At 75.0% G+C, this 114,881-nt stretch carries 97 protein-coding genes, 2 pseudogenes and 1 riboswitch (1 of these 100 running past the window's edge); of the genes and pseudogenes, 48 read left to right on the top strand and 51 right to left on the bottom strand.

Translation table 11 applies throughout. The features are described from left to right. Positions 1-1,375 carry the start of an ATP-binding protein gene (locus ABT160_RS14590; protein WP_351647403.1) on the bottom strand. It extends 1,541 nt beyond the left edge of the window, so only the first 1,375 of its 2,916 coding nucleotides appear in the window; its start codon is at positions 1,373-1,375; its stop codon lies off the left edge, out of view. 431 nt (positions 1,376-1,806) lie between these two features. On the opposite strand from ABT160_RS14590, the gene ABT160_RS14585 reads away from it, so the two are divergent. The 5 genes from ABT160_RS14585 to ABT160_RS14565 all read left to right on the top strand — a co-directional run bounded on the left by ABT160_RS14585 (position 1,807) and on the right by ABT160_RS14565 (position 6,517). After that, complete coding sequence (locus tag ABT160_RS14585; protein ID WP_351647402.1) at positions 1,807-2,919, top strand: isoafricanol synthase; 1,113 nt, start codon at positions 1,807-1,809, stop codon at positions 2,917-2,919. A gap of 181 nt (positions 2,920-3,100) precedes the next feature. Next, entirely contained in the window at positions 3,101-3,976 is an 876-nt protein-coding gene (locus tag ABT160_RS14580) for a MetQ/NlpA family ABC transporter substrate-binding protein (RefSeq protein ID WP_351647400.1), read from the top strand. After that, on the top strand, positions 3,973-5,043 hold the full coding sequence (locus ABT160_RS14575) for a methionine ABC transporter ATP-binding protein (protein ID WP_351647398.1): 1,071 nt from the start codon (positions 3,973-3,975) through the stop codon (positions 5,041-5,043). The genes ABT160_RS14580 and ABT160_RS14575 overlap by 4 nt, the downstream gene beginning before the upstream one ends. Further along, positions 5,040-5,702 carry a methionine ABC transporter permease gene (locus tag ABT160_RS14570; protein ID WP_351647396.1) on the top strand — a complete coding sequence of 221 codons (663 nt, stop codon included), beginning with the start codon at positions 5,040-5,042 and terminating at the stop codon, positions 5,700-5,702. The genes ABT160_RS14575 and ABT160_RS14570 overlap by 4 nt, the downstream gene beginning before the upstream one ends. Before the next feature lie 242 nt (positions 5,703-5,944). Continuing rightward, positions 5,945-6,517: a hypothetical protein gene (locus ABT160_RS14565; RefSeq protein ID WP_351647395.1), complete on the top strand. Its 573-nt coding sequence runs from the start codon at positions 5,945-5,947 to the stop codon at positions 6,515-6,517. Between the two features lie 34 nt (positions 6,518-6,551). Here ABT160_RS14565 and ABT160_RS14560 read toward each other — a convergent pair whose 3' ends face one another. The 5 genes from ABT160_RS14560 to ABT160_RS14540 form a co-directional block, all read right to left on the bottom strand. Further along, positions 6,552-6,797, bottom strand: a complete 246-nt coding sequence (locus ABT160_RS14560; protein ID WP_351647393.1) for a DUF397 domain-containing protein — start codon at positions 6,795-6,797, stop codon at positions 6,552-6,554. A 107-nt stretch (positions 6,798-6,904) separates the two neighbouring features. Then, positions 6,905-8,071 carry a thiolase family protein gene (locus tag ABT160_RS14555; RefSeq protein ID WP_351647392.1) on the bottom strand — a complete coding sequence of 389 codons (1,167 nt, stop codon included), beginning with the start codon at positions 8,069-8,071 and terminating at the stop codon, positions 6,905-6,907. Further along, positions 8,061-9,113 (bottom strand): thiolase family protein, encoded by a 1,053-nt coding sequence (locus ABT160_RS14550; protein ID WP_351647391.1) that lies wholly within the window; start codon positions 9,111-9,113, stop codon positions 8,061-8,063. Before ABT160_RS14550 ends, ABT160_RS14555 begins: the two co-directional genes overlap by 11 nt. Continuing rightward, positions 9,114-10,061 (bottom strand): Zn-ribbon domain-containing OB-fold protein, encoded by a 948-nt coding sequence (locus ABT160_RS14545; RefSeq protein ID WP_351647389.1) that lies wholly within the window; start codon positions 10,059-10,061, stop codon positions 9,114-9,116. A 105-nt stretch (positions 10,062-10,166) separates the two neighbouring features. Then, complete coding sequence (locus tag ABT160_RS14540) at positions 10,167-10,967, bottom strand: crotonase/enoyl-CoA hydratase family protein (RefSeq protein WP_351647388.1); 801 nt, start codon at positions 10,965-10,967, stop codon at positions 10,167-10,169. 198 nt (positions 10,968-11,165) lie between these two features. Here ABT160_RS14540 and ABT160_RS14535 point away from each other — a divergent pair, with 198 nt between their 5' ends. After that, on the top strand, positions 11,166-12,803 hold the full coding sequence (locus tag ABT160_RS14535) for an acyl-CoA synthetase (RefSeq protein WP_351647387.1): 1,638 nt from the start codon (positions 11,166-11,168) through the stop codon (positions 12,801-12,803). A 10-nt stretch (positions 12,804-12,813) separates the two neighbouring features. Here the strand turns inward: ABT160_RS14535 and ABT160_RS14530 are convergent, their stop codons facing one another. Next, positions 12,814-13,188 (bottom strand): alpha/beta fold hydrolase, encoded by a 375-nt coding sequence (locus tag ABT160_RS14530; protein WP_351647386.1) that lies wholly within the window; start codon positions 13,186-13,188, stop codon positions 12,814-12,816. 177 nt (positions 13,189-13,365) lie between these two features. Here ABT160_RS14530 and paaK point away from each other — a divergent pair, with 177 nt between their 5' ends. Continuing rightward, a complete protein-coding gene (gene paaK / locus ABT160_RS14525; protein WP_351647384.1) occupies positions 13,366-14,655 on the top strand; it encodes a phenylacetate--CoA ligase PaaK in 1,290 nt (429 codons plus the stop codon). Positions 14,656-14,687: 32 nt separating this feature from the next. Here paaK and ABT160_RS14520 read toward each other — a convergent pair whose 3' ends face one another. Beyond that, positions 14,688-16,205, bottom strand: coding sequence for a fatty acyl-CoA synthetase (locus ABT160_RS14520; RefSeq protein WP_351647383.1), 1,518 nt, complete (start codon positions 16,203-16,205; stop codon positions 14,688-14,690). Positions 16,206-16,491: 286 nt separating this feature from the next. Here ABT160_RS14520 and ABT160_RS14515 point away from each other — a divergent pair, with 286 nt between their 5' ends. After that, positions 16,492-18,912 carry a penicillin acylase family protein gene (locus ABT160_RS14515; protein ID WP_502984224.1) on the top strand — a complete coding sequence of 807 codons (2,421 nt, stop codon included), beginning with the start codon at positions 16,492-16,494 and terminating at the stop codon, positions 18,910-18,912. A gap of 41 nt (positions 18,913-18,953) precedes the next feature. On the opposite strand, the gene ABT160_RS14510 is transcribed toward ABT160_RS14515, so the two are convergent. The 3 genes from ABT160_RS14510 to ABT160_RS14500 all read right to left on the bottom strand — a co-directional run bounded on the left by ABT160_RS14510 (position 18,954) and on the right by ABT160_RS14500 (position 22,783). Continuing rightward, a complete protein-coding gene (locus ABT160_RS14510) occupies positions 18,954-20,054 on the bottom strand; it encodes a calcium:cation antiporter (protein WP_351647382.1) in 1,101 nt (366 codons plus the stop codon). Between the two features lie 72 nt (positions 20,055-20,126). Continuing rightward, positions 20,127-21,677, bottom strand: a complete 1,551-nt coding sequence (locus tag ABT160_RS14505; RefSeq protein ID WP_351647380.1) for an acyl-CoA synthetase — start codon at positions 21,675-21,677, stop codon at positions 20,127-20,129. Beyond that, positions 21,674-22,783, bottom strand: coding sequence for an NAD(P)H-dependent flavin oxidoreductase (locus ABT160_RS14500; protein WP_351647378.1), 1,110 nt, complete (start codon positions 22,781-22,783; stop codon positions 21,674-21,676). Before ABT160_RS14500 ends, ABT160_RS14505 begins: the two co-directional genes overlap by 4 nt. Before the next feature lie 181 nt (positions 22,784-22,964). On the opposite strand from ABT160_RS14500, the gene ABT160_RS14495 reads away from it, so the two are divergent. Further along, positions 22,965-24,749 carry a serine hydrolase domain-containing protein gene (locus ABT160_RS14495; RefSeq protein ID WP_351647377.1) on the top strand — a complete coding sequence of 595 codons (1,785 nt, stop codon included), beginning with the start codon at positions 22,965-22,967 and terminating at the stop codon, positions 24,747-24,749. A gap of 193 nt (positions 24,750-24,942) precedes the next feature. Here the strand turns inward: ABT160_RS14495 and ABT160_RS14490 are convergent, their stop codons facing one another. The 14 genes from ABT160_RS14490 to ABT160_RS14425 all read right to left on the bottom strand — a co-directional run bounded on the left by ABT160_RS14490 (position 24,943) and on the right by ABT160_RS14425 (position 42,584). Further along, a complete protein-coding gene (locus ABT160_RS14490) occupies positions 24,943-26,298 on the bottom strand; it encodes a carbohydrate-binding protein (RefSeq protein WP_351647375.1) in 1,356 nt (451 codons plus the stop codon). 139 nt (positions 26,299-26,437) lie between these two features. Continuing rightward, positions 26,438-27,415, bottom strand: a complete 978-nt coding sequence (locus ABT160_RS14485; protein ID WP_351647374.1) for a LysR family transcriptional regulator — start codon at positions 27,413-27,415, stop codon at positions 26,438-26,440. A gap of 112 nt (positions 27,416-27,527) precedes the next feature. Further along, complete coding sequence (locus tag ABT160_RS14480) at positions 27,528-27,866, bottom strand: hypothetical protein (RefSeq protein WP_351647373.1); 339 nt, start codon at positions 27,864-27,866, stop codon at positions 27,528-27,530. 16 nt (positions 27,867-27,882) lie between these two features. Beyond that, the gene (locus ABT160_RS14475; RefSeq protein WP_351647371.1) at positions 27,883-29,445 is read right to left on the bottom strand and encodes a phytoene desaturase family protein; all 1,563 of its coding nucleotides are present in this window, start codon (positions 29,443-29,445) and stop codon (positions 27,883-27,885) included. Between the two features lie 61 nt (positions 29,446-29,506). Next, positions 29,507-31,729 carry a serine/threonine-protein kinase gene (locus ABT160_RS14470; RefSeq protein ID WP_351647370.1) on the bottom strand — a complete coding sequence of 741 codons (2,223 nt, stop codon included), beginning with the start codon at positions 31,727-31,729 and terminating at the stop codon, positions 29,507-29,509. Further along, a complete protein-coding gene (locus ABT160_RS14465) occupies positions 31,711-32,646 on the bottom strand; it encodes an oxygenase MpaB family protein (protein WP_351647368.1) in 936 nt (311 codons plus the stop codon). The genes ABT160_RS14470 and ABT160_RS14465 overlap by 19 nt, the downstream gene beginning before the upstream one ends. 1 nt (position 32,647) lies before the next feature. Beyond that, positions 32,648-33,826 (bottom strand): acyl-CoA dehydrogenase family protein, encoded by a 1,179-nt coding sequence (locus tag ABT160_RS14460; RefSeq protein ID WP_351647366.1) that lies wholly within the window; start codon positions 33,824-33,826, stop codon positions 32,648-32,650. A 165-nt stretch (positions 33,827-33,991) separates the two neighbouring features. Next, complete coding sequence (locus tag ABT160_RS14455) at positions 33,992-34,192, bottom strand: hypothetical protein (RefSeq protein ID WP_351647365.1); 201 nt, start codon at positions 34,190-34,192, stop codon at positions 33,992-33,994. Between the two features lie 104 nt (positions 34,193-34,296). Beyond that, entirely contained in the window at positions 34,297-35,046 is a 750-nt protein-coding gene (locus ABT160_RS14450; RefSeq protein WP_351647364.1) for an SDR family NAD(P)-dependent oxidoreductase, read from the bottom strand. Between the two features lie 97 nt (positions 35,047-35,143). After that, complete coding sequence (locus ABT160_RS14445; protein ID WP_351647362.1) at positions 35,144-38,548, bottom strand: ATP-binding protein; 3,405 nt, start codon at positions 38,546-38,548, stop codon at positions 35,144-35,146. 211 nt (positions 38,549-38,759) lie between these two features. Then, positions 38,760-40,034, bottom strand: a complete 1,275-nt coding sequence (locus ABT160_RS14440; protein WP_351647361.1) for a sensor histidine kinase — start codon at positions 40,032-40,034, stop codon at positions 38,760-38,762. Continuing rightward, positions 40,031-40,723, bottom strand: coding sequence for a hypothetical protein (locus tag ABT160_RS14435; RefSeq protein WP_351647360.1), 693 nt, complete (start codon positions 40,721-40,723; stop codon positions 40,031-40,033). The genes ABT160_RS14440 and ABT160_RS14435 overlap by 4 nt, the downstream gene beginning before the upstream one ends. A gap of 91 nt (positions 40,724-40,814) precedes the next feature. After that, entirely contained in the window at positions 40,815-41,897 is a 1,083-nt protein-coding gene (locus tag ABT160_RS14430) for a PucR family transcriptional regulator (RefSeq protein WP_351647358.1), read from the bottom strand. Between the two features lie 156 nt (positions 41,898-42,053). Next, a complete protein-coding gene (locus ABT160_RS14425) occupies positions 42,054-42,584 on the bottom strand; it encodes a histidine phosphatase family protein (RefSeq protein ID WP_351647357.1) in 531 nt (176 codons plus the stop codon). 282 nt (positions 42,585-42,866) lie between these two features. Between ABT160_RS14425 and ABT160_RS14420 the strand changes: the two genes are divergently transcribed. Continuing rightward, positions 42,867-43,088 carry a CbtB domain-containing protein gene (locus ABT160_RS14420; RefSeq protein WP_351647356.1) on the top strand — a complete coding sequence of 74 codons (222 nt, stop codon included), beginning with the start codon at positions 42,867-42,869 and terminating at the stop codon, positions 43,086-43,088. A gap of 31 nt (positions 43,089-43,119) precedes the next feature. After that, complete coding sequence (locus ABT160_RS14415; RefSeq protein WP_351647355.1) at positions 43,120-43,881, top strand: CbtA family protein; 762 nt, start codon at positions 43,120-43,122, stop codon at positions 43,879-43,881. A 90-nt stretch (positions 43,882-43,971) separates the two neighbouring features. On the opposite strand, the gene ABT160_RS14410 is transcribed toward ABT160_RS14415, so the two are convergent. Next, the gene (locus tag ABT160_RS14410) at positions 43,972-44,301 is read right to left on the bottom strand and encodes a hypothetical protein (RefSeq protein WP_351647354.1); all 330 of its coding nucleotides are present in this window, start codon (positions 44,299-44,301) and stop codon (positions 43,972-43,974) included. A 210-nt stretch (positions 44,302-44,511) separates the two neighbouring features. Between ABT160_RS14410 and ABT160_RS14405 the strand changes: the two genes are divergently transcribed. Then, complete coding sequence (locus ABT160_RS14405; protein ID WP_351647352.1) at positions 44,512-45,459, top strand: zinc metalloprotease; 948 nt, start codon at positions 44,512-44,514, stop codon at positions 45,457-45,459. Here ABT160_RS14405 and mtnB read toward each other — a convergent pair. Next, the gene (gene mtnB, locus ABT160_RS14400) at positions 45,456-46,130 is read right to left on the bottom strand and encodes a methylthioribulose 1-phosphate dehydratase (protein ID WP_351647351.1); all 675 of its coding nucleotides are present in this window, start codon (positions 46,128-46,130) and stop codon (positions 45,456-45,458) included. The genes ABT160_RS14405 and mtnB overlap by 4 nt on opposite strands. Positions 46,131-46,307: 177 nt before the next feature. Between mtnB and dhaK the strand changes: the two genes are divergently transcribed. The 10 genes from dhaK to ABT160_RS14350 all read left to right on the top strand — a co-directional run bounded on the left by dhaK (position 46,308) and on the right by ABT160_RS14350 (position 55,705). Beyond that, a complete protein-coding gene (dhaK, locus tag ABT160_RS14395) occupies positions 46,308-47,300 on the top strand; it encodes a dihydroxyacetone kinase subunit DhaK (protein WP_351647350.1) in 993 nt (330 codons plus the stop codon). Positions 47,301-47,365: 65 nt separating this feature from the next. Next, a complete protein-coding gene (gene dhaL, locus ABT160_RS14390; protein ID WP_351647413.1) occupies positions 47,366-47,971 on the top strand; it encodes a dihydroxyacetone kinase subunit DhaL in 606 nt (201 codons plus the stop codon). Further along, entirely contained in the window at positions 47,968-48,369 is a 402-nt protein-coding gene (locus ABT160_RS14385; protein ID WP_351647349.1) for a PTS-dependent dihydroxyacetone kinase phosphotransferase subunit DhaM, read from the top strand. Before dhaL ends, ABT160_RS14385 begins: the two co-directional genes overlap by 4 nt. 65 nt (positions 48,370-48,434) lie before the next feature. After that, positions 48,435-48,634, top strand: a riboswitch (cobalamin riboswitch). A gap of 30 nt (positions 48,635-48,664) precedes the next feature. Continuing rightward, positions 48,665-49,375: an energy-coupling factor ABC transporter permease gene (locus ABT160_RS14380; RefSeq protein WP_351647347.1), complete on the top strand. Its 711-nt coding sequence runs from the start codon at positions 48,665-48,667 to the stop codon at positions 49,373-49,375. Next, positions 49,372-49,749, top strand: coding sequence for an energy-coupling factor ABC transporter substrate-binding protein (locus tag ABT160_RS14375; protein ID WP_351647346.1), 378 nt, complete (start codon positions 49,372-49,374; stop codon positions 49,747-49,749). The genes ABT160_RS14380 and ABT160_RS14375 overlap by 4 nt, the downstream gene beginning before the upstream one ends. Further along, positions 49,749-50,507 carry a cobalt ECF transporter T component CbiQ gene (cbiQ, locus tag ABT160_RS14370; protein ID WP_351647345.1) on the top strand — a complete coding sequence of 253 codons (759 nt, stop codon included), beginning with the start codon at positions 49,749-49,751 and terminating at the stop codon, positions 50,505-50,507. Before ABT160_RS14375 ends, cbiQ begins: the two co-directional genes overlap by 1 nt. Next, complete coding sequence (locus ABT160_RS14365) at positions 50,507-51,364, top strand: energy-coupling factor ABC transporter ATP-binding protein (RefSeq protein WP_351647343.1); 858 nt, start codon at positions 50,507-50,509, stop codon at positions 51,362-51,364. Before cbiQ ends, ABT160_RS14365 begins: the two co-directional genes overlap by 1 nt. Before the next feature lie 123 nt (positions 51,365-51,487). Further along, positions 51,488-53,503, top strand: coding sequence for an oxidoreductase (locus tag ABT160_RS14360; protein WP_351647341.1), 2,016 nt, complete (start codon positions 51,488-51,490; stop codon positions 53,501-53,503). A 105-nt stretch (positions 53,504-53,608) separates the two neighbouring features. After that, a complete protein-coding gene (locus ABT160_RS14355; RefSeq protein WP_351647340.1) occupies positions 53,609-54,160 on the top strand; it encodes a PadR family transcriptional regulator in 552 nt (183 codons plus the stop codon). Between the two features lie 153 nt (positions 54,161-54,313). Further along, entirely contained in the window at positions 54,314-55,705 is a 1,392-nt protein-coding gene (locus tag ABT160_RS14350; protein WP_351647338.1) for an FAD-dependent oxidoreductase, read from the top strand. Positions 55,706-55,728: 23 nt separating this feature from the next. Here ABT160_RS14350 and ABT160_RS14345 read toward each other — a convergent pair whose 3' ends face one another. Both ABT160_RS14345 and ABT160_RS14340 read right to left on the bottom strand, forming a co-directional pair. Beyond that, the gene (locus tag ABT160_RS14345; RefSeq protein ID WP_351647336.1) at positions 55,729-57,069 is read right to left on the bottom strand and encodes a DUF2252 domain-containing protein; all 1,341 of its coding nucleotides are present in this window, start codon (positions 57,067-57,069) and stop codon (positions 55,729-55,731) included. Between the two features lie 110 nt (positions 57,070-57,179). Beyond that, a complete protein-coding gene (locus ABT160_RS14340; RefSeq protein ID WP_351647334.1) occupies positions 57,180-58,697 on the bottom strand; it encodes a carboxylesterase/lipase family protein in 1,518 nt (505 codons plus the stop codon). A 576-nt stretch (positions 58,698-59,273) separates the two neighbouring features. Between ABT160_RS14340 and ABT160_RS14335 the strand changes: the two genes are divergently transcribed. From ABT160_RS14335 to ABT160_RS14295, 9 genes are all read left to right on the top strand, one after another. Beyond that, positions 59,274-61,472, top strand: a complete 2,199-nt coding sequence (locus ABT160_RS14335; protein ID WP_351647333.1) for a hypothetical protein — start codon at positions 59,274-59,276, stop codon at positions 61,470-61,472. Between the two features lie 156 nt (positions 61,473-61,628). Next, a complete protein-coding gene (gene pelF / locus ABT160_RS14330; RefSeq protein WP_351647332.1) occupies positions 61,629-63,116 on the top strand; it encodes a GT4 family glycosyltransferase PelF in 1,488 nt (495 codons plus the stop codon). Further along, positions 63,113-64,453: a hypothetical protein gene (locus ABT160_RS14325; RefSeq protein ID WP_351647331.1), complete on the top strand. Its 1,341-nt coding sequence runs from the start codon at positions 63,113-63,115 to the stop codon at positions 64,451-64,453. The genes pelF and ABT160_RS14325 overlap by 4 nt, the downstream gene beginning before the upstream one ends. A 74-nt stretch (positions 64,454-64,527) precedes the next feature. Continuing rightward, positions 64,528-65,529 (top strand): SDR family NAD(P)-dependent oxidoreductase, encoded by a 1,002-nt coding sequence (locus ABT160_RS14320; RefSeq protein ID WP_351647329.1) that lies wholly within the window; start codon positions 64,528-64,530, stop codon positions 65,527-65,529. A gap of 41 nt (positions 65,530-65,570) precedes the next feature. Beyond that, positions 65,571-66,284, top strand: coding sequence for a nucleotidyltransferase family protein (locus tag ABT160_RS14315; RefSeq protein WP_351647327.1), 714 nt, complete (start codon positions 65,571-65,573; stop codon positions 66,282-66,284). A 7-nt stretch (positions 66,285-66,291) separates the two neighbouring features. Next, entirely contained in the window at positions 66,292-67,188 is an 897-nt protein-coding gene (locus ABT160_RS14310) for an NAD-dependent epimerase/dehydratase family protein (protein ID WP_351647326.1), read from the top strand. Beyond that, positions 67,185-67,844, top strand: a complete 660-nt coding sequence (locus tag ABT160_RS14305; RefSeq protein ID WP_502984226.1) for a spherulation-specific family 4 protein — start codon at positions 67,185-67,187, stop codon at positions 67,842-67,844. The genes ABT160_RS14310 and ABT160_RS14305 overlap by 4 nt, the downstream gene beginning before the upstream one ends. After that, positions 67,841-68,776: an endo alpha-1,4 polygalactosaminidase gene (locus tag ABT160_RS14300; protein WP_351647322.1), complete on the top strand. Its 936-nt coding sequence runs from the start codon at positions 67,841-67,843 to the stop codon at positions 68,774-68,776. The genes ABT160_RS14305 and ABT160_RS14300 overlap by 4 nt, the downstream gene beginning before the upstream one ends. Positions 68,777-68,916: 140 nt before the next feature. After that, entirely contained in the window at positions 68,917-69,660 is a 744-nt protein-coding gene (locus ABT160_RS14295) for a GntR family transcriptional regulator (protein WP_351647320.1), read from the top strand. Positions 69,661-69,750: 90 nt separating this feature from the next. On the opposite strand, the gene ABT160_RS14290 is transcribed toward ABT160_RS14295, so the two are convergent. Both ABT160_RS14290 and ABT160_RS14285 read right to left on the bottom strand, forming a co-directional pair. Then, complete coding sequence (locus tag ABT160_RS14290; protein ID WP_351647318.1) at positions 69,751-71,280, bottom strand: amino acid permease; 1,530 nt, start codon at positions 71,278-71,280, stop codon at positions 69,751-69,753. Positions 71,281-71,337: 57 nt separating this feature from the next. After that, complete coding sequence (locus ABT160_RS14285) at positions 71,338-72,324, bottom strand: hypothetical protein (RefSeq protein ID WP_351647317.1); 987 nt, start codon at positions 72,322-72,324, stop codon at positions 71,338-71,340. 354 nt (positions 72,325-72,678) lie between these two features. On the opposite strand from ABT160_RS14285, the gene ABT160_RS14280 reads away from it, so the two are divergent. From ABT160_RS14280 to fxsT, 9 genes and pseudogenes are all read left to right on the top strand, one after another. Continuing rightward, the gene (locus tag ABT160_RS14280) at positions 72,679-74,115 is read left to right on the top strand and encodes an FGGY family carbohydrate kinase (RefSeq protein ID WP_351647315.1); all 1,437 of its coding nucleotides are present in this window, start codon (positions 72,679-72,681) and stop codon (positions 74,113-74,115) included. Beyond that, complete coding sequence (locus tag ABT160_RS14275; RefSeq protein ID WP_351647313.1) at positions 74,112-75,521, top strand: FAD-dependent oxidoreductase; 1,410 nt, start codon at positions 74,112-74,114, stop codon at positions 75,519-75,521. The genes ABT160_RS14280 and ABT160_RS14275 overlap by 4 nt, the downstream gene beginning before the upstream one ends. After that, a pseudogene (locus tag ABT160_RS14270) lies at positions 75,511-76,422 on the top strand (NAD(P)/FAD-dependent oxidoreductase); the annotation flags it as partial. The gene ABT160_RS14275 and the pseudogene ABT160_RS14270, both read left to right, overlap by 11 nt. Positions 76,423-76,465: 43 nt before the next feature. Continuing rightward, a complete protein-coding gene (locus ABT160_RS14265) occupies positions 76,466-76,966 on the top strand; it encodes an NUDIX hydrolase (protein WP_351647309.1) in 501 nt (166 codons plus the stop codon). A gap of 62 nt (positions 76,967-77,028) precedes the next feature. Further along, positions 77,029-77,262, top strand: coding sequence for a hypothetical protein (locus tag ABT160_RS14260; RefSeq protein WP_351647307.1), 234 nt, complete (start codon positions 77,029-77,031; stop codon positions 77,260-77,262). A gap of 507 nt (positions 77,263-77,769) precedes the next feature. Next, positions 77,770-77,952 carry a hypothetical protein gene (locus tag ABT160_RS14255; protein WP_351647306.1) on the top strand — a complete coding sequence of 61 codons (183 nt, stop codon included), beginning with the start codon at positions 77,770-77,772 and terminating at the stop codon, positions 77,950-77,952. Positions 77,953-77,973: 21 nt separating this feature from the next. Next, entirely contained in the window at positions 77,974-80,367 is a 2,394-nt protein-coding gene (locus tag ABT160_RS14250) for an FxsB family cyclophane-forming radical SAM/SPASM peptide maturase (RefSeq protein ID WP_351647304.1), read from the top strand. A 175-nt stretch (positions 80,368-80,542) separates the two neighbouring features. After that, entirely contained in the window at positions 80,543-81,883 is a 1,341-nt protein-coding gene (locus ABT160_RS14245; RefSeq protein ID WP_351647303.1) for a TIR-like protein FxsC, read from the top strand. After that, entirely contained in the window at positions 81,880-85,848 is a 3,969-nt protein-coding gene (gene fxsT / locus ABT160_RS14240; protein WP_351647301.1) for an FxSxx-COOH system tetratricopeptide repeat protein, read from the top strand. The genes ABT160_RS14245 and fxsT overlap by 4 nt, the downstream gene beginning before the upstream one ends. Positions 85,849-85,905: 57 nt before the next feature. On the opposite strand, the gene ABT160_RS14235 is transcribed toward fxsT, so the two are convergent. The 9 genes and pseudogenes from ABT160_RS14235 to ABT160_RS14195 form a co-directional block, all read right to left on the bottom strand. Next, a complete protein-coding gene (locus tag ABT160_RS14235; RefSeq protein ID WP_351647299.1) occupies positions 85,906-86,769 on the bottom strand; it encodes an alpha/beta fold hydrolase in 864 nt (287 codons plus the stop codon). A 65-nt stretch (positions 86,770-86,834) separates the two neighbouring features. Then, positions 86,835-88,115: a 4-hydroxybenzoate 3-monooxygenase gene (locus ABT160_RS14230; RefSeq protein WP_351647297.1), complete on the bottom strand. Its 1,281-nt coding sequence runs from the start codon at positions 88,113-88,115 to the stop codon at positions 86,835-86,837. Next, positions 88,112-88,960 carry an alpha/beta fold hydrolase gene (locus tag ABT160_RS14225; protein ID WP_351647412.1) on the bottom strand — a complete coding sequence of 283 codons (849 nt, stop codon included), beginning with the start codon at positions 88,958-88,960 and terminating at the stop codon, positions 88,112-88,114. Before ABT160_RS14225 ends, ABT160_RS14230 begins: the two co-directional genes overlap by 4 nt. Beyond that, positions 88,937-90,088 (bottom strand): annotated as a pseudogene (gene pcaB, locus ABT160_RS14220) (3-carboxy-cis,cis-muconate cycloisomerase); the annotation flags it as partial. The gene ABT160_RS14225 and the pseudogene pcaB, both read right to left, overlap by 24 nt. A gap of 40 nt (positions 90,089-90,128) precedes the next feature. Then, entirely contained in the window at positions 90,129-90,656 is a 528-nt protein-coding gene (gene pcaG / locus ABT160_RS14215; protein ID WP_351647295.1) for a protocatechuate 3,4-dioxygenase subunit alpha, read from the bottom strand. Further along, positions 90,656-91,429 carry a protocatechuate 3,4-dioxygenase subunit beta gene (gene pcaH / locus ABT160_RS14210; protein WP_351647293.1) on the bottom strand — a complete coding sequence of 258 codons (774 nt, stop codon included), beginning with the start codon at positions 91,427-91,429 and terminating at the stop codon, positions 90,656-90,658. Before pcaH ends, pcaG begins: the two co-directional genes overlap by 1 nt. Positions 91,430-91,433: 4 nt before the next feature. Further along, complete coding sequence (locus tag ABT160_RS14205; protein ID WP_351647291.1) at positions 91,434-92,624, bottom strand: thiolase family protein; 1,191 nt, start codon at positions 92,622-92,624, stop codon at positions 91,434-91,436. Positions 92,625-92,679: 55 nt separating this feature from the next. Beyond that, positions 92,680-93,321 (bottom strand): CoA transferase subunit B, encoded by a 642-nt coding sequence (locus ABT160_RS14200; RefSeq protein WP_351647289.1) that lies wholly within the window; start codon positions 93,319-93,321, stop codon positions 92,680-92,682. Then, complete coding sequence (locus tag ABT160_RS14195; protein WP_351647287.1) at positions 93,318-94,019, bottom strand: CoA transferase subunit A; 702 nt, start codon at positions 94,017-94,019, stop codon at positions 93,318-93,320. Before ABT160_RS14195 ends, ABT160_RS14200 begins: the two co-directional genes overlap by 4 nt. A gap of 186 nt (positions 94,020-94,205) precedes the next feature. Here ABT160_RS14195 and ABT160_RS14190 point away from each other — a divergent pair, with 186 nt between their 5' ends. Then, the gene (locus ABT160_RS14190) at positions 94,206-95,660 is read left to right on the top strand and encodes an IclR family transcriptional regulator domain-containing protein (RefSeq protein ID WP_351647285.1); all 1,455 of its coding nucleotides are present in this window, start codon (positions 94,206-94,208) and stop codon (positions 95,658-95,660) included. 44 nt (positions 95,661-95,704) lie between these two features. On the opposite strand, the gene ABT160_RS14185 is transcribed toward ABT160_RS14190, so the two are convergent. The 8 genes from ABT160_RS14185 to ABT160_RS14150 form a co-directional block, all read right to left on the bottom strand. Then, complete coding sequence (locus ABT160_RS14185; protein ID WP_351647283.1) at positions 95,705-96,931, bottom strand: cytochrome P450 family protein; 1,227 nt, start codon at positions 96,929-96,931, stop codon at positions 95,705-95,707. After that, positions 96,928-98,172 carry a cytochrome P450 gene (locus tag ABT160_RS14180; RefSeq protein WP_351647282.1) on the bottom strand — a complete coding sequence of 415 codons (1,245 nt, stop codon included), beginning with the start codon at positions 98,170-98,172 and terminating at the stop codon, positions 96,928-96,930. Before ABT160_RS14180 ends, ABT160_RS14185 begins: the two co-directional genes overlap by 4 nt. Next, the gene (locus ABT160_RS14175) at positions 98,169-98,720 is read right to left on the bottom strand and encodes a GTP-binding protein (RefSeq protein ID WP_351647410.1); all 552 of its coding nucleotides are present in this window, start codon (positions 98,718-98,720) and stop codon (positions 98,169-98,171) included. The genes ABT160_RS14180 and ABT160_RS14175 overlap by 4 nt, the downstream gene beginning before the upstream one ends. A gap of 61 nt (positions 98,721-98,781) precedes the next feature. Further along, on the bottom strand, positions 98,782-99,153 hold the full coding sequence (locus ABT160_RS14170) for a DUF742 domain-containing protein (RefSeq protein WP_351647280.1): 372 nt from the start codon (positions 99,151-99,153) through the stop codon (positions 98,782-98,784). Then, on the bottom strand, positions 99,150-99,596 hold the full coding sequence (locus ABT160_RS14165) for a roadblock/LC7 domain-containing protein (RefSeq protein ID WP_351647278.1): 447 nt from the start codon (positions 99,594-99,596) through the stop codon (positions 99,150-99,152). Before ABT160_RS14165 ends, ABT160_RS14170 begins: the two co-directional genes overlap by 4 nt. Next, positions 99,593-100,888, bottom strand: a complete 1,296-nt coding sequence (locus ABT160_RS14160) for an ATP-binding protein (protein ID WP_351647276.1) — start codon at positions 100,886-100,888, stop codon at positions 99,593-99,595. Before ABT160_RS14160 ends, ABT160_RS14165 begins: the two co-directional genes overlap by 4 nt. Before the next feature lie 277 nt (positions 100,889-101,165). After that, positions 101,166-102,755 (bottom strand): FMN-binding glutamate synthase family protein, encoded by a 1,590-nt coding sequence (locus tag ABT160_RS14155; RefSeq protein WP_351647274.1) that lies wholly within the window; start codon positions 102,753-102,755, stop codon positions 101,166-101,168. Continuing rightward, entirely contained in the window at positions 102,752-103,765 is a 1,014-nt protein-coding gene (locus tag ABT160_RS14150) for a glutathione S-transferase family protein (protein WP_351647272.1), read from the bottom strand. The genes ABT160_RS14155 and ABT160_RS14150 overlap by 4 nt, the downstream gene beginning before the upstream one ends. Before the next feature lie 154 nt (positions 103,766-103,919). Here ABT160_RS14150 and ABT160_RS14145 point away from each other — a divergent pair, with 154 nt between their 5' ends. From ABT160_RS14145 to ABT160_RS14115, 7 genes are all read left to right on the top strand, one after another. Next, entirely contained in the window at positions 103,920-104,708 is a 789-nt protein-coding gene (locus ABT160_RS14145) for a response regulator transcription factor (RefSeq protein ID WP_351647270.1), read from the top strand. Beyond that, complete coding sequence (locus ABT160_RS14140) at positions 104,705-105,817, top strand: sensor histidine kinase (protein ID WP_351647268.1); 1,113 nt, start codon at positions 104,705-104,707, stop codon at positions 105,815-105,817. Before ABT160_RS14145 ends, ABT160_RS14140 begins: the two co-directional genes overlap by 4 nt. 294 nt (positions 105,818-106,111) lie before the next feature. Beyond that, positions 106,112-106,390: a hypothetical protein gene (locus ABT160_RS14135; RefSeq protein WP_351647266.1), complete on the top strand. Its 279-nt coding sequence runs from the start codon at positions 106,112-106,114 to the stop codon at positions 106,388-106,390. Further along, on the top strand, positions 106,387-107,931 hold the full coding sequence (locus ABT160_RS14130) for a pyridoxal phosphate-dependent decarboxylase family protein (protein WP_351647265.1): 1,545 nt from the start codon (positions 106,387-106,389) through the stop codon (positions 107,929-107,931). The genes ABT160_RS14135 and ABT160_RS14130 overlap by 4 nt, the downstream gene beginning before the upstream one ends. Further along, positions 107,928-109,319, top strand: coding sequence for a lysine N(6)-hydroxylase/L-ornithine N(5)-oxygenase family protein (locus ABT160_RS14125; protein WP_351647263.1), 1,392 nt, complete (start codon positions 107,928-107,930; stop codon positions 109,317-109,319). The genes ABT160_RS14130 and ABT160_RS14125 overlap by 4 nt, the downstream gene beginning before the upstream one ends. Before the next feature lie 118 nt (positions 109,320-109,437). Next, positions 109,438-111,171, top strand: coding sequence for an IucA/IucC family protein (locus ABT160_RS14120; RefSeq protein ID WP_351647261.1), 1,734 nt, complete (start codon positions 109,438-109,440; stop codon positions 111,169-111,171). Further along, entirely contained in the window at positions 111,168-111,731 is a 564-nt protein-coding gene (locus ABT160_RS14115; RefSeq protein ID WP_351647259.1) for a GNAT family N-acetyltransferase, read from the top strand. Before ABT160_RS14120 ends, ABT160_RS14115 begins: the two co-directional genes overlap by 4 nt. 45 nt (positions 111,732-111,776) lie before the next feature. On the opposite strand, the gene ABT160_RS14110 is transcribed toward ABT160_RS14115, so the two are convergent. From ABT160_RS14110 to ABT160_RS14100, 3 genes are all read right to left on the bottom strand, one after another. Then, on the bottom strand, positions 111,777-113,057 hold the full coding sequence (locus ABT160_RS14110; protein WP_502984223.1) for a glycoside hydrolase family 64 protein: 1,281 nt from the start codon (positions 113,055-113,057) through the stop codon (positions 111,777-111,779). Positions 113,058-113,200: 143 nt separating this feature from the next. Further along, positions 113,201-113,803, bottom strand: a complete 603-nt coding sequence (locus ABT160_RS14105; protein WP_351647257.1) for a class F sortase — start codon at positions 113,801-113,803, stop codon at positions 113,201-113,203. Between the two features lie 47 nt (positions 113,804-113,850). Next, on the bottom strand, positions 113,851-114,699 hold the full coding sequence (locus ABT160_RS14100; protein ID WP_351647255.1) for a COG4315 family predicted lipoprotein: 849 nt from the start codon (positions 114,697-114,699) through the stop codon (positions 113,851-113,853). Between the last annotated feature and the right edge of the window lie 182 nt (positions 114,700-114,881).

Raw genomic sequence — 114,881 nt, 5'->3', positions numbered from 1 at the left:
AGCCCAGCTCGAACAGCACCTGGGCGCGGTCCTGCAGGGCGGGCGGTTCGCGCAGCGCGCGGGCCAGGCAGCGCCGGGCGGCCTCGGGCGCACCGGCCCGCAGGTACTCCCCGGCGGCGGCGCGCAGCTGGGTCACCGCCCAGCCGTCGTTGTCGGGGTGGATCTCCAGGATGTGCCGGGCCGCGGCGGTGGGGCCGTGCCCGGCCTCGGTCACCGCGTAGGCGGCCTGGCCGTGCATGGCGACGCGGATCGCGGCGGGGATGGCCCGGTAGACGGTGGTGCCGACCAGCGGGTGGAAGAACTCCAGCTTGGAGGTGTCGGGCTGGACCGGGGCCAGGACGCGGGCCTGGCGGAGCCGGTCGGTGGCGTCGACGGCCTCCTCGACGCCGAGGCTGGCGACCCCGGCGGCCCAGTGCGGGTCGGCGTCGGTGCCCAGGACGGCGACGGCCCAGGCGAGCCGGACCGCGGACGGGCCGAGCCGCTCCAGCCGGTCGAGCAGTCCGCTGCCGCGCAACGCCGAGGCCATTTCCCGCAGTTCGGCCGCGTTGGCGTACTGGGGCTTGATGCCCTGGTCGTTGATGCGGGCGACGAGCTCGACGGCCTCGTAGGGGTTGCCCGCGGTCAGGGCCCAGCACTCGCGGGAGAACAGGTCGTCGGCGCCCTCGCCCAGGGCGTGCCGCACGAGGCGGCCGACGCCGGACGGGGACAGCGCTTCCAGGTCGATGGGGCGGGAGCCGTGCCGCAGCGCGAGGTTGCGGAACTCCGTCCCGTACTTGGGCAGTTCCTCGGGGCGGTAGGCGAGGACGACGAGCATCGGCAGGTCGGCGGCGCGCAGCGCGAACGCGGTGAGCCAGTTGAGCGACTCGTCGTCGGCCCAGTGCGCGTCGTCGAGGATGAGCACGACGGGCATCCGCTCGACGGCGAACCGGGTGACCACCCAGTCGAGGCCGTCGCGGACACCCTGCGGGTCGGGCGAGGCGTCGCCGGAGCCGGCGATCAGCCCGACCGCGGGGGCCACGATGTCGTACCAGCTCCCCAGTATCCTGCGGTGCTCCTCCTCGGGCGTCGCGGCGAGGACGGGTTGCACCAGCTGGCGTACGACGTGGTAGGCGACCCCCTGCTCGGCCTCGTTGCCCCGGCCGGAGATCACGGTGCAGCCGCGGGCGAGCGCCTTGCGGCGCACTTCCGCGACGAGCGCCGTCTTGCCGAGACCCGCGGCACCGGAGATCACCAGGACGCCGCCGCTGGGCGGACCCCCCTCGTCCTCCGCGGTGCCGCACAGGTCGTTGACCATGCCGTCGAACTGGACAAGTGCCTCTTCGCGCTCGAACAGGATCCGGCGCGCGGACCTTCCCCGGCCTCTCACGTCCGCCATCGCGTACCTCTCTGGGACATAGAACCGAGCCTACGCTTGCGGGCAGACAGCGTGACACTGCTCAAGCGCTTACGGTCGCGATAGCGAGCAAGTTCATCAATTTCAGGCGAAGTCGAAGACAACGGTGTATGGGGACCTGGCCCGCGCATATACAAAGAGCGCGCGGCTCGGGCAATGCGCCGCTTGAACGCTCGGCGAGCACCGGCGCACCATGAGAGGCCTCCCGCGCCGACGGTTCTGCCGAGACCGTCTCTGTGGCCTGAAGGGAGGGGCCGATGTCCCGCAGGATGACGCCCCGTTCAGCTCTGTCCCCCGTCCCCTCGAACCACGTACCCCCCGCCTCACCGTCCCCCACCCCCACGACCCCCACCACCCCCGCCTCCCCGCCTCCCCTGACGTCCGTTCCCCAACAGGGCGCCACGAGCGCCTCGTTGGCGGCGGACCACGCGTCCGACGACTCCCCCACCGCCGAACACCCCCGCAGCGGAAGGAAGTCGGCCCCACCGGGGCGTCGCACGTCGCCCCGTACCGAACTCGTCGACCTGCCCTTCGCCGCCCGCGCGCACCCCGGGCACGCGGCGGCGGGCGCGCACACGCTGGACTGGCTGCACCGCTTCGGGATGCTCACCTCGGAGCGGGCCACGGCCGAGTACGACGCCATGGGCCTGGAACTGCTGATGGCGTACTTCTATCCGCACGCCGACGAGGGCGAACTGGCCCTGGCGACCGACCTCAACGCCTGGTTCTTCGTCTTCGACGACCAGTTCGACGGCGACCTCGGCAAGCGGCCCGACGTGGTCGCGCGCGAGGTCGACTCCGTACTGCGCGTCCTGGACGGCGAGCCACCCCTGCCGGGAGAGGTGCCCGGCCCGCTGGCCGTGAGCTTCGCGGAGCTGTGGGGCCGGGTCGCCGACGGCCGGCCGCTGCTCTGGCGGGAGCGGTTCCGCGAGCACTGGCGGGCGTACCTGAAGGCCTACCACTGGGAGGCCCTCAACCGCACCCGCAACGGCACCCTGTCGCTGCCCGGCTTCCTGCGCGGGCGGCGCGACTCGATCGGCGTGCAGCCCTGCCTGGACCTGGTCGAGCGGTGCGGCGGCTACACGCTCCCCCGCGAGCTGCACGAGGGCGTGCCGCTCGCGGAGATGCGGCAGATCACCGCGGACGTGGTGATCTTCGTCAACGACATCGTCTCGGTCGACAAGGAACTGGCGGCCGGCGACGTCAACAACAGTGTGATCATCCTCCAGCGGCGCGACGCGACCAGCCTCGACCAGGCGGTGCGGCGGGTGGCCCGGCACGCGGCGAACCGCGTCGCCCGGTTCCAGAAGCTGGCGGGCACGCTGGACGCGGAGCTGACCGAGGCCGGACTGACCGGCCGGCTGCGCGAGCAGGTCGCCGACTACGTCGGGGGCATGCGCGCCCTGATGAGCGGCAACCTGGCCTGGTCGCGGGGCACCGCGCGCTACGACGCGTCCGGCATCGCGGCGGTCAGCAGCGGCAGGCTGCGGCCGTGGGCCCATCTGGTGAAGGAGGACGTGGGCTAGGACTCCAGGATCCAGGGTGGGGTGAGGCGGCCGGGTCCGATCCCCGGCCGCCCCACCCCGCGCCCGATCCCCCTTCGCATCCATTGCAAGATCATGAACAGCACCTTTCAAGTCAAGGTCATAAAGCATTTGATGCCTACGATCCTCAGGTCCTGCCACTGACTTCTCTTGGACCTGACTCATGACACCTCCCCTGCCGCGCCGACGCGTCCTGCTCGCCGCCGCCACCGCCACCGCCCTCTCCCTGCTCGTCGGGGGCTGCGGTCTGACCGGCGACGACCACCGCATCCGGATCGGAGTGTCCGGCGACTCCACGGAGTGGGACGTGCTGGCGAAGGAGGCGAAGAAGGAGGGCCTCGACGTCGAGGTGGTCGTCTTCGACGACTACTCGCTGCCCAACAAGGCGCTCAGCGCGGGCGACCTCGACCTCAACGCCTTCCAGCACCTGGTCTTCCTCGCCCAGTCCAACGAGGAGAACGGCACCGACATCGTGCCGCTGGCCCCGACCGTCGTGGTCCCCCTCGGCCTGTACTCCGGCAAGCACCGCAAGGCCGCCGACCTGCCCGACGGCGGACGCGTCGCACTGCCCAACGACCCGGCCAACCAGGGCCGCGGCCTGCGCGTGCTGGAACAGGCCGGGCTCATCCGGCTGAAGCCCGGCACCGGACTGTTCGCCACCCCGGACGACATCGCCGCCAACCCCAAGCACCTCGAGCTCACCCCGATGAACGCCCAGCAGACGCCCCGGGCCCTGAAGGACACCGACGCGTCCGTCATCAACGACGGCGTGGCGAGCCTGGCCGGCATCGACGCCAAGAGCGCGCTGTTCAAGGACGACCCCAAGAGCCCGGCCACCGTGCCCTACCTCAACGTCATCGCCGCCCGGGCGGGCGGGGAGGACAACGCCGACTACCGCAGGATCGTGGAGCTGTACGCCTCCGCCCCGGTCCAGGCGGAGGTGCGCCGCTCCAGCAACGGCACCGCCCACCACGTCGAGCTGTCCGGCGCCAAGCTGCGGGCCGAACTCGACCGTGTCGCGAAGGAGTTGAAGCGATGAGCCCGCAGGGGACGGCGCCGTACGACGAGCAGGCGGCCGCGCGGCCGCCCGGGCCGCTCATCGAACTCCTCGGCGTCTCCAAGGACTTCCCCGGCGGGACCCGGGCCGTCGACGACGTCACGCTCGGCGTGGAGACGGGATCGGTCTTCGGGATCGTCGGCCACAGCGGCGCGGGCAAGTCCACGCTGCTGCGGCTGGTCAACAGCCTGGAGACGCCCAGCGCCGGGCGCGTCCGGGTCGGCGGCCGGGACCTCGCCGAGCTCGGCGAGCGCCAACTGCGCGGCGTGCGGCGGGAGATCGGCATGATCTTCCAGCAGTTCAACCTGTTCCGCTCGCGCACCGTGCTGGGCAACGTGCTCTACCCGCTGCGGCTGGCCGGGACCGGCAAGGCCGAGGCCCGCCGCCGCGCCGAGGAGGCGCTGGAGTTCGTGGGCCTGGCCGGGCACGGCGCGCGCCACCCCGAGCAGCTCTCCGGCGGCCAGCGCCAGCGGGTCGGCATCGCGCGGGCGCTGGCCACCCGCCCGGGGATCCTGCTGTGCGACGAGGCGACGTCCGCGCTCGACCCGCAGACGACCGGCGAGGTGTTGGCGCTGCTGCGGCGGGTCAACGCGGAGCTGGGCGTGACCATCGTGCTGATCACGCACGAGATGGAGGTGGTGCGGGCGCTGTGCGACCGGGTCGCGGTGATGGAGGACGGACGGGTGGTGGAGAGCGGCGAGGTGTACGAGGTGTTCGCGCGGCCCCGGCACGCCACGACCGCCGCGTTCGTCGGCTCGGCGCTGCACGGCGCGCCGGACGGGGAGCAGTGGGAGCGGCTGCGCGACCGGTACCCGGGGCGCCTGGTGACCGTGCCGGTGGTCGACGGGGAGCCGGTGATGGCGCGGCTCTCGCCGCTGCTGCGCGAGCGCGGCGTGGACTTCACGCTGGTGCACGGTGGCGTCGGCGAGGTGCGGGGCCGGCCGCTGGGGAGCGTGACCCTGGAACTGCGCGGCGGGGAACGGGACGTCGAGGCGGTGGCCGCCGAACTGGCCGCCGCGGGTGAGCTGTCCGGGGCGGGTGCGCGATGAAGGCCGACTGGACCACCTTCTGGCCCAAGGTCGTCGACGCGACCGGCGAGACCGTCTACATGGTCCTGGTGACCCTGGCCCTGTCCACCGTGGGCGGTCTCGCGGTGGGCCTGGCCCTGTACGCCACCCGCAAGGGCGGGGTGCTGCCGAGCCGTCCGGTGCACGCGGTGCTCGGGCTGCTGATCAACGTGATCCGCCCGGTGCCGTTCATCATCGCGATCGTGGCGCTGGCGCCGGTGACCCGGGGCGTGGTCGGCACGATGATCGGCACGGACGCGGCGATCTTCCCGATGACGATCGTGGCGACCTTCGGGGTGGCCCGGATCGTGGAGTCCAACCTGCTGTCGGTGGAGCCGGGCGTGATCGAGGCGGCCCGGTCCATGGGCGCGGGGCCGCTGCGGATCCTGCTGACGGTGCTGGTGCCGGAGGCGCTGGGGCCGCTGGTGCTCGGCCTGACGTTCATGCTGGTCGCGCTGATCGACTTCTCGGCGGTGGCCGGCACGGTCGGCGGGGGCGGGGTGGGGAACCTGGCGATGACCTACGGCTACCTGCGCTTCGACACCTCGGTGATGGTGGTGACCGTACTGGTGCTGATCGGTCTGGTGCAGCTGGCGCAGCTGCTGGGCAACCTGGTGGCCCGGCGGGTGCTGCGACGCTGAACGGGCGCCTCGGAGGGGTGCGGGTCCCCGGCGCGCGGGGGTGCTGGCATCCGCTGCACCGTCTCCATGGGCGGCTTGCGGGTCCCCGGCGCGCGGGGGTGCGCCGGGGACCGTACGAGGGTGGCGGCGGGTTCCGCGCGGCGCCGGGGTACCGTCGAGCGGAACCGCCAGGTCCGGGGGCTGACCACCCCTGACACCGACGGCAGCTCGAACGACACCGCAACGACGTGGGGGAAAGCCTCGTGACCGAGGAACGGATACTGGCCGTGTGCCGCACCAGCTGGGAGTACCGGGGCGTGGACGGCCCCTCGGTGCGGGCCTGGCTCGACGAGCTCGCCGGGCGGCTGGCCCTGGCCCGGGAGTCCGGGCTCGGCACCGAGTCCGTGGTCGGTGACGACGTGCGGGCCTTCGCGGCGCGCTGGGCGCGCGAGCGGGTGCCGTTCGGGCGGCGCCTGGTGCGCATGGTGTGCCTGGGGACGGCCGTCCTGGGCGTGATCACCCTGCTGTCGTTCCTGCTGAACGCCACCACCCTGCTCCCGGTGGAGCCGTCGCGGCTGGTCTTCCTCGCGATCCTCGCCGTCGGCATGGTCCTCACCGAGCTGCGGCGCGACGAGCGGGGCGCCCGTGCGGGCTGGGCCGCCACCGTCATCGGGGCGCTGGCGGCCGGGGTCCTCGCCGACCGGCTCGTCGACGACGCGCCGCTGTTCCACGTGCCCCTGTGGGGCGCGGCCCTCCTGCTGCTGCCCGGCCTTCCGCACTGGTACGCGGACGCGCGCGGGCGCCGCGCCCGGTCGGCGCCCCGCGACGACGGCTGACGCGGCCCGCGCGGGGCCGGCCCGCGAGGGCGGCCTACGTCAGGTCGAACTCGCCCTCGCGGGCGTTGACCACGAAGGCCCGCCACTCGGCGGGGCTGAAGATCAGCGACGGGCCCTCGGGCCGCCGGCTGTTGCGCATGGCGATGAAGCCCTCGACGAAGGCGATCTGGACGTCTCCCGTCCCCTGGCTGCCCGACTGCCACTGGGCGTTGCTCAGGTCGAGGTCCGGCTTGTCCCAGCCCGAGACCCCGGCCTCGGCGGTGATCGTGCTCTCGGCCACGTCCGTGCTCCCTCCCGTTGTCGTCCGGGGCTCACCCTAGCGATCGACGTGGCCCGCGGACAGGCCACGGAAGGGGGACCCGGGCCCGTCCGCGCCGACGCGGGAGGTCAGGAGCTCGGCGGCTCCGAGCCCACCAGCCACATCGCGAAGAACTGCGAGCCGCCGCCGTAGGCGTGGCCCATGGCCCGGCGCGCCCCCGGCACCTGGTGCTCCCCGGCGAGGCCGCGGACCTGGAGGGCGGCCTCGGCGAAGCGGATCATGCCGGAGGCGCCGATCGGATTGGTGGAGAGCACCCCGCCGGAGGGGTTGACCGGCAGGTCGCCGTCGAGCTCGGTCACCCCGGCCTCGGTGAGCTTCCAGCCCTCGCCCTCGTCCGCGAAGCCCAGGTTCTCCAGCCACATCGGTTCGTACCAGGAGAACGGCACGTACATCTCGACCGCGTCGATCTCCCGGCGCGGGTCGGCGATCCCGGCCTGCCGGTAGACGTCGGCGGCGCAGTCCTTGCCGGCCTGCGGCGAGACGAAGTCCTTGCCCGCGAACATGGTCGGCTCGCTGCGCATCGCGCCGCCGTGCATCCAGGCGGGCGGGCGCGGCGAGCGGCCCGCGCCCGCCCGGTCGGTGAGGACCATGGCGCAGGCCCCGTCGGAGGACGGGCAGGTCTCCGAGTAGCGCACCGGGTCCCAGAGCATCGGGGACGCCTGGACCTTCTCCAGGGTGATGTCGTGCTCGTGCAGGTGCGCGTAGGGGTTCTTCAGGGCGTTGCGCCGGTCCTTGTAGGCGACGAGGGAGCCGACGTGGTCGGGGGCGCCGGTGCGCCGCATGTAGGCGCGCACGTGCGGGGCGAAGAAGCCGCCCGCGCCCGCCAGCAGCGGCTGCTGGAAGGGGACGGGCAGGGAGAGTCCCCACATGGCGTTGGACTCGGACTGCTTCTCGAAGGCGAGGGTGAGGACGGTGCGGTGGACGCGGGAGGCGACCAGGTTGGCGGCGACCAGGGCGGTGGAGCCGCCGACGGAGCCGGCCGTGTGGACGCGGAGCATGGGCTTGCCGACCGCGCCGAGGGCGTCGGCCAGGTAGAGCTCCGGCATCATGACGCCCTCGAAGAAGTCGGGCGCCTTGCCGATCACCACGGCGTCGACGTCGGCCCAGGTCAGCTCGGCGTCCTCCAGGGCGCGCACGGCGGCCTCGCGGACGAGTCCGGCGAGGGAGACGTCGTGCCGGGCGGCGACGTGCTTGGTCTGGCCGACCCCGACGACGGCCACGGGCTCAACGGACACGGGTCTCTCCTTCCAGGACGGCGACCAGGTTCTGCTGCAGGCAGGGCCCGGAGGTGGCGTGCGCGAGAGCGCGGTCGGACTCGCCGCGGTGGATGCGGGCGGCGGCCTCGCCGAGCCGGATGAGTCCGGCGGCCATCATCGGGTTGGCGGCGAGCGGGCCGCCGGACGGGTTGACGGCGACCTCGTCGCCCAGCTTCAGCGCCTTGCGCAGCACGACCTCCTGGGAGGTGAACGGCGCGTGCAGTTCGGCGGTGTCCACGGGGCGTTCGAAGGCGCCGGCGCGCTCGGCGGCGAGCCGCACGGACGGCGAGTCGGTGAGGTCGCGCACGCCCAGCGAGTGCGCCTCGATGCGGTGGTCCATGCCGCGGATCCAGGCGGGCCGCTCGCACAGCTCCCTGGCCCGGTCGCCGGCGGCGAGGATCACCGCGGCGGCGCCGTCGCCGACGGGCGGGCAGTCGCCGGTGCGCAGCGGCCGCACCACGTAGTCGCCCTGCGGGCGGGCACCGGTGACCTGGGCGTGCGGGTTGGCGGTGGCGGCGTCGCGGCTGCGGGCGGCGACGGCGGCCAGGGCCTCCTCGTCGGTCTCGCCCGCGTCGATGAGGGACTGGGCCTGGAGCGCGGCGAGGGCGACGGCGTCGGGCCAGAGCGGGGCGACGTAGTACGGGTCGAGCTGGCGGGTCAGCACGTCGCGCACCGAGCCGGGCGAGGACTTGCCGTAGGAGTAGACCAGCGCGGTGTCGGCGGTGCCGGTGAGGAGCTTCACCCAGGCCTCGTACAGCGCCCAGGCGCCGTCCATCTCGACGTGCGACTCGGAGATCGGCGGCCAGGCGCCGACGCCGTCGAGGGTCATGGTGAAGGAGAAGGCGCGTCCGGCGAGGTAGTCGGAGGAGCCGGAGCAGGTGAAGCCGATGTCGGAGGTCTTCAGGCCGGTCCGCTTCAGGACCTGGTGCAGTACGGGCATGACGAACTCGACCTCGGAGAGTTCGTCGGTGGTGCGCACGTGGGCGCTCTGGGCGAACGCGACGATGGCCACCTCTCGCATCTACACCAGCTCCTTGTACGTGTCGTAGTCGGCGTCCGGCTCGCCGGTGGGCCGGTAGTGGTCGGGGTAGCGGGCGCCCTCGGTCCACACCGGTTCAACCCGCAGGCCCATGCGGACCTGGTCGTAGGGGATGCCGGCGATGCGCCCGTGCAGGGCGAGGTCGGCGCCGTCCAGGGCGATGTGGGCGTAGACGTAGGGCAGTTCGATGTCGAGGTTCTTCGCCTTGACGTTGACGATGCAGAAGGTGGTGACGGTGCCGCGGGGGCCGACCTCGACGCGGTCGGTGGTGGCGACGCCGCAGGTGGGGCAGGCGCCGCGGGGCGGTACGTACACCTTGGAGCAGGACGGGCAGCGCTCGCCGACGGACTTGCGGTCGGCGAGGGCGTGGATGTACGCGCTCTGGGCGCGGCCCGGCGAGTAGGTGTAGTCGAGCCGGGCGGGGGCGACGATGCCGGTCACCGCGGACTCGAACTCCCCGTCGTGCGGGGCGGGTTCGGCGCCGGGGGCGCTCTCGTGCGGTTCGAAGCAGGCGATGTCGGTGATGGCGCCGGTACGTTCGGCGGCCCAGCGCACGCGCACCCGCATCCCGGTGGAGACGGCGTCGGGCCCGGGCGCGTCCAGGGCGTGCAGCAGGGCGGTGTCGGCGCCGTCGAGGCGGACCAGGACCCATGCGAACGGGCGGTCGAGGGGCTGGCCGCGGCGGGGCTCGGGGTTCCAGGCCCAGGTGGTGACGGTGCCGGTGGCGCCGACCTCGACGAGGTCGCGCAGTTCGGCGGCGGTCACGGGGTCGTACTCGACGGGCGGGACGAGGACCTTGCCGCCGTCCGCCTTCACGCCGAGGACGACGCGCTCGCGCAGTCCGGTGAGGAAGGCGGACTGGACGGGCCCGAGGGAGCGGGTGAAGGGGAACTCGACGACCAGCGGGGCGCGCAGGAGTTCGGGGGACATGCGGGGTCCTTTCGGTGGGGATGGGGTGCGGCGCGCGGGGCGGTACGGGTGCGGTGCGCGGGCCGTCGCGGGCGGCGGCCCGCGCAACGGGGCCGGGCCGCCACGTCAGGACCGGGTGAACCGCGGCGGCCGCTTCTCGGCGAACGCCTTCGCCCCTTCCTTGGCGTCGGCCGTGTCGAACACCGGCCAGCCCCGCTTGAGTTCGGCCGCGAGGCCCTCGGTCTCGCTCAGCTCTGCGGCCTCGTAGACCGACGCCTTGACCGCCTCGACGGCCAGCGGTCCGCAGGCGTTGATCTGTTCGGCGATCTCCAGGGCCTTGGCCAGCGCCTCCCCCTCGGGCACCACGTGCCCCACCAGGCCCACCCGTTCGGCCTCCCGCGCGCTGTACGCCCGTCCGGTCAGCAGCATCTCCAGCGCGTGGGTGCGCGGGATCTGGCGCGGCAGGCGCACCGTGGAGCCGCCGATCGGGAACAGGCCGCGCCTGACCTCGAAGAGGCCGAAGGTCGCCGACTCCCCGGCGACCCGGATGTCGGTGCCCTGGAGGATCTCGGTGCCGCCGGCCACGCAGTACCCCTCGACGGCCGCGATCACCGGTTTGCGCGGCCGGTGGTGGCGCAGCATCGCCTTCCAGTGCAGGTCCGGGTCGGCCTTCATGCGGTCCCGGTAGTGGTCGCCGTGCATGCCGCCGCCGGCCAGGGCCTTGAGGTCCATCCCGGCGCAGAAGGACCCGCCCGCCCCGGTGAGGACGACCGAGCGGACGCCGTCGTCGGCGTCGGCCTCCAGCCATCCGTCGTACAGCCCGACCAGCATCGGCAGCGAGAGCGCGTTCTTCGCCTCCGGCCTGTTCAAGGTGAGCACCAGTGTGGCGCCCTCGCGCCGCACGTCCAGGTGTTCCGTACCACCCATTCGCCTGCCTCCCGTCTCAAGACCTAGAACAGGTTGCAGTAGGTGCGGGCCCAGTTCAATAGTTTCCTGACACTCAGTCAGATTCTTCTGCGGCACCCCTTCCCAGTTGCCCCCTTCGGCGCTCTAATGACCGCCACGCCAGTACGGCCCGGGGGGCGTCGCACCACTTCCGAAGTCGGTCCGGTGTCAGGAGGAGCGGTGGAGTACAACCTTGCCGACCTGTTCGAGTCGATCGCCGACGTGGTCCCCGACCGCGAGGCGCTCGTGTACGTCGACCACCCCGGCACCGGGGCGGAGCGCCGGCTCACCTACTCCGAACTCGACGCCGCCGCCAACCGCGTGGCCCACCACCTCATCGACGCCGGCCTGAAGCCGGGCGAGCACCTGGGACTGCACCTCTACAACGGCATCGAGTACCTGCAGACGGTGTACGGCGCCCTCAAGGCGCGGCTGGTCCCGGTCAACGTCAACTACCGGTACGTGGAGGAGGAGCTGGTCTACCTCTACCGCGACGCCGACCTGGCCGCGCTGGTCTTCGACGCCGAGTTCACCGGGCGCGTCGCCGGGGCCCTGCCGCACACCGACAAGCTGCGCCACCTGGTGCGCGTGGGCACCCCCGCGCCGGACGCGCCCGCCCTGGACTGCGTCGCGTTCGCCGACGCCGAGGCCGCCGCCTCCCCGGAGCGCGGCTTCCCCGAGCGCTCGGCCGACGACCTGTTCATCATCTACACCGGCGGCACCACCGGCATGCCCAAGGGCGTGATGTGGCGCCAGGAGGACCTGTTCTTCGCCGGGCTCTTCGGCGGCGACCCGGCGGGCGAGCCGGTCAAGCGGCCCGAGGAGCTGGCCGAGCGGGTCGCGGCGGGCGGCGCCGGGATCACCTTCTTCCCCACGCCGCCGCTGATGCACGGCACGTCCACGCTCACCTCCTTCATCGCCTTCGACTACGGGCAGCGGGTGGTCATCCACCGCAAGTACGTGCCCGAGGAGGTGCTGCGCACCATCGAGAAGGAGAAGGTCTCCAGCGTCTCGCTGGTCGGCGACGCGATGCTGCGCCCGCTGGTGGACGCGCTGCACGGACCGCTCAAGGGCACCGACCTGTCCTCGCTGTTCAGCCTCTCCTCGTCCGGGGCGATCATGTCGGACACGGTGCGCGCCCAGTTCCAGGAGCTCGCCCCGAACGTGCTGCTGCTCAACAACTTCGGCTCCAGCGAGTCCGGTTCGAACGGCAAGGCCACCGACGACTCGGGCCCGGAGAAGGGCTTCCGCCTGGAGGTCAACGAGCGCACCCGGGTCGTCGACCCCGCCACCTACGAGGAGGTCGCGGTCGGCGAGGTGGGGCGGCTCGCCCAGCGCGGGCACGTACCGCTGGGCTACTACAACGACGCGGCCAAGACCGCCGAGACCTTCTTCCAGAAGGACGGGCTGCGCTGGGTGCTGCTCGGCGACATGGCGACCGTCGACGAGCAGGGCATCGTGACCGTCCTGGGGCGCGGCTCGCAGTGCATCAACACCGGCGGCGAGAAGGTGTACCCAGAGGAGGTCGAGCAGGCCCTCAAGGCGCACCCCGACGTGTACGACGCGCTGGTGGCGGGCGTGCCGGACGCCCGGTGGGGCAACCACGTCGCGGCCGTGGTGCAGTTGCGCGAGGGGGCCGCGCCGCTGGACCTGGAGGCGCTCCAGACGCACTGCAGGACCCGGCTCGCCGGCTACAAGGTGCCGCGCCAGCTGGTCCTGACCGACCGGATCCAGCGCTCGCCCAGCGGCAAGGCCGACTACCGCTGGGCCCGCTCGGTGGCCACGGAGCGGGACGAGGCGGCACGCGCCGGGTCCTGAGGTCGGGCGGCTACTCGCCGCCGACGGTGACGGCGCGGGACTCGGCGGCGGGGCCGTCGAGGAAGCCGGTGACGGTGCGGCGGAAGGCGTCGGGGTCGTCCACCCACGGGAAGTGGCCCGCAGCCTCCTGCACCGCGGTCCCGGCGCCCGGCAGCAGGCGGGCGAGCTGCGCGCAGCGCTCCGGGGCGGGCCCTCCGTCGTACTCCCCCGCGAGCACCAGGACGGGCACGGCGAGGGTGGCGAGGGCCGCGCGGGCACCAGGGCCGCTCCCGGTGCACCTCGCCCGCCGCGTCCCACTCCTCGTCGCTGACCACGATGCCGGCTCGCCCTCCCCCCGTACCAGGTAGGAGAGCTCGGTCGCGTCGGGGGCGCTGAACAGGGGCATGGCGGTGATCCTCACAGGCGGCCCCGCGCGGGGGCAACGGGATTCGCCCAGGGCGTGCTGCCGGACGTCTTGACAGGCCGTCGGCGGGCTTGGATTACTGATCCCGGACAACTCGACCGAATGATCGGTTGTCCGCTTTGCCGTGGATGACACGTGTATCGGGACGGGAGTGGCGGGATGTCGGAACTGCTGGACGCCGGTGAGCGACTCGACCGCGAGGGGCTCGCCTCGCTCCAGCTGGAGCGCCTGCGGCACACCTTGCGCCACGCCTACGACAACGTGCCCTTCTACCGCGCCTCGTTCGACGCGGCCGGCCTGCGCCCCGAGGACTGCCGCTCGCTGGCGGACCTGGCCCGCTTCCCGTTCACGGTCAAGACCGACCTGCGGGACAACTACCCGTTCGGGATGTTCGCCGTCGAGCAGTCCGAGGTGCGCCGCGTGCACGCCTCCAGCGGCACCACCGGACGGCCCACCGTCGTCGGCTACACCCAGCGGGACCTGGACACCTGGGCGGACGTGGTGGCCCGCTCGATCCGCGCGGCGGGCGGCCGGCCCGGCCACAAGGTCCATGTCGCCTACGGCTACGGCCTGTTCACCGGCGGGCTCGGCGCGCACTACGGCGCCGAGCGGCTCGGCTGCACCGTGATCCCCGCCTCCGGCGGCATGACCGCGCGCCAGGTCCAGCTGATCCAGGACTTCCGTCCCGAGATCATCATGGTGACGCCCTCGTACATGCTCACCCTGCTCGACGAGTTCGAGCGCCAGGGCGTGGACCCGCGCTCCACCTCGCTGGAGGTCGGGATCTTCGGCGCCGAGCCGTGGACGGAGGCGATGCGCGCCGAGATCGAGGAGCGGTTCGCGCTGGACGCCGTGGACATCTACGGGCTCTCGGAGGTGATGGGCCCGGGCGTGGCGCAGGAGTGCGTGGAGACCAAGGACGGGCTGCACCTGTGGGAGGACCACTTCTACCCGGAGGTCGTCGACCCGTTCACCGGGGAGGTGCTGCCCGACGGGGAGCGGGGCGAGCTGGTGTTCACCTCGCTGACCAAGGAGGCGATGCCGGTGATCCGCTACCGCACGCGCGACCTGACCCGGCTGCTGCCGGGGACCGCGCGGGTGTTCCGGCGGATGGAGAAGGTGACCGGGCGCAGCGACGACATGGTCATCCTGCGCGGGGTCAACCTCTTCCCGACCCAGGTCGAGGAGATCGTCCTGGGCACGCCCGCGCTCTCCCCGCACTTCCAGCTGCAGTTGACCCGCCGGGGGCGCCTGGACGCCCTGACGGTACGGGTGGAGGCGCGGGCCGACGCCACCCGGGACGAGCGCGAGGCGGCGGCCCGGGCGGTGGCGTCGGCGGTCAAGGACGGCATCGGGGTGTCGGTGGGCGTGGAGGTGGTGGACCCGGAGACGCTGGAGCGCTCGGTGGGCAAGTTCAAGCGGATCGTGGACCTGCGCGAGCGGCCCTGAGCCCTTCCCGGGCGGGACCGGCCGGGAAGGGCTCAGGCCAGCCGGTCCCGCAGCTCCCGCTTGAGGATCTTGCCGCTCGCGTTGCGCGGGAGGGCGTCCACGAACACCACGCGCTTGGGGGCCTTGAAGGACGGCAGCCGCTCCCTGGCGTGCGCCACCAGCTCCTCCTCCGTGGCCTCCGCGTCCCCGCCGGTCACCACCACGGCCGTCACCGCCTCGATCCAGCGGTCGTCGGGCAGCCCCACCACCGCCACCTCGGCCACCGCCGGGTGCGTGTGGAGGACGTCCTCGACCTGGCGCGAGGCGACCAGCACGCCACCGGAGTTGATGACGTCCTTCACCCGGTCCACCACCGTGTAGTAGCCCTCGGCGTCGCGCACCGCGAGGTCGCCCGAGCGGAACCAGCCGTCCCGGAAGGCCTCCTTGGTCTCCTCCGGCTTGCCCCAGTACCCCTCGCACAACTGCGGTGAGCGGTAGACCACTTCACCGGCCGTCCCGTCCGCCACCTCCTCACCGTCCTCGTCCACCACCCGGGCCCGGACGTGGCGCACCGGGCGGCCGCAGGAGTCCATCCGCCCGTCGTGCTCCTCGGGGCGCAGCACGGTGGCGAGCGGGCCGATCTCGCTCTGTCCGAAGCAGTTGTAGAAGCCGAGCCCGGGCAGCCGGGCGCGCAGCCGCTCCAGGACGGGCACCGGCATGATCGAGGCGCCGTAGTACGCCTTGCGCAGGGCGCCCAGGTCCCGGGTGGCGAAGCCCGGGTGCCGGGAGAGGGCGATCCAGACGGTCGGCGGCGCGAAGAGCGAGTCGGCGCGGCCCGCCTCCACCAGGTCCAGGATCCGCTCCGGGTCGGGCGCGTCCAGGATGGTGTTCTCGGCGCCCACCGCGAGGTAGGGCAGCAGGAAGACGTGCATCTGGGCCGAGTGGTAGAGCGGCAGCGCGTGCACCGGCCGGTCGTCCTCGTGCAGGTCGAGCGCCTCGATGGCGCTCGCGTACTCGTGCACCAGGGCCCGGTGCGTCATCATCGCGCCCTTGGGGTCGGCGGTGGTGCCCGAGGTGTAGAGCAGCTGCACCAGGTCGCGGGCGTCGCGGTCGGGGTCGTACGGGCGGGGCTCGGCCAGGTCCGCGAGCAGCGAGTCGTCGGCGTCGCGCAGGGCCCGTACGGCGAACTCCGCCGGGACGTGCGGGGCGAGGCCGGGGTCGGCCAGGACCAGGGAGCTGCCGGACTGGCGCAGGACGTACGCCAGGTCGTCGCCGGTCAGGTGGTGGTTGACCGGGACGTGGACGAGCCCGGCGCGGGCGCAGGCGAGGAAGGCGACGAGGTAGGCGTCCGAGTTGTGCCCGTAGGCGGCGACCCGGTCGCCGTCGGCCAGGCCGCGCCCGGCGAGGCCCGCGGCGGCGGTGGAGACGGCGGCGTCGAGCTGGGCGTAGGTCCAGGTGCGGTCGGCGTAGCGGACGGCGGTCCGGTCGGGCACCCGCCGGGCGGTGCGGCGCAGCACGCCGTCGACGGTGGCGGCCAGGAGGCGGTCGGGGGCCGGGGCCTTGGGTTCCATGGCGGGATCCTGGGCGGGCGGGGCGGGGGCGGTCAAGACATGGCGCGCGGGCGGGTCCGGGTGGCGGTGCGCCGCCGCGCCGGGGCACCGTCGTCCCGGGCCGTCGTACGGGCGTCCGGCGCGCCGTCGGGCGCCGTCGGCGCGCACCCGGATGCTTACACGTGACAAACCCCGTCGTGCACGACTGTTGACATGCACCCCACAGGGCTGCGTGCATGGTCCACGCACCGGAGCCACCCACCGTCTCCCCCTCCCGGGGAGACCCAGCCCCGCGTTGGGAGACACGTTGTTCTTCCGCACCCGAAGCCACACCCGGCGACCCGCCCGACGACGCGCCCGGGGGCGCACGCGCCACGGCGTCGTCGCCGCCGTCGTGCTCGCCACCACCGCGCTCGCCCTGCCCGCGCCGGCCGTCGCGCGCGGCCCCGACCACCACCCGTCAGGCGGCGGCCTGTCGGCGGTGATCCGCTACACCGAGTACGGCATCCCGCACATCGTGGCCAAGGACTACGCGAACCTGGGCTTCGGCACCGGGTGGGCGCAGGCGGCCGACCAGGTGTGCACGCTCGCCGACGGGTTCCTGACCGTGCGCGGCGAGCGCTCGCGCTGGTTCGGCCCCGACGGCGTCCCGGACGGCTCGCTGTCGTCCGCGACCCGGAACCTCTCCAGCGACCTGTACTTCCGGGGGGTGCGCGACGCGGGCACCGTCGAGAAGCTGCTCGCGCGCCCCGCGCCGGCCGGTCCGAGCGGCCACCTCAAGGACCTGATGCGCGGCTGGGCGGCGGGCTACAACGCCTGGCTGAAGCAGAACCGGGTCACCGACCCGGCCTGCGCGGGCGCCCGCTGGGTCACCCCGGTCACCGCCCTGGACGTCGCCCGCCGCGGCTTCGCCGTGTCGGTGCTGGGCGGCCAGGGCCGCGCGGTGGACGCCATCGCGGCCGCCGCGCCGCCCGCCGCCGGGGCCCCGGCACAGGCCCAGCCGCGGCCGGGCCGCGCCGCCGAGGCGGCCCGGGAGCTGTTCGACCAGGCGGACGCCGACATGGGCTCCAACGCGGTCGCCTTCAGCGGCGCCGCCACCGCCGACGGCCGCGGGCTGCTGCTCGGCAACCCGCACTACCCGTGGCAGGGCGGGCGCCGCTTCTGGCAGTCGCAGCAGACGATCCCCGGCGAACTCAACGTCTCCGGCGGCTCGTTGCTCGGCACCACCATCGTGAACATCGGCTTCAACGACAAGGTCGCCTGGAGCCACACCGTGGCCACCGGCGTCACGCTCAACCTGCACCAGCTGGCCCTGGACCCGGCGGACCCGACCGCCTACCTGGTCGACGGCCGGCCGGAGCGGATGACCCGGCGCACGGTGACGGTGGAGACCAAGGACGGCCCGCCGGTCACCCGTACCCAGTGGTGGACGCGGTACGGGCCGGTGGTGACGGGCCTGGGCGCCCAGCTGCCGCTGCCCTGGACGGCCACGACGGCGTACGCGCTGAACGACCCCAACGCCACCAACATGCGCGGCTCGGACACCGCCCTCGCCTACGGCAAGGCCCGCTCGACCGAGGACGTCCTGGCCGGCCTCCGGCGCACCCAGGGCCTGCCCTGGGTGAACACCGTGGCCGCCGACTCCTCGGGGCACTCGCTGTTCGTGCAGGGGCAGGTGCTGCCGCGGATCACGAACGAGCTGGCCGCGCGCTGCTCGACCCCGCTGGGCCGGGCGACCTACCCGGCGTCCGGCGTGGCCGTCCTGGACGGCTCGCGCGCGGACTGCGCCCTGGGGTCGGACCCGGACGCGGTGGAGCCGGGGGTGTTCGGCCCGTCGCGCTGGCCGGTCCTGAAGGACGCCCCGTACGCCGAGAACTCCAACGACAGCCACTGGCTGGCCAACGCCGATCACCCGCTGACCGGCTTCCAGCGGATCTTCGGCCCGGAGGGCACCGCCCGCTCGGCCCGGACCCGCGGCGCCGTCGAGGACGTCTCGGCGATGGCCGCGCGCGGCGGCCTCACCGTGGCCGACCTCCAGGCGCAGCAGTTCACCGACCGGGCGCCGGTGGGCACCTGGGCGGCGGCGGACGTGGCCCGGGCCTGCCCGGCGGCGCTGCCGGACGAGCCGGCGGCCTGCGCCGCGCTGGCCGGCTGGGACCGCACGATGCGCACCGGCAGCCGCGGGGCCCTGCTCTTCGACCGGTTCTGGCGCGCCCTGACGACGGCCGTACCGGCCGCGCAGCTGTGGAAGGTGCCGTTCTCGGCCGCCGACCCGGTCCGCACCCCGAACACCCTGAACACCGACGCGCCGGGCTTCGCCGCGGCGCTGCGCACGGCGGTGTCCGAGCTGCGCGCGGCGGGCATCGCGCCCGACGCGCCGCTGGGGGCGCACCAGTTCGTCACGCGCAACGGCGAGCGCGTCCCGGTCGGCGGGGGCACCGAGGCGCTGGGGGTGTGGAACAAGGTGGAGGCCACCTGGAACCCCGCGGGCGGCGGCTACACCGACGTGGTGCACGGCTCCAGCCACATCCAGGCGGTCGGCTGGGACGGCGGGCGCTGCCCGGTGGCCCGCACCCTGCTCACGTACTCCCAGTCGTCCAACCCCCGCTCGGCGCACTACTCCGACCAGACGGCGCTGTTCTCGGCCGGGCGGATGGTGACCTCGCGGTTCTGCGAGCGGGACATCCTGCGCTCGCCGCGGCTGAAGGTGGTGTACGTCAGGGGGTGAGGCGCCGCACGGCGTTCACGGCCTGGACGAAGTGGACCGGCTCACGGGCTGAACGACAGGAACACGAACGCCGCGAACAGCGACAGGTGGACGCCGCCCTGCAGCAGGGTGGCCCGCCCCGGCACCACGGTCAGCGCGCTGACCACGGCGGTCAGGGCGAGCAGCACCATGTGGGTGGCGTCCTCCCCCAGCACCAGCGGCCCGGACAGCCAGATCGAGGCGAGCGCGATGGCCGGGACGGTCAGGCCGATGCTGGCGATGGCGGAGCCGTACGCGAGGTTGAGGCTGGTCTGCATCCGGTCGTCGCGGGCGGCCCGCACGGCGGCGAGGGTCTCGGGCGCGAGCACCATCAGCGCGATGATCACGCCGACGACGGAGTTGGGCAGGCCCGCGTCCTTGACGGCCGACTCGATGGTCGGCGACACCAGTTTGGCGTTGCCGACCACCGCGACGAGCGCGGCGAGCAGCAGGCCCACGCTGAACCAGGTCGCGCGGGCGGTGGGCGGCGGCGCGTGCTCGTCGGGGTCGCTGCGCCCGCGCTCGCGGCGCACCGGCAGGAAGTAGTCGCGGTGGCGCACGGTCTGCACGCCGACGAACAGGCCCCACAGGCAGAGCGAGGCGACGGCGGCGAAGGCCAGCTGGGCGCCGGTGAAGGACGGGCCGGGGTTGGTCGTGGTGAAGGTCGGCAGCACCAGGGTCATGGTGGCGAGCGTGCAGACGGTGGCCAGGGCGCCGCCGGAGCCCTCGGCGTTGAAGACGGCGACGCGGTTGCGCAGCGCGCCGACCAGCAGGGCGAGGCCGACGATGCCGTTGCAGGTGATCATGACCGCGGCGAAGACGGTGTCGCGGGCGTACGTGGACGCCTTGTCGCCGCCGCCCGCCATCAGCGTCACGATCAGGCCGACCTCGATGACCGTGACGGCGACCGCGAGGACCAGGGAGCCGAAGGGCTCGCCGACCCGGTGGGCGATGACCTCGGCGTGGTGCACGGCCGAGAGGACCGCGCCGATCAGGGCCGCGCCGATCACGGCGACCGCGAAGCCGGGGAGGTCCCGGCCCCAGGCCAGTACCAGCGCGACCAGCGCCGCGACGGGCACCCAGGTGGTCCACTGCCTCATCGGCCCCGCCGTACCCGCGCTCATGGGGGCCACGCTGCCAGCAGTGCGCGCGGGCCGCGCGCACTGCTGGGCCGAACGGGCCGCCGGGCGGCGCCGTCAGAGCGCCCGTTCGTGGCCCTCCCAGTAGGGCTCGCGCAGCCGGCGCTTGTAGAGCTTGCCGTTGGGGTCGCGCGGCATGGTCTCGATGAAGTCCACGCTCTTGGGCCGCTTGTAGCCGGCGAGGCGCTGCTCGCAGTGGGCCAGGATGGCCGCCGCGAGCTCGGGTCCCGGCTCCTCCCCGTCGGCCGCCTCCACGACGGCCTTGACCTCCTCGCCCCAGTCGGCGTGCGGGATGCCGAAGGCGGCGGCGTCGGCGACGGCGGGGTGGGTGAGCAGGGCGGACTCGATCTCGGCGGGGTAGATGTTGACGCCACCGGAGATGATCATGTCGATCTTGCGGTCGCGCAGGAAGAGGTAGCCGTCCTCGTCCAGGACGCCGAGGTCGCCGACGGTGAAGAAGTCGCCGATCCGGTTCTTGCGGGTCTTGGCCTCGTCCTTGTGGTAGCTGAAGCCTCCGGTGCTCATCTTCATGTAGACGGTGCCGAGCTCGCCGGGCGGCAGCGGGTTGCCGTCGTCGTCGTAGACGGCCAGTTCGCTGATGGGCCAGGCCTTCCCCACGGTGCCGGGCTTCTTCAGCCAGTCCTCGGCGGTGGCGAAGGCACCGCCGCCCTCGCTGGCCGCGTAGTACTCCTCCACGCACCGCCCCCACCACTCGATCATGGCGCGCTTGACGTGGTCGGGGCAGGGCGCGGCGCCGTGGATGGCGTGCCGCATGGAGGAGACGTCGTAGCGGTCCTTGACCTCCTGGGGCAGCGCGAGCAGCCGGTGGAACTGGGTGGGGACCATGTGGGTGTGGGTGCAGGCGTGCGCGTCGATGAGGCGCAGCATCTCCTCGGGCGTCCAGCGGTCCATCAGCACGACCGGGTGCCCGATGTGCAGGGCCGCGCCCGCGAACTGCAGGACGGCCGTGTGGTAGAGCGGCGAGCACACCAGGTGGACGTTGCCGTCGAAGGGCTTGATGCCGAAGATGCCGAGGAAGCCGCCGAGGTAGCTCTCCTCGGGGAGCTTGCCGGACAGCGGGCGGCGGATGCCGCGGGGGCGCCCGGTGGTGCCGGAGGTGTAGTTCATGACCCAGCCGAGGGTGCGCTCCTCGGGCGCCGAGCCCGGCTGTCCCGCCAGGAGTTCGGCGTACGGCCGGAAGCCCTCGGCTGTCCCGACGCCGTAGCGGTGGGTGGCGGGGAGCCCGGCCTCGTCGGCGGCGGCCCGGGCCGCGTCGGCGTACCGCTCGTGGGCGATGAGGACCTTGGCGCCGGAGTCGGCGACGATCCAGGCGATCTCGGGCCCGACCAGGTGGTGGTTGACGGGCACCAGGTAGAACCCGGCCTGGGAGGCGGCGAGGTAGGCGGTGAAGAACTCGACGCCGTTGGGCAGGACGACCGCGAAGGCGTCGCCCTTCTCCAGGCCCGCCGCGCGCAGCCCGTGCACCAGCTGGTTGACGGCCGTGTGCAGGCGGCCCGCGCTCCACGGCTCGCCGTCGGGCGCGGTCAGGACGGTGCGGTCCGGGTCGGCGGCGGCCTGGGCCCAGAAGCCGTTGGGCGGTTGCGTCATGACGGGTCCCTTCCGGCGATGCGGTTGATCCGGTCCACGGCGCGCTCGAAGCCGCGGGTGAGGTCGTCGACGACCTCCTGGACGGAGCGTTCGGAGTTCATGCGGCCGACGATCTGCCCCACCGGGGTGCCGAGCAGCGGGGCGACCTCGTACTTCTGGATGCGCGAGACGGCCTCGGCGACCAGCAGTCCCTGCAGCGGCATCGGCAGGGTGCCGGGCCCGGCCGGGTCGTCCCAGGCGTCGGTCCACTCGGTGCGCAGCTGGCGGGCGGGCTTGCCGGTCAGGGCGCGGGAGCGGACGGTGTCGCCGGACCCGGCGGCGAGGAGCTTGGCGGTCAGGGCGCGCGAGTGCAGGTCGGCCTCGGTGGTGGTGAGCCAGAGGGAGCCGAGCCAGACGCCCTGGGCGCCCAGCGCGAGCCCGGCGGCGACCTGCGCGCCGCTGCCGATGCCGCCGGCGGCGAGCACGGGCAGCGGGTCGACGGCCTCGACGACCTCGGGGGTGAGGACCATGGACGCGATCTCGCCGGTGTGGCCGCCCGCCTCGTAGCCCTGGGCGACGACGATGTCGATGCCCGCGTCGGCGTGGTGGCGGGCGTGCCGGGCGCTGCCGGCCAGGGCGGCGACCTTGACGCCGTGGGCGTGGGCGCGCTCGACGACGTCGGCGGGCGGCGAGCCGAGCGCGTTGGCCAGCAGCTTGATCGGGTAGTCGAAGGCGACGTCGAGCTGGCTGCGGGCGACCTCCTCCATCCAGCCGGTGATGCGCCAGCCGGAGGCCTCCCCCTCGGCCAGCGCGGGCACGCCGTGCTTGGCGAGGGTGTCGCGGACGAACGCGCGGTGGCCCTCGGGGATCATCGCCTCGACGTCGGCCTCGCTGACGCCCTCGACCTTCCTGGCGGGCATCACCACGTCGAGCCCGTAGGGCAGTCCGTCGGTGTGCTCCTGCATCCAGTCCAGGTCGCGGGCGAGGTCGTCGGGGGCGGTGTAGCGGACGGCGCCGAGGACGCCGAAGCCGCCCGCCCTGGTGATCGCCGCGGCCACCGCCGGGAACGGCGTGAAGCCGAAGAGGGCGTGCCGGATGCCCAGGGACTTGCTCAGCTCCGTCTCCATGGGGCGCAGGATGCCGCAGGGCGCCGGACGAGGGAAGAGATTTTCTGATGCTGCGTCAGATTCTTTCCGGCACCTCCCCCGCTCCTCCCCGGCCGCCGCGCCGCCGCCGACCGCCCCCGCCCTGGTAGGAAGGTTCCACGCGGTGCGCACGGGACCGCGGGGGTCCACCGGGGAGGCCGGGATGACCGAGGACGCGACAGCCGGTGCGGGACCGACCCGGCGCCAACTGGGCAGCAGGGCCCTGGCCCTGGGAGGAGCGCTGGTGACCGGAACGGCTCCACGGGGCGCCATGGCCGACGACGGCGGGCGGGCCCGCCCGCCGCTGCGGCACGGCACCCCCGAGGAGGCCGGGCTGCTCGGGCACCACCTGGACCGGCTGGTCGAGGACTTCTCCGCGTTCCTCGGACCCTCCCCCCGCCACCCGTGGTGCGCGGGCGCGGTGCTGCTCGCGGGCCGGGGCTCCACGGTGGCCCTGCACCACCCCGTCGGCCACGCGCTGCGCTACTCCCACTACGACGAGCGGACGGACTCCGGGGTGGAGCTCCCCGCGGACCGCAGGGTGGCGATGACCCGGGACACCGTCTTCGACCTGGCCTCCGTCTCCAAGCTGTTCACCGCGATCCTGGCCGTGCAGCAGATCGAGCGCGGCGCCCTGCGCCCGCGCGACCGGGTCGCCGCCCACCTCCCCGGCTTCGCCGCGGCCGGGAAGCAGGACATGACGATCCATCACCTCCTCACCCACACCTCGGGGTTGCGCTCCTGGCTCGCGCTGTACCGCGAGCCCACCCGGGAGGGACGGCTGCGACTCCTCTGCAACGAGGCGCCGTTGAGTCCGCCCGGTACCGCGTACCTCTACTCCGACCTCAACCTGATCACCCTCCAGCTGGTCCTGGAGAAGGTCACCGGACGGACCCTGGACGTCCTGCTGCACGAGGAGGTCACCGGACCGCTCGGCATGCGCCGCACCCGCTACGCCCCGCCCGCCTCCTGGCGGCCGGGCATCGCCGCCACCGAGGACTGCCGCGCCCCCTGGTCGGGCCTGGAGCGCGGCCCGGTGCGGGGCGAGGTGCACGACGAGAACGCCTACGCCCTGGGCGGGGTGGCCGGGCACGCGGGCGTCTTCTCCGACGCCTGGGACCTCGCGGTGCTCGCCCGCACCCTGCTGGACGGCGGGGCGCACGGCCGCGCCAGGATCCTGCGGCCGGAGTCGGTGGAGCTGGTGTTCACCGACGTCAACACCGCCTTCCCCGGCCACGCGCACGGCCTGGGCTTCGAGCTCCACCAGCACTGGTACATGGGCGCGATGGCCACGCCCCGCACCGCGGGCCACACCGGCTTCACAGGCACCGGCCTCGTCGTCGACCCGACCACGGACTCGTTCCTGGTGGTGCTCGCCAACTCGGTGCACCCCGTGCGCACCTGGCGCTCCGGCTCCGCGCCGCGCGTCGCCGCGGCGAACGCCCTGGCCCGCGCGGTGCCGGTGCGCCCGCCCCGGGGAGGCGCCGCCTGGTTCGCGGGCACGGCCGGGAGCGCCGCCGCCACCCTGACGCTGCCCGGGCTCGACCCGCACGGGGACGGGGCGCGGCTGGAGTGCGACCTGTGGTGGGACACCGCGCCGGACGCGGAGGCGGTGTTCCTGGAGGCGTCGGCCGACGCGGGCGCCACCTGGGCGCCGGTGCCCTTCACCTCCGTACGCCCCGGAGGGCGGGCCACCGAGCACCCGGACGGCTCCGCGGCGGGCTGGTCCGGGCGCGCCTGGCACCGGGTCGCCGCCGGGCTCGGCGCGTGGCGCGGCCGACGGGTGCGGCTGCGCTGGCGGTACGCGAACGGCGGGCCGTACGCGGGACGCGGGGTGTACGCGACCGGGCTGCGGGTGCGCGAGGGGGCGCGGGTGCTCTTCGACGAGGAGCGGCCCGGGGACGCACGGCGGATCACGGCGGCGGGGTGGACGCGGTCGCGGGACTGAGGCCCGCGCACGGGTGCGGCGGGACCCGGGAGGGGCCCCGCGCGGGGACGGTGCGCGGGGCCCCTGCGGCGGGCGCCGCCCCGCGAACCGGCCCGTGCGGGGGTGTCCGGTCGTTCGGGGGGCGGCGCCAACGAGGCGGGCCCGGACGGCGGTCTGCGGAACCGCCCGGACCCGCCTCTCCCCACACCAACGCTCAGACGCGCTGCCAGAGAGCCGGTACGTTGGGCGGCTCCCAGCCCGTCTGGGCCTGGTGGCCCTGGAGGCAGCGGTAGCTCGCGCCGCCGTAGGTGACCGTGGCGCCCACCGCGTAGACGGTGCCCGCCGCCCAGGTGCCGCCGGGCTCGCCCGGGTCACCCGGGCCGGGCCCGGGGCCCGGGTCGGTGGTGGTCTTCAGCGTCAGGCCGTACGCGCTCAGCAGCGGGTTGACCGGCTGGTAGAACGTGGTCCCGCCGGAGGAGCAGTTGCCCGAGCCCCCCGAGGTGACGCCCTGGGCCTGGCTGCCGGAGATGAACGAGCCGCCGGAGTCGCCCGGTTCGGCGCACACCGAGGTCCGGGTGACGCCGCTGACCGTGCCCTGCGGATAGGTCACCGAGGTGTTGTGCTGCTGGATGGTGCCGCAGTGCCAGCCGGTGGTGGAGCCCGAGCGGCACACCGACGAGCCGACCGGGGCCTGGGTGGACCCGGCGACCTGGACGTTCTGGCCGCCCGAGCCCTTGACGTAAGGGGTGGCGGTCCAGCTGGAGTTGACGGCCACCCAGGCGATGTCGTTGCCGGGGAAGGTCGAGCCCTGGAAGGAGCCCTGGGCCACCTGGTTGTAGCCGCTGGTGCTGGTGCCCGCGGTGCCGCAGTGACCGGCCGTGGCGAAGCCCTGCTGGGTGCCCCGGGTGACCGGGAAGCCGATCGAGCAGCGCCCGCTGCCGTTCATGTAGTACGCGTCGCCTCCCCTCAGGTCGTAGAGCGTGCGGGGCCGTTCGGCCGACACGGCGATCCGCACCGACGACGGCGACAGTCCCGCGGCGCGCACGAACGCCCGGCCCGCACCGGCCTCCACCGCCTGCACGACCACCGTGTTGGCGGCGACGTCGACGTACCAGACGGGCGCGTCGGCGGTGCGCGCGGGCGTGGCGGCCCGGTCGAGATCCGCCTTGACGGCGTCGAGTTCGGCGAGGGTGCGGCCCACCACGGCCGCCTTCGCGCCGGCGGCCTCGATGGTGCGCGCGCCCGCCGCGTCCGTGGTGGCGACGGTCAGGCGCGCGGAGTCGGCGCCCGAGACCCAGGCGCCCGCGAAGGCGTCCCCCAGGCCGAGCCGCAGGCGGCCCGCGACGGCTCCCGCCCCGGCCTCGTTGACGAGACGGCGCTCCGCCTGGGCGGGGGTCAGGCCCAGGTCGCGCCGCATGGCCCGGAGCAGCTCGGGGGAGGCGCGGTGGACGGCGAGGGTGTCGGCCGCGGTGGGGGCCGCGGCGGTGGCGGAGTTCGGCACGGAGGAGAGTGCGAGTGCGCCCGCGGCGGCGAGCGCGGTACACACGGCTCTGGCGTGTCTGCGGAACATGGGGGAGTTCTCCTGGGTTCCTGGATCCTGGGTCTCGGACGCGCGGTGCGGCCGGCGCAGTGGGGGTGCGTACCGCCGCGGTGGTGCGGACTTCTCCGCTCCGAAACCCTAGGGACGCCGGGGCGCCGCCCAGAAGATGTCAGTCGGCCCCCTGCATCGCGTTATGGAGCACCCCGGCGCCGCCGTGCGCGGGGTGCAGCATGCCGACGCCGTGCCGCCGGGCCTCGGCGTGCGCCTCGCGCGCCCGGGCGAGCACGGTGGGCGCGATCTCCGCCGCCGCTCCCGCGGGCGACCAGCCGAGCCACTGCCGCCAGCTCAGCGGCGACCCGGCGAGCGGCCGGACCGCGACGCCCTCGGCGCCGGGGAAGGTGGCCCGGCAGAAGCCGACCGCGCGCCCGACCCGCACCAGGTGGACGCAGGACCCGGCGTCCGTCTCGTACAGCCGGCCCGGCGCGCACCCGGCCTGGGCGCAGGCGGCGGTGACGCAGTCGGCGAAGCACCCGTCGCCCGGCACGGCGGCCCAGGCCGCGCCCGCCAGGTCGGTCAGCGCCACCTCGGAGCGCCCGGCCAGCGGGTGTCCGGCGGCGACCATGGCGAGCACCGGGTCGTCGGAGACCTCGCGCCACTCCACCCGGCCGCTCTCCGGGGGCGTGGCCGCGCCGCAGGTGCCGACCAGGGCGAAGTCGAGGCGGCCCTCGGCGACGGTGGCGGCCAGTTCGCGCTCGGACCAGGAGGTGAGGGTGGTGACGCGGGTGCCGGGGTGGTCGGCGGCGAGCCGGTCGAGCAGTCCGCCGAGCGGGGCGCCGTGGCTGCCGGCCAGCCGCAGGTCGCGCCAGCCGCCGCGGCCCGTCCGGGCGAACTGGACGGCCTGCTGCTGGAGTTCGGACACCGCGGGCAGGACGATCCGGGCCCGGTCGAGCACCATCTCGCCCAGGGCGGTGGCGCGCACGCCGCTGCGTCCGCGCTCGAAGAGCGCTCCGCCCAGGGTGCGTTCGATGCGTTTGAGCTGGGCGCTCAGCGCGGGCTGGGCCAGGCCGAGCGCGGTGGCCGCCTTGGTGAGACTGCCGGCGTCCGCGATCGCGCGGATCGTTCTCAGGTGCCGAAGTTCCAGGTCCATACGGTCGAGCTTGGAGCGCCGTTCGCACGGCGGCAATACTCTGGTCCAGACCTGTTGAACCGGCTGTGGTAATAGGCCTCGCGCCCGGAACCGGCCTCAGCCGTAAGGGAGTTCAGCTCCTGCGGTGGTACGCGAGCAGCGCCAGCGCGGCCCCGGCCGCGCCCACCGCCAGGGTGCCGCCGCGCGACTTCACCGACAGCACCGCCCAGCACGAACCCGCGCTGAACATCGAACCGGTGCTGAGCCAGGAGCCGATCGAGAGGGCGGACAGGGCCGAGCCGATGGACCCGGCCGACAGGGCGGAGCCGACCGAGCCCACGGAGAGCACCGAGCCCACGGACCCGACGGACAGGATGGAGCCGGCCGAGCCGATGGACAGGATCGAGTCCTTGGACCACAGGGACCACTGGGAGCCGTGGGCGTCGAGCGCGGACGCACGCCGGTGAGTCATGGACCCCATCCTGCCGTCAGCGGCCCAGGACCGCCATCGCCGCGTTGTGCCCGGGCACCCCGCTCACTCCCCCGCCGCGCACCGCGCCCGCCCCGCACAGCAGCACGTTGGCGTGGCGCGTCGCCACGCCCCAGCGCCCGCCGCCCTCCTCCGCGTACGGGAAGGACAGGTCGCGGTGGAAGATGTGCCCGCCGGGCAGCCGCAGCTCGCGCTCCAGGTCCAGCGGGGTCTTGGCCTCGATGCAGGGCCGCCCGTCGGCGTCGGTGGCCAGGCAGTCGGCGAGCGGCTCGGCCAGGTGCGCGTCCAGCTCGGCCAGGGTGGCGTCGAGCAGGGCGGCGCGGGCCGCGTCGTTGTCCCGCGCGAACAGCCGCGCCGGGGCGTGCAGGCCGAAGAGGGTGAGCGTCTGGTGGCCGCGGGCCGCGAGGTCGGCGCCGAGGATGCTCGGGTCGGTCAGGGAGTGGCAGTAGATCTCGCTGGGCGGCGCGCCGGGCAGCCGCCCGGCGGCGGCCTCCCGGTGGGCGGTGGCCAGCTGCTCGTACCCCTCGGCGACGTGGAACGTCCCGGCGAACGCCTCGCGCGGGTCCACGGACGTGTCGCGCAGCCGCGGCAGCCGGGTGAGCAGCATGTTGACCTTCAGCTGGGCCCCCTCGGCGGGCTCCGGGTCCGCCTCCCCCAGCAGCGCGGCGAGCGCCTGCGGGGAGGCGCCGACCAGGACGTGCCGGGCCCCGACGGTCCCCTCCCCCGCGTCCGTGCGGAAGGACACCTCGGCCCGCTCGCCGTCCGTCGCGACGGCGGTGGCCTCGTGGCCGGTGGCGAACTCGGCCCCGGCGGCGCGGGCGGCGTCGGCGAGGGCGTCGGTCAGCGCGCCCATGCCGCCGACCGGGACGTTCCAGTCGCCGGTGCCGCCGCCGATGACGTGGTAGAGGAAGCAGCGGTTCTGCACCAGGGAGGGGTCGTGGGCGTCGGCGAAGGTGCCGATCAGCGCGTCGGTGAGGACCACGCCCCGCACCAGGTCGTCGGCGAAGTGCTCCTCGACCGCCGCGCCGACCGGCTCCTCGAAGAGCATCCGCCAGGTGTCCTCGTCGTCCACCCGCGCCCGGAGCTCCGCGCGGGCCGGCAGCGGTTCGGTGAGGGTGGGGAAGATCCGGCGCGCGGCCCGCGCGGTGCGCCCGTAGAAGCCGCGCCACGCCTCGTACTCCCGGTCGGACCCGGTCAGCGCCTCGAACGAGGCCCGGGTGCGGTCCTCGCCGCCGCCCACCAGGAGTCCGGTGGGGCGTCCGCCGCGCACGGCGGGGGTGTACGAGGAGACGTCCCGCCGCCGCACGGCGAACCGCAGCCCCAGCTCGCGCACGATCTTGTCCGGCAGCAGCGAGACCAGGTAGGAGTAGCGCGAGAGCCGGGCCTCCACCCCGGCGAACGGCCGGGTGGAGACGGCGGCGCCCCCGGTGGCCGGCAGCCGCTCAAGGACCAGCACGGAGCGCCCGGCGCGGGCCAGGTAGGCGGCGGCGACCAGGCCGTTGTGCCCGCCGCCCACGATGACGGCGTCGTACGAGGCGCGCGAGGGCGCGGGGGACTCCATGGGCTCTTGGTAGCACGCGGGGCGCGGGGCCGCACAGACCCCACCGGACGCCCCGGCCCGCTCAGCCGTCCCGGTCCGCTCCTCGTGTCCCGCCCTCGCGCAGGGCCGCCACCCTGCGGTAGAGCTCCACCGCCTCCGTGTGGTGCCCGAGCTGCTCCAGGCAGTGCGCCTCGTCGTTGCGGCTGGCCAGGGCGTCCGGGTGGTCCGCGCCCAGGACCCGTTCGCGGGCCGCGGCGACCTGGCGGTAGACCTCCAGGGCGTCGGCCCAGCGCCCGAGCCAGCCGAGCCCGACGGCGACCTCGCGGCGGCTGACCAGGGTGTCGGGGTGGTCGGGGCCCAGCACCCGCTCGCGCAGCGCGCACACGTCGCGGGACTCGACGAGCGCCTCCTCCCAGCGGCCCAGCCGGCCGAGGTTGACGCCGAGGCCGTGCCGGGCGCGCAGCGTCTCCGGGTCCGCCGGGCCGGCCGCCCGGGCGCGGGCGTCGACGAGGTCGCGGTACACCTCCAGGGCCTCGGCGCTGCGGCCTAGGCGGCCCAGGCTGATGCCCACCTCGTAGCGGGCGGCCAGGGTGTCGCGGTGGTCGGGGCCCAGCTCGCGGGCGCGCGCGTCGGCGACCTCGCGGTAGGTCCCCAGGGCGTCCGTCCAGCGGCCCAGCTGGCCCAGGGTGTAGGCGACCTCGTAGCGGGTGACCAGGGTGTCGGGGTGGTCGGGGCCGAGCAGCCGGGTGCGGGCGTCGGCGACCTCGCGGGCCATCCGGTACGACTCCTCCAGGCGGCCGAGCCGGGAGAGGTTGAAGGCGAGGTTGTGGCGGCAGCGCAGGGTGTCGGGGTGGTCGGGTCCCGCGGTGCGCTCACGGGCGGCGAGCACGGCGGCGTACACCTGGTGCGCCTCGAAGTGCCGCCCGAGCCGGCCCAGTACGTACGCCGTCTCCTGCCGGGCGGCCAGTGTGTCGGGGTGGTCGGAGCCCAGGGTGCGCACCCAGCCCTCGGCGACCCGGCCGAACTCTCGCAGCGCGTCGGCGGCCCGGCCGGTGCGCGCCAGCGTGAAGCCGACCTCGTAGCGGCTGGCGAGGGTGTCGGGGTGGTCGGGCCCCAGCGCGTGCTCGCGCTCGGCGGCCACGGCCCGGTGCACCTCGCCGGCCTCCTCCCAGCGCCCGAGCCGTCCCAGGCTCAGCCCCGCGTTGTGCCGGCCGGCCAGGGCCGACAGCAACTCCGGCGAGGGGGTGGGACGTTCGGCGCGCGGGCCCGGCGCGGGCACGTCGGTCGCGGTGGTCCACTCGCCGGTCAGCCCCGCGCTGGGGTCGTACGGCGTGGGGCGCCCGAGCGCTCCGGCGGCCTTGCGGCCGGTGGTCATCCCACGGGTCCAGGACGGCAGCCGGCGCCCGGGCGCCTCGGTGCGCACCGTCGGGGCGTACAGCGGCGCGCCCGGGCCCGGGCGGGCGGCGGCGATCCTGCGGCGCAGCTCCTTGGCGTCGGACGGGCGGTCCTCGGGGGTCTTGGCGAGCAGGTCGAGGACGACGCGCTCCAGGTAGGCGGGCAGGTCGGAGCGGTGGGTGCGCAGCGGCTCGGGCGGGGTGTCGCGGTGGCCGACGAGCACGGCCCAGGCGTCGTCGAACTCGAACGGCGGGACGCCGGTGGCGATCTCGTACAGCACGCAGCCCAGCGAGTACAGGTCGCTGCGGTGGTCGACGTGGGTGCCGCCGATCTGCTCGGGCGACATGTAGTGCGGGGTGCCCATGGCGATGCCGGTGCCGGTCAGGCGCGAGGTGAAGCCGATGTCGTGGCCGAGGCGGGCGATGCCGAAGTCGCAGATCTTCACCGAGCCGTCGGTGAGCCGCATGATGTTGGCGGGCTTCAGGTCGCGGTGGACGATGCCCTGTTCATGGGTGTAGCCGAGGGCGTCGGCGACCTGTTCGGCGATCTCCACGACGTCGGGGACCGGCAGCGGGTCGCCCTGGTTGTCCTCCAGGATCTGGCTGAGGTTGCGCCCTTCGAGCAGTTCCATCACGAGGTAGAGCACCCCGTCGTACTCGCCGAAGTCGTGCACGACCGTGACGCCCCGGTGCTGGAGCGAGGCGGCGACCCGGGCCTCGCGCCGGAAGCGCTCGCGCAGCACCCGCACGAAGGACTCCTCCTGCGGCTGCCGGCCCAGCGGCTTGAGGCACTTGACGGCGACGCGCCGCCCCAGCGACTCGTCGACCGCCCGCCACACCTCGCCCATGCCGCCGCGCCCGATGAGTTCGAGCAGCCGGTAGCGGCCCTGGATCAGCCTGGTGTCCCCCATCGCGCGCGCTCGCCCCCGTCGCTCGTGTGCGCCCTCCCCGGACCGTCCAGTATGGCCGTGCCCCGGTCCAGTTTGTACGGGGCGGGCCGCGCGTCGGGCCCCAGTCTGGCCACGGCGCCCAGGATGTGCCCGGGCGGGAGTTGCCAGCGGAGCCTGGAGGGGATGGTGCGCAGCAGGTTGGCGGTCGCGGTGAGCCGGTACGTGACGGTGTCCGCGTCCGGCACCGGGCGTCCGTACAGCGCGTGGGCGAAGCCGGGCAGCGCCTGGTAGGCGAGCGCGGAGACGTGCCGCCACAGGAGTGCGCGGGCGGGCACCAGGAGCGGGGGGACGGGCGGGCGGCGCAGGAAGGCGTCGACCTCGCGCGCGTCCCGGCCCGCCTCCAGCTCCGGCTCCATCTGCCGGAAGTACTCGGCGAGTTCGGCGGTGCTGGCGGGCACGTCGGCCACCGGGAGGCCGACCAGCCGGGCGCTGCGGCGGTGCTCGTCGACGTAGGCGTCGGCGGCCGCGTCGTCCATCGGGAAGCCTGAGCGCCGCAGGACGCTGACGTAGGAGTCGGTCTCGGCGCAGTGCACCCACCGCAGCAGTTCGGGGTCGTCGACGCCGAGCAGCCGGTGGATGCGCCGCACCCGGGCCCCGGCCTTCTCGGCCGCCTCGGTCGTGCCGTACGTCAGCGTGCCCACGAAGCCCGCGGTGCGCAGCAGCCGTCCCCAGGCGTCCTTGCGGAAGTCGCTGTTGATCATCACGCCGCGCACCGCGACGGGGTGCAGGGCCTGGAGGTACAGGGCCCGCACCCCGGCGATCCACATCACCGGGTCGCCGTGGCAGTTCCAGGTGACCGAGCCGGGTCCGAAGATCCCGGGGTCGGGGGCGGCGTCCGCCCCGGTGGCGGGCGGGTCCGTGCGGTGTCCGGTGGTCATGTCACCGTCGTACCCGCGGCATCCCCAGGCCGATCCAGGAGATGATCTCGCGCTGGATCTCGTTGTTGCCGCCGCCGAAGGTGAAGATGACCGCCGAGCGGTAGCCGCGCTCCAGCTCGCCGTGGAGGACGGTGCCCGCGGAGCCCTCCTTGAGCGGGCCTGCCGCGGCGACGACCTCCATCAGCCAGGCGTAGGCGTCGCGGCGCGCCTCGGAGCCGTACACCTTGACGGCGGAGGCGTCCTGCGGGGTGAGCGTGCCGGTCTGGACGGCGTTCACCATCTGCCAGTTGAGCAGCTTCATCGCGTCGAGCCGGGTGTGCGTCATGGCGAGCCGCTTGCGCACCCAGCCGAGGTCGATGACGCGGCGTCCGTCGGCCAGCTTGGTGTCGCTCGCCCAGCGCTGCACGTCGTGCAGGGCGCGGATGGCCATGGTGCCGTGCGCGGCGAGGGTGACCCGCTCGTGGTTGAGCTGGTTGGTGATCAGCCGCCAGCCCTGGTTCTCCTCGCCGACGCGGCGGGAGACCGGAACCCGGACGTCCTCGTAGTAGCTGGCGGTGGTGTCGTGCGAGGCGAGGGTGTTGATCAGGGTGCAGGAGTAGCCGGGGTCGGCGGTGGGGACCAGGAGCATGGTGATGCCCTTGTGCGGCGGGGCGGCCGGGTCGGTGCGCACGGCGAGCCAGACCCAGTCGGCGGTGTCGCCGTTGGTGGTCCAGATCTTCTGCCCGTTGACGACGTACTCGTCGCCGTCGAGCACGGCGCGGGTCTTGAGCGCCGCGAGGTCGGTGCCCGCGTCGGGCTCGCTGTAGCCGATCGCGAAGTCGAGCTCGCCGGAGAGGATCCCGGGCAGGAAGAAGGCCTTCTGCTCGTCGGTGCCGAACCGCATCAGGGTGGGCCCGACGGTGTTCAGCGCCATCAGCGGCAGCGGCACGTTCGCCTGGGCGGCCTCGTCGAAGAAGATGAACTGCTCCATCGGGGACAGGCCGCGCCCGCCGTACTCCTCGGGCCAGCCCACGCCGAGCCAGCCGTCGGCACCGAGCCGGCGGATCGTCTCGCGGTAGAAGCGCTTCTGGGACGCGGGGTCGGAGTAGCGCGCGTACGCGTTGTCGGGGACCAGCTCCGCGAAGTACGCGCGCAGTTCGGCGCGCAACTGCTGCTGCTCAGGCGTGTATTCGAGGTGCACGGCCCCTCCGTTGCTCGCGGCGTCGACGGCGGGCGCAAGAGTAGAACCTGTTGCAGGAATCCGGAAGGGGTACGGACGGGCGGGGTACGGACGGGGATCGAGCGCGGTACGAGCGCGGTACGAGCGCGGTACGAGCGCGTTACGGCCGGGCCGGGCCGCCCGGTCTCAGGGGAGCAGCTCGTCGAGCGCGGCGCGGGGCCCCTTCTCGGCGATGCGGCGCTCGGCCCAGGCGAGGTTCTCGGGGGTGACGTCGCGGCCGGAGGCGAGCACCAGGTCCTCGGCGCTCACCTCGCCCTCCGACCCGGTGTGCAGCCTGCTGTCGGGGGTCACGGAGTCGTCGCCGAAGCCGTTGTCGGGCTGGGTCATGGGCCCTCCTCGCTGGTGCGCGCGGTGCGCGCCGGTCCTGGGGACCTCCTCATTCTCCGGCGGCCCGCGCGCCCCCGCATCCGCTGCGGCGCGCGCCCCGCCCCTCACCGTGCCGCGTACCCGCCGTCGACGAGGTGGTAGCTGCCGTGCACGAACGAGGCCCGGTCCGAGAGCAGGAAGGCCGTCAGCTCGGCGACCTCCGCGGCGGTGCCCAGGCGCCCGGCGGGGTGCAGGGAGACCAGGTAGTCGCGGACCCCCCGGTCGGCGTCGCCCAGCAGCGGCGTGTCGACGAACCCGGGCCCGACCGCGTTGACGCGCACCCCGCGGGGCGCGTACTCCAGCGCGGCGGTACGGGTCAGGCCCAGCACGCCGTGCTTGGCGGCGACGTACGCGGCCGAGCCGGCGAAGCCGCGGGCGGACAGGATCGAGGCCATGTTGACGACCGCGCCGCCGCCCGCGGCGACGATCGCGGGCAGCTCGTAGCGCAGCGAGTAGAAGACGCCGGTCAGATTGGTGTCCAGGACCCGTTTGAAGTCCTCGACGTCGTACTCGCCGGTGGGCAGGCTGGGGCCGCCGATGCCCGCGTTGTTGACGGCGAGGTGCAGGGCGCCGTAGGTGTCGACGGCGTGCCGGACGGCGCGCTCCACGGACGCCGGGTCGGTGACGTCCACGACGACGGCGCTGGCCCGCCACCCCTGGTCGGCCAGCTCCCCGGCCGCCTCCCGCGCTCCCGGCCCGCTCACGTCGGCCACCACGACGCTCGCCCCGGCGGAGGCCAGCCGGGACGCCACGGCCCTGCCGATGCCGGAGGCCGCCCCGGTGACCAGTGCCGTCCTGCCCGTGAACTCGCTCATGCGCGTACGGTACGTCCGCCATGCCCGATTCCCGGGCCGCCGCGACACCGCCCGGGCGCCGTGTCGGTTCGGGTCAGCCGGCCCCGTCGGGCCCGGGTCAGCCATCCGCCCCCGGGTCCGGCTCCGCCCGGGCCAGGGCCGCCGCATCCCGCAGCGACAGCCGGCGGCCCTCCTCGTACGCGCTCGCGTACTCCCGCTCCGTGAGGGAACCGCGCACCTCGCGCTCCGCGCGCGCCCGGATCCCCGCCTCGTAGCCCGGCACGTTCGGGCGGAAGCCCCAGCCCCCCGGGCGGGCGGTCTCGGCGTCGTGGGCGCCGAGGAGGGCGGCGCCCCGCGCGGGGCCGCCGGTGCGGGCCGCCGTCCAGGCCGCCAGCGGGAGCTGGCCGACGATCAGGTACGGGGCCACCAGGTAGGCCAGCGACTCCAGTTGGACCAGCGCCGTGCCCAGGCGCCGGGCCGCCCCGGTCCAGTCCTCCTCCAGGCAGTCCAGCCAGGCGTGCATCCCCGCCACCAGGCCCGTGAAGAGGCCCGGGGTCTCACGGGCGAAGTCCCGTTCCGTGGCGTGCAGTTGCTCGCGCGCCCGGTCCGTGCGGGACGTCATGCCGTAGTGCTGCGCCAGCAGCAGCCGCGCCGTGCTCACCGCCTCCACGTTGTAGTGGGACGCCTCCCGCGCCGCCTCGGCCAGCAGGCGCTCCGCCGCCGCCCGCTCCTCGTCCGTCCCCGCCGTCGCCAGCCGCACCGACGCCAGCCGCGCCTTGAAGACCGGGACCTGGGAGTGCGCCCCGATCCCCTCCGCCGTCTCCATCGCCCGCCGGAAGTCCCGCGCGGCCCGCCGGTAGTGGCCGGCCGCCTCGTTCGCCTCGCCGCGCGCCGCGTACGCCTCCGCGACGCCCCAGGGGTCCCCGGCCTCCTCGAACAGGGCCAGCGCCTCGTCGACGTCCCCCGGGCCGCCGCCCAGCAGGCGGCCCCGCAGGAAGAGCGTGAACGCCAGGTCCCAGCCCCGGTGGTGGGCCCGGCAGTCCCGCGCGGCCCGGTCCAGGGTCTGCGCCAGCGAGGCGTGCTCCCCCGTCATCAGGAGCGCGAAGTACCACATGATCCCGGGCTGCCGGGTGTTCTGCGGCATGCCCGGGCGGTACGCCTCCACGATCGCCTCGAGCCGCGCCCGCGTCCCCGGGTCCGTCAGGGCCGTCGCGCCCTCGCCGCCCTGGCTGGCCAGCAGCTGCATCCGCACGCCGCGGCGCGCCTCCCACAGCACCTCCTCGGGCCAGGGCGGCGCGGTGTCCGTGCAGCGCGGCACCAGCGGGGTGGCCCGGCGCAGCGGCGGGGCGAACGGGTCGGGGCCCAGGGAGGCCGCCGTCTCCGTGCCCGCCCGGGCGTCCGACTGGTGGCCGAGGAGCTGCCAGAACCAGCCCGCCGACAGCGCCAGGCAGAGCGCCTCCTGTTCCTCGCCCAGCTCGGCGGCGGAGCGGAACGCGGCCCGCAGGTTGTCGTGCTCGGCCTCGAACCGCCGCAGCCAGAAGCCCTGTCCCGGCCCGCGCAGCAGCAGGTCGGCGGTGCGGGCGAACTCCCGGTAGGCGACGAGGTGGCGGCCGGCCGTCGCCCGGCGCTCCCCCGCCCGCTCCAGGTGCTCCGCCGCGTACTCGGCGATCGTCTCCAGCAGGCCGTAGCGCATCCCGGTCTCCGCCGAGGGGACCGCCGTCACCAGGGACTTGTCCACCAGGCGCACCAGGACGTCGAGGACCGCCGCCCCGTCGAGCGGGGCCGCCCCGTCGGGCGCCGGGTCCGCGCAGACCTGCCGCAGCTCCTCGGGGCCGCAACCGCCGGAGAAGACCGACAGGCGCCGCAGGACCGCGCGCTCGTCCTCGTCGAGCAGCTCCCAGGACCAGTCGACGACCGCGCGCAGGGTCTGCTGGCGCGGCAGGGCGGTGCGGCTGCCGCCGGCCAGTAGCCGGAAGCGGTCGTCGAGGCGGTCGGCGATCTGGCGCGGGGTGAGGGCCCGCAGGCGGGCGGCGGCCAGTTCGATCGCCAGCGGCAGGCCGTCCAGGCGGCGGCAGATCTCCGCGCACGCCTCGGGGTCCTGGCAGGGGGTGAAGCCGGGGCGCGCGGAGCCTCCCCGGTCGGCGAGCAGCCGCAGCGCGAGCGGGTCCGGCAGCGGCTCCAGGGTGCGGGTGAACTCGCCCGGTACGCCGAGGGGTTCGCGGCTCGTGGCGAGGACCGTCACCCCGGGGCAGCGGGTCAGCACCGTCTCCGCCAGGGTCGCGGCGGCGTCCAGGAGGTGTTCGCAGTTGTCCAGAACCAGGAGCAGCCGGCGCGGCGCGCAGTGCTCGACCAGCTGCTCCAGCGGCGCCCTGGGGGTCCCGTCGGTGGCGCCCCAGCGCAGCGCCTCGCGCCCGCCCAGGGCGGTGAGCACGGCTTCCGCCGCGTCCGACGGGCCGCGCACGGGGGCCAGTTCGGCCACCCAGACGCCGTCGGGGAAGGGCACGGCGGCCGGGGCCGGGGCCGCGGCGGGGCGCGTCGTCGCCGCTTCGGCCGCCTCCACGGCCAGGCGGGTCTTGCCCACTCCGCCCGGGCCGAGCAGCGTCACCAGGCGACGGGTGGTCAGATCCTCCGCCAGGAGCGCGAGTTCGGGATCGCGGCCGATGAAGGAGGTGAGCCGGTCCCGGAGGTTGGTGGCGCGGGGCGGGGTGCGCGGCGGGGGTACGGGAAGCGCGTCCGGGGTGCGGTCCGGTTCCCGCTGGAGCAACTGGGCGTGCAGCGAGCGGAGTTCCTCCCCAGGGTCCGTGCCGAGGGCCTCGGCGAGCCGGGTGCGCACCTCCTCGTACGCCCGCAGCGCCTCGGCCCGGCGTCCGGCCGCCCGCAGCGCCCGGATGCGCAGGGCCTGGAGCGGCTCGTCCAGGGGCTCGGCGGCGGCCAGCGCGTCGAGTCCGGCCAGTCCGTCGAGTCCGGCCAGCGCGGCCCCGGGGCGGCCGAGGGCGACCTCGGCGGCCAGGCGGTCGCGGCGGGTCCCGGCGCGGCGGCGCTCCATCCGCACCACGAGCGGGTCGCCGTCGCGGCCCGGCAGGTCGGCGAGGGCCGGTCCCCGCCACAGGGACAGTGCCTCGTCGAGGAGCCGGGCGGCGGTGCGGGCGTCGCCCCCGTCGAGCGCGGCGGCTCCCTCGCCCGCGAGGCGCTCGAAGCGGAAGAGGTCGACGTCCTCGCGGCCGGCGGCGAGCCGGTAGCCGCCGGGGGCGGAGGTGACGGCGTCCTTGCCGAGGGCCCGGCGCAGGCGGCCGACCAGGGCCTGGAGGGCGGCGGGTTCGTCGGCGGGCGGGGTGTCGTGCTCCGTCCAGACGTGGGCGGCCAGCGCACCGGCGGGGACGAAGCGGGGCTCGGCGGCGCCGGACGCGGCCTCGGCGGCCAGGGCGGTGAGCAGGGCGCGCAGGCGGGGGCCCTTGAGGTGTGCCTCGCCGCCGTCGGGGTGGTGGGCCCGGGTGGGGCCGAGGATGCGGTAGCGGAGGGTCACGCGGACATTCTTCCCGAAGCCCCGCGCCACCGAGGCCGCGGGCCTGGTCGAGGACCACCCGGCTCCCGGACGGGACCGGGTCAGGGCCGGGTCAGGGCTGTCACGTCAGGACCGCCCCGACCCCCGGACGGGCCCAGGTCAGGACCGCCCCGCCCCCCGTACGGGACCGGGGCAGGACCGCCCCGACTCCCGCCCGGCCCCTCCCGCGCCCTCAGGCGTCGGGCGGGTGGGAGGTGGCCCGTGGCAGACGTACCACCGTCCGGGCCCCGCCCCCCTTGGCGTGGGAGAACTCCACCTTCGCGCCCAGCACCTCCGCCTGGCCGACCACGATCGTCAGCCCCAGGCCCTGTCCCCTGCCGCGGCCCGGGTCGCCGGTCCGGAAGCGCTGCGGGCCCTGCTCGATCAAGCCGTCCGGGTAGCCGGGGCCGTGGTCGCGGACCTCGACGCTCGGGCCGTTGACCGTGACGGTGACCGGGGGCGCCCCGTGGCGGTGGGCGTTGCCGACCAGGTTGGCCAGGACGCGGTCGAAGCGGCGCCGGTCCGTCTCCACCCGGGCGTCGCGCAGGATCCGCACCTCCACGTCGAGGCCGGTGGCCCGTACCGCCCGCTCGGTCATCGGCCCGAGGTCGTGCTCCGCCAGCTCCGGCGTCTCCACGCCCGCGTCCAGGCGGGAGATCTCCAGGAGGTCCTCGGTCAGCTTGTGCAGCGCCCGCAGCCGGTCGTTGATCATCTCCTTGGGGCGGCCCTCGGGCAGCAGCCCGGCGGCCGCGAGCACCCCGGTCAGCGGGGTGCGCAGCTCGTGGGCGACGTCCGCGGTGAAGCGCTTCTCGCCCTCCAGACGGGCCTGGAGGGAGCCCGCCATCGAGTCCAGCGCCGTCGCCACCGCGAGCACCTCGTCCCTGCTGTCGCCGCGCCCGCCGTCGGGGAGCATCCCGACGCGCGCGTCCAGGTCTCCGTCGGTGATCCTGCGCGCCACCTCGGCGGTCGCGGCCAGGCGCCGGCTGATCCGCACCGCGAGGAACAGGCCCGCCAGCGCGACCAGGCCCGCCGCGAGCAGCGACGAACCGATGATCGCCGTGTCGGTGTCCCGCAGGTGGGAGCGGGTGCTGCCGTACGGCACCCACACCGCGAGGGCCCGTCCGTCGGCGGGCGCGGCGGCCCACATGACGGGCTTGCCCGCCCGGCTGCCCACCATGCTGCCGCTCTCCCCGCCCCGTACGAGCGCCCTCAGCCGGTCCGGGAGCTCCCTGGGGTCCACCTCGACGGCCACCGCGCCGCTGGAGGTGCCGTAGGTGTACTGCACGGAGGCCTCGTCCAGGGCCTTGCGGGCGTCCGCGCGCAGCTGGCCGACCGTCTGCTGGGCGACCACGTTGTGCACCAGCGTGCCGAGCACGATCGCGACGGCGCAGCAGACCGCGGTGGTGGTCGCGGCGATCGTCCAGCGGAGGCTGGAGGCCCAGCCGGGCCGGTAGCGGTAGAGGTTCACAGTTCGCTGCGGGGACAGGGCTCGTCCGCCTTCTTCAGCGCCGGGCAGTCGTCGAGGGTGAGGCCGCCCAGGCTCATCTGCGTGCCGTCCCACACGTACTCCGAGACGCTCACGAAGTCCGGGTTCGAGGTCGGTTCGCGCACGGTCAGGTGGCCCGCCGCCACCTCGGTGGCCTCCAGGACCGCCCGCCGGGCGAGCACCCGGGTCACCCGGGTGTCGCGCGCGGTGTACACGCGCAGCTCGCTGACCCGGCCGTCCAGGTCCACGGCGGTGATCAGCTCGGGCTTGCCGTCACCGGTGAGGTCGTGGTGCACCGGCGGGCGCACCGGGCACTCCTCTCCCCGGCAGGTCGCGAGCAGGGCCGGGGCGCGGCGGTCGACCAGCACGCCCTTGCCGCCGTCGGCGCGGGCGGCGGCCGCCACGTCGGCCTTGACCACGGCCAGCGCGTCGGCCTCGCGCATGTCCCCGGACGGCACCGGGGGCACGTCGACGCGGGTGGGCGTGTTGGGGGTCTGGCCGGGCCTGGCAGGGGCGGGCGTGGCGGACGCCCACAGCGACAGCGGGGCCCTCAGCTCCCCGTGGCTGCCGTAGCCGCGCAGGCCCTCCACGTCGGCGCACCCGGCCGCGAGTGCCGCGAGCGCGAGGACCGCGGCCGCGGCGGGCAGTCGGCGTGCGCGTCCCGTGGCCATGGCCCCATGGTCACGGCGCCCCCGGCGGCGCACACGGTGGCGGGGGCCGTACGGGTCAGGGGACGGTGCCCTCCGGACCGGGCGCCGTCCTTCACAGCTCCCGGCGCGGCCAGTCGAGGAGCCGGGCCCCGATCACCGCCGTCTGGAGCGTGTAGCGGTGCAGCGGGTCGGCCGGGTCGGACCCGGTCAGCGAGTGCACGCGGTCCAGGCGGTAGGTCAGGGCGCGCACGCTCAGGCGCAGCCTGCGGGCGGCCTCGGCGCCGTTGCAGCCGGAGTCGAAGTACGCGCTGAGGGTGTCCAGGAGCGGCTGCGCGCCGCCGCGGGCCTCCTCCAGCGGGCCCAGCGCGCTGCGGACCAGGTCGGCGAGGGCGGCCCGGTCGCGGCCGAGGACGGGGAAGACCAGGAGTTCGGCGGCGCGCAGCAGGGGGCCTGGCAGGTCCATGCGGTCGGCGATGTCGAGGGCGTTGAGGGCCTCCTCATAGGAGTGCACGACGCCCCCGGGGCCGGGGTGGGCGCGGCCGATGGCGACGCGGCTGCCCTCGGTGGCGGCGTACGCCTGCTTGGCGAAGTACGTCAGGACGTCGTCCTGGTCGCCGGGGGCCACGCACACCAGCCGGTCGTCCTTGGTGGTGACCAGGATGCGGCGGTGGCCGAAGCGGCCGACCAGGGCCTGTTCGACCTGGCGGGCCGCGTGGTCGCTCTCGTCGTGGCGGGTGGCGTGGTCGGTGCCGCCGGGGGCGCCCGTGGCGGCGGCGGCCACGGCGACGGCGTGGGCGCGGGAGAGCCGCAGGCCGAAGCGCTCGGCGCGCTCGGCGAGGCGGCCGAGGTCGCTGCGGCCGTACAGCAGGTCGTCGATGAACTCGCGGCGGGCCGCCTCCTCCTGGCGCACGGCGAGCCGCTGGGCGCGCTCGTAGCCCTCGGCGAAGGCGTCCACGGCCTGTTCGAGGGTGGCCAGGACGTGGGCGGTGTCGGCGCCGCCGGGCCAGGAGGCGCGGGCGGCGGAGAGGTGGGCGGCGACGAAGGCGCGCAGCCCGTGGCCGCTGGAGGCGGCCCGCTCGCCCAGGGCCCGGCGGGACAGCAGTTCCTCGCGGGTGAGGCGGCGGCCGGTGGCCGACGCCTGCTCCAGGAGCCCCGGGTACCCCTCCAGGAACTCAGCGGGTATCTCCCGCCCCATCTCCGCTCCCCCGTTCCGGCGTCCCGCGCCGACCTCTGACGGCTTCCGTACGCGCGGCCGTCTTGACGCGGGCCCTCGACGCGTGCGGGGCCCAAGCCTGCCAGACGGGTGCGGGACGGTGGCGCCGAGGTCCCGGGGACGGGCCGCCGGGCGCCGTCAGGCGAGGCGCAGGTGCCAGCGCCCGGAGTGCCGGGTGAGCCGGGTCAGGGCGAGCGGCTCCACGTCCACGCGCCAGAAGACGTCGGGCGGGACGGCCAGGGCGTGGACCACCGCGGCGCGCACCGCGCCCGGTCCCGCGACGGCCAGGGCGCGCCCCTCGGGCAGCGCGTCCAGCCAGCCGCCGACCCGTCGGCACAGGGCGGTCACCGACTCCCCGCCGGGCGGGGCGGCGTCCGGGTCCGTGGTCCAGGCCGCGAGCCCGGCCGGGTCGTCGGCGGCGACCTCGTCCAGGGTGCGCCCGCGCCAGTCGCCCGGGTCGGCGTCGGCGAGCGCGGGCGCGACCTCGGCCGCCGGCCCGAGGGCCAGGGCGGTCGCGCGGCAGTGGGCGCCGGGCGCGGTGAACCACCGCTCGGCGGGCGGGAGTCCGGGAACCACCGGATCGTGCTCGGGGGGCTCTTCGGCGCCGAAGCGGGGGGCCCGTCCGCGCGGCCCGGCGGCGGGCGCCAGCAGCGTGATCCGTACGGTCAACGGTGGTGCCCCCTCGGTGTGCGCCGGTGTCCCGGCGGATGCTACCGCCCGTGGCGCACGACACAGTTGGCGTGAATGCGCCAGGCCGCTACCGTCTTCTCGAAACCGAACACAGACAGGACGACGGCGCCCTTCGGAAGTCCGGTGCAACTCCGGCACGGTCGCGCCACTGTGGGTCCGGCAGGTCCTCCCGTACGGGAGGGGCCGCCGGTGAGTCAGACCCGTACGCCGTCGTCGCGTGCTCCACCGTAGCGGGACGCGTGTTCCCGAGGAGGTACCGCCATGGCCGACACCCTTGCCCCGGCACCCAGTTCGATCCCCGTCGCCCCCGTGAAGCTGCCGGTCAGGGCGATCCTGCCCTGGGCGGCGTTCTTCGGGCTGCTCATGCTCGTCCTGCTCTACTTCGTCGGCGCCGAACAGGGCGTCTTCTCCGTGTTCTCCGGTGAGGGGATCCACGAGTGGGTGCACGACGGCCGCCACCTGCTGGGCTTCCCCTGCCACTGAGCGACGCGACCGGAAAGCAGGGAACACCTTCATGAACTCCGTCTCCGTACGGGCGCTGCTCGTGCGCGGCATGCTGGCGGGCCTGGTGGCCGGCCTGCTCGCCTTCGGGCTGGCCCGCTGGATAGGCGAGCCGCCGGTCGACGCGGCGATCGCCTTCGAGGACGCCCACGCCGGGGCGCACGAGCACGGCGTCGAGCTGGTCAGCCGTTCGATGCAGTCCACCGCGGGGCTGGCCACCGCGGTCCTGGTCTTCGGCACCGCGGTCGGCGGCATCGCCGCGCTCGCGTTCTGCTTCGCCCTGGGCCGGATCGGCCGCTTCGGGGCGCGGGCCACGGCCGCTCTGGTCGCGCTCGCGGCGTACGTCACGGTGTACTTCGTGCCGTCGCTGAAGTACCCGGCGAACCCGCCCGCCGTGGGCGACCCGGACACCCTGGCCAAACGCACCACGCTGTTCTTCCTGATGATCGCCCTGTCCGTGCTGCTCGCGCTCGGCGCGACGCTGCTCGGGCGCCGGCTCGCCCCGCGGTGGGGCAACTGGAACGCCTCGATCGCGGCGGTGGCCGCGTTCGTGGTGGTGATCGCGGTGGCGATGGCGTTCCTGCCGGTGGTGAACGAGCTGCCCAAGGACTTCCCGCCGGACACGCTGTGGCGCTTCCGGCTCGCGTCGTTCGGCATCCAGGCGCTGCTGTGGTCCTCGTTCGGCCTGGTCTTCGGCGCGCTCGCGGAGCGGGTGGTGGAGCCCGGACGCGTGCGCTCGCGCGAGGCCGCCGAGTCCGCGGTGGCGGCGCACTGAGGGACGCAGGCACGTACGCGAGGGGCCGCCGGTGGCGCGACCGGCGGCCTTCGCGCGTACCGGGCCGGTCGCCCGGTACACGAGGGCCTTTCAGACGGTACGGACCTTGAGCACCTCGTCGCCGACCTCCACGACCTCCAGGGTGCGGTCCGGGCGGCCGGGGTCGGCGAACGTCACGGCGAGCCGCCCGCCCGCCGCCTCCTGCCAGCGGCCCGGCACCGCGTCCGGCGCGTCACCGCGGCCCAGCGGGTGGTCGGTGAACGTCCCGTCGGGAGCGAGCCGCAGGCCGCGCCGTCCGCGGGCGGGCGGGAAGGGGTAGTCGGCGGGCCGGTAGACGCGCACGTCCCCGGTGTCCTCCTCGAACGAGTGCACCCAGTGCCGGAACAGCCCCTCGGGCAGCCCGGGTCGCTCCTGCGCCATGCCCGTCCTCCCTCTCCCGGCCTCTCCTGGCCCGTGCCGAAACGGGTGCCGGTACCCGGACGCGCCGGTCCCATACGGAATCCGTCGTGGCACTTGCCCCGAATACTGTGACACGGGTCACGTTCGCGGGGCCGGGCGACTACTGTATCCCTACCGGGCCCGCGTTCACCGTCCACGGCCGCACTCCGCGGCGAAGCGAGGAGGCGCAGCGTGCCCGATTCCCAGGAGCCCCAGGACCGTTCGGCATCCGCAGGGACGCCCACCAGGCGCGACTGCGGGACCATGGAGGTCCACCGCAGGCTGCTCAGCACCGTCTCCGGGTACTCAGCCGCACGCGCCGCGGTGGAGAACCGGGCGTTCCGGTACGAGACCGGGCAGGAGGAGCCGGAGCGCACTGGCGTCATCCGCATCCCGGTGGTCGTCCACGTCGTCTGGAACACCGCCGAGCAGAACGTCGACGACGCCCAGGTCGCCAGCCAGATCGACGTCCTCAACCGGGACTTCCGCGCGCTCAACCCGGACGTGTCGCAGGTGCCCGCGGTCTGGCAGGACCGGGTGGCCGACTGCCTGGTGGAGTTCGAGCTGGCCTCGACCGACCCGGACGGGCAGCCGACGAGCGGGATCACCAGGACCGAGACGCAGACGGCGGGCTTCGGCGCGGACGACGCGGTGAAGTCCGCGGCGACCGGCGGGCACGACGCCTGGCCCGCGGACCGGTACCTCAACATGTGGGTGTGCCCGCTGGGCGGCGGTCTGCTGGGCTACGCGCAGTTCCCCGGCGGGCCCGCGGAGACCGACGGCGTGGTGATCCTGCACTCCGGGTTCGGCACCACGGGCACGGCGGCGGCGCCGTTCGACGGGGGCCGCACCGCGACCCACGAGATCGGGCACTGGCTGAACCTGTTCCACATCTGGGGCGACGACGGCACCGGCTGCAGCGGCACGGACCACGTCGCGGACACCCCCAACCAGGGCGGGCCCAACGGCGGCAAGCCCACCTTCCCCAAGCTGAGCTGCAACAACGGGCCGAACGGGGACATGTTCATGAACTACATGGACTACACCGACGACGCGGCGATGTTCATGTTCACGAGCGGCCAGAAGGCGCGCGTGGACGCGACCCTGGACGGGGCGCGGTCCTCGTTCGCCAAGCGCTAGTCACTACCGGTGGCGGGCCCGTCGAGGGCGGGCCCGGCGCCGCGCGTCAGCAGGGCCAACTGGCAGAGGGACTCCAGGCGTTCGAGGTGGTCGCGGGCGCGGGCCAGGTCCGCGCCCCAGGCCAGCGCCCCGTGGTCGGCGATGAGCAGGACCGGGGGCGGGTCGTCGGCGGTGTCGAGCAGGTCCTCGACGTCGTCGGCGACGCGCTCCACGTCGGCGTGGTTGGCGAGCACCGGCACGTCGACCCGGTCCGGGTCGCCGGTGCCCAGGCCCTTGAGCAACTCGAAGCGCTCCAGGCGCAGGTGGCGGGGCTCGGCGGCCTTCCGGCCGCGCGCCGTGAGGGTGGCCGCGGCGGTGGCGTACGGGCAGTGGGCGTGGATCACCGCGCCCGCGGTGGTCGTCCGGTACAGCGCGGCGTGCAGCACCGACTCCGGGGACGCGCCGAGCCGGGCCGGGCGGGCCAGGACGCCGGTGGCGACGCTGATCTCGACCATGTCCTGGACGGTGAGCTCGCCCTTGTCCCGGCCGCCCGCGGTGATCAGCGCGAGGCCGCCGGGCTCGGGCAGCCGCACCGAGAGGTTGCCCGAGGTGCCGGGCATCCAGCCGCGCTCGTACAACGCCTTGGCGGCGTGGGCCAGTTGGATGCCCGAGGACAGGGTCGAACGGTGCACGGGTCCCCCTTTGCCGGATGGGTGTCCCACTCGTACCGGAAGCGGGCCGGACAGGCCAGAGCACGGAAGGGCCCGCCGGGACGCCCGGGGCCGGATCCCGCCCGGGGAACGCGGGGGGATCGCGGGGGGACGAACTATGGTGAGCGGGGCGGGCAGTCACTCACCTGGAGGTACTCCGTGAAGATGCTCATCAACGTGCCGGAGACCGTCGTCGCGGACGCGCTGCGCGGGATGGCCGCCGCGCACCCCGAGCTGACGGTGGACGTGGAGCGCCGGGTGGTGGTCCGCCGGGACGCCCCGGTGGCCGGGAAGGTGGCCCTGGTGTCGGGGGGCGGGTCCGGGCACGAGCCGCTGCACGGCGGGTTCGTGGGTCCCGGCATGCTGTCGGCCGCCTGCCCCGGTGAGGTGTTCACCTCGCCGGTGCCCGACCAGATGGTGCGGGCCGCCGCGGCGGTGGACAGCGGCGCGGGGGTGCTGTTCGTGGTGAAGAACTACACCGGGGACGTGCTGAACTTCGACATGGCGGCCGAACTCGCCGAGGACGAGGGCGTCCGGGTCGCCCGGGTCCTGGTGGACGACGACGTGGCGGTGGCCGACAGCCTGTACACGGCGGGCCGGCGCGGCACCGGCGGCACCCTGTTCGTGGAGAAGCTGGCGGGCGCCGCGGCCGAGGAGGGCGCGCCGCTGGAGCGGGTCGAGGCGGTCGCCCGGCGGGTCAACGAGCGCACCCGCAGCTTCGGCGTGGCGCTCGGCGCCTGCACCACGCCCGCCAAGGGCAGCCCCACCTTCGACCTGCCCGCGGGCGAACTGGAGCTGGGCATCGGCATCCACGGCGAGCCCGGCCGGGAGCGGCGGGCCATGATGACCTCCCGCGAGATCGCCGACTTCGCCGTGGACGCGGTCCTCGACGACCTGCGCCCGGACGGCCCGGTGCTGGCCCTGGTGAACGGCATGGGCGGCACGCCGCTACTGGAGTTGTACGGGTTCAACGCCGAGGTGCAGCGGGTGCTGACCGAGCGCGGGGTGCCCGTCGCCCGTACCCTCGTCGGCAACTACGTGACCTCGCTGGACATGGCGGGCTGCTCGGTGACGCTGTGCGCGGTGGACGAGGAGCTGCTGCGGCTGTGGGACGCGCCGGTGCGCACGCCCGCGCTGCGGTGGGGCTGCTGAGGGCGGGAAGAGACGGGAAGACGGGACGGGGAACGGAGCGGATCGTGGGAGTGCCCGAAGTGACAGTGCTGGACGCGGACTTCTTCCGCCGCTGGCTGACCGCCGTCGCCGCGTCGGTGGACCGGGAGGCCGACCGGCTGACCGAGCTCGACTCGGCGATCGGCGACGCCGACCACGGCAGCAACCTGCGGCGCGGGTTCGCCGCCGTGGCGGACGTGCTCGCGCGGGAGGAGCCCGCGACGCCCGGGGCCGTGCTCACCCTGGCCGGGCGGGAGTTGATCTCGACGGTGGGCGGTGCGTCGGGTCCGCTGTACGGGACGCTGCTGCGCCGCACCGGCAAGGAGCTGGGCGAGGCGGCCGAGGTGGACCGCACCGCGCTGGCGGCCGCGTTCGCCGCCGGGGTGGCCGCGGTGGCCCAGCTGGGCGGCGCCGCGCCCGGGGACAAGACGATGCTGGACGCGCTGGGTCCGGCGGCCGAGGCGCTGGGCGAGTCGTTCGCCGCGGCGGCCGGCGCGGCCGGGCGGGGCGCGGCGGACACCGTGCCGCTGCGGGCCCGCAAGGGCAGGGCGAGTTACCTGGGCGAGCGCAGCGTCGGGCACCAGGACCCGGGGGCCACCTCCGCCGCGCTGCTCCTCGCCGCGCTGGCCGGGACCGCCGGGGAGGCCGCGTGAACCCGGTGGGCATCGTCCTCGTCTCGCACAGCGCCGCCGTCGCGACGGCCGTCGCGGAGCTGGCCAGGGGTCTGGCGGGCGGCGCCGCGGAGGTGCCCGTGGCGGCGGCGGGCGGCACCGCGGACGGCGGGCTCGGCACCAGCGCGGAGCTGATCGCGCGGGCCGCGGCCGAGGTGGACCGGGGCGCCGGGGTGGCGGTGCTGGTGGACCTGGGCAGCGCGGTCCTCACCGTGAAGGCGCTGCTCGCCGACGGGGACGAACTGCCCGGATCGACCCGGCTGGTGGACGCGCCGCTGGTGGAGGGCGCGGTCGCGGCGGTGGTCGCGGCGTCGGCGGGCGCGGACCTGGCGGCGGTCGGGGCGGCGGCGACGGAGGCGTACGACTACCGCAAGGCGTGAGGCCCGGGACGCGGTCACGACCCGCGCCCGGAGCGGCGCGGGTTGTGATGTGCCTGGTGGGAGCACTAGTGTCACAGGGCCTTGGTGTACGGGAAACCGGTGGAGTACCGGTGCGGCCCTCGCCACTGTGATCGGGAGGTCCGGCTCCATCCCCCCTCGCGGGGAGCCACTGGATCGCCCCGGGTGACCGCCCGGGGCGTTTGGGAAGGCGGAGCCGGGCGGAAACACCGTCAGCCAGGAGACCGGCCAGGGCGCGTTGTCCATCCACGAGGTGCTGGAGAGGTCTCACTCACCCATGCATATAGCCGAGGGCTACCTGCCCCCGTTGCACGCGGCCGCCTGGGGCGCCGCCGCCGCGCCGTTCGTCGTCCACGGCGTGCGGAACCTGACCCGCGAGGTCCGGGCGAACCCGGAGTCCACCCTGCTGCTCGGCGCCTCGGGCGCCTTCACCTTCGTCCTCTCCGCGCTCAAGATTCCCTCGGTGACGGGTAGTTGTTCGCACCCGACCGGGACGGGGCTCGGCGCGATCCTGTTCCGGCCGCCGATCATGGCGGTGCTCGGCACGGTGACCCTGCTGTTCCAGGCGCTGCTGCTGGCGCACGGCGGGCTGACCACGCTGGGCGCCAACGCCTTCTCGATGGCGATCGTGGGGCCCTGGGCCGGCTACGGCGTGTACCGGCTGCTGCGGCGGTTCGACGTGCCGCTGATGGTGACGGTGTTCTTCGGCGCGTTCGTCGCGGACCTGTCCACGTACTGCGTCACCAGCGTGCAGCTGGCGCTGGCGTTCCCCGACCCGGCCGGCGGTTTCCTGGGCTCGCTGGGCAAGTTCGGGTCGATCTTCGCGCTCACCCAGATCCCGCTGGCCGTGAGCGAGGGCCTGCTCACCGTCCTGGTGATGCGGCTGCTGGTGCAGTCGAGCAAGGGCGAACTGACCCGGCTCGGCGTGCTGCTGACCGGTGCGGGCCGCAAGGGCGCTCCCGCCGAGCCCGAGGCGGTGGCCCGGTGAGCCGCAACGCGAAGATCAACACGCTGCTGCTCCTGGTCGTGGCCGCGCTGGCGGTGCTGCCGCTGGCGCTGGGCCTGGGCGACCACAAGGAGGAGCCGTTCGCCGGCGCCGACGCGCAGGCGGAGACGGCCATCACCGAGCTGGAGCCGGACTACGAGCCCTGGTTCTCGCCGCTGTACGAACCGCCGTCCGGCGAGATCGAGTCGGCGCTGTTTGCCCTCCAGGCCGCGCTCGGCGCGGGCGTCCTCGCCTACTACTTCGGGCTGCGGCGCGGCCGCCGCCAGGGCGAGGCGCGGGCGCTGGCCGGCCCGGCGGACGGCGAGGGGCACGAGGTCGCCGGTCCCGCGGCCGACGGCAGCCCGGCTTCCTCCTGATGCTGCCGATCGACGCGGCGGCGCACGGCAACCGCTGGCGCCGCCGCCACCCGCTGGAGAAGGCCGTCCTCGGGCTCGGCCTGACGCTCGCCGCGGTCTGCCTGCCGCCGTGGCCCGGCGCCCCGCTGGTCGCGGCGGCCACCCTGGCGGTGCTGCTCGGACCGGCGGGGGTGGCGCCCCGGCTGCTGTGGCGGGCGTTCCGGGTGCCGCTGGGCTTCTGCGTGACCGGCGCGGTGCCGCTGCTGTTCCAGGTCGGCGGGGCGGGCGGGTTCGTGACGCTCGCCCCGGACGGCCCGGCGCACGCAGGCCAGCTGCTGCTGCGCACCTCGGCGGCCTCGCTGGGGGTGCTGCTCTTCGCGTTCACCACGCCCGTCTCGGACGTGCTGCCCCGGCTGGTGCGCGCCGGGGTGCCCGCGCCGGTGGTGGACGTGGCGCTGGTGATGTACCGGATCTCGTTCCTGCTGCTCGACGCGGTGGCGCGGATCCGCCAGGCGCAGGCCGCCCGGCTCGGGGCCACCACCCGGGCGGCGGCCTGGCGCTCGCTGGCCGGGCTCACCGCCACCGCGTTCGTCCGGGCCTTCGACCGGGCCCAGCGCCTGCAGACGGGGCTCGCCGGGCGCGGCTACGACGGGACGCTGCGGGTGCTGGTGCCCGAGGCGCGGGTCTCGCGCCGGTTCCTCGCGGCGAGCGCCGCGCTGCTCGCGGGCGTCGTCGCCCTGAGCCTGGTCCTGCAACTCGTACTGGAAGGGTCCCCCTGATGACGGCCGAGACGGCTGGCGCGCCCCCCGTGGTGGAACTCGTCGGGGCGGGCTTCGCCTACGAGGAGGGACCGGCCGTGCTCAGCGGCGTCGACTTCGCGGTGCCCGCGGGCCGGTCGACGGCGCTGCTCGGGCGCAACGGCAGCGGCAAGACGACGCTGCTGCGGCTGCTCAGCGGCGGGCTGCGGTGCGGGAGCGGGGTGCTGCGCTGCGCGGGGCGCGAGGTGACGTACGACCGCAAGGGGCTGACCCGGCTGCGCACCGCGGTGCAGCTGGTGGTGCAGGACCCGGACGACCAGCTGTTCGCCGCGTCGGTGGCGCAGGACGTGTCGTTCGGGCCGCTGAACCTGGGGGTGCCCGAGGCGGAGGTGCGGGAGCGGGTGGCCGGGGCGCTGGCGGCGCTGGACATCACGGCGCTCGCGGACCGGCCGACGCACCTGCTGTCGTACGGGCAGCGCAAGCGTGCGGCGATCGCGGGGGCGGTGGCGATGCGCCCCGGCCTGCTGGTCCTGGACGAGCCGACGGCCGGGCTCGACCCGGACGGGCAGGAGCGGCTCCTGGAGGTGCTGGGGCGGCTGCGGGATTCGGGCACCACGGTGCTGATGGCCACGCACGACGTGGACCTGGCGCTGCGCTGGGCGGACGAGGCGGCGGTGCTGGGGCCCTCGGGGGTGCGCACCGGGCCGGTGGCCGAGGTGCTCGCGGACGCCGGGCTGCTGGCGGCGGCGCGGCTGCGGCGGCCGTGGGGCCTGGCGGTGGAGGAGGCGCTGCGGGCGCGGGGGCTGCTCGCGGCGGGCGAGGCGGGGCCGCGCACGCCGGAGGAGCTGGCGCGCTGGGCGGCGGGGGCGCGGGCCTGAGGCGGGCAGCAGTGGGCTACCGGGGAGTAGCGCAGCTCACTCGGCCACCCTTATGCAACTAGTTGCACAACCTCGGCGGGGTCGACTAGAACTGGAACGACCCCGGCCCGAGGAGGCGCCCCCATGTCCGCGTACCCGCATCTGCTGAGCCCGCTCGACCTCGGCTTCACCACCCTGCCCAACCGCGTCCTGATGGGCTCGATGCACGTCGGGCTCGAAGAGGCCGAGAACGGCTTCGCGCGGATGGCCGCCTTCTACGCCGAGCGCGCCCGGGGCGGCGTCGGGCTCATCGTGACCGGCGGCATCGCCCCCAACGAGGCGGGACGCCCCTGGGAGGGCGGCGCCAAGCTCACCACCGCCGAGGAGGCCGCGCAGCACCGCGTGATCACCGACGCGGTGCACGCCGAGGGCGGCCGGATCGCGATGCAGATCCTGCACTTCGGGCGGTACGCGTACCACGCCGACCTGGTCGCCCCCAGCGCCGTACAGGCCCCCATCAGCCCCTTCCCGCCGCACGCGCTCACCGACGACGAGGTCGAGGCGACCATCGAGGACTTCGTGCGGGCCGCCGAGCTGGCCCGCTCCGCCGGGTACGACGGCGTCGAGATCATGGGCTCCGAGGGCTATCTGATCAACGAGTTCATCGCCGCCGCCACCAACCACCGCACCGACCGCTGGGGCGGCTCCTACGAGAACCGCACCCGGCTGCCGCTGGAGATCGTGCGCCGCACCCGCGAGCGGCTGGGCCGGGACTTCATCATCGTCTACCGGCTCTCCATGCTGGACCTGGTGCCCGGCGGCTCCACCCTGGACGAGGTCGTGGAGCTGGCCAAGGGCATCGAAGCGGCCGGGGCCACCCTGATCAACACCGGCATCGGCTGGCACGAGGCGCGCATCCCGACGATCGCCACCTCGGTGCCGCGCGGCGCCTACTCCTGGGTGACGAAGAAGATCATGGGCGCGGTGTCGGTCCCGCTGATCACCAGCAACCGCATCAACACCCCCGAGGTCGCCGAGCAGTTGCTCGCCGACGGACGCGCGGACATGGTCTCGATGGCCCGCCCCTTCCTGGCCGACCCCGACTTCGTGGCCAAGGCCGCCGGGGGCCGGGCCGACACGATCAACACCTGCATCGGCTGCAACCAGGCCTGCCTGGACCACACGTTCAGCATGAAGATCACCTCCTGCCTGGTGAACCCGCGCGCCTGCCACGAGACCGAGCTGGTCCTGTCCCCCACCCGGCGCGCCAAGCGCGTCGCGGTGGTCGGCGCCGGGCCCGCCGGACTCGCCTGCGCGGTCTCGGCGGCCGGACGCGGCCACGCCGTCACGCTGTTCGAGGCCGCGGCCGAGATCGGCGGCCAGCTCAACGTGGCCAAGCGGGTGCCCGGCAAGGAGGAGTTCGAGGAGACCCTGCGCTACTACCGCACGCAGCTCGAACTCCTCGGCGTGGACGTCAAGCTGGAGCACCGGGTCTCGGCGGACGACCTGGACGGCTACGACGAGGTGGTGGTCGCCACCGGCGTCACCCCGCGGGTGCCGGGGATCGAGGGCGTGGACCACCCCAGCGTCGTCGGCTACCTGGACGTGCTGCGCGGCGGCGCCGAGGTCGGCGAGCGGGTCGCGGTGCTGGGCGCCGGCGGCATCGGCTTCGACGTGGCCGAGTTCCTCACCGACGCGGGCGACGGCGCCTCCCAGGACCCGGAGACCTACTTCCGCTCCTGGGGCGTGGACACCTCCTACCAGGAGCGCGGCGGCCTGCGCGCGCCCGAGCGGCCCGCTCCCCCGCGCCAGGTGCACCTGCTCCAGCGCAAGACGTCCAAGGTGGGCGCCGGCCTCGGCAAGACGACCGGCTGGATCCACCGCACCGAGCTGCGCCACCGGGGCGTGACCATGGTCGCCGGAGCGACGTACGAGCGGATCGACGACGCGGGGCTGCACCTGAGCGTCGGCGGGGAGTCGACCGTGCTGCCAGTGGACACCGTGGTGCTGTGCACCGGGCAGGAACCGCGCCGCGACCTGTACGACGAGCTGGTCGCCCGGGGTCGCGCCGCGCACCTGATCGGCGGCGCCGACGTCGCGGCCGAGCTGGACGCCAAGCGCGCCATCGACCAGGGCACCCGGCTGGCCGCCACGCTCTGACTGGTCCGGAGGCGGCGCGGTGCGGACCGCGCCCGCGATCCGGTCCGCACCGTCGCCGCCTCCGGTCCGTCGTGCTCCGGCCGGGGCGGTTCCTAGGATGCGCTCATGTCTCTCCCGCACGCCATCCTGACCGCCCTCCTGGAGAAGCCGTCCTCGGGCCTGGAACTGACCCGGCGCTTCGACAAGTCCATCGGCTACTTCTGGTCGGCCACGCACCAGCAGATCTACCGCGAGCTGGGCAGGCTGGAGGGCGCCGGGCTGATCCGGGCGCTGCCGCCGGCCGCCCCCGTCCGGGGCGGCCGCAAGGAGTACGAGGTGCTGGCCGCGGGCCGCGCCGAGCTGGCCGGCTGGGTGGCCGCGGGCGAGGACCCGCGGCCGATCCGGGACGCCCTGCTGCTGCGCACCCGGGCTGCGGCGATGGTCGGCAGCCACGGCCTCGGCGCCGAGCTGCGCCGCCACCTGGCCCTGCACCGGGCGCAGTTGGCGGAGTACGAGGAGATCGAGCGGCGGGACTTCGGGGCGGACCGGGAGGACGCCCGGGACGCCGGGCGCGACCGGCTGCACCACCTGGTGCTCGCGGGCGGGATCGACCTGGAGCGGTTCTGGATCCGGTGGCTGGAGCGGGCGGTCGCCGAGGTGGGCGACGAGGACGCCTGAACCGGGCGGACCGGCCGGCCTGCGGACGGCCTGCGGACGGACCGGCCGACGCACGGACGGACGGACGGACGGACGGCCGAGAATGGCATATGCCCCCGGGTCGTGCTCGCGGGATACTGGGCGTTTCGCGGCCGATGCGGGGAAAGGGTGCTCATGACGGACCAGTCGGGGCGGGGGCGCGGGACGCGGCACGCGGTGGTGATCGGCGGCAGCATCGCCGGGCTGCTCACCGCACGGGTGCTCGCCGAGCACGCGGAGCGGGTGACGGTCGTCGAGCGCGACCGCTACCCCGAGGGCGACGAGCCGCGCGCGGGCGTGCCCCAGGGCCGCCATCCGCACGTGCTCCTGGAGGGCGGCCAGCGCGCCCTCGACGAGCTGCTGCCCGGTGTGGTCGGGGAGTTGGAGGCGCTCGGGGCGCCCCGCCTCGGCATGCCGGAGGAGTTCGTGCAGCACCAGGGGGGCACCTGGTTCCGCCGCACGCCCGCCACCACCCACCTGTTCACCGGCACCCGCGCCCAGCTGGAGGCGCTGGTGCGCCGCCGGGTCCTGGCCGACGACCGGATCGGCGTGCTCCAGGGCGCCGAGGCGGTGGGACTGCTCGGCGACGCGCGGCGGGTGCGCGGCGTCCGGGTGCGCGAGCGCGGCACCGACGGGGCGTCCCGCGCACTCGCGGCCGACCTGGTGGTGGACGCGGCGGGGCGCGGCACCCGGGCGGGCGACTGGCTGGCCGCGATCGGCGCCGAGGCCCCGCACGAGGAGACCATCGACACCGGCCTGGCGTACGCCACGCGCGTGTACCGGGCGCCCGCGGACAGCCCGCTGGGCACCGACTGCGCGGCGTACTACGCGATCCCCGACCCCCGGCAGACGTACGCGGGCGGGGTGCTGCCGATCGAGGGCGACCGCTACCTGGTGGTCTTCGGCGGGCTGCGCGGCGCCGAACCGCCCACGGACGAGGAGGCGTTCGCCGCGTACGCGCTGCGGATGCCGCACCCGCCGCTGCACGAGTTCATCGCCAAGGCCGAGCCGCTGTCGCCGGTGTTCGGCTTCCGGCAGAGCGCCAACGTCCGCCGCCGCTACGACCGTCCGGGCCGCAGGCCCGCCGGCTTCCTCGCCACCGGGGACGCCCTGTGCGCCTTCAACCCGGTCTACGGGCAGGGCATGGCGGTGGCCGCGCTCGGCGCCACCGCGCTGCGCCGGGCCCTGGCCGACCCGCGGCGCACCCCGACCACCCGGCGGGTGCAGCGGGCGCTGTTCGAGGCGTCGCGGCAGGCCTGGGACATCGCGTCGGGCGCCGACCGCGGCATGCCGGGCGCGCTCGGCGACGGGGTGCGGACCCGGGCCCTCGACCGGCCGGTCGGCTGGTACCTGGGGCGCGTCCAGGAGCGCTACATGGGCGATCCGGAGCTGGGCGCGGTGTTCCGCTCGGTGGTCGCGCTCAACGCGCCGCTGACGGCCCTGTTCCGGCCGCCGGTGCTGCGCTCGGTGCTGCGTCCGGTGCCGCCGACGCCGGGCGAGCCGCCGATGGTGCGCGAACGGGCCTGATCCGGACGGGGCCGCCCGGGGCCTCACACGCCCGGGGCCGCCGTGACGTCGCCCGAGGCGATGGCGGCCGTGAGGACCGCGTGGTCGTCGGCGTTCTGGTCCGCGTACCGGACCGCGAAGTCGCCGACCGCGCGGTCGAAGACGTCCCCGGCGCCCAGGTAGGCGGCGAGCGCGATGCGGTCGCCGGAGCGGGCGTGCGCGCGGGCCAGGGCGCGGCCGCACAGCTCCCCGTACTCGCGCAGCAGGCCGGGGGACATCGCGTCGACGTCGGCGGAGCCCTTCATGTCGCGCAGCTGCCGCCAGTAGAAGTGGCGTCGCTCGGGCCCGGTCATCCAGCCGAGGAAGATGTCGCCGGCCGCCTGGGTGAGCCGCTGCCCGGCGACGACCCGGTGGCCCTGGTGGGTGTGCGGGCCGGGTCCCAGGTGCGGTTCAAGCACGGACCGGCCCGCCTCCTTGACCTGGAGGAACAGCGGGTCGCCGGCGTCGCGGCCCTGGAGCAGCAGGACGTAGCAGCGGGTGCCCACGCTGCCGACCCCGACGACCTTGCGGGCCGCGTCGACGAACCGGTAGCGGTCGAGCAGCAGCCGGCGCTCCTCGGCCAGCGAGCTGCGGTAGTCGCTGAAGACCTTGCCGAGGGTGACCCGGTCCAGGTCGTCCACGGGCTCCAGGAGCGGCGGGTCGGCGACGATGCGGCGCACCCCGCCGGGGCCCTCCTCGGTGAGCCGGGCCAGGGCGTGCAGGCTGGTGCGGCGGCGGGCGTGGGCCAGGTGCGCCTCGACGGTGCGGCGGCGGCGCTCGCGCACCAGCGGCAGCAGGGCGCCGGTGTCGATGCGCTCGTACCAGACGTCGAGCTCGCCCAGGCCGGCCAGGCGGCGCATGGTGAGGCGGTAGGAGCGGGCGCTCTCGCGGGCGGCCTGCTGGGCCTTGGCGCGGGCGGAGCCGTTCTGCAGGGCGGCCACGGCGACGGAGGCGGCGAGGCGCTTGACGTCCCACTCGAAGGGTCCGGGCAGCGTCTCGTCGAAGTCGTTCAAGTCGAAGAGCAGGGACCGCTCGGGGGAGGCGAAGAGCCCGAAGTTCAGCAGGTGCGCGTCGCCGCAGAGCTGGACGGTCAGGCCGGTGTGCGGCTGGGCGGCGAGGTCGGCGGCCATCACGGCGGCGGCGCCGCGCAGGAAGGCGAAGGGCGACGCGGCCATCCGGCCGTGCCGGATGGGCAGCAGTTCGGCGACCCGGTCGGCGTTCTGCCGGGCGAGGACGGCCAGCGGGTCGGCGCGGTGCGAGGAGGGTATCCAGCGGCCGTGCGCGGAGCGGGGCACACGGGCCCTGGCGGCCTTGCCGCTCGCTGACCGCTCGGACGGCGTCCGCACCGCTGCTCACCACCTCTCCCGGCCTCTCCCCCGCCTGGAGCTCCCAGTCAAGGCCCTGGCGATCACTCCCGCATCCGGAAGGAGTACGGAGCCCGCGCCCCGCCCCCGTCCTACCCGCGCCACAGCCTCCGCTCCGCCTCCCGCGGCGCGTGCACCACGCGCGGTTCGCCCTCGCCGTACACCATGACCGGCCGTCGCGCGTCCCAGGCTTCCCAGCCCGGTTCGCCCGTCCGGGCGAACGCCACCCAGGCCCCGTGCATCGCGGTGGCCAGCGACCGGGGCGGGTGCGGGCCCGACAGGGACAGGGACTCGGGGCGGTCCAGGGTGTCGAAGACGAAGCCGAGCTCCAGGGCGTGGCAGGCCCCCAGGCCCGGTACGCGGGAGCGCCAGGCGAACTCGTAGAGGTGGGCGCGGCCCGGGTGGGCGTCGGCGACCCGGTTGAGCGGCAGCCGCAGCAGCGCGTCGGTGGCGACGGCGCCGAGGACCTCGGCGGGGCTCTCCCCCGGCCTGCCGCGCCGGTAGGCGTCGAACATCGCGCGCGTGCAGCCGTACTTGAGGCGGGCCAGGGACGGCAGCGCGGGGGCGAGCCGGTCCAGGGAGCGCAGGGCGCCGGTGGGGGCGAGCCAGAGGCGGTACTCCTCGGTGGTGGCGCCCAGGAGCAGGCCGATGCCGTCGGCCGCGCCGTCGGCGAGCGCGTCGACGGGGTCGCGGGGCAGCAGCTCGCCGTCGGCGACCAGGCCGAAGAGGGCGCCGCCGGTGAGCGGGTTGGCGCGGCGGGTGGCCGCGTGCTGGGCGGCGAGCAGCCGGGCGGGGTCCACGGCGGCCAGGGCGCGGGCGGTGGCGGGGACCTTCAGCCGGGCGGCGATCCTGCGGGTGGTGCGGCGCAGGGTGTCGGGGGCGAGGACGGCGGGGGCGCCGGACTGCAGGACGGCGCGGTGGAACAGGCCCCGGGCGGCGGGGCTGGTGAGCAGGGCGGCGATGCTGATCGCCCCGGCGGACTCGCCGAAGACGGTGACCCGCCCGGGGTCCCCGCCGAACGCGGCGACGTTGTCGCGCACCCACTCCAGGGCGGCGATCTGGTCGCGCAGTCCGAGGTTGGCGGGGGCGTCCGGGAAGAGGCCGAACCCCTCTACGCCCAGGCGGTAGTTGAGGGAGACCAGGACGACGCCGTCGCGGGCGAAGGCGTGGCCGTCGTAGACCGGGACGGCGGAGGTGCCGCGGGTGAGGGCGCCGCCGTGGATCCAGACCATCACGGGGGCGGGGTCGGGGTCGCGCCCGGGCGGCGGGGTCCACACGTTGAGGTTGAGGACGCCCGCGCCGGGGACGACCGGGTCGGCCAGGAGCACGGCGAAGGCGGGGGTGTACGGGGGCTTGGGCGCCGTGGGCCCGAAGGCGGGGGCGTCGCGCACCCCGGTCCAGGGCTCCGGGGGCTCGGGCGGGCGGAAGCGGCGGGGGCCGTAGGGCGGGGCCGCGTAGGGGACGCCGAGGAAGGCGCGGACGCCGTCGGCTCCGGTGCGGCCGCGCACGGCGCCGTACCGGGTCGTGACGACGGGGTCGCCGGGCTCCCCTTCCGGGCGCTGCCGGGCCGGGCCCGGCCGGTCGTGGTCACGTGTCCGCCGCGCGCCCATCGGCGCCACCGCCCTTCGTCCGCGCCGGCCGAGTGGCCGATTCCGCTTCGGGTCGCGACCGGATCACCCGGAAGGGCGGTTTCCGGCCGTGACAGGCCTGCCCTCCACGGTAGGAGAAGGGGGGCGGCGGGGGCACGTCAGGGTCGTCCAACTGGTGTCGGAGCACTTCGTGCGCCCGGTGTGCGCCTGCGTGCGCGGGTGCGCGCCCCTATGCACGAGCGCCACAGAATGGCTTGAATTATTACCAGATTCCGCCGACGCCCGGACCCCTCGCGGCACTTCCGCAAACGTTCCCGGAGCGGCACTTCGCGCCTTGTCCCAACTGGGCGAGAGCGCTTGCCCGATCATGGTCGGGGAGCGCTCTCCGGCGGCCCGGGGGCGGTTCGTCCGTCCTGGATCGACGGACACAATTCACGCCAGGTTTCACAATGCCCACACAGATTCTCCGGTTCGCACTCCACCATGTGATCCGACAGAGCGGAACTGGAAGTGACTCCAGAGGGAGTCGACCGCTGTTGGGGGGAGAGGGCCGAGCGGGCCGTACGTACCGCTTGCCCTCCGGGGAGGAACAGAAACATGACGCGCATACGGCGCACCGGGCACAGGGCTGCCCTTCTGGGGTCCGCCACGCTGACCACCGCACTCGCGCTCGCGCTCACCGCGCCCGCGCCCATGGCGACCGCCGCCGCGGCCTCGCCCCGCGTGGACCTGCGGGTCCTCGTCGTCGACGACGGGGGACCCGCCACGGCGGCGATCGCCGACGAACTCCGGGTCGCGGGAACGCCGTTCACCACGGTGAAGCTGGCCGACGCCGGACGTCCGGTCATCAACGCGGCCTTCCTGGCCGACACGGTCGACGGCCGCCCGCGGGCCAAGTTCCAGGCCGTGGTGCTGCCCAACGACAACCCGTTCGGCGACGGTTCGGCGGAGATGGCCGCCCTCGCCGCGTACGAGACGACGTACTCCATCCCGCAGGTCGACGCGTACACCTACGCGCGCCCCGCGGTCGGCCTCGACACGCCCGACCAGGGCGGCTACGCGGGCTCCCTGGACGGCCGCACCGCCCAGGTGACCACCGCGGGCAAGGCCGGGGCGTTCGGCTACCTGGACGGCGCCGTGCCCTTCGAGGACAACGCCCCGACCGTGAACGAGAGTTGGGGTTACGCGGCGAAGCCCGCCACCGGCGCGGACTTCACCAGCTACGTGGACGTGGAGATCCCCGGCGCCACCGGCCAGCGCGGCTCGCTGCTCGGCGAGTACCGCCACGACGGCCGCCGCGAGCTGGTCGTCACCTTCGTCTACAACCAGTACCAGCAGCAGTTCCGGCTGCTCGCCCGCGGCATCGTCAACTGGATGACCGACGGCGTCCTGCTGGGCGCGGACCGCAACTACTTCGCCGTGCACGTCGACGACGTCTTCGCCACCGACGACCGCTGGGACTCCACCCTCAACTGCACGCCCGGCGACGTCGACTGCCCGCCCGGCCAGGGCCAGCAGGACGGCATCCGGATGTCGGTGGCCGACGCCCAGCACGCCGCGCAGTGGTCGCGCCAGCGCGGCCTCACGCTCGACATGGTCTACAACGGCGGCGGCAGCGACCAGTTCAAGCTGGAGAACAACAACAACGACCCGCTGCTCACCCAGCTCCAGGCCGACAAGAGCGCCTACCGCTGGGTGAACCACACCTACGACCACCCGTTCCTGGGCTGCGAGCAGAACATATCCGTGGTCCCGTGGGTGTGCGCCAAGAACGCGGACGGCTCCACCAAGTGGATCACCCGGACCGAGATATCCCAGCAGATACGCGACAACCGCACCTGGGGCCAGCGCTACGCCTTCCCGCTGGAGACCGGCGAGCTGGTCACCGGTGAGCACTCCGGCCTGGCGCTGCTGCCGCAGCAGCCGACCGACAACCCCAACCTGGCCGGCGCGCTGACCGACAACTCGGTCACCTCCCTCGCCTCGGACAACTCCCGCGAGTCCACGCAGCGCCAGGTCGGCCCGGCCCTCACGGTGCCGCGCTACCCGATGAACATCTTCTACAACGCCGGCCGCGTCTCGGACCAGGTCGACGAGTACAACTGGATCTACACCCGCAAGTCCCAGGGCGGCAGCGGCATCTGCGAGACCGCAGCGCACACCACCTGCCTGGACGCGCCGCTCGACCCGGCCACGGGCTTCCAGAACTACATCGTGCCGCTGGAGAAGCGGATCGCGCTGGGCCACGTGCTCTCCAACGACCCGCGCCCGCACTTCATCCACCAGTCCAACCTCGCCGAGGACCGCATCGCGTTCCCGGTCCTGGACGGCGTCCTCGACCAGTACGCGGCGCTCTACGCGGACAACACCCCGCTGGTCAACCTGCGCCAGAAGGACATCGGCGACGAGATGAAGACGCGGGCCGCGTGGAACGCCGCGGTCGCCGCCAACCAGGTCACCGCCTACCGCATCGACGGCACCGTGACCATCCAGGCGCCCTCCGGGGTGCGCGCCGCCGCCACGATGCCCGCCGGGACCCGCAAGTCCCTGGTGATCGGCAGCGAGGCCTTCGGCAGCGCCTACGCGGGCAGGACGTCCGGCTGGGCCTCCCCCGGCGTCCTGCAGGACAAGGTCACCCTGACCCTGCCCACCACGGCCGTCACGGCCCTCAAGAACACGGCGAAGACCGTCGCCGCGGCCAAGAAGTCGGCCGCCCCGGCCCGGAAGCCCGCGCAGCGCCTCCCGCTGCCCCAGGGCGTCGTCCACCGGGTGCCCTACGGCGTCACCGCCCGCTGATCCACCGGCGCCGCACGGCGGCACGGGTCCATCGCCCGCGCCGCCGCGCGGCGCCCGGGGCCGCCCCACGCAGGGCATCGGCCGGGCCCTTGCCCCCGTCCCGACCGGTGCGGCACCGCCTTCTTCGACGCGCGACTTCTGGGGAGCAGTTGCAAAATGCTCGATGAGCTTCATCCGCCGCCATCCGGCGGCGACGTCCAGGTCACCCTGCTGACCGAGGGCACCTATCCGCACAGCCACGGTGGCGTCAGCGTCTGGTGCGACCAACTGGTCAGCGGTCTGCCGGAGTTCGACTTCCGGATCACCGCGGTCACCGGCACCGGCCGCGAGAGCCTCGCCTGGGAGCTGCCGTCGCACGTGCGGCCTCCCGTCACCGTCCCGATGTGGGGCCCCAACCCGCCCGGCAAGCCGCCGCGCGGCAAGGCCCTGCGCGACCTCATGGAGACGTACGAGCGGTTCCTGACGGCCCTGCTGGACCCGGAGTCCGAGGAGCTGTTCGCGCCCGCCCTGTACGAACTGGCCACCTCCGCGCTGGCCGGGGAGCTGTCCCCGACCCTGCGCACCGACGCGGCCGTGCGCACCCTGGCCGGGGTGTGGACCCGCCCGGGCCTGGCCGCACAGGCGGCCCGCCCGACCCTGCACGACGCCCTGACCGCCACCGACCTGCTGGAGCACGCGCTGCGCCCGCTGACGGCGCCGCCCCCGCACGACGGGGTGGCGCACGCGGTCAGCGGCGGGCTCGCGGTGCTGCCGGGCCTGGTGGGCAGCCACCGGTACGGCGTGCCGCTGCTGCTCACCGAGCACGGGGTCTACCTGCGCGAGCGCTACCTGGGCTACCGCACCGGCCCCTACCGCTGGCCGGTGAAGGCCCTGGTCCTCGGCTTCTTCCGGATGCTGGCCGAGGAGACCTACCGGGTGGCCGAGATGGTCACGCCCGGCAACCGCTACAACCGGCTCTGGGAGGAGCGCGGCGGGGCCGACCCGCGGCGCATCCACACCGTGTACAACGGCGTGGACCCGGCCGCCTTCCCGCCCGCCGGCCCCGAGCCGGAGGTCCCGACGCTCAGCTGGGCGGGCCGGGTGGACCCGATCAAGGACCTGGAGACGCTGATCCGCGCCTTCGCGCTCGTACGGGAGGCCGTCCCGGACGCGCGGCTGCGGCTGTTCGGGGGCACCCCGCGCGGCGGCGAGGCCTACCGCGAGCGCTGCGAGGCGCTCGCGGCCGAGCTGGGGCACGGGGACGCGGTGGTCTTCGAGGGCCGGGTCGAGGACATCAGGGACGCCTACGCCGCGGGCAACGTGGTGATGCTGTCCAGCATCAGCGAGGGCTTCCCGTTCACCCTGATCGAGGCCATGTCCTGCGGCCGGGCCACCGTGTCGACGGACGTCGGCGGGGTGACCGAGGCGGTCGGCGACAGCGGTCTCGTGGTGCCGCCCAGGGAGCCCGAGGCGATGGCCAAGGCCGCCCTGGAGCTGCTGCGCGACCCGGACCGGCGGGCCGCGATGGGGCAGGCGGCGCGGCTGCGGGTGATCGAGCAGTTCACCCTGCGCCAGACCGTCGACACCTTCCGGAACATCTACCTCCAACTCGCCTACGGCGAGGACGAGACGGTGTCCCTGCGTCCCGTGGAGGCAGCTGTATGAGCGGGCCGCTGCACCTGCTGGAGGGCGAGGGCCAGAGTCTGCCCCGGGTGCCCCGACGACGCACCCGGGGGCGGCCCAGCTGGGCCGTCGACCCGATCGACGAGCTGGCCGAGCGGCTCGTCGAGCCGGTCTCCAGCGCCGTCCACCCCTACGAGGTGGCCGCGCTGCTGGAGTCGGACGGCCTGACCGGTGACCAGATCAGGCAGCGGTACGCCCGCCCCGACCTGTTCACCCTGGCCGAGGACCTCTACCACCGGGTGCCGCGGCACTACCCGGAACCACCCGTCGGCCCCGACCCGTGGCGGCCGGACCACTGGCGCTGCGTGCTCCGCGGGATCGTCTTCGCCCTGCCCGGCCTGGCCTACGTACTGGGCGCCGGGCTGTGGCGGGGCGGCAGCGGGCTCACCGGCCTGGTGGCCGCCGCCCTGTTCGCCTGGGCCTGGAACCAGGGGCTGAGCCACCGGGCCTACCTCAGGCTCAGCGGCGAGGGCCCGGCGGGCGCGGGCCGTTCGCTGGCCGTCGGCGCCCCTGCGGGCGCCCTGGCCGCCTCTGCGGTGGCCTTCGGGATCTCCGGTCCCGGGCCCGCCGCCCTGTTCGCGACCGGCCAGTCGCTCTACCTGGCCGCGGCCACCGTGCTGCTCGTGCTCGGCCGCGAGCGCACCCTGGCCCTGACCCTGCTGCCGGTCGCGGCGGGCGCGGTGGCCACCTTCTGGTGGCGCCCGCCCGCGGCCTTGGCGATCGCCCTGCTGCTGACCACGGTGCTGCTCGCCGGGGGCGCGGCCGGGCACGGGCTGCGCGGCTTCCTGAAGGAGGATCGGGCCGACGGCGTCACCCCGCCGCGGCTCGTGCGCTCGCTGCCCTACGGCCTGTTCGGACTCGCGGCGGGCACCCTCGCCGTCTCCGGCGGGGCGGCCGGGGCGCGGGCCGTCGTGGTCCTCACCCTGAGCATGGGCTTCGCCGAGTGGCTGCTGTACCGCTTCCGGGGGGCCGCCGTGGCCGCCCTGCGGGCCAGCGCCACCGGCCGGGCCCTCACCCTGCGCGCCGGGCGGGTGCTCGGGCTCTGCCTGGGCGCCTACCTGCTCGCGCTGCTCGCCGGGGCCCTGGTCACCGGCTCCGACCCGCTGCTGCTGCTCGGCCTCGGCGCGCTGCTGTGGACCGGGCTGCTGCTCCAGGCGTTCGGGGTGGCCTGGCCGCCCGCCGGGGTGTGCCTGCTCGCCGCCGCCGGTTCCTCGGCCCAGCTGCCCGGGCCGCTCGGCGCGGCGCTCGTCCCGGTCGCCGCGCTCGCGCTGGGCGGGTGGGCCTGGTACCTGCTCGCCCGGCCGACCGCGCACCGCTGAGCGACGCCGCGCGCCGCGGCCGCTCCCGTACCACCACCAGCTGAAGAAGCACCATCCGCAGAGGAGCAACTCCCGTGTCACAACCTGCACTTGCCGCCGTCACCGGAGCCGAGGGCTTCATCGGCTCGCATCTGACCGAGGCCCTCGTCCACGCGGGCTTCAAGGTCCGCGCCATGGCGCAGTACAACTCGTTCTCCTCGTACGGCTGGCTGGAGACCCTGGACCAGGAGGTCCTGAACCACGTCGAGGTCGTCCTGGGCGACGTGCGCGACCCGGGCTCGGTGAACGGCCTGGTCCGGGGCGCCGACGCGGTGTACCACCTGGCCGCGCTGATCGCGATCCCGTACTCCTACCAGGCGCCGCACAGCTACGTGGACACCAACGTCACGGGCACGCTCAACGTCCTGGAGGCGGTGCGCGGACAGGGCATCGCCCGGCTCGTGCACACCTCGACCAGCGAGACGTACGGCACCGCGCAGACGGTCCCGATCACCGAGGACCACCCGATCAACACGCAGTCCCCGTACGCCGCTTCGAAGGCGGGCGGCGACCGCCTGGCGGACAGCTACCACGCCAGCTTCGACACCCCCGTGGTGACGCTGCGGCCGTTCAACACCTTCGGCCCGCGCCAGTCGATGCGCGCGGTGATCCCGACGGTGATCGGCCAGGTCGCGGCGGGCGAGCGCACGATCACGCTCGGGGACCTGCGCCCCACGCGCGACTTCCTGTACGTCAAGGACACCGCGCAGGCGTTCCTGGCGGCCGGCACCACGGCCGCCGAGAAGGTCGTCGGGCGGACCTTCAACGCCGGTACCGGCGGGGAGATCTCGGTCGGCGAACTGACCAAGCTGGTCGGCAAGTTGATGGACGTCGACCTGGAGGTGCGCGAGGACGAGCAGCGCATCCGCCCGGCCAACTCCGAGGTCATGCGGCTGGTCGCCGACGCCACGCGGCTGCGCGAGGCCACCGGCTGGGCGCCCGCGCACGACCTGGAGGCGGGCCTGCTGGACACCATCGCGTTCTTCCGCGACCCGGCGAACCTGGCCCGCTACAAGACCGGCATCTACAACATCTGACCACGCTCCACCGACCGTACGAAGATTCAGGGGGCACCGACATGCACGCAGTGATCCTGGCCGGGGGCAAGGGCGTCCGGCTCCGGCCGTACACCACGGCGCTGCCCAAGCCGCTCGTCCCGATCGGCGACCAGCACGCGATCCTGGAGATAGTGCTGCGCCAGCTGGCCGCGTCCGGCTTCACCAGCTGCACCATCGCCATCGGCCACCTCGGCCACATCATCCGCGCCTACGTCGGCAACGGCTCGCAGTGGGGGCTGCGGGTCGGCTACTCGTCGGAGGACACGCCGCTGGGCACCATGGGCCCGCTGCTGACCATGATGGACCGGCTGCCGGAGCACTTCCTCGTGATGAACGGGGACATCCTCACCAACCTCGACTACGGGGACGTGGTCAAGCAGCACGCGGACTCCGGCGCGCCCCTGACGGTGGCCACCTACGCCCGCAAGGTCTCGATCGACTTCGGCGTGCTGACCACCGAGGAGAACAAGGTGGTCGGCTTCGCGGAGAAGCCGAGCATGGACTACCGGGTCTCGATGGGCGTCTACGGGCTGACCCGCGACACCCTGGCCTCGTACACCCCGGGCCAGCCGCTCGGCTTCGACGAGCTGGTCCTGGACCTGCTGGCCGCGCAGACCCCGCCGAACGCCTACGAGTTCGAGGGCTACTGGCTGGACATCGGGCGCCCCGACGACTACGACCGGGCGAACGCGGAGTTCAGCACGCACCGCGGCCTGCTGCTCAAGGGAGCGTGACGGGCACGTGCGCATCCTCGTCCTGGGAGCCACCGGCTTCCTGGGCCGGCACACCGCCGAGCGGCTGCGCGCCCTGCAGGGCGTGCGGCTGCTCGTGGGGGGCCGGTCCGCGGCGGCGGACATCCCGCTGGACCTGACGGCCGAACCGGCCGCCCTGGCGGACGCGCTGCACGCGGCCGCCCCCGACGTCGTCGTCAACTGCGCGGGCCTGGTGGCCGGGAGCGTGGTGCGGATGGCGGACGTGAACACGCGCGGCCCGGCCGCGCTCTGCGAGGCGCTGCGGGAGGCGGCGCCGGGCGCCCGGCTGGTGCACCTGGGCTCGGCGGGCGAGTACGCCCCCTCGGGGCCCGGCGTGCGGCTCGACGAGTCGGCCCCGGCGGCGCCGCTGAGCCCGTACGGCGCCACCAAGCTGGCCGGCACCGTCGCGGTGGGCGCCTCGGGCCTGGACACCGTCGTGCTGCGGGTGTTCAACCCGGTGGGGCCCGGGGCGCCGGCCGCCGGGCTGCCGGGCCGGTTCGCGGCGGAGCTGCTGCGGGCCGGGAACGGCGGCACGGTGCGGGTCGGCGACCTGTCGGCGCACCGGGACTTCGTGGACGCCCGCGACGTGGCGCGGGCCGCGGTGCTGGCGGCGACCGCGAAGGGCCCGCTGCCGCCGGTGCTGAACATCGGCAGCGGCAGTGCCACCGAGGTCCGGGCCATCGCGCAGGGCCTGCTGCGGGCCTCCGGCCTCGACTGCCGCATCGAGGAGTCCTCGGCGGTGGGGTCGGCCCGGTCGGCGGCGGTGTCCTGGCAGTGCGCGGACCCGTCGGCGGCGCGCGCGGCGCTCGGCTGGGAGCCCCGGCACCCGCTGGCGGAGTCCCTGGACGACCTGTGGGCGGACTGTACGGCCACGGCCTCGCCATGATGCTCGTGCCGATGTACGTGCACCCGGCGGCCGACCCGGGCGCCTGGCGGGCGCTCGCGGCGGCCGCCGACCGGCTGTACGGGGTGGTCCTCAACGTGGCCGACGGGCCCGGGGGTTCGCCCGATCCGGCCTTCGCGTCCGCCGCCCGCGACCTGCGGGCGGCGGGCGTGGCCGTGCTGGGGTACGCCGACCTGGACTACGGGCGGCGCCCGCAGCGCGAGGTGCTGGACGACCTCGACCGGCACCGCGCGTGGTACGACGTGGACGGCTTCCTCTTCGACCAGGCGCCGGACCAGGCGGCCTGGCTGCGCGCGTGCAAGCGGCTGGTGAAGGCGGCCCGGGCGCGCGGCGGCCGGACGGTCGTGCTCAACCCCGGGGTGCACCCGGCGCCGGGGTACGCCTCGGTGGCGGACCTGGTGATCACCTTCGAGGGCGACTGGGAGGCGTACTGCCGCGCCCCGGCCGCCCCGGCGTGGACGTCCGGCCATCCTGCGGAGCGTTTCTGCCATCTCGTGCACGGAGTGCCCCCGGGGCTTTGTTCGGTGGCGGGTCGTACCGCGAGACTGCGGGGCGCGGCGGTCCACTGCGCCGTCACCGGGCACGGCCGCAACCCGTGGTCGGTCCTGCCGCCCGCCCTCAAGGAGCCGTCACCGTGATCCGCCGCACCGCACCGCTGCCGCTCGCGGGCGCCGCCCTGCTGGCGGCGCTGCTGGCGTCCTGCGCGCCGCCCCCGGAGCCGCCCGCGCCCCCCGAGCCGACGATCGGCGTCCCGGCGGCAGGGACCAGGACGCCCGTGGCGCCCCCGCCGTCGAGGTCCCCGTCCCGGTCCGCGTCGCCGTCGGCGTCCGCCACCGGGCCCCGGCCCACGGCCAAGTCCCGCGCGAAACAGGCTGTTTGGAGGCCCGAGCCCGGTACCGCGTGGCAGTGGCAGCTGGACGGGCGGGTCGACACCGGGGTGGACGTCCCGGTGTACGACATCGACGGCTTCAACAACGACGCTTCAGTGGTGGCGGAGCTGCACCGGGCGGGGCGGAAGGTGATCTGCTACGTCAACGCCGGCTCCTGGGAGTCCTACCGGCCGGACGCGGCCGCGTTCCCGCGCGGCCTGCTGGGCGACGCCAACGGCTGGCGGGGCGAGCGCTGGCTGGACGTGCGGCGGGTGGAGGTCCTGCGGCCGCTGATGGCCAAGCGCTTCGACATGTGCCGGGACAAGGGCTTCGACGGGGTGGAGGCGGACCTGCTGGACGGGTACACGGCCGACACCGGCTTCCCGCTGACCGGCGCGCACCAGCTCGCGTACAACCGGATGATCGCGGAGCTGGCCCACGAGCGGGGCCTGGCCGTGGGGTTGAAGAACGACCTGGAGCAGATCCCGCAGCTGGTGGGCGTGTTCGACTTCGCGGTGAACGAGGAGTGCGCGGAGTACGACTCCTGTGCGCCGCTGGCGGCCTTCGTACGGGCGGGCAAGGCGGTGTTCCACGCCGAATACGCGCTGTCCACCGAGGAGTTCTGCGGCACGGCGAAACGGCTCGGGCTCAGTTCCATCCGCAAGAAGAGCGACCTCGGGGTGTGGCGCGAGAGCTGCTGACATATGCCGGGCAGCCGTGTGATCCGGCCAGAACCCGACGGGTGTTCCCGTACCGGACTGGCAAACAGGTTTAGACCAATGATAGGCATTGATCACCCACACGGCACTCCCGACCACGTAGAGCGAAGAGAGGGTCGATCATGGCCGAGCCCGATCGCGACCACACCCCCGCAGCGCTCCCCCTGTACCTGCGCGTCGCCACCGCGCTGCGCGACGACCTGGACCACCAGCGGATCCAGCCGGGCAGCAGACTGCCCTCGGAGCGCACCCTGGCCGACCGGTTCCGCGTCAACCGGCAGACCGTGCGCAGCGCCCTGCAGTTCCTGCGCGAGCAGAGCCTGGTGGTGACCGACCGGCGCGGCACGTTCGCGGCGGTGGCCGCTCCCCCGCCGCCGGCGGCGCCCGCCGACGGGCGCCACCCGTCGTTCCCCGGCGGCAGCGTGGCCACCGGCGCGCTGGTGCGGGCCGGACTGCGCTGGCAGCACGCACCGTACGAGACGGCGCTCGCCCTGGACCTGCCCCCGTCCGAACCGACCCTGGTCCACCGCCACTTGGTGCTCGACGCGCGCGGTGACGTGGTCCAGCGGACCCTGACGCACTTCTCGCACCACGCCCTGGAGGAGATCCCCGAGCTGGGCCGCTACCGCCGGGGCAAGGACTGCGAGCAGCAGCCCGACCTCAGGCTGCTCTACCACTGGATGCACCGGGCCGGGCTGCGCCCGGTGCGCCGCGAGTCGATCGGGGCCTCCGAGCACTGTGCGCCGGACCAGGTGCAGCTGACCGTGCACCGCGAGGTGGCCGACCAGCACGGGCACCTGCTGGAACTCACCGAGCTGCACTTCGCCCCGCAGACGGCCGCCTGGCGGTACGAGTTCTCGGGCTGACCCGCCCGCACCGACGGAGGGGCGCGGGGAGGGAGTCGGGGGGCTCCCTCCCCGCGCCCGGTCGCGCACGGGGTCCCGCGGGGCGGGACGTCAGACGATGTGGTCGGCGATCTCGGCCTGCTCGCGGGCGCTCCCGTACGCCTGGGGCGTGCCGTACGAGCGGCGCGCGACGTACCACCAGACGCTGGCCAGGACCAGCACCACCGCCAGCGCGATCACGGCGTAGTTCATCGAGTCGATGGTCACCGGCGACTTCTGCGGCAGGCAGAACAGGACGGTCACGCAGGCGACCCAGACGACCGCGATCCAGCCGATCGGCCTGCTCCACTTCCCCAGCGACCAGGGGCCGGGCTCGAAGCGGTCGCCCGCGCGCAGCCGCAGGTAGATCGGGATGGCGTAGGCGGGGGTGATGCCGATGACGTTGATCGCGGTGACCGCGCCGTAGGCGGTCGCCGAGTACAGCGAGGGCAGGGCGAGCACGCCGGCGACGACCACGGAGAGCCAGACGGCCGGGACGGGCGTCTGGGTGCGGCTGCTGACCTTGCGCCAGAGCGCGGAGCCGGGCAGCGCGTTGTCGCGGCTGAAGGCGAAGACCATCCGGCTGGCGGCGGCCACCTCGGCGTTGCCGCAGAACAGCTGGGCGACGATGACCACGAGGAGCAGCGCGGTGGCCGCGCCGCTGCCGAGCGCGTCGAGCAGGATCTGCGCGGGCGGCACTCCGGTGGCGCTGTTCTGGGTGCCCGCGTAGTCCTGGATGGCGAAGGTGAGCCCGGCGAGCAGAACGAAGCCGGCGAGCCAGGAGACCCAGATGGCCCGGACGATGCCCTTGGCCGCGGTGACCGAGGCGTTGGACGTCTCCTCGGACAGGTGGGCGGAGGCGTCGTAGCCGGAGAAGGTGTACTGGGCGAGCAGCAGGCCGACCGCGGCGACGTAGAACGGGTTGGCCCAGCCGGTGTCGTTGACGAACTCGGTGAAGACGAACGACGGCGACTGGTGGTGGTCGGGCACGATCGCGAGCGCGCCCACGATGACCGCGACGCCCGCCAGGTGCCACCACACGCTGATGGAGTTGAGCACGCTGACCAGCCGGACGCCGAAGAGGTTGAGCACGGCGTGCAGCAGCAGGATCGCCAGGAAGATCAGGAAGGTCGAGCCGGGCGTCGGGGTGAACCCGAACTGCAGGTTGAGGAAGGCGCCGGTGAACAGGGCGGCGCCGTAGTCGATGCCCGCGATGGCGCCGAGCAGCCCGAGCAGGTTGAGCCAGCCGGTGTACCAGCCCCAGCGGCGCCCGCCGAGCCGGTCGGCCATGTAGTACAGCGCGCCGGAGGTCGGGTAGGCGCTGGTGACCTCGGCGAGCGCGAGGCCGACGCAGAGCACGAACAGGCCGACGCCCGCCCAGCCCCACATCATCACGGCCGGGCCACCGGTGCCCAGGCCGAAGCCGTACAGGGTCATGCAGCCGGACAGGATGGAGATCACGGAGAAGCTGATGGCGAAGTTGCCGAAGCCGCCCATGCGGCGGGCCAGCACCGGCTGGTAGCCGAGCTCCCGCAGCCGCTGCTCCTCGTCGCGCTGGGGTATCTGGCTCTGTTCCGAACTGGCCCACGTGGTGCGGGACATGACGGGGGTACCTCCGGGGGGTGAGGTTCGGGGACGGTACCGGGCGTACGGGCCCGGTCAGCTGTCGCGGGCCGCGGCGAGCGAGCGGCCGCGGGCGCGCAGGAACACCTCCTCGGCGAGCCGCTGGTCGCCGGGGTCGGGGGTGCGGTAGGCCCAGGGCTGGGGCGTCCAGTACGGGCCGAGGGCCTCGAAGACCCGGGCCGCGTCGTGGAACGCCAGGGCGCCCCACAGGGCGTGCGCGAGGTGGTTGAGGTCGAGCAGTGAGCACGCCTCGGGCACGGTGTGGTCGAACCAGCCGTGCAGGGCGCGCTCGGTGTCGCGGGTCGCGTCCTCGGCGACCCAGTGCAGGTCCAGGGCCTTCTCCTGGCCCCGGTCGCGCCGGTAGCGCTCCACCCGCACGTACAGCGGGAGGGCGTGCAGCGCGGATCCGGCGGGCGCCGCGGAGGCCGCCCACTGGACGAAGTTGACCGCTTCGGAGAGCGGGCCGCCGGCCCCGCGCGCGTACACGAACTGCAGCATGCGGTGGTACGCCTCGCGGTTGTGCGGGTCGCGCTTGTCCGCCTCGGCGAGCAGGCCCCAGGGCCCGGTGGGCAGCATGGGGGCGGGCGGGTGGACCCGGTGCTCCTCCATCTGCTGCCGCTCGTCGAGGCAGGCGAGCGCGAGCAGGCAGACCCAGGGGACCGGGTCGTCGGGGGCGGCGCGGGTGGCGGTTCGGCAGGCGTCCCAGGCCAGTTGCCACAGTTCGCGGGTGCGCTTGTGGCCCTCGCGGTGGGCGCGCACGGCGCGTTCGACGGTGACCCGGGTGTGCATCACGGTGGCGGCGACGCTGTGCGGCTGCTCGGCGCGCCAGGCCTGGACGACGTCGGAGCCGGCCGCGACGGCGGCGAGGACCTGGGTGCGCTGGGTCCACAGCGGCCAGCCGGGCGTGTCGGCGAGGAGTTGGGCCATCGCCACCCAGCGGCCGGTGCGCAGGTCCTGCACGGCACCGCGTAACGCCTTGTCGTGGCCGGCCGGATGGTAGACCGGGCGGTCGTCGCTGCTCATGGGTCCTCCGGTCGGGGCGAGCGGCCGTCGGTCCCCCGCGCCTGGGCCGCGCGGTCGCCCCCGGAAGGCCCGAACTGATCGTTGACGTAGCGTTGTTGATGCTGTTGATCGGCGATCACTATAGAGCGCAAAGGACTAGTCCGGTCCACTTTCCTGTTCGAAAACAAGGTTCCGGCCAGGGACCGAAACTGATCCATCGGCCATGTCGGCATCGGCGGCATTTGCCGACCGGGGTCCCGATCGTCCGGGCTTGGCGCCGCCCGCCCTTGACGCCGCCCGGGCTCTCCCGCAGGCTGGCCGACCGACCCCTTTCGATCAAGGAACGGCCCCCGACAGGCCAGGAGGCGTACGCGGATGAGCGGCCCGGTACTCGCCGTGGATCAGGGCACTTCGGGCACCAAGGCCCTCGTCGTCTGCCCGGAGCGCGGGGTGATCGGCACCGGTGCGGCGCCGGTGCGCCCGCGGTACGGCTCCGGGGGCCGGGTCGAGGCCGACCCCGCCGAGCTGCTGGACTCCGTCCTGGAGGCCGGGCGCGCCGCCCTCGCGGACGCGGGCGAACCGGCCGTCGCGGTGGGCCTCGCCAACCAGGGCGAGACGGTGCTCGCCTGGGATCCGGAGAGCGGCGCTCCGCTGACCGACGCGATCGTCTGGCAGGACCGCCGCGCCGCCCCACTCTGCGATGAACTCGCGCCGCACGCCGAGGAGTTGAGGTCACTCACCGGACTGCCGGTGGACCCCTACTTCGCCGCTCCCAAGATGGCCTGGATACGCCGCCACCTCACCCGCGACGGCGTGGTCACCACCACCGACGCCTGGCTGGCGCACCGGCTCACCGGCGCCCTGGTCACCGACGCCGCCACCGCCGGGCGCACTCAGCTGCTCGACCTGGACCGGGTCGACTGGTCGCCGCGCGCCCTGGAGCTGTACGGCCTAGCGGACGAGCGGCTGCCCGAGGTCGTCGACGCCGCCGGGCCGGTCGGCGCCACGCGGGCCTTCGGCGGCGAACTCCCGCTGACCGGGCTGCTGGTGGACCAGCAGGCCGCGCTGCTCGCCCAGCGCGTCACCGAGCCGGGCACCGCCAAGTGCACCTACGGCACCGGGGCGTTCCTGCTCGCGCAGACCGGTCCGCTCCCCCGCCGGGGCGACTCCGGCCTGGTCTCCTGCGTCGCCTGGCGGCTCGGCGGGGAGACCAGCTACTGCCTGGACGGCCAGGTGTTCACCGTCGCCTCCGCCGTGCGCTGGCTGACCGACCTGGGCGTCATCTCCGGGGCCGCCGACCTCGACCCGGTGGGCGGCGCCGTGCCCGACGCCGGGGGCGTCACCTTCGTACCGGCCCTGGCGGGCCTGGCGGCGCCGTGGTGGCGCGGGGACGTGCGGGGATCGCTGACCGGGCTCGGCCTGGACACCGGCCCCGGGCAGCTGGTGCGGGCCCTGGTCGAGGGCGTCGCCGCGCAGGTGGCCGCGCTCGCCGACGCGGCCGCCGCCGACCTGGGCGCCCCGCTCACCGTGCTGCGCGTGGACGGCGGCCTGACCCGCTCCGCGCTGCTCATGCAGACCCAGGCGGACCTGCTCCAACTCCCGGTGGAGGTTTCGGCGTTGCCCGACGCCACCGCGCTGGGCGCCGCCGCGGTCGCCCGGCTCGGCCACGAGCCCGGGCTGCGCCCCGAGGACGCGGTGCCCGACTGGCGGCCCTCCGCCGTCTACGAGCCCCGGATCGGCGCCACCGAGGCCGCCGAGCGCCTGGGCGCCTTCCGGGCCGCCGTGGAACGGCTCCTGGACGGCGCCGCGTGACGGTGACCGGCGCGGGCCCGCTGCCCGAAGGGCCCTACGACGTCGCCGTGGTGGGCGCGGGCGTGGTGGGCTCGGCCATCGCCCGCGAGCTGGCCCGCCACCCGCTGCGCACCGCCCTGGTCGAGGCGGCCGACGACGTGGGCGAGGGCAGCTCCAAGGCCAACACCGCGATCCTGCACACCGGTTTCGACGCGGTCCCCGGCACCCTGGAGGCCCGGCTGGTGCGCGAGGGCTCCCGGCTGCTCGCCGGCTACGCCGAGGAGTGCGGCATCGCCCTGGAACCGGTCGGCGCGCTGCTCGTCGCCTGGGACCCCGAACAGCTGGCGGCGCTGCCCGCACTCGCCGCGAAGGCCGTGCGCAACGGCTGCCACGACACGGAACGACTGGACGCCGACGAGCTGTACCGCCTCGAACCGCGCCTGGGGCCCGGCGCGCTGGGCGCGCTGCGGGTGCCGGGCGAGAGCGTGGTCGACCCCTGGTCCGTCACCCTGGCCTACGCCACGCAGGCGGTGCGCGCGGGCGTGGACCTGCACCTGCGCTGCCGGGTGGAGTCGGTCGGCCACGACGGCGCGGGCCACCACGTGCTGCGCACCTCGCGCGGCCCGCTGCGCGCCCGCCACCTGGTCAACGCCGCCGGTCTGCACGCCGACGTGCTCGACCGGGCGCTCGGCCACCGGGACTTCACCGTCACGCCCCGGCGCGGCCAGCTGATCGTCTTCGACTCCCCCGCGCGGGATCTGGTGCGGCACATCCTGCTGCCCGTCCCGACCGCGCTCGGCAAGGGCGTCCTGGTGGCCCCGACCGTGTTCGGCAAGGTGCTGCTCGGGCCGACCGCGGAGGACCTGGACGACAAGACGGCGACCGGCTCCACGGCCGAGGGGATCGCGCTGCTGCGGGAGAAGGGCCGCCGGATCCTGCCGGAGCTGCTCGACGAGGAGGTCACGGCGGTGTACGCGGGCCTGCGCGCCGCCACCGGGGCCGAGGACTACCGCATCGCCCGCCACCCGGGGCGGCGCGTCGTCACGGTGGGCGGCATCCGCTCGACCGGCCTGACCGCGTCGATGGCGATCGCCGCGCACGTGGTGGGGCTGCTCGCCGAGGAGGGCCTCTCGGTGGGCGCGCCCCGCGACCTGGCTCCGGTGCGGATGCCGCCGCTGGGCGAGGCGTCCACCCGCCCCTACCGGGACGCCCGCGCGATCGCCGGCGACCCCGAGTACGGCCGGATCGTCTGCCACTGCGAGCGGGTCACCCGGGGCGAGATCCGCGACGCGCTGGCCTCCACGGTGCCGCCGGGCTCGCCGGACGGCCTGCGCCGGCGCACCCGGGCCCGCGCGGGGCGCTGCCAGGGGTTCGCGTGCGGCGCCGCGGTGCGCGCGCTGTTCGAGGGGGGCCGCCGTGCGCCGTGACGTGGACGTCCTGGTCGTCGGGGCGGGCCCGGCCGGACTCGCCCTGGCCGCCCGGCTGGCGGCCGCCGGGGCGGGCGCGGTCGAGGTCCTGGAGCGCGAGGAGGAGCCGGGCGGGACGCCCCGCCACTGCCACCGGGGCGGCTTCGGGCTCGGCGCCCGGGGGCGCACCGTGGACGGGCCGCTGTTCGCCCGCCACTGGGCCGCCGCCGCGCGCGGGGCCGGAGCCCGGCTGCGCACCTCGGTGACGGCCACCGGCTGGGCCGGGCCGCGCGTCCTGGAGGTGACGGGCCCTCAGGGCCTGGAGCGGATCGGGGCGCGGGCCGTGGTCCTGGCGACCGGCGCCCGCGAACGGCCCAGGGCGGCGCGGCTGGTGCCGGGCACCCGTCCGGCGGGCGTGTACACCACGGGCGAGCTCCAGCGCACGGTGGCCGCGGGCCTGCGGGTGGGCACGCGCGCGGTGGTGGTGGGCGCAGGATCGCTCGCGGGGCACGCCGTGCGGCTGCTGCGCCGCGCGGGCGTCCGGGTCGCGGCCCTCGTCACGCCCGGCCCCGCCCCGCGCGCGGTGGGCGCCCAGGTGGTACGGGGCGGGGTCGGCGAACTCCTGGGGCGCGGGCGGCTCTCGGGAGTGGTGGTCCACGCGTCCGGCGGCGCCCCGCGCGCGTGGACCGTCCGCTGCGACACGGTGGTGTTCACCGGCGACTGGATCCCCGAGCACGAACTGGCCCGGGGCGGCGGCCTGCGCGTCGACCCGGTGACGCGCGGGCCGGTGGTGGACGCGGCGTTCGCCACCTCGGAGCCCGGTGTGTTCGCCGTCGGCACCCTGCTGCGCGGCGGGGTGCGGGCGGCGGCGGTGGCCCGCGAGGGCGAGGCGGCCGCGGTGGCGGTGCTGCGGCACCTGGCCCGGCCGTAGCGCACCCGGCGCGGGCGGTCCGTACATTGGAGGCATGGTCGACCAACGGCACAAGCGCAGCGCGGGCCTGCTGCTGTTCCGGCGCGTGAACGGCGGCACCGAGGTCCTGATCGGTCACATGGGCGGCCCGTTCTGGGCCTCCCGCGAGACGGCCGCCTGGTCGGTCCCCAAGGGCGAGTACGGACCCGACGAGGCCCCGGAGGCGGCGGCGCGCCGGGAGTTCGAGGAGGAGCTCGGGCTGCCCGCGCCGGACGGGGAGCCGATCGCCCTGGGCGAGGCCCGGCAGGCGAGCGGGAAGACGGTCACCGTGTGGGCCGTGGAGGCCGACCTGGACCCGGCGGACGTGGTGCCGGGGACGTTCCGCATGGAGTGGCCGCGCGGCTCCGGGGTCGTACGGGAGTTCCCCGAGCTGGACCGGGTGGCCTGGTGCACGCCCGAACAGGCCGAGCCCCGGCTGGTGTCCGGCCAGCGGGTCTTCCTGGAACGGCTGGCGGAGCGGCTGTCCGGGGGCGTCGGCGGGAGCGGCGGCGGCTGATTGTCAGACCCGTGCGAGAAGGTGGGGACCCAGCCCGCCACCCCGCCGACAGGGAGCCACAGATGACCGGCATCACCGCCCCCGAGCGCGCTGCCGCCCAGGCCTACGCGCGCCTCCTGGAGTCCACCCAGGCCGTCCTCTCCGACCCGGCCCTCGCCCCGCTGGCCGGGGCGCTCCTCACGCCCCCGATGGCGGAGGCCGACGAGGCCCTGCGCGCCGCGGGCCTGTCGGGGAACGAGGAGCGGCTGCTGCACCTGGTGGCGGCCCTGCGGGCGCCCGCGGGCGCCCGCAGATAGGGGGCTCGCACCCGGCGCACGAGTGCCGCCGGAGCGCCGGTGGGGCCGCGGCGGAGTCCGCCGCGGAGCTACCGGTGGGTCGCCTCCCGGTTGCGCGCGCCGCTGAACGGCGCAAGCGCTTCCGGGCGCCCCCGTGGCGGGGCCCATGTGATGTCAAAGCTCTGGTATTCGCCCCGCGCCCCGGGAGACGCTGTTAACGTCAGCGTTCCCGAGCCCTTGGCCCATCTGATCGGCGCCGGAGTGCGGTGGAGACGACACAGCGACGATGCGCAGGCCGGTGCCTGGGGGGCGTCGCCCGAAGGGGTGCTAGACCGGTCTGCGCCGCACCTTCGGTGCCGTCAGGTGAGTTAGGGGGCGGAAGGGCAAGGACGGCGTGCGCCCACGTGCCCCGCGCGACGCGCGGGGCGCTGGCGTGCGCGTCGCGCGCGTGCGACTGATCGCCAATGATTGTCTCGTACCCGGGCGCTCCCGCCCCTCTCACCCGCATATGCTCCTGAAAGGCGCACCATGGACACCGCACTCGTCTCCACGGCCCAGAAGTCCAAGCCCTCCGCCCCCGTCACCGACCGCGTGCTGATCTCACAGCTCTCGTCGCGGGGCGACGGCGACGTCCCGGGCACGGCCCGTCGGCGCACCGCCGACGGGGAGGCGGCCCCGCTCCCCGCCTCGGCCTTCCAGTCGGCCCTCTGACCGGACCGGACAGCACACGCCATGGACCGGCCGCCCCCAGCCCTGACGCAGTTCGTCGTCAAGGTCGCGAGTCGTTGTGATCTCAAGTGCGATCACTGCTACGTCTACGAACACGCGGACACCAGCTGGCGCGGCCGGCCCCGGTTCATCTCGGACAAGGCCCTCGCGCAGACGGCCGACCGGATCGCCGAGCACGCCCGCACCCACCGCCTGAGCGCCGTCCACGTCGTCCTGCACGGCGGCGAGCCGCTGCTGTACGGCCGTGACGGGCTGCGCCGCGCGGCCACCGAGTTCTCCCGGGCCCTCGACGGCGTCTGCGCCCTCGACCTCAGGCTGCACACCAACGGGGTGCTGCTCGACGAGGAGTTCTGCGAGCTCTTCCTCGAACTGGGCATCAAGGTCGGTGTCTCGCTCGACGGTGACCGCGCCGCCAACGACCGGCACCGCCGCTTCGCCGACGGGCGCACCAGCCATCCGCAGGTGCTGCGCGCGGTCGGGCTGCTGAACCGCCCCCGCTACCGGCCGGTCTTCGCGGGCATCCTCTGCACGATCGACGTGGCGAACGACCCCGAGGCCGTCTACCGGGCCCTGGTCGCGCTGGAGCCGCCCCGCCTCGACCTGCTCCTGCCGCACGCCACCTGGGACGCCCCGCCGCCCCGGCCCGGCCCGTCCGCCACTCCGTACGCCGACTGGCTGGCCACCGTCCACCGGCTCTGGGAGGCCGACGGACGGCCCGTGCCCATCCGGATGTTCGACTCGGTGCTGCGCACCCTGCGCGGCCAGAGCAGCCTGACGGAGTCACTGGGCCTGTCCCCCGCGGACCTCGCCGTGATCGAGGCGGACGGCACGTTCGAGCAGGCCGACACGCTGAAGATCACCTACGACGGCGCGCCGGTCACCGGCATGGACGTGTTCGCCAACTCCCTGGACGACGTGGCCGCCCACCCCGGCGTCGCGGCGCGCGCCCGGGGGATCGAGGGCCTCGCGGCGCAGTGCCGGGCCTGCCCGGTGGTCACCTCGTGCGGCGGCGGGCTCTACGCCCACCGCTACCGCGCGGAAAACGGGTTCGACAACCCCTCGGTCTTCTGCCCGGACCTGCTCCAGTTCGTCAGCACGGTGAGCCGCCGGGAGACGGACCGTCAGTTCGACGACCGGCTCGCCCAGCTCGCCGGGGGCCTCGGCGACGACGCGGTGGTCGCCTGGCTGGACGCGCGGCAGCTGGACGCCAACCGCCGGCTGCTGGCCGAGCTGGGCGCCCTGGTGCCCGGCGACGACCCGGTGGCGCGGGACGCCTGGGAGCTGGTGACCGACCTCGACGAGACGGCCCCCGACGCCCTGGACACCGTGCTGGCCCACCCCTACCTGCGGCGCTGGGCGCTGGCGGTGCTCGACCGGGGCGAGCGGGCGGAGCTGGTGCCCGGGCTGGCCCGGATCGCCGCGGCGGCCTGTCTGGTGGCCCGCCGCGAGCGGACCGTGGCGGTCCCGGTGACCGAGGGAACGGTCCACCTGCCCGGCCTGGGGGTGCTGAGCCTGCCCGGTGCGAGCGGCCCTGCGCTCCTGACGCCCACCGGGGACGGCTTCACCGTCCGCGCCGGGGACCGGGTGCTCACCATCGGCTCCGGCGACGGCCTGGACGGCCTCACGCCGTACTGGCAGCCGGTGCGGGTCATGCGGATGTCCGGCTGGACCGTGGCGCTGGAGGACACCGACCCCTGGCGCGACTGCCACGAGTGGCCGGTCGCCGAGCGGCTCTCGCAGGGTGAGGCCAAGCGCTGGGAGGACGACCTGCGCGAGGCGTGGGAGTTCCTCCGCGCCGAGCTGCCGCAGTACGCCGAGGGGGTCGCGCGCGGCCTGCGGGTCGTCACCCCGCTGCGGGCGCCCGACCAGCGGTCGGTGAGCTGCGCGGCGAAGGAGGCGCACGGCGCCGTCGCGGCGGCCCTGCCCGGCGCCCCCGACCTGCTGGCGCTGCTCCTGGTGCACGAGTACCAGCACGTGAAGCTGGGCGCCGTGCTGGACGACTTCGCGCTGTTCGACCGCGCCGAGACGCGGCGCTTCTACGCCCCCTGGCGCGACGACCCGAGGCCCTTCGAGGGGCTGTTGCAGGGTACGTACGCGCACCTGGCCGTGACCGACTTCTGGCGCGCCGCGCGTCGCACCGGTCAGCGCGCGGACGCCGAGGAGCAGTTCGCCCGCTGGCGGGAGCACACCGCGGGCGCCGTGGCCGAGCTCGCCGGATCGGGGGCGCTGACGCCGCTCGGCGAGCGGTTCGTCGCCGGGATGGCCGGTGCGGTCGAGGGCTGGGACGGGGAATCGATTTCGGCCAGCGTGCGGGAAGAAGCACGTCGATCGGCACGTGAACACCGCGCGCGGTGGCTGCAATTGCACGGTACGGAGAATGATCAGCGCGTGGAATGACCGGGTGATCTTTTCCTTTCACTCCCTTCCGGACCGGCAATCGATCTCTTCCGGGGCGGCGGCCGGATTTCCCGGCCGCCGATCCGCGCACACGGATCCGCACGATCTGTTCCGCAAAGGAATCCTCCTTTCCTAGACTGAGGTCCCTCAATGACCCGGCCGGGGGGAGACGTCAGTGGTCGGAGCCGCGGGACCCGGGGGAGAAGAACCGAAACCGTACTTCTTCCTCTCCTACGCGCACACGCCGAAGAACCATCCGAAGGACCGGGATCCCAATGTGTGGGTGGAGCGGTTCTACCGGGACCTCAGCGCCCACGTACTGGCGTTGACATCACTGCCCGCCGGGGTCCCCGCGGGTTTCATGGACCAGCAGATGCAGCCCGGGGAGGGCTGGCAGGAACGCCTCTCCGAAGCCCTGGCGTACTGCCGGGTGTTCGTCCCCCTGTACTCGCCGCGCTATTTCCTCAGCGAGCAGTGCGGCAGGGAATGGTTCGTGTTCTCCCAGCGCGCCGCGCACCACCAGGCGCGCAGCAACAGCGGCTCCCCGGTGAACGGGATCGTGCCCGCGCTCTGGGTGCCGGTGCCCACCCGGCAGCTGCCGCAGCCCGCCGAGCGGCTGCAGTTCAACCACGCCACGTTCGGCGACGACTACGCCGACGAGGGGTTCTACGGACTGATCAAACTCCGCTACCTGCGCGACCAGTACGAGCGTGCGGTGTACCTGCTCGCCAAGCGCATCGTGAGCGTCGCGGAGCAGACACTCATCGCGGACGGCGACCCGCACCAGAACTACGGGGCGATGCCGAGCGCCTTCGGACCGCCCGGGGCGCCGCGCGAGCTGCAGGTCTCGGTGCTCGCCTGCTGCCGCACGGACCGCCCGGAGGACCGGGGCGAGGACTGCTACGGCACGCACGCCAGGGACTGGAACCCCTTCCACCCCCGCTCCAGCAGGCCGCTCGCCGACCACGCGGTGGACCTGGCCCGCAACCTCGACTACGTGGTGCGGGTGCGGGAGTTCGAGACCGACCCCAAGCAGCTGCTCATCGACGACGGGGCGCCGCCCGAGGCCCCGGCGCTGCTGCTGCTCGACCGCTGGGCGCTGGACCGGCCGGACCGCAGGGAGCTGGTCCGCCGCATCTACGCCCAGGACCGTCCATGGGTCAGCGTGATGGACCCGTGGAACCGGGAGGACCCCGAATCCCCCTCCAGGGAGAGCGAGTTGAGGAGGCTCACCGACGCGGCGCTCACTCCTCCCGCAGGGGTCAGGGGCGGGCACCGGTCGGCGGGGATGACCACGCTGGAGGCGTTCAGCCGGGAGCTGCCGATCGCGGTGCGGGCGGCCAGCCGGGGCTACGCGGAGCACGCCCCCACCTATCCCCCGGCGGGGCAGCACCAGCGGCTCCCCAAAGTGCTCCCGTCCGGCGTCGGTTACGGCGCCGGCGTCCCCGTCCAGCGCACGGCGGACACCGACGAGTCACAGGGCAACGCTGAACCGGCGGAGGACTCCACCACATGACCGAGAACCGCGACGGGAAGATCATCACCTTCTACTCGTACAAGGGCGGCACGGGCCGGACCATGGCGCTGGCCAACACGGCGTGGATCCTGGCGGCCAACGGCCACCGGGTGCTGGCCGTGGACTGGGACCTGGAGGCGCCCGGTCTGCACCGCTTCTTCCACCCGTTCCTCAACATGGGCGACCTGGAGGCCACCCCCGGTCTGATCAACCTGATCACCGAGTACCAGGAGGAGGCCAGGCGGCCCGCCGACCGGGAGCCGGACTGGCACCACCGCTTCGCCCGGGTGCGTCCGCACGCCACCTCCCTCAACTGGGCCTTCCCGCACCGCGGGAGCCTGGACTTCCTGTCCGCCGGACGACGCAACCGCGACTACCCCACCACCGTCGGACGCATGGACTGGGACGACTTCTACGAGCGGTTCGGGGGTGGACAGTTCTTCGACGCGATGCGCGGCGACATGCGCAGGCACTACGACTACACCCTCATCGACAGTCGTACCGGACTCAGTGACATCGCCGACATCTGCACCGTGCAGATGCCGCACGTCCTGGTGGTCTGCTTCACCCTCAGCGACCAGAGCATCGACGGCGCCTCGTCCGTGGCCCGGGACATCCAGGAGCGCTACGCGGACAAGGGCATCCGGATCCTGCCGGTGCCGATGCGCATCGACGACGGCGAGAAGGAGAAGGCCGACGCCGGGCGCCAGCTGGCGCGCGAGCGGTTCCCCGGACTGCCCGGCGGGATGAACGGGCCGGAGATGAGCCGCTACTGGGGTTCGGTGGAGATCCCCTACCGGCCGTTCTACGCGTACGAGGAGATCCTGGCGACGTTCGGCGACGCGCCCGGGGTCTCCAGCTCGATGCTCACCGCCTGCGAGAAGCTCACCTCGGTGCTCACCGAGGGGCGGGTCGAGGCGCTGCCCCCCATCGACGAGGCGGAGCGGCTGACCTACGTCACCGCCTACACCCGCCGCCGCTCGGTCCCCCCGTCGCACGTACTGCTGCCGTACGTGGCCGAGGACCAGATGTGGGCGGACTGGATCGAGGCGGTGCTGCTCGGCGCCGGGTTCCAGGTGACGCCCGTGGACGTGCGCACCGCCCAGATGACGGCGGTCGAGGCCGACATCGCGGCCGGCGGCGCCTCCCGGGTGCTGCCCGTCCTGTCGCAGGCGTTCTTCGGCTCGCGGCGCGCGGTGCGGCTGTGGGACGCCGGGTTCGGCCTCGACTCCTCCGGAGGGCGGCGCCAGCTGGTGCCGGTGCGGGTGGGTGACGTACGGCTGAGCGCGCAGTTCAGCGGCCGGGGCGTCGACCTGTCGCGGCTCCAGGCGCGGGACGCGGCCGTGGCGCTGTTCGCCACGCTGGACAAGGACGACGCCGGTCCCCCGGAGTTCGGGCCCGAGGACCCGCGCTACCCGGGCGTGGGGCCGTCCGTGTGGAACATGCGGCCGCGGCACGCCTGGTTCACCGGGCGCGCCTCGATCCTGGAGCGGCTGCGGGACCGGCTGCGCGGCGACACCCGTTCCGCGCGGCGCTTCCCGCAGGTGCTCTACGGCCTCGGGGGCGTCGGCAAGACCCAGGTGGCCCGGGAGTACGCGCACCGGTTCCGGGCCGACTACGACCTGGTGTGGTGGGTGGAGGCGGAACAGCCGGACCGGGTCCTGTCGTCGATGGCCGAGCTGGCGCAGGCGATGGACCCGCGGGCCAGCGAGGTGGTGGCGGACGCGGCGCGGGCCGCGCTGAACTCGCTGCGGCGCGGCAGCCCCTACGCCCGCTGGCTGCTGATCTTCGACAACGTCGAGGACCTGGACCGGACGCTGGAGATGTTCCCGGACGAGACCCAGCCGATCCCCGCCGGGGTGTACGGGCACATCCTGGCGACCTGCCGCAACAAGCCGGTGTCCACCCGGGTGGAGCCCATGGAGGTGGACGTCTTCACCCGGGCCGAGAGCATCGAGCACCTGTGCCGCCGGGTGAGCAAGCTGCCCGCCCGCGACGCGGACCGGGTGGCCGAAGCGGTCGGCGACCTGCCGCTGGCCGTGGAGGTGGCGGCCGCCTGGCTCGCGGAGACCGCGACGCCCGTGGACGCGTACGTGGAACAGCTCAGGGAGCAGAGCACCAAGGTGCTGTCGCTGGGCAAGCCGGAGGACTACGCGACGCAGATCGAGGCCACCTGGACCATCTCGATCAACCGGCTGCGCCAGGAGTCCAAGGCGGCCGTCCGCCTCCTTGAGCTGTGCTCGTTCTTCTCGGCCGAGCCGATCTCGATGCGGCTGATCGGCAGCGACTCGATGTTCGAGTCGCTCCTCCCGTACGACTCCGACCTGCGCGAGCGCTACATGCTGGGCAAGGTCATCCAGACCCTGAACCGGTTCGCGCTGGCCAAGGTGGATCCGGCGGACAGCAGCATCCAGGTGCACCGGCTCGTGCAGGCGGCCGTGCGGGCCAGCCTGTCGCCCGACGAGCAGGTCACCGCGATGCACGAGGTGCACCGGATCCTGGCGGAGGCCAGGCCCGCGGAGAACGTGGACCGGGACAACCCGGTGCACGACCCCAAGAGCTGGCCGGCCTTCGAGCTGATCTGGCCGCACCTGGGCGCGTCCGGCATCGCCGACTGCGGCGAGGAGAAGGTGCGCCAGCTGATGGTGGACCGGGTGCGCTACCTGCTCAAGCGCGGCGAGCTGGAGAACGCCCGGCAGCTGGGCTCCCAGCTGAACGGGACCTGGACCCGGGAGCTGGGCGAGAACGACCTGCAGACCCTCAACATCCGCTTCGAACTGGCCAACGCGCTGCGGGCGCAGGGCAAGTACCAGGACGCGCTGGAGCTGGACGAGGACACCCTGGCCCGGCAGATGGCGGTGCTGCGCGAGAGCCACCCGGACGACGACCACCCCACGATCCTGATCACCACCGGATCGCTCGCCGCCGACCTGCGCGCGCTGGGCCGCTTCGACCAGGCCCTGGAGCGCGACGTCCGGATCTTCGCGGGCTTCCGGCAGAACTTCGGCGACAACCACCCGCGCACCCTGATGGCGGCGAACAACCTGGCCATCGACTACCGGCTCACCGGGGACAGCGAGACGGCGCGGCGGCTGGACGAGGAGACCGTGGAGCGGCGCAGCACCCTGCTGGGCCCGGACCACCCCTTCACCCTGACCACCAAGGGCCACCTCGCCCGCGACCTGCGCGAACTGGGCGAGTACGGCGAGTCGGTGCGGGTGCTGCGGGAGGTGGTGGAGGCGTTCGAGCGGGTGTTGACCGCCGATGTGCCCGAGGCGCTGCGCACGGCGAAGTCGCTCGCGGTGTCGCTGCGCAAGGCGGGCCACCCGCACGAGGCGAAGCGGCTCACCGAGTCCACGTACGACCGCTACCGGGAGCGGTACGGCACGAAGGCGCCGGACGCGCTGGCGTGCGGTCTCAACCTGGCGGCGGACTTCTCCGCGATGGGCGACAAGCAGGCGGCGCTGGACCTGGCGCTGCCGATCCTGGAGCAGTACCGGGAGACGCTGGGCGCCTCGCACCCGTTCACCCTGGCCTGCCGCAACAACGTGACGATCTACCAGCGGGGGCTCGGGGACGCCGCCGCGGCGGCCGAGGCGTGCGAGCAGATCCGCGCGGAGCTGGAGCGCACGCTGGGCGCCGGCCACCCCTACGCCCTGTCGTGCGCCCTCAACCTGGCGAACGCGTACGGGGACATGGGGCGGGCCGACCTGGCCGAGCACTGGGAGCGCACGGTGCTCGCGGCCCTGACCGAGCGGCACGGACCGCACCACCCGGACGCGCTGGTGTGCCAGGGGAACCTGGCGATCACGCTGCGGGCGCTGGGCCGCGAGGACGAGGCCCGGCTGCTGCGGGCCAAGGTCCTGGAGACCACCACCCGGCAGCTGGGCGTGGACCACCCGATCACGGAGGCGTGCCGGGACTGGCGCCGGCTCAACCGCGACCTGGAGCCGCAGCCCGTCTGACCCGTTAAGGGGGTGCGCCGCGGGTGCGGCGCGCCCCCTGGGACCCGCGCGCGGGTGTCAGCGGATGGCCCAGCTGAGCACCCGGGTGAGCACCCGCAGGGCGGCGAAGTGCGCGGCGCCCCGCTCGACGACCAGCTCGGCGTCGGGGATGTGGGCGGCCAGCCAGCGGGTGTGCTGGACGGGCGCGAAGACGTCGTCCTCGCCGTGCCAGAGGAGGACGGGGGCGGTGATGCTCTCGGTGCGAAAGCCCCAGTCGAGGCTGAAGGCCATCACGTCGTCGATCCAGCCCCCGGCCGAACTACGCAGCCCCTCGGCGAAGTTGCGCACCAGCATGGCCCGGATGCCGGTGTCGGAGACGATGCCCTTGTCGGCGGCGGGCAGCCCCTGCCGCATGTCGGCGATCGAGCCCCTGGGGTCGGCCCTGATGGTCGCCGAGCGGAACTCCAGCGCGGCCGTCAGCTGGTCCTCGCCGGCGGCGGCGTTGACGTACTCGCGCACGTTGGACTCGGTCATGCCGTCGAACCAGTCGAGGCCCTTGGCGTCCCGGGGCGCCAGTCCGACCAGGGCGGCGGCCCGGGTGACCCGGTCCGGCAGCAGGGCGGCGCAGGCCAGCGCGTGCGGGGCGCCGCCGGAGCGTCCGACCACCGCGAACTCCGCGACGCCCAGGGCGTCGGCGATGCACCGCACGTCGGCGGCCGCGTCCGCGACCCGGCGGCCGGGTAATCGGTCGGAGTCGCCGTAGCCGGCGCGGTCGAAGGCGATGAGCCGTACCCCGAGCCGGTAGAGGACCGCGTGCCGCGGGGCCGGGCCGAGCCGGCTCCCGGGCGTGCCGTGCAGCAGGAAGACCGGACGGCCGCGCGGATGACCGAGCACTTCGACGGCGAGGTCCCGGCCGTCCTGGGTACGGATCGACTGCACCAACTGTCGCCTCCCCCGAGTCGCGTTACGACGAGTATGGGCGTGGGCCCAGGGTCTGGCCTATACCCTCACGGGCCGAAACCACCCTGAGCCGGGCGCTGTTGGCCGGATTGTGGTGACCGGCCGCTCGGGAGCCGGGTGGTGGGGGCCGGGACGGCCCGGCCCAGCGGCAACCCCGTGTAGTTCTCGGCCAGTTCGGCGCCGGCGTGCTCCGACGCGGCGATGCGCTCCAGCTGGGCGAGCTGCAGCCGGGTGTCGAACGGGGTCTGCCCGGGGGCCGTGTGCAGCGTCGTCGTCATGAAGTACGAGAAGTGCTCGGCGCGCCAGATCCGGCGCAGGCAGGTGTCGGAGTAAGCGTCGAGCAGTGCGGCCGATCCGTCCCGTGCTGCACTGACCAGCGCCTCGGCGAGGACGGTCACGTCGGCCGCGGCCAGGTTGAGGCCCTTGGCGCCGGTCGGCGGCACGATGTGCGCGGCGTCCCCGGCGAGGAACACCCGGCCGTACCGGAGGGGTTCGGTGACGAACGAGCGCATGGGCAGCACCGACTTGGCGGTGATCCGGCCCCGGGCGAGCTTCCAGTCCGGGTCGTCGCGCAGGGCGAGCCGGGCGTCCAGTTCGTCCCAGACGCGCGCGTCGGGCCAGTCGCCCGGGTCGGTGCCGGCCGGCACCTGGAGGTAGAGGCGGCTGACCTCCGGGGAGCGCATGCTGGCCAGCGCGAAGCCGCGCGGCGAGTGGGCGTACACCAGCTCGTCGTAGACGGGAGGCGCTTCGGCGAGGACGCCGAGCCAGGAGTACGGGTAGACCCGCTCGTAGGTGGTGCGGACCGCGGGGGGCACGGCGTCGCGGACCACCCCGTGGAAGCCGTCGCAGCCGACGACGTAGTCGCAGGTGAGCGAGTGCTCCTCGCCGCCGCGCACGTAGTGGACGACCGGCCGGCCGGTGTCGGCGCCGGTGACCGTGCGCGCCTCGGCGCCGAACAACAGCGGCCCCCCCTGGTCCAGTTGGAGGGCGATCAGGTCCTTGACGACCTCCGTCTGGGCGTACACCGTGACGCGTCGTCCGCCGGTCGGGCCGGGGAAGCCGATCCGGTGGGAGCGGCCGTCGAAGCGCAGCTCGATGCCGTCGTGCACCATTCCCTCGCGGTCCAGCCGCTCCCCCGCGCCCGCCGCCCGCAGCACGTCGACGGTGGCCTGTTCCAGGATGCCCGCGCGCTGGCGGCGCTCCACGTAGGACCGGTCGCGCAGCTCCAGGACGACGCTGTCGACGCCCGCGTTGTGCAGCAGCCGGGCGAGCAGCAGCCCGGCCGGGCCCGCGCCGATGATCCCGACGGTGGTGGCGGCGGTGCTCATCGCAGGTCCTCCAGCAGGGCTTCGAGGGCGGTCAGTACGGCGCCGGGGCGCTCGGTGCCGGCCAGGTGCCCGGCGCCGGGGACCTCCACGAGCCGGGCGCCGGGGATCGCGGCGGCCAGTTCGCGGGCGTGCGCGGGCGGGGTGGCCCGGTCCCCGGCACCCGCGACGACCAGGGTGCGCGCGGTGATCCGGGGCAGGTCGGGGCGCAGGTCCAGGGCGGCGAGCGCCTCGCAGCAGGCGGCGTACGCCCCGGGGTCGGCGGCCCGGTGGTCGGCCTGGAGCTCCGCGGCGCCCGGGGGCGGTGCGTCGGGGTCGGCGAACCAGCGGGAGGGCGCCGCGTCGGCCAGCGCCGCGAGGCCCTCCTTCCGCACCAGGGCCGCGCGGGCGCGCCAGGCCGCGGGGTCGCCGAAGTGCGCCGAGGTGCAGACGAGGGCGAGGTGGCTGACGCGGTCGGGGTGGTGGGCGGCGAGGTGGGCGCCGACGGCGGCGCCCAGGGAGACGCCCGCGTAGGCGAACCGCCCGGCGCCCAGGCCGTCGGCCAGGTCCAGGACCGGGCGGGCCAGGTCGGCGACGGTGGCCCCGGCCGGGAGCGGGTAGGCGGGCGATCCGCCGTGGCCGGGGAGGTCGTAGCGCAGTACGCGGAAGTGGCGCGCCAGGGCGGCGAGTTGGGGTTCCCAGAGGCGCAGGGAGGTGCCGAGCGAGGGGCCGAGGACCAGGAGGGGCGCGTCGGGCGGGCCGTCCAGGAGGTGGTGCGGGGGTGGGTACGGGGATCGGCGCGGGGCGTCCTGGCGGCGGGGGGCGGGGGCCGGGGCGTCGTCCGGCCGCCGGGCCAGGGACCGGTCCACCAGGGTGCCGGCCTCGCCGAGGTAGGTGGCCGGGTCGCGGAAGATCCGCGGGTCGCCCCGCAGCGCCATGCCCGGCCGGGTCGCCTCCAGGTTGCGGCGCATCCGGGCCGGGTCCACCTCCAGGCCCGCGCACAGGCCCGCGGCCAGTTCGGCGGCTCCGCCGGTGAGCCGCAGGGCCTCCCGCAGCGGGGCCCACTCGGCGTGCCAGGCCCCGGCCGGGCGCTCGTCCTCGGCGCTCACGCTCGCGTACAGGACCTGGGCGTGCGCCGGGACCTGGCGGGCCGCGGCGGCGATCAGGGTGGCCCGCACCGGGTTGCTCTTGTGCGGCATGGCGGAGGAGCCGCCGCCCGCGCCCTCGCGCAGTTCGGCGGTCTCGGTGCGGGAGAGCAGCAGGACGTCGGCCGCGATCTTGCCGAGGGCCCCGGCGCACAGGGCGAGGGCGCCGGCCAGGTCGGCGACCGGGGTGCGCAGCACGTGCCAGGGCAACGCGGGCGCGGCCAGGCCGAGTTCACGGGCGTACGCCTCGACGGTGGCGGCGCCGCCGGGCAGGCCCGCGAGGGTGCCCGCGGCCCCGCCGAGCTGGGCGGGGAGGGTGCCGCGCACCCGTACCAGGCGGTCCCTGGCGTCCAGGACCAGGGCGCGCCAGCCCGCCGCCTTCAGGCCGAAGGTGGTGGGCACCGCGTGCTGGGTGAGGGTGCGGGCGGCCATCGGGGTGTCGCGGTGCGCGGCGGCGAGGGCCGCCAGGGTGTCGGCGGTGCGGGCCAGGTCGTCGGCGGCCGCGTCCAGGACGCGGGCGGACAGCAGCATCAGGGCGGTGTCCACGATGTCCTGGCTGGTGGCGCCGCGGTGGACGAACTCGGCCTGTTCCGGGTCGACTTCGCGGACCCGTTCGCGCAGGTCGGCGACGAGCGGGATGACCGGGTTGCCGCCGGTGACGGCCCGCAGCGCCAGGTCGCGCGCGTCGGGCGGGGCGGCCAGGGCCAGGGCGGTGACGGTGCGCCCGGCGTCCGGGTCGAGGGCGCGGGCCAGGGCCGCCTCCGCCTCCAGGAGCGCCCGGAGCAGCGCCGGGTCGCCGGTGAGGGCCTCGGCGCGGCTGCCGGCCCAGCCGGGCGACAGCAGCCCGACCACCTCGGGGCCCGGGACCCGTACGCCCTCGGGGCCCGCTGACTCACTTGCCGAAGACAAGGAAGACCGTCTCCTTCTCGCCTTGCAGATGGACGTCGAAGCGCAGCGTCCGCTCCCCGTCGGGCGCCGCGACCAGCGTGGCACGGCGCTCGGCGGGAAGGGCGTCGAGCAGCGCGTCGCCCGGCGCGCCGGGCACGTAGAGACGGGTGAACAGGTGGTGGGTGAGGCCGCGGGCGAACACGCAGACGCAGAGGTACGGACGGGCGTCGGGCGGCGGCAGGGTGCGCACCGTCCAGTGGCCCGCCGCGTCGGTCTCGGCGCGGGCGAAGCCGGTGAAGTCCACGCCGTTGCGGGCCAGCGAGCCGGGGCGGCCGGTGGCGGAGCCGTCGGGTCCGGCCTGCCAGAACTCCAGGAGCGCGTCGGGGACCGGGCTCCCCTCGCCGTCGTACACGTGGCCGTGGACGGTGAGGGTGGCGGGGTGTCCGGACGGGGCCGCGTCGGGGCCGCCCGGGTAGGGCAGGGCGTAGCCGAAGAAGGGCCCGACGGTCTGCGACGGGGTCGGCTCGGGCATCAGCTCTCCTCGGGGTCGGGCGGGGTGGCTCCGGGTCCGTCCAGGACGATGTCCCAGCGGTAGCCCAGCGAGTACTCCGGTACGGACAGCTGGTGGTCGTAGGCGGCGACCAGGCGGGCCCGGTCGGCCGGGTCGGTGACGGACTGGAGTATCGGGTCGTACGGGAAGAGCGGGTCGCCGGGGAAGTACATCTGGGTGACCAGGCGCTGGGTGAACGCCGTGCCGAAGAGCGAGAAGTGGATGTGGGCGGGGCGCCAGGCGTTGTCGTGGTTGCGCCAGGGGTAGGCGCCGGGCCGCACGGTGGTGAACGCGTACCGGCCCTGAGCGTCCGTCAGGCACCGTCCGGCGCCGGTGAAGTGGGGGTCGAGGGGGGCGGGGTGGCGGTCGCGCGGGTGGGCGTAGCGGCCGGAGGCGTTGGCCTGCCAGACCTCGACGAGCTGGCCGCGCACGGGGCGGCCCGCGCGGTCCAGGACGCGTCCGGTGACGGTGATGCGCTCGCCGAGCGGCTCCCCGGGGTGCTGGGCAGTGAGGTCGGCGTCGTGCGCGCCGACGTCGGTGGGGCCGAAGACGGGGCCGTGGAGCTCGGCGGCGTCCGGGTCGTCGACGAGGACGAGCGGCTGCCGGGGGTGGCGCAGCCGGGTGGAGCGGTAGGGCGCGAAGTCCCGGAGCGGGTGCGGCCCTCGGCCCCCGGCCTCGGCCGCCGCCCGGTGGACGGCGGCGATCTCGGCGCTGATCCGCTCCTGGGTGGGGGGCTCGGTGTCGTACGTGGTCATCGGCTCAGCGCTCCAGGACGAGGGCGAGTCCCTGGCCGACGCCGATGCAGAGCGCGGCGAGGCCGGTGCCGGAGCCCGCGGCGGCGAGCTGGTGGGCGACGGCGCCGGTGATGCGGGCCCCGGAGGCGCCGAGCGGGTGGCCGAGCGCGAGGGCGCCGCCGCGCGGGTTGACCTTGGCGGGGTCGAGTCCGGGCCACTGGCTGAGGCAGGACAGGGCCTGGGCGGCGAAGGCCTCGTTCAGTTCCAGGGTGTGCAGGGCGTCGAAGCCGCGTCCCGCCTTCTTCAGGGCGCGCTGGACCGCCTCGACGGGTCCGGCGCCGAAGTACTGGGGTTCGATGCCGGTGACGGCCGTGGCGCCGATGCGGGCGAGCGGCTCGCGGCCGGTGGCCCGCAGGCCGTCCTCGTCCACCAGGAGGAGCGCGGCGGCGCCGTCGTTGAGCGGCGAGGAGTTGCCCGCGGTGACCGTGCCGCCCTCGCGGAAGACCGGCTTGAGCTTGGCGAGGGCCTCGGCGGAGGTGCTCTCGCGGATCGACTCGTCGCGGGCGAGGTCCACCCCGTCGACCGGGACGACCTCCCCGTCGTACAGCCCCTCGGCCCAGGCGCGGGCGGCGTTCCGGTGGCTCGCGAGGGCGAACGCGTCCTGGGCCTCGCGGTCGATGCCGTAGCGGTCGGCGACGAGTTCGGCGCCCTCGCCGAGCGAGACCGTCCACTCCTTCGGCATCCGGGGGTTGGTCATCCGCCAGCCGAGCGTCGTGGAGTACATCTGCTGGTGCCCGGCGGGGAAGCCGCGCTCGGGCTTGGGCACCACCCAGGGCGCCCGGCTCATCGACTCCACGCCGCCCGCGACCGCGATGGAGGCGTCGCCGACGGCGATGGCGCGGGCGGCCTGGATGACGGCCTCCATGCCGGAGCCGCAGAGCCGGTTGACGGTGGTGCCGGGCACGGTGACGGGGAGCCCGGCCAGGAGCACGGCCATCCGGGCCACGTCGCGGTTGTCCTCGCCGGCCGCGTTGGCGTCGCCGTAGAAGACGTCGTCGATGCGGGCCGGGTCGAGGCCGGGGGTGCGGTCCACGAGGGCGCGCAGGACATGGGCGGCGAGGTCGTCGGGGCGCACCCCGCTGAGCGCGCCGCCGAACCTGCCGATCGGGGTGCGGACGGCGTCGACGACGTACACGTCGCGCAGGCGGTCGGTCATGTCAGCTCCTGGGAGGTCGTGCGGAGGTGCGGGGCGGGGAGGGGGCGGGCCGCGGTCACCGGGGGGCCGCGGCGGTGAGGGGCGCGCCGGTGCGTTCGCGTACGTACGACTCGGTGACGCCGGGGGCCAGTTCGACCAGGACGAGCCCGCCGGGGGTGGTGTCCAGGACGCACAGGTCGGTGATGACGCGGTGGACGCAGGCGCGGCCGGTGAGCGGCAGGGTGCACTCCTCGACGATCTTGGGGGTGCCGTCCTTGGCGGTGTGGTCGGTGAGGACGAGGACGCGGCGGGCGCCGTGCACCAGGTCCATGGCGCCGCCCATGCCCTTGACCATCTTGCCGGGGACCGCCCAGTTGGCCAGGTCCCCGCGCGCGGAGACCTGGAGGGCGCCCAGGACGGCGGTGTCGATGTGGCCGCCGCGGATCATGCCGAAGGAGAGCGCGGAGTCGAAGAACGCGGCGCCGGGGCGCACGGTGACGGTCTCCTTGCCCGCGTTGATCAGGTCGGCGTCGACCTCGTCCTCGGCCGGGTAGGGGCCGGTGCCGAGCAGTCCGTTCTCGGAGTGCAGCACCACGCCGGTGCCGGGCGGCAGGAAGTCGGCGACGCGGGTGGGCAGTCCGATGCCCAGGTTCACGTACGAGCCGTCGGTCAGCTCGGCGGCGGCGCGGGCCGCCATCTGGTCACGGGTCCAGCTCATCGTCCTCGCACCGTCCGCTTCTCGATCCCGGTGACGGCCTGTCCGGGGGTGAGGGCCACCACGCGCTGCACGAACACCCCGGGCAGGTGCACCTCGTCCGGGTCCAGTCCGCCCGGCTCCACGAGGTGTTCGACCTCGGCCACCGCGATCCGCCCGGCCATCGCGGCGAGCGGGTTGAAGTTGCGGGAGGACTTGCGGAAGACCAGGTTGCCGTGCCGGTCGCCCCGGTGGGCGCGCACCAGGGCGAAGTCGGTGGTCAGGGAGTGCTCCAGGACGTGGTCGCGGCCGTCGAAGGAGCGCACTTCCTTGCCCTCGGCGGCGGGGGTGCCCACTCCGGCGGGGGTGTAGAAGGCGGGGACGCCGCAGCCGCCGGCCCGCAGCCGTTCGGCGAGGGTGCCCTGCGGGACGAGCTCGACCGCGAGTTCGCCGGCGAGGTACTGGCGGGCGAACTCCTTGTTGTCGCCGATGTACGAGCCGGTGACCCGGGCGATGCGCCCGGCGGCCAGCAGGATCCCGAGGCCTCCCCCGTCGACGCCGCAGTTGTTGGAGACGACGTGCAGGCCGCGCGTGCCGCGCGCGAGGACGGCCTCGATCAGCGTGTTGGGCACGCCGCTGAGGCCGAAGCCGCCGACGGCGAGCGAGGCGCCGTCCGCCAGGCCGTCGAGCGCCGCCGAGGCGCTCGGGCTCACCTTGTCCACGCGTACCGCCCCTGTCCGTGCCCGCCGTGTCCGACTGCCATGGCCTCTCCCCGGTGCGCCGGGGCGCCGGGCTCCGCTCGGGAGGGCCGCCGCTGGCGCTTGTTCGCCTGGTGAACTACAGTTCATTTCTCGATCGCCCAGAGTCTGCGTGCGCGCGGCACGCGTGTCAACGCCCCGGGGAGCCCCATGTCCGAGTCCGCACCCCCGCCCGAGGCCGTCGGCCCGCTGCTCCGCGGCGTCCAGGTGCTGCGCGCCCTCAGCGACGCCGGGGGCCGCCAGGGCATCGGCGAGCTGGCCCGCGCCACCCGGCTGGCCCGCTCCACGGTGGACCGGATCCTCGCCACCCTGACCCGCATGGGGTACGCCCGCGTGGAGGGCTCCGAGGTGCTGCTCGCGCCGCGTCTGATGGAGCTGGGCAACGCCTACCTGGCCTCGGCCGCGCTGCCCGGCGCGGTCGCGGACCGGCTGGCCGGGGAGCTCGACGAGTCGGTGGTCCTTGCGGTCCCGGACGGCGCGGTGCTGCGGGTGGCGCACCGGGCGACCCGGCGGCGGGCCATGTCGATCGCGTTCGGCCTGGGCGACCCGCTGCCCGCCGACGACGGCGGCGCGGGCCTGGAGCCGGGGCTGCTGATGCTGTCCGCGCCGGTGCGCGACGGCGCCGGGCGGCAGGTCTGCGCGGTGGCCGTGGTCAGCCGTACGGGGCGGCACGACGCGGACTCGCTGCGACGCGCCGCCGGGGCTGAACTGCACAACGCCGTACGGGAGATGGAGGCGGCCCTGCGCGACGAAGCGCCGGTGGACGACGGCCGGGACCCGGCGGGGCTCGCGGACTGGACCGGGGCGTCCAAGCAGGAGCTGGGCGCCGGGTTCGTGGAGTCGCTGGCCCGTGGCCTGACCGTGGTGACCGCGTTCGGCGCGGGCCGGGCCCGGCTGGGCCTCTCCGACGTGGCCCGGGCGACCGGCCTGGCCCGGGCCACCGCGCGGCGGGCCCTGATCACGCTGGAGCACCTGGGCCTGGTGCGGTCCGGGGACGGGCTCTTCGCGCTGACGCCCGCCGTGCTCGCGCTCGGCTGCCCGCCGCTGTCCCGGACCAGCCTGCCCGGGGCCGCCGCGCCGTACCTGGCCGAACTGGTGCGCAGGGTGCACGACTCGGCGTCGATGGCGGTGCTCGACGGCGACGACATCCGCTACACGGCCCGGGTGGCCACCGAGCGGATCATGAGCGTCACCATCACGCTGGGGACGCGCTTCCCCGCGTACGCGACCTCGATGGGCCGGGTGCTCCTCGCCGACCTCCCCGAGGCCGAGCGCGAACTACGGCTGCGACGAGCCCAGTTGGGCGCGCTGACGCCCCGTACCGTCACCCGGCCCGTCGACCTCGCCGCCGTCCTGTCCGAGGTCGGGCGCGAGGGCCACGCGCTGGTCGACGAGGAGCTGGAGGAGGGCCTGCGGTCGCTGGCCGTCCCGGTGAGGGACCGGGCGGGCCGGGTCGTCGCGGCGGTGAACGTCGCCATGCACAGCGGGCGGCGCACGCTCGGGCAGTGCCTCCAGGAGGTGCTGCCGGAGCTGCGCGCCGCCGCCGCGCGGATCGAGGCGGACCTGCACGCGCTCGGGCGGTTCGGCGAAGTCCCGCCGGAGTGACCCTCTCTGGCCGGGCGCCTGCGGAGTGTTCCGCTGAAACTACGTCAGAACGCCAGCCGGACCGGCAGTTCGTCCACGCTGTTGCCCACGAAGCTGGCGTGGCGCGGCAGTTCGGGATCCGGGACGGCCAGGTCCAGGTCGGGGAAGCGCTCGAAGAGCCGCTGGAGGGCGATGGTCGCCTCCATCCGGGCGAGCGGGGCGCCCAGGCAGTAGTGCGGGCCGTGGCCGAGCGAGATGTGCCGGGCGGCCGTGGCGCGGGTGGCGTCGAAGCGGTCGGCGTCCGGTCCGTGCGCGGCGGTGTCGCGCCCGGCCGCCGAGTAGCCGGCGAGCACCGGGGTGCCCCGGGGGATGACCGTGCCGGCCACCTCCAGGTCCCGGGTGGGGTAGCGGAAGGGGAAGTAGCTGACCGGACTGTCCCAGCGCAGGGTCTCCTCGACCACGGCGGCCCAGTCGGACTTGCCGGTCCGGACGTGGTCCAGCTGCTCGCGGTGGGTGCACAGGGCGCGCACCGCGTTGCTGATCAGGTTGAGGGTGGTCTCGTGCCCGGCGATGATCATCAGGAGCAGGGTGCCGATGAGTTCCTGCTGGCTGAGCCGGTCGCCGCCCTCCTCGCGGGCCGCGATCAGTGCGCTGGTCAGGTCGTCGCCGGGCAGTTCGGCGCGGGTGGCGGCCACCGCCGCGAGCGTCTGGACCAGCTCGCGGTTGGCGGCCATCGCCTCCTGCGGGCCGATGTCGGTGGCGACCACCTGGTTGGACAGGTGGTGCAGGCGCTCGTGGTGCTCCGCGTCCACGCCGAGCAGCTCGCAGATCACGCCCATCGGCAGCGGCATCGCGAAGTGGCGGCGCAGGTCGACGGTGCCGTCCTCGCTCTCGCGCGCCGCGCGCTCCACCCGGTCGAGCAGTTCGGCGGTCATCTCCTCGACGCGCGGGCGCAGTTCCTCCACCCGGCGGGCGGTGAACGCCTTGCTGACCAGGTTGCGCAGCCGCCGGTGGTCGGCGTCGTCGGCGGTGGTCATGCCCTGCACGGTGGCGAAGGTCGCCAGCGGCCAGCCCTCGGGCACCCGGCCCTCGGCGAGGGCGGTGAAGTGCCGCGCGTTCTTGGCGACGTCGGGGTGGGCCAGGAAGTCCCGCAGCGCGTCGTGGCCGAGCACGGCCGCGCCCTCGACCCCGCCGGGCAGCACGACGGGCGTCACGGCCCCCTGGGCGAGCAGCCGGGCGTTGTCCGCGTGCGGGCAGCCGCCCGCGGGGTCCAGGCGGTGGGGACTGCTCATCTGACGTCTCCTGACTGCGGTACGGAGGGCAACTGCGGGTCGGTGAAGCGGACCGGGAGCGCGGCGAGCCCCTTGCTCCAGGGCGACTTGATCCACTCCAGGTCGGACTCGGGCACGGCGAGTTCCAGGTCGGGCAGCCGGTGCCGGATGGTGTCCACGGCGGTACGGGTGATGAGCCGGGCCGGGTCCTGGGCGGGGCAGGTGTGCGGGCCCGCGCCGAAGGCGAGGTGCGAGCGGTTGCCGACGACCGGGCTGCCGTCGTCGGGCAGCACTCCGGGGTCGGCGTTGGCGGCGGCCAGGCCGAGGATCAGCATGTCCCCGGCGCGCACCCGCTGACCGCCGAACTCCAGTTCGCGGGTGGCGTAGCGGGCCGGGAAGTTCTGGGTGGGCGGGAAGCGCCACAGGACCAGGTCGAGGGCGTCGTCCACGGTGAGGTGACCGACCGTCAGGGAGGAGCGGAAGCCCGGGTCGCACAGCAGGATGCGCAGGGTGGTGGCGATCCAGTTGACGGTGGTCTGGTTGCCCGCGACGAACATCACGACCAGGTTGTGCAGCACCTCCTCGTCGGTGAGCTGCGCGGGGTGGTGCAGCAGGGCCGAGGTGATGTCGTTGCCGGGGGCGCGCCGCTTCTCGCGGATCAGGCCGGTGAGGATCGAGCCCATGCGGCGGCTGGCCCCGGCGGAGTCGGCGTCGGCGACGACGGTCCCGGCGATGGCGGCGACCAGGTCCTGGCCCGTCTCCTCGTCCACGCCCAGGAGTTCGGCGATCACCCGCATCGGCAGCAGCCGGGCGTAGTCGGCGACCAGGTCGGCGCCCCGGCGCTCGGCGAACGAGGCGATCAGCCGCTCGGCGGCGGCCCGGACGCTGCGGCGCAGCTCGTGGCCGTTGATCCGGGCGAGGGCGTCGGAGACGGCGGAGCGCATCCGGCGGTGCTGCTGGCCGTCGGCGAAGAGCAGGGCCGGGCGCCAGCCGACCATCGGCAGCAGCGGCGAGTCGGCCGGGACGCGGCCCTCGCGCAGCAGCGACCAGTGGCGCGGGTCGTGCGAGAAGTCCTGCTCCTCGCGGGTGAGGCGGAGCAGTTCGCGGTGGCCGAGGACGAGCCAGGCGGAGACGCCGGGGGCGATGGTGACCGGGGCGACCGGGCCGTGCTCGCGGCGCAGCGTCTCGTACAGGGCGGGCATCGCGTCGCCGTCGAACTCGCCGTACAGCTGCGCGGCGGCCACGGGGCAGCTGGCGTTCATGCGGGGCCCTCCAGGGCGGTGGCTATCAGGTGGCGCACGAGGGCGATCAGCGCGGAGACCGAGGAGCGGTGGTCCCGGGCGTCGCAGGCCACCAGGGGGGTGTCGGGGAGCAGGTCGAGGGCGGCCCGCAGCTCCTGGTCGGGGTGGTCGGGGCTGTCCGGGAAGACGTTGACCGCGACGGCGAACGGCAGCCCCAGGTCCTCCAGGTTGCCCAGGGCGTCGAAGGCGGCGCCCAGGTCACGGGTGTCGACCAGGCAGAGCGCGCCGAGGGCGCCCTTGGCGAGGTCCTTCCAGGCGGGCAGGAAGCGCTGCTGCCCGGGCGTGCCGAAGAGGTAGAGGACCAGTTCGCCGTCGAGCGTCATCCGCCCGAAGTCCAGGGCCACCGTGGTGGTGGTCTTGGCGCCGGCGACGTCGTGGTCGACGCGCGCGCCGGCCTGGGTCATCACCGCCTCGGTGAACAGCGGCTTGATCTCGGAGACGGTCCCGATGAAGGTCGTCTTGCCCACCCCCAGCGGGCCGACGACCAGGATCTTGGCGGCGCCGGTCACGCTGGGCGTGACGTACTTCCCCTGCTCCCCCGCCCCGTCGGGGGGACCGGCGGCCCGGGCCTCAGAGATGGCTTTCGAGGCCATGGAGCACCTTTCTCAGCATCGTCACGTCGGCGCGGTCGGCCGGGGGGATGGGCGGGCGGGTCACGATCAGGCCCCAGTCGAGCAGGTCCGAGAGCAGCACCTGCACCACCGAGGGCGGCTGCCCCAGGTGGGCGGCGACCTCGGCGACGGACAGCAGTCCCTGGCAGTGCGCCAGGATGGTGCGGTGCTCGGGCTGTAGGGCGGCCGGATAGGCCGCCTCGGTGCCCATGACCAGTGCTTCCCAGGCCAGCGGCTCGCCCTCGGGGTCCGCGCGCCCGCCGGTGATGACGTAGGGGCGGACGGCGGAGGGCGGGCCGGCGGGGGTGGTTTCCTCGCGGCGGTCCGTCATGACGACGGCGTCACCGGGTCCCTCGGCTGCGTGCTCAGGTGCGCGCCGATCTTGGCCACGAGGAGCTGCATCTGCTGGGCGACCAGGCCGACGTCGGCGTCCGTGGCGGTGGCGACGCCCAGGTGCGCGCCCACCCCGGCCTGGGTGAAGAGCACGAAGCCGTGGTCGGACTCCAGCATCAGCTGGCGCACGGCCGCGCCGCCGCCGAAGAGCAGCGCGGCGGTGGAGCGCCCGGTCATGGCCATGGCGGCGCAGGCCGCGGAGAGGGCCTCGGCCTCGGCGACGCTGAGCCGGGCGACCGGCCCCTGGAGGTCCTCGGCGGAGGCGTGGCCCAGGCGCAGGCCGTCCTCGGAGACGACCACGCAGTGCCGCACCCCGGGTATCTCGGTGAGCGGGCGGAGCATCCAGCCCAGGTCCGGCAGCTTCGTAATGGTTCCGGTCACGGCCGGGCTCCGTCCTTCTCGTCGTACGGGTCGGGTTCGCCGAGGGCGGCGCGGCCCCGCCGGGAGCCGGAGACGACGCTCGTGATGGAGGCGCGGGCGGCCTCCGGGCTCCAGGGCCCTTCCTCGGGCAGCGGTGCGGGGGCCGGGACCGCGGCCGGCAGCGGCTGGGCGGTCGTCGCGGCGGGGGCGCCGCGGCGGCTGCGGCGCCTGGGCAGGCCGCCGGTGGCGTCGGCGTCCTCCTCGGCGGGGGCCTGCGGCGCGGCGGGCTCGGGGGTCTGCCGGGCGGCGGGCGCGAGGTTGGCCAGCGGCTCGGTCAGCAGGCGGTGCGGTACGAAGGTGACGGCGCGGGTGCCGCCGTAGGCGGAGGCGCCGGTCAGCTCGACGTTGAAGCCCAGCTCGCGGGCCCAGCGGCCGACGCAGGCGAGGCCGAGGCGGGGCACGGCGCCGAGCTTGGCGAGGTCCAGGTCGTCGCGGAGCTGGGCCATCGCCTGGTTCAGCACGTCCGGGGGCATGCCGAGCCCCGCGTCGTCGATCTCGATCACCGCGCCGGCGCCGACCTCGCGGACGGTGACGACGACCTGGGTGCGCGAGGGCGAGAACACCGTGGCGTTCTCCAGGAGTTCGGCGACCGCGTGCATCAGGCCCTCGACGGCGGGCGGCACCACGTACAGGGTCTGGCCGCCGTGCACCTCGACGCGGCCGAACTCCACGATCCGGGACATCGCGCCGCGCACGCAGTCGTAGAGGGAGACGGGCCGGGTCTCGCGGCGGGCCGGCCAGATGCCGCACATCACCAGCAGGGTCTGGGCCTTGCGGGTCATCTGGGCGGCGGCGTGGTCGGCCTTCATGACCTCGGCCATCAGCCGGGGGTCGTCCAGGGAGCGCTCGACGTGGTCGAGGACCTGCTGCTGCACCGAGGCCATGGCGTGCATGGTGCGGGCGACGGACTCGAAGGCGGACTGCACCGAGTCGCGCAGGGCCCGCTCGCGGCGCACGCCCTCGTCGGAGCTGAGCCCGGCGACCACGGCCCGCAGGGCGCGGGCGAAGTCCTCGCCGGTCTCGGCGGCCGGGCGGGCCGGGCCGGGGACGCCCTCCAGGCGCTGGCCGGTGCGGACGCGCTCGGCGATGGCGGGGGCGCGGACCTCGGCGAGGTGGGCGACCTCGGCGCCCCGGGCCTCGGCCAGCAGCCGCTCGCGCTCGCGGCCCGCCCGCTCGGCGGCCAGCTTGCGGTGCAGGAACAGCACCCGTATCAGCAGCAGCACCGCGGTGGCGATGACGGCGTAGTTGAGCACGACCACGAAGAAAGAGCCCCCTCCAGCGGATGTTCCGGCTCCCCGCCTCGACCGGGAGCACGGCGATCTTAGCGATCAACCGGTCAACGTCCAGCTCGCGTTGTCCAACAACCGCCACTATACGGACGACTTCATTCGGATGATCTCCACCTCGGTCACGCAACCGGACGCGAAGCATCCGGTTGCGACCGGGGGGCGCGTGGCTTTGTTGACTTGTCGCTCCACGGCGCGGGCCATGGCGCGGGCGTCGCGGAGCGGTCACTCCACGGCGCGGGCGTCACGGCGCGAAGGAGTCCGGGTCGGCGTTCTTCCAGTCCCGCTCCCAGTCCGCCGGGAGGCCGCTGGGCGACAGCAACTGGTGCGGCGCGAGCCAGGGGTAGAGCTCCGCGTACGAGGCGAGGGCGTGGTGCGAGGTGCGGCGCAGCAGCATGTCGGGGCGGAGCCCGGACGGGTCGGACACCCCGAGCGCAGCCATGATCTCCATCGCGCTGCGCACGGTCGCCCGCTGGTAGCGCTCCACCCTGCGGTACTTGTCCTCGACGTCGAGCGCCCGGGAGCGCTCCGGGTCCTGGGTGGCCACGCCGACCGGGCAGAGGTTGGTGTGGCAGCGCTGGGCCTGGATGCAGCCGACGGCGAACATCATCGCCCGGGCCGCGTTGGTGTAGTCGGCGCCCTGGACCAGCCGTTTGACGATGTCGGCCCCGGTGGCGACCTTGCCGCTGGCGCCGATCCGGACCCGGTCGCGCAGCCCGGTGCCCACCAGGGCGTTGTGGACGGTGTTGAGGCCCTCGGTGAGCGGGGTGCCGATGTGGTCCATGAACTCCATGGGGGCCGCGCCGGTACCGCCCTCGGCGCCGTCGACCACGATGAAGTCCGGGGTGACGTCCTCCTCCAGCATCGCCTTGCACAGCGCCAGGACGTCCCTGCGGGTGCCCACGCACAGCTTGAACCCGGCCGGCTTGCCGCCGGCCAGCTCGCGCATCCCGGCGATGAACCGGATGAGTTCGCGCGGGGTGGAGAACACCTGGTGGTAGGCCGGGGAGACCACGGTCCGCCCCTCGGGCACGTCCCGCACCCGGGCGATCTCCGCGGTCACCTTGGCGCCGGGCAGCACCCCGCCCTTGCCGGGCTTGGCGCCCTGGGAGAGCTTCAGGGACACGCAGCGCACGCTGTCCAGGGCCGCCTTCGCGGCGAACTCCTGCGCGTCGAAGCCGCCTTGGGGCGTGCGGCAGCCGAAGTACCCGGTGCCGAGCTCCCAGACGAGGTCGCCGCCGTGGCGCAGGTGGTGGTCGGAGATGCCGCCCTCGCCCGTGTCGTGGGCGAAACCGCCCGCCGCCGCGCCCCGGTTGAGCGCCAGGACCGCCTGCGCCGAGAGCGAGCCGAAGCTCATCGCGGACACGTTGAGCAGCGCCATGTCGTACGGGCGGCTGCACCCGGGTCCGCCGACGCGCACCTTCACGGGCTCGTCGGGGACGGGGCGCGGGCTGACCGAGTGCGTGAAGTACTCGTAGCCCGGCTCGTACACCGACAGCTCGGTGCCGAACGGGTCCTGGTCGGCGACCCCCTTGGCCCGCTCGTAGACCGTGGAGCGGGTGTCGCGGTCGTAGGGGCGCCCGTCGTAGTCCCGCTCGACGAAGTACTGCTGCACCTCGGGGCGGATCGCCTCCATCAGGAACCGCAGGTGCCCGAGCACCGGGTAGTTGCGCAGCACCGCGTGGCGGCGCTGGACGACGTCGTACGTGCCCACCGCGGCCAGCAGCAGCAGTGGGCCCGCGGCGAGCCACCACCAGGCGGTGGCGGTGGCGGCGAGGGCCGTCGCCGCGAGCGCGGCGACGGCCAGGGCGAGGACGAGGGCCTTGCGTCTCACCTGGGTTCCTCCGGTGGGGTTCCGTCGCCGAACGGGCGTCCGCCGAGCCGCTCGCGCCCGTGCGGGGTGCGCCAGCCGGACGGGTCGGGGCCCGCGGGCACGATCGCGGTCGGGTTGATGCCGGTGTGCACCTGGTAGTAGTGGCGCTTGATGTGGTCGAAGTCGACCGTGTCCCCGAAGCCGGGGGTCTGGTAGAGGTCACGGGCGTACGCCCAGAGCACCGGGTCCTCGCTGAGCTTGTTGCGGTTGCACTTGAAGTGGCCGTGGTAGACGGCGTCGAAGCGCACCAGCGTGGTGAAGAGCCGGATGTCGGCCTCGGTGATGGTGTCGCCGACCAGGTAGCGCTGCCCGGCGAGCCGCTCGGACAGCCGGTCCAGGCGCCCGAAGACGCCCCGGTAGGCCCGCTCGTACTCGTCCTGGGTGACGGCGAACCCGGCACGGTAGACGCCGTTGTTCACGTCCTCGTAGACCTCGTCGGCGACCTCGTCGATCTCCTCGCGCAGCGCCTCGGGGTACAGGTCGGGCGCGCCGGGCCGGTGCAGGGCGCGCCACTCGGTGGCGAGGTCCAGGGTGAGCTGGAGGTAGTCGTTGGTGACCAGCCTGCCGCTGGGCACGTCGACCACGGCCGGGACGCTGACGCCGCCCGGGTAGTCCTTCTCGCGGGCGTCGTAGGCCTCGGCCAGGTAGCGGATGCCGAGCACCGGGTCGCGCCCGCCGGGGTCGAGGGTGAAGCGCCAGCTGCGCTCGTCCTGGATCGGGTCGGCCACCGCTATCGGCAGCGCCTCCTCCAGGCCGAGCAGCCGCCGCGAGACGAGCGCCCGGCTCGCCCACGGGCAGGCCAGGCTCACGGCGAGGCGGTAGCGGCCGGCCTCGACGGGCCAGCCGTCGCGGCCGTCGGCCGTGATCCGGTCCTGGAAGTGGCTGCGGGAGCGCTTGAAGGGCTTCTTGCCGACGCTTGTGCTGCCGAGGCCCCCGGCGTCGTCCGCCGGGCGGTCGGTGGAGTGGCTCATGACGGGTCTCCTTCACCTGGTGATCCGTACAGTCTGCGGTGCGCCCCACCGCCTGGTGCCGGTGCGACGCACCGGACCTTACGAAACGCGGACGTCCGGCCTCCCGGGGCCCTCCGGACGGGTCCCGCGGCCCCCGGGGTGCGAGGCTGGATCCATGCGGAACATCCTGGTCGTGGACGACGACCCCACCGTCTCCGAGGTCGTCTCGGGGTACCTGGAGCGCGCCGGTCACACCGTGCGGCGGGCGGCCGACGGGCTGCAGGCGCTGCGCGAGGCCGACCGCTGGCCGCCCGACCTGGTGGTCCTGGACCTGATGCTGCCGGGCATGGACGGCCTGGAGGTCTGCCGCGAGCTGCGCGGGCGGGGCCCGGTGCCGGTGATCATGCTGACGGCGCGCGGGGACGAGGACGACCGGATCCTGGGCCTTGAGCTGGGCGCGGACGACTACGTGACCAAGCCGTTCAGCCCGCGCGAGCTGGTGCTCCGGGTGGAGTCGGTGCTGCGCCGCACGGCCTCCCCGGCGGCCGGGCCGCGGCTGGCGGCGGCCGGGATCGAGGTGGATCCGGCGGCCCGGCGGGCGCTGAAGGACGGCCGGGAGCTCGCGCTGACCACCCGCGAGTTCGACCTGCTGGTCCACTTCCTGCGCCATCCGGGGCAGGTCTGCGACCGGGAGCGGCTGATGCGCGAGGTGTGGGGCTGGGAGTTCGGCGACCTCTCGACGGTGACCGTGCACGTGCGGCGGCTGCGCGGCAAGGTCGAGGACGACCCGGCCAGGCCGCAGCTGATCCAGACCGTGTGGGGCGCGGGCTACCGCTTCGACGGGGAGCCCCGGGAGGAGCAGCCCGCGGAGGGGCCCGGAGCCGCCGGGGCCGCCGTGGTCGCCGAAGGAGCCGGGGAGGCCCGGGACGCGGCCGGGGCGCCGGAGGAAGGGGCCGGGGCGTGAAGGACATGCTGCTGATCGCGCTGTACGCGTTCCTGGGCGCGGCCGTGGCCGGGCTGCTCGGGGCGCTCGCGCTGCGGCTGCTGCGGCGGCGCTCGGTGGCCGCCTCGCTGGCAGTGGTGTCGGTCGTGGCGGCCGGCGCGATGCTGGCGGGCACCCTGACGGTGGCCTGGGCGATGTTCCTCAACGCCCACGACCTCGCGGTCGTCACCACGGTGGTGGCCGTGTCGGCGGTCGTGTCGGTGCCGACCGCGCTGCTGCTGGGCCGGCGCGTGGTGGTGGCCTGCCGCGAACTGTCCGTGGCCGCCCGGGCGTTCGGGGACGGCGGTACGTTCACCGCGCCCGCGGGCGATCCGCCCGCCGAACTGGCGGACCTGAGGCGGGAGCTGACCGCGGCCAGCGAGCGGCTCGCGGCGTCCCGGGAGCGCGAGCGGGCCCTGGAGGCCTCGCGGCGGGAGCTGGTGGCGTGGATCTCGCACGACCTGCGCACCCCGCTGGCCGGGCTGCGGGCCATGTCGGAGGCGCTGGAGGACGGCGTGGTGGACGACCCCGCGCGCTACCACCGGCAGATCCGCACCGAGGTGGACCGGCTGAACTCGATGGTGGGCGACCTGTTCGAGCTGTCCCGGATCCACGCGGGCGCCCTCGCGCTGAGCCCGGTGCGGATGTCGGTGTACGACCTGGTGGGCGACGCCCTCGCGGGCGCGCACCCGCTGGCCCGGGAGCACGGGGTGCGCCTCGTCGGCGGCGAGGTGGCGGCCGTGCCGGTGGAGGTGGACGGCAGGGAGATGACCAGGGTCCTGGCGAACCTGCTGGTCAACGCGATCCGGCACACCCCGTCGGACGGCACGGTCGCGGTGGCGGCCGAGCGGCGGGCGGAGTCGGTCGTGGTGTCGGTGACCGACGGCTGCGGCGGCATCCCGGACGACGACCTGCCCCGGGTCTTCGACACCGGCTGGCGCGGCAGCGAGGCCCGGACGCCCCCGGCGGGCGCGGGCCTCGGCCTCGCGATCGTACGGGGGATCGTGGAGGCCCACGCGGGACGGGCGGACGTGCGCAACGTGCGCGGCGGCTGCCGGTTCGAGGTCACGCTGCCCGCCGCACCCGCCTGACGGTATGTCAAGCGGGCCGTCCGTCAGCTGACTTCCCCCGTCACTCATCTGACGGTCCATCAAGCAGGGTTTCCGTCACCGGAGTCCCTTGTCAGCGCCCCCTCGGCCGATCGGCCGAGGGGGCGCTCCGCCGTCCGCGCACGCCCCTTCCAGCCACCGCGCTCCAAGATCCAGCCGCTCCCGAGTACGCCCTCCGCAAAGCGAGTTGATGAGTAAGGCTTGCCTAACTTACGTTGTCGACCGTGATCGCGGACCGCCTCAGGGGCCCGCGCACGCCGACCGAAGGGCACCGCCATGTCGACGCCGTCCGTCGATCAGCTCGACCACCTCCTCGGCCGCCACGCACGACGCGGGTCCCGCGCCCGCACCGCCCTCCGCACCGCCATCGGCACCTCCGCACCCGGCCCGCGCGCGGGCCGACTTGACCAGGGCCCCATGCTGGAGCGGGGCGGCCTGCCCGACGCCGCCCCCCGGCTGCTGCCGCCACCGGCCCCGACCTGCGCCGGGACGCACCCCGTCCCCGGACGGACCGCCACCGCCCCGCGCACCGTGACCCTGGAGCGTGCCGCATGAGCTACGACCGCAAGCACACCGCCCCCGCCGGAGGAGTCCAGGGACCGCTGGTCCTGGGCGAGTTGACCCGTACGGTGCTGACCGCGCTGTCCGACGGCGCCCGCTCCCGGGGCGGGCCGCTGCCCGCCGGGGGGCCCGAGGCGGTCGCCGCCCGGGTGCGCGCCGCCTGCTCCCCCGTACTCCCCCGGCACGGCACGGGCGCCCAGGCCGCCCTGCGCACCCTGGTGACCGCCGTCGCGCGCGGCGCCGCCGACCCCGCCGACCCGTACTGCGTCGCCCATCTGCACTGCCCGCCGCTCGCCGTCGCGGCCGCCGCCGACCTGGCCGCCTCCGCGCTCAACCCGTCGATGGACTCCTGGGACCAGGCGCCGGCCGCCGCCGCGATCGAGGCCGAGGTCAGCGCCGCGCTCGCCGCGCTCGTCCACCCCGGCCGCCCCTCCCCCGACGCACTGATCACCAGCGGCGGCACCGAGTCCAACCTGGTGGCGCTGCTGCTCGCCCGGGAGCGCGCCCGGGCCGCCGGGACGGTCCCGCTCACCGTCGTGTGCGGCTCGGCCGCCCACCACAGCGTCCACCGGGCCGCCTGGACCCTCGGCCTTCCCGCGCCCGTCACCGTGGACTGCCCCGGCGGCACCCTCGACCCGGCGGACCTGGACCGCGCCCTGGCCGGCCGCACCGGCCCGCTGCTCGTCGTCGCGACCGCCGGGACCACCGACGAGGGCCTGATCGACCCGCTCCAGGAGATCGCCCGGGTCTGCGCCGCGCACGGCGCCGAGCTGCACGTGGACGCCGCCTACGGGGGCCCGCTGCTGTTCAGCGACCACCTGGCGCCCCGGCTCGCCGGGCTCGGGGCGGCCGTCTCGGTCACCCTGGACCTGCACAAGCTCGGCTGGCAGCCGGTCGCCGCCGGGGTCCTCGCCGTCGCCGACACCGCGCTCCTGGACGACCTGGCGCTGCGGGCCGACTACCTGAACGCCGAGGACGACACCGAGGCCGGGCTGCCCGACCTGCTCGGCCGCTCGATCCGCACCTCCCGGCGCCCCGACGCCCTGAAGATCGCGGTCACCCTGCGCGCGCTGGGCCGCGACGGGCTCGGCACCCTGGTGGAGCACTGCGTCCGCACGGCCGGGGCGCTGGCCGCCGCCGTGGAGCGGCACCCGGCGCTGCGCGCGCACCCGCGCTCGCCGGGCATCAGCACGGTCCTCTTCCGTCCGCTCGCCGCCGACGACCTGCCCGACGGCGGCGACGCGCTGGTCGCCGAGATCCGCCGCGTGCTGCTGGCCGAGGGCCGGGCGGTCCTCGGCCGGGCCAGGGCCGCCGACGCGGACGGCACCCGGCGGCTCTGGCTCAAGGCGACGCTGCTGCACCCGCGCGCCGACGCCGACGACCTCACCGGGCTCCTCGACCTGGTCGCCGAGTACGCCGACGCCCTGCCGCGCACCACCCCGTCCCCCGCCCCGGCGCGGGTGGTCGACCCCCGCAAGCCGTCCGAAGCGCCCCGGCCGACGGCCGGGCACGCACCCCCTGGAGAGCACCGATGAGCACCGCCGAACCGCCGCTGGACCTGCTCGGCGTGGGCATAGGCCCGTTCAACCTCTCGCTGGCCGCGCTCGCCGACGGGGTGCCCGGGCTGCGCACCGCGTTCCTGGAGCGGCAGCACGGCTTCCGCTGGCACCCCGGTCTGCTGATCGACGGATCCACCCTGCAAGTGCCCTACCTGGCCGACCTGGTGAGCCTGGTGGAGCCGACCAGCCCCTGGTCGTTCGTGAACTGGCTCAAGGCCAGGGAGCGGCTGTTCCCGTTCTACTTCGCCGAGCGCTTCCACATCCGGCGCGCCGAGTACGACGCGTACTGCCGCTGGGTCAGCGAGGAGCTGGACTCCTGCCGCTTCGGCCACCAGGTGGACACGGTCCGCTGGGACGCCGCACGCGAGGCGTTCGAGGTGGACTTCACCCGGACCGGCCCGGACGGCGGCGCCGAGGCCGTCGGCCGGGCCTTCGCCCGCAACGTGGTGCTCGGCGTGGGCACCGCGCCCCGGGTGCCCACGCCGTTGCGGGCGCTCGCCGACGACCCGGCGGCGCCCGTCTGGCACTCCGGCGACTACCTGCGGGTGCGCGAACGGCTGCTCGCCGCGCGGCACGTGAGCGTCGTGGGCTCCGGGCAGTCCGGCGCCGAGGTCTTCCTCGACCTGCTGCGCCACCGGCCGCGCGGCCACGAGGGGCTGACCTGGATCGCCCGCACGCCCGCGTTCGCGCCCATGGAGTACAGCAAGCTGGGCCTGGAGCAGTTCACCCCCGACTACACCCGCTACTTCCACGGGCTCTCCGAGGACGTGCGCGACCGACTGGTGCCCGGGCAGTGGCAGTTGCACAAGGGCGTCAGCGGGGACACCCTCGGCGAGATCCACGACGAGCTGTACCTGCGCACCCTGGACGGCGGCTGGCCCGACGCCGTCCTGACGCCGGGCGTCAGCGTCGACGAGGTCCGGCGCACCCCCGAAGGACGCCTCGGACTCGACGTCTCCCACGCCGAGCAGGAGACCGGCGGGAGCCTGGTCACGGACGCGGTGGTGTGCGCCACCGGCTACGCCGAGCGGCCCCTGGACGGCCTCCTCGCACCGCTCCTCCCCCACCTGGAACGGGACGCGGCGGGCCGCCCGCGGGTCGACGAGGCGCACCGGCTGGTGCTCGGCGGCCCCGTCACCGGCAGCGTGTTCGTGCAGAACGCCGAGCGGCACACCCACGGCGTCGGCGCCCCCGACCTCGGGCTCGCCGCCTGGCGCTCCGCCGTCGTGCTCAACGCGCTCACCGGGAAGGACGTCTACGCTCTGCCCAGCCGCACCGCCTTCACCACGTTCGGGCTGCGCGAGCCGGGGACCCCGCTCGCCCACGCCTCCCGCGCCGGGGCCACCCGCCACCGGCCCGCCTGACCACCCCGGGACACCCGCCCGGCGCCCCGGTCCGGCCCCCGGACCGGGGCGCTCCCGTCCGGGGCCGCGCCCCGCCCTTCGGCACCCCACGGCCGCGCACCCCACGGAGAGAGACCGCATGAGCCGCACGCCCCACCAGCCCCCCGCCCCCTCCATAACCGGGGCGGCCGCGGACGCGGTCGCCGACGCCGCCGCCACCGAGAACCTGCTGCGCTGCTGGGTGCGCGAGCGGGGCCTGCCCGCGCCCGGGGACGGCACCCTCACCCTCGAACTGCCCGCCTCCGCCACGTCCGTCGAGGCCCCGGTGCACTACTGGTCGGCCACCGGCTGGCACCGCTTCGGAGCGGCCCGGCTGGCCTCCGGAACGCCGCTGGCCGCGCCCGCGCTCGCCGCGCTGCTCGCCCTGGAGACCTCCGCCGCCGACCCGGCCGCCGTCGCGGACCTGACCGGCCGGGTCGCCGACTCGGTGCGCCGCGTCGCCGTGTTCGTACGGGAACGGGCCCTGGCCCCGCACGACCCGCCCGGCACCACCCCGTTCCTCGCCGCCGAACAGGCCCTGCTGCTGGGCCATCCGCTGCACCCGACGCCCAAGAGCCGCGAGGGCCTGAGCGACGCGGAGGCGGCCGCGTACTCGCCGGAGCTGCGCGGCGCGTTCCCGCTGCACTGGTTCGCCGCCGACCCCTCGGTCGTCTCCGCCGACTGCGCCCGCGCCACCCCGCTGGACGCCCTGATGCGCGCGTACGCGCGGCGCGAGCCGCCGCCCGGCACGGTCCTGGTCCCGGCGCACCCCTGGCAGGCCCGCGAGGTGCGCACCCGGCCCGGGGTGCGGGCCCTGTTCGACGCGGGCCTGCTGCGGGACCTGGGGCCCTCGGGCCCGGCCTGGTCGCCGACGTCCTCGGTGCGCACGCTGTACCGGGCCGACGCCGCCGTGATGCTGAAGTTCTCGCTGGGCCTGCGGATCACCAACTCCCGCCGGGAGAACCTGCGCCAGGAGCTGGTGCGCGGCCTCGCGGTGCACCGGCTGCTCGACGCGGGGCTCGGCGCGGAGCTGCGCCGGGCGCACCCGGGCTTCGACGTGGTGCGCGATCCGGGGTGGCTGGCGGTGGACGGTCCCGACGGGGCGCCGACGGGCCTGGACGTGGTGGTGCGCGACAACCCGTTCGGCGCGGGGGACGCGGTGGCGTGCACGGCCGGGCTGGTCTCCGTACGCCCGGACCTGCCGGACGGGCGCTCGCTCCTGGAGACGCTGGTGCGGGACCTGGCCGGGCGGACCGGGCGGCCGGTGCACGAGGTGGCGCGCGAGTGGTACGGGCGCTACCTGGACGCCACCGTCGTGCCGGTGCTGTGGCTGTACGCCGTCTACGGGCTCGGCCTGGAGGCCCACCAGCAGAACACCCTGGTCGTGCTCGACGCGGAGGGCTGGCCGGCCGGCGGGCGCTACCGCGACAACCAGGGCTACTACTTCTCGCCCGCGCGCAGCGCGGCCCTGTACCGGTGGGTGCCTGACGTGGGGCGCGACCTGGGCACCTACGTGGACGACGACGTGATCGACGAGCGGCTCGCGTACTACGTGGGCGTCAACAACGCGCTGGGCACGGCGGGCGCGCTGGGCGCCGCCGGGCTGGCCGACGAGCGCGACCTGCTGCGCGTCCTGGACGAGCGGCTGCGCGGGCTCGTGGCCGAGCACGGGCCCCGGCTGCGCCTGGCCGGGCTGCTGCGCTCGGCGAGCGTGCTGCGCTGCAAGGCCAACCTGCTGACCCGGGTGCGCGGCATGGACGAGCTGACCGGGCCGCTGAGCTCGCAGTCCGTGTACGTGGACCTCGCCAACCCGCTTCCGGAGGCCCTTCGATGACCACTCCCCCGCATCGGCTCCCCGACGTCGCCGCCACCGCGCTGGACGACGGGACGGCCTTCACCCTGCGGCCGGTGGACCCGGGACGCGACCGCGACCTGGTGCACGGGTGGATGAACGACCCGGAGGTGGCGCGCTTCTGGGAGATGGCGCAGCCCGCGCCGCGCATCGAGGCGTACCTGCGCCGGCAGGTGCTCAGCGCCCACTCCACCCCGTACCTGGGCTGCCTGGACGGGGAGGCGATGAGCTACTGGGAGCTGTACCGGGCGGACCTGGACCCGCTGGCCGTCCACTACCCGGCCCGGCCGCGCGACGCGGGCGTGCACCTGCTGCTCGGGACCTCCCGGTTCCGGGGCCGGGGGCTGGGCGCGCGGCTGCTGCGGGCGGTCTCCGACTGGCAGCTGTCGGTGGAGGCGTACGCCGAGCGCGTGGTGGCCGAGCCCGACGTGCGCAACACCCGCTCGGTGCGGGCCTTCGAGCGCGCCGGGTTCCGCCGGGTGCGGGACCTGGACCTGCCGGACAAGCGGGCCGCGTTCATGGTCCGCGAGCGCCCGGCGTGACGCCCGTACGGGCATGCCGTACGGGACGCCGCGCGCGCCGGTGGGTCAGTCGAACGGGTCCAGGGTGACGGACGCCTTCTGCGGGTTGCCGTCGTGCACCAGCGACTCGTGGGCGCCGACGTCGTCGAAGGCGAACGCGTAGGCCCTGCCGTCCGCCATGCGCGCGTGGATCTCGCGCGCGTACTGGTTGGTGACCGCGTCCTGGTAGAAGCCGGCCGCCGAGGTGTCCGGCTGGCTGGGGTTGGTCAGCAGGGTGGTGCGGTTGAAGCCCGCGCAGAGGGTGCGCGAGATCGGGCCGCGCACCTGGTCGTTGGGGGCGTCGAGCAGCTTGTGGCAGCCGAACACGCTGTCGGAGTCGGGCTTCTGGAAGGACGTCACCACGGCGCCCTGGGCGTTGGTGAAGTTCATGGTGCCGCCCGAGACCCGGCCGGTGTAGCGGACGTTCGGCTGGTCGGCGAACGGGGTGACGGTGAGCGCGCTGGTCGCGTACTTCCGCCACACCCGGTCGATGTAGTCGGCCATCGTCCCGGCGGGCAGGGCGCCCGTGCCGACGCCGTGGCCCGGCGAGAGGACGCGCAGGACGGTGCCGTCGGAACGGGTCTGGACCAGGTTGGCCCAGCCGCCGGGGCGCGCCCTGAGCGTGTCGACCACGCCCCGGTAGCCGCCGGGCTTCAGCCGTCCCGCGCTGCGGGTCGCGCCGTCGGCGCCGGTGACGCCGACGGAGTAGGGCGCGGAGAACATGTCGACCTGTGTGCTGTTCAGCCACAGTCCGGCGTCGTTCAGTGTGTACTCGGACCAGTTGAAGAGGATGTTCCGGTTGGGGTCGCTCGGGTTCTGCACGGCGGGCTGCACCAGGCCGCCGGTGGTGAGGCGGAAATCCAGCTTCTGTCCGTACGAGAAGTAGATCCGGCCGGAGAGCTTGGGGATCCGTATCGTGCGGGACTGTCCGGTCGCGGGCACCGCGAGGGAGGCGTCCGGCGCCGGGGTGGGCGGGTTGCCGCCGGCCGGCCAGGGGTGGAAGGTGCCGGCCGCGTCGGCCCAGCCCTGGCGGCCCGAGGACAGTTCGGTGCCCAGGTTGTAGACGTAGACGGTGTCGGCGCGGCCGGAGTTGTTGGTGATCGTCAGCGGGATCGTCGCCGGAGCGGCGGGCGCGTCGGAGGCCGGGGCGCCGGAGACGGGGGCGTCGGCGTGCGCGACGGCGCCGCCCGCCGTCAGCGCGAGCACGGCGGCCAGCACCGCCGGGGCGCGGCGGGCGGGGCGCGGACGGCGAGGCGGGTGCGGGACGGGTGCGGGGTGCGGGGGTCGCGCGGGGGCGGTGCGGCTCACGTGTCCTCCTCGGGTGTGGGGGTCCCCTCGGCTCTTGAGAGCGCTCTCAAGAATCGGTGCGCCACACTCCGGTTGTCAACGCCCTTGCAGCACGGGCTGGTTGGGGACGTCCGGGTGCGCCCACCGCGCCTCGCCGCGGTGGATCACCGCGCGCCGGAGGCGGCCCGTTCGCGGCCCGCCGCGCCCTGGTCGAGGCGCGCGCTCACCACCACGTTCGAGTCCCAGTGGCCGGTACGGCGGTCGACCGCGCCCCCGCAGGTGATCAGCCTCAACTGGGCGCCGCGCGCCGGACCGTAGACCTTCTCCGTGGGGAAGGACGCGGTGCGGTACGTGTCCACGGCCGTCACCCGGAAGCGCAGCCGGTGTCCGTCGCCGCGCAGCGTCTCCACCGTGTCCCCGGGCCGCAGCCGCCCGAGACCCGCGAACACCGCGTCCCGGAACGCGCCCCGGGCCGCGGCCGGGGCGTCCCGGTGCCCGACGAACACGGCGGGCCCCGGGGTGCCGGGCCGCGGGCCCAGCGCGTACCACCCGACCTTCATCGCGTCCGGGAAGGCCGGCACCTCCAGCGCGCCCCGCGCGTCCAGGGCGAGGGCCAGCACCTCCGCGTCCACGCCCAGCGCCTCGATCCTCAGCCGCACCGGCAGCGAGGGCGGGTCGGCGACCCCCCGCAGCGGGCGCGGCGGCGGCACCGGGTCGGGGGCCGCCTGCGGGCGCGCGTACAGCAGCACGGCGGCCAGGACGCACACCGCGGAGACGGTGAACAGCGCCCCGGCCGCCGTCAGGCGTGCGCGGCTCAGGACCGCCCGCCCCGCTCGCGCCGCTGGTGGCGGCGGATCACCAGGATCGCGCCGGCGGCCGCGGCGCTGGTCGCGCCGATGGCCAGGGCGTACTCGGCGGCGCCGGCGTCGGCCGTGGAGGCGGTCGCCCGGTCGGCGCCGCCGCGGGCGGCACCGGACGGGGTGGCCCGCAGCGAGCCCACGCCGGAGCCGTCGGACGGCGCGGCCGTGGGGGTGTCGCCGGTGGTGCCGGAGTCGGCGCCGGTGGACGCGCTCGGGTCCGTGCCCGTACCGGTGCTCGCGCCGGTGGACGCCGACGGGTCGGCGGCGGGCGTGGACGCGCCGGGGGTGGCCGCGGCCGACGCGGAGGCCTCGGCGGAGCCGGACGGCGAGGCGCTGGCCGAGGCGTCGGCGGCCGGGGCAGCGGGCAGCGGGGTGCCGTCCGCCGCGATCAGGCTCCAGCCCTCCACCGCCTGGCCCTTGGGCTGCCGGGGCTGGTCGTCCTTGTAGTAGTAGAGCGGGTGCGTGTCGTAGATGACCTGCGGCTGCTCCGCGCCCTCGGCGTTGCCCGGGGTCTGCGCGGTGTCACCGGTGACGCCGTCCGCCTTGGTCGGGTAGCCGACGGCGGCCGGCCAGGTGGTGGCGCAGTCGCCCGTGCAGTCGGGCGTGTCGGGCTGGTCGGCCTCCCTGAGGTACAGCGGGTTGCCGTCCTTGTCGGCGAGCGCACGGCCGCCGGGGGTGTCGATCAGGGTGAGTTCGCCCGGCTCGGTGGGCCGCTCCACGGCCGCCGCGGTGCCCGCGCCCAGGGCGCAGAGGATCGTCGCGGCCGCGGCGAGCGCGGCCGTCCGGGATGCGTGACGGTGCATGTGCCTGAGCCCTCGCTGTCGGGAACCCCCCTCCCCGTACACATCAGTCGCCCGGCCGGGGACCGGCGACCGCAGTGGGCCGAACGGGGGACGCCGGTCACGCTGCGCGACGGCCGCCCCGGACGCGCGGACGGGCGCCGCGCGCCGCCGGGTGGGCGGTGCGCGGCGCCCGTCGCGGCACG

Origin of the sequence: Streptomyces sp. NPDC001941 (genome assembly GCF_040296945.1) — a bacterium.
GTDB lineage: Bacteria > Actinomycetota > Actinomycetes > Streptomycetales > Streptomycetaceae > Streptomyces.
Note: the sequence above shows the minus strand (reverse complement) of the source record. Positions and strands in the feature narration are given on the sequence as shown.

Coding starts and splice junctions, on each gene's coding strand:
- ABT160_RS14415 (WP_351647355.1), top strand. CDS start 43,120: ATGAACTCCGTCTCCGTACGGGCGCTGCTCGTGCGCGGCATGCTGGCG.
- ABT160_RS14200 (WP_351647289.1), bottom strand. CDS start 93,321: ATGAGCTGGACCCGTGACCAGATGGCGGCCCGCGCCGCCGCCGAGCTG.
- ABT160_RS14115 (WP_351647259.1), top strand. CDS start 111,168: ATGACCACTCCCCCGCATCGGCTCCCCGACGTCGCCGCCACCGCGCTG.
- ABT160_RS14540 (WP_351647388.1), bottom strand. CDS start 10,967: ATGGGTGGTACGGAACACCTGGACGTGCGGCGCGAGGGCGCCACACTG.
- ABT160_RS14380 (WP_351647347.1), top strand. CDS start 48,665: ATGCATATAGCCGAGGGCTACCTGCCCCCGTTGCACGCGGCCGCCTGG.
- ABT160_RS14290 (WP_351647318.1), bottom strand. CDS start 71,280: ATGTCCCGCACCACGTGGGCCAGTTCGGAACAGAGCCAGATACCCCAG.
- ABT160_RS14130 (WP_351647265.1), top strand. CDS start 106,387: ATGAGCTACGACCGCAAGCACACCGCCCCCGCCGGAGGAGTCCAGGGA.
- ABT160_RS14450 (WP_351647364.1), bottom strand. CDS start 35,046: ATGAGCGAGTTCACGGGCAGGACGGCACTGGTCACCGGGGCGGCCTCC.
- ABT160_RS14490 (WP_351647375.1), bottom strand. CDS start 26,298: ATGTTCCGCAGACACGCCAGAGCCGTGTGTACCGCGCTCGCCGCCGCG.
- ABT160_RS14575 (WP_351647398.1), top strand. CDS start 3,973: ATGAGCCCGCAGGGGACGGCGCCGTACGACGAGCAGGCGGCCGCGCGG.
- ABT160_RS14505 (WP_351647380.1), bottom strand. CDS start 21,677: ATGACGCAACCGCCCAACGGCTTCTGGGCCCAGGCCGCCGCCGACCCG.
- ABT160_RS14325 (WP_351647331.1), top strand. CDS start 63,113: ATGAGCGGGCCGCTGCACCTGCTGGAGGGCGAGGGCCAGAGTCTGCCC.
- ABT160_RS14455 (WP_351647365.1), bottom strand. CDS start 34,192: ATGACCCAGCCCGACAACGGCTTCGGCGACGACTCCGTGACCCCCGAC.
- ABT160_RS14170 (WP_351647280.1), bottom strand. CDS start 99,153: ATGACGGACCGCCGCGAGGAAACCACCCCCGCCGGCCCGCCCTCCGCC.
- ABT160_RS14305 (WP_502984226.1), top strand. CDS start 67,185: ATGATGCTCGTGCCGATGTACGTGCACCCGGCGGCCGACCCGGGCGCC.
- ABT160_RS14190 (WP_351647285.1), top strand. CDS start 94,206: ATGTCCGAGTCCGCACCCCCGCCCGAGGCCGTCGGCCCGCTGCTCCGC.
- pelF (WP_351647332.1), top strand. CDS start 61,629: ATGCTCGATGAGCTTCATCCGCCGCCATCCGGCGGCGACGTCCAGGTC.
- ABT160_RS14180 (WP_351647282.1), bottom strand. CDS start 98,172: ATGAACGCCAGCTGCCCCGTGGCCGCCGCGCAGCTGTACGGCGAGTTC.
- ABT160_RS14135 (WP_351647266.1), top strand. CDS start 106,112: ATGTCGACGCCGTCCGTCGATCAGCTCGACCACCTCCTCGGCCGCCAC.
- ABT160_RS14350 (WP_351647338.1), top strand. CDS start 54,314: ATGACGGACCAGTCGGGGCGGGGGCGCGGGACGCGGCACGCGGTGGTG.
- ABT160_RS14285 (WP_351647317.1), bottom strand. CDS start 72,324: ATGAGCAGCGACGACCGCCCGGTCTACCATCCGGCCGGCCACGACAAG.
- ABT160_RS14500 (WP_351647378.1), bottom strand. CDS start 22,783: ATGGAGACGGAGCTGAGCAAGTCCCTGGGCATCCGGCACGCCCTCTTC.
- ABT160_RS14125 (WP_351647263.1), top strand. CDS start 107,928: ATGAGCACCGCCGAACCGCCGCTGGACCTGCTCGGCGTGGGCATAGGC.
- ABT160_RS14145 (WP_351647270.1), top strand. CDS start 103,920: ATGCGGAACATCCTGGTCGTGGACGACGACCCCACCGTCTCCGAGGTC.
- ABT160_RS14250 (WP_351647304.1), top strand. CDS start 77,974: ATGGACCGGCCGCCCCCAGCCCTGACGCAGTTCGTCGTCAAGGTCGCG.
- ABT160_RS14100 (WP_351647255.1), bottom strand. CDS start 114,699: ATGCACCGTCACGCATCCCGGACGGCCGCGCTCGCCGCGGCCGCGACG.
- ABT160_RS14265 (WP_351647309.1), top strand. CDS start 76,466: ATGGTCGACCAACGGCACAAGCGCAGCGCGGGCCTGCTGCTGTTCCGG.
- ABT160_RS14470 (WP_351647370.1), bottom strand. CDS start 31,729: ATGGGGGACACCAGGCTGATCCAGGGCCGCTACCGGCTGCTCGAACTC.
- ABT160_RS14150 (WP_351647272.1), bottom strand. CDS start 103,765: ATGAGCCACTCCACCGACCGCCCGGCGGACGACGCCGGGGGCCTCGGC.
- ABT160_RS14280 (WP_351647315.1), top strand. CDS start 72,679: ATGAGCGGCCCGGTACTCGCCGTGGATCAGGGCACTTCGGGCACCAAG.
- ABT160_RS14510 (WP_351647382.1), bottom strand. CDS start 20,054: ATGAGCGCGGGTACGGCGGGGCCGATGAGGCAGTGGACCACCTGGGTG.
- ABT160_RS14485 (WP_351647374.1), bottom strand. CDS start 27,415: ATGGACCTGGAACTTCGGCACCTGAGAACGATCCGCGCGATCGCGGAC.
- ABT160_RS14340 (WP_351647334.1), bottom strand. CDS start 58,697: ATGGGCGCGCGGCGGACACGTGACCACGACCGGCCGGGCCCGGCCCGG.
- ABT160_RS14545 (WP_351647389.1), bottom strand. CDS start 10,061: ATGTCCCCCGAACTCCTGCGCGCCCCGCTGGTCGTCGAGTTCCCCTTC.
- ABT160_RS14550 (WP_351647391.1), bottom strand. CDS start 9,113: ATGCGAGAGGTGGCCATCGTCGCGTTCGCCCAGAGCGCCCACGTGCGC.
- cbiQ (WP_351647345.1), top strand. CDS start 49,749: ATGCTGCCGATCGACGCGGCGGCGCACGGCAACCGCTGGCGCCGCCGC.
- ABT160_RS14295 (WP_351647320.1), top strand. CDS start 68,917: ATGGCCGAGCCCGATCGCGACCACACCCCCGCAGCGCTCCCCCTGTAC.
- ABT160_RS14260 (WP_351647307.1), top strand. CDS start 77,029: ATGACCGGCATCACCGCCCCCGAGCGCGCTGCCGCCCAGGCCTACGCG.
- fxsT (WP_351647301.1), top strand. CDS start 81,880: ATGACCGAGAACCGCGACGGGAAGATCATCACCTTCTACTCGTACAAG.
- ABT160_RS14430 (WP_351647358.1), bottom strand. CDS start 41,897: ATGGGGCGGGAGATACCCGCTGAGTTCCTGGAGGGGTACCCGGGGCTC.
- ABT160_RS14475 (WP_351647371.1), bottom strand. CDS start 29,445: ATGGAGTCCCCCGCGCCCTCGCGCGCCTCGTACGACGCCGTCATCGTG.
- ABT160_RS14120 (WP_351647261.1), top strand. CDS start 109,438: ATGAGCCGCACGCCCCACCAGCCCCCCGCCCCCTCCATAACCGGGGCG.
- pcaG (WP_351647295.1), bottom strand. CDS start 90,656: ATGCCCGAGCCGACCCCGTCGCAGACCGTCGGGCCCTTCTTCGGCTAC.
- ABT160_RS14570 (WP_351647396.1), top strand. CDS start 5,040: ATGAAGGCCGACTGGACCACCTTCTGGCCCAAGGTCGTCGACGCGACC.
- ABT160_RS14255 (WP_351647306.1), top strand. CDS start 77,770: ATGGACACCGCACTCGTCTCCACGGCCCAGAAGTCCAAGCCCTCCGCC.
- ABT160_RS14230 (WP_351647297.1), bottom strand. CDS start 88,115: ATGAGCACCGCCGCCACCACCGTCGGGATCATCGGCGCGGGCCCGGCC.
- ABT160_RS14520 (WP_351647383.1), bottom strand. CDS start 16,205: ATGGAACCCAAGGCCCCGGCCCCCGACCGCCTCCTGGCCGCCACCGTC.
- ABT160_RS14495 (WP_351647377.1), top strand. CDS start 22,965: ATGACCGAGGACGCGACAGCCGGTGCGGGACCGACCCGGCGCCAACTG.
- ABT160_RS14410 (WP_351647354.1), bottom strand. CDS start 44,301: ATGGCGCAGGAGCGACCCGGGCTGCCCGAGGGGCTGTTCCGGCACTGG.
- ABT160_RS14355 (WP_351647340.1), top strand. CDS start 53,609: ATGTCTCTCCCGCACGCCATCCTGACCGCCCTCCTGGAGAAGCCGTCC.
- ABT160_RS14205 (WP_351647291.1), bottom strand. CDS start 92,624: ATGACCGACCGCCTGCGCGACGTGTACGTCGTCGACGCCGTCCGCACC.
- ABT160_RS14360 (WP_351647341.1), top strand. CDS start 51,488: ATGTCCGCGTACCCGCATCTGCTGAGCCCGCTCGACCTCGGCTTCACC.
- ABT160_RS14420 (WP_351647356.1), top strand. CDS start 42,867: ATGGCCGACACCCTTGCCCCGGCACCCAGTTCGATCCCCGTCGCCCCC.
- ABT160_RS14435 (WP_351647360.1), bottom strand. CDS start 40,723: ATGGCCACGGGACGCGCACGCCGACTGCCCGCCGCGGCCGCGGTCCTC.
- ABT160_RS14480 (WP_351647373.1), bottom strand. CDS start 27,866: ATGACTCACCGGCGTGCGTCCGCGCTCGACGCCCACGGCTCCCAGTGG.
- ABT160_RS14335 (WP_351647333.1), top strand. CDS start 59,274: ATGACGCGCATACGGCGCACCGGGCACAGGGCTGCCCTTCTGGGGTCC.
- pcaH (WP_351647293.1), bottom strand. CDS start 91,429: ATGACCACGTACGACACCGAGCCCCCCACCCAGGAGCGGATCAGCGCC.
- ABT160_RS14315 (WP_351647327.1), top strand. CDS start 65,571: ATGCACGCAGTGATCCTGGCCGGGGGCAAGGGCGTCCGGCTCCGGCCG.
- ABT160_RS14465 (WP_351647368.1), bottom strand. CDS start 32,646: ATGACCACCGGACACCGCACGGACCCGCCCGCCACCGGGGCGGACGCC.
- ABT160_RS14530 (WP_351647386.1), bottom strand. CDS start 13,188: ATGCCCCTGTTCAGCGCCCCCGACGCGACCGAGCTCTCCTACCTGGTA.
- ABT160_RS14365 (WP_351647343.1), top strand. CDS start 50,507: ATGACGGCCGAGACGGCTGGCGCGCCCCCCGTGGTGGAACTCGTCGGG.
- ABT160_RS14185 (WP_351647283.1), bottom strand. CDS start 96,931: ATGAGCAGTCCCCACCGCCTGGACCCCGCGGGCGGCTGCCCGCACGCG.
- ABT160_RS14580 (WP_351647400.1), top strand. CDS start 3,101: ATGACACCTCCCCTGCCGCGCCGACGCGTCCTGCTCGCCGCCGCCACC.
- paaK (WP_351647384.1), top strand. CDS start 13,366: ATGTCGGAACTGCTGGACGCCGGTGAGCGACTCGACCGCGAGGGGCTC.